Source organism: Pseudomonas sp. BNK-44-b, assembly GCF_047456245.1.
Taxonomy (GTDB): domain Bacteria; phylum Pseudomonadota; class Gammaproteobacteria; order Pseudomonadales; family Pseudomonadaceae; genus Aquipseudomonas; species Aquipseudomonas machongensis.
Genome location: NZ_CP179908.1, coordinates 3,235,287 through 3,348,633, shown reverse-complemented (window position 1 = coordinate 3,348,633; position 113,347 = coordinate 3,235,287). Strand labels below are relative to the sequence as shown.

Sequence of the window (113,347 nt, the reverse complement as noted above, 5' to 3'; positions counted from 1 at the left end):
AACGACGACTGGCGCTGGCACATGTACGATACCGTCAAGGGTTCCGACTACATCGGTGACCAGGACGCTATCGAATACATGTGTCAGGAAGGCCCGGCTGCGGTTTTCGAGCTGGACCACATGGGCCTGCCGTTCTCGCGTACCGAAACCGGCCGTATCTACCAGCGTCCGTTCGGTGGCCAGTCCAAGGACTTCGGCAAGGGCGGCCAGGCTGCGCGTACTTGCGCCGCGTCCGACCGTACCGGTCACGCCCTGCTGCACACCCTCTATCAGGGCAACCTGAAGGCGGGCACCACCTTCCTCAACGAGTACTACGCCGTTGACCTGGTCAAGAACCAGGACGGCGCTTTCGTCGGTGTGATCGCGATCTGCATCGAAACCGGCGAAACCATGTACATCAAGTCCAAGGCCACCGTTCTGGCCACCGGCGGTGCGGGCCGTATCTACGCCTCCACCACCAACGCCCTGATCAACACCGGCGACGGTATCGGCATGGCCCTGCGTGCAGGCGTGCCGGTGCAGGACATCGAGATGTGGCAGTTCCACCCGACCGGTATCGCCGGCGCCGGTGTACTGGTCACCGAAGGTTGCCGCGGTGAGGGTGGCTACCTGATCAACGCCCACGGCGAGCGCTTCATGGAGCGTTACGCGCCGAACGCGAAGGACCTGGCTGGCCGCGACGTGGTCGCCCGTTCCATGGTCAAGGAAATCATCGCCGGCAACGGCGTGGGCCCGAACAAGGACCACGTACTGCTGAAGCTGGACCACCTGGGCGAGGAAGTGCTGCACAGCCGCCTGCCAGGCATCTGCGAGCTGTCCAAGACCTTCGCCCACGTCGACCCGGTGGTCGCGCCGGTTCCGGTCGTGCCGACCTGCCACTACATGATGGGCGGCGTTGCCACCAACATTCATGGCCAGGCCATCACCATGGACGCCGAAGGCAAGGATCAGATCATCCCAGGCCTGTTCGCTGTGGGTGAAGTGGCGTGCGTATCGGTTCACGGTGCCAACCGCCTGGGCGGCAACTCGCTGCTCGACCTGGTGGTATTCGGTCGCGCTGCCGGCCTGCACCTGGAAAAGGCACTGAGCGACGGCGTCGAGTACCGCGACGCGAGCGACACCGATGTCGACGTTGCCCTGAACCGCCTGAACAAGCTCAACGAGCGCACCACTGGCGAAGATGTCGCAAGCCTCAAGCGCGAGCTGCAGAGCTGCATGCAGAACTACTTCGGTGTATTCCGTACTGGCGAATACATGCAGAAGGGTATCGAGCAGTTGGCCGGCCTGCGTGACCGCATTGCCAACGTCAAGATCAACGACAAGTCCCAGGCCTTCAACACCGCGCGTATCGAAGCGCTGGAGCTGCAGAACCTGCTGGAAGTTGCCGAAGCGACCGCCATCGCAGCCGAAGCCCGTAAAGAGTCCCGCGGCGCGCACGCCCGTGAAGACTTCGAAGACCGTGACGACGAGAACTGGCTGTGCCACACCCTGTACTACCCGGGTGAGAAGCGCGTCGCCAAGCGTGGCGTCAACTTTGCGCCGAAGACAGTTCCTGCCTTCGAACCAAAAGTCCGGACTTACTAAGGGTGGCCGCTATGTTGAAAGTCGAAGTTTATCGTTACAACCCGGACACCGACTCGGCGCCCAAGATGGAGTCGTTCGACGTCGATACCGGTGGCAAGGACCTGATGGTGCTGGACGTACTGGCGCTGATCAAGGAGAAGGACGAGGGCTTCTCGTACCGTCGCTCCTGCCGTGAAGGCGTTTGCGGTTCCGATGGCATGAACATGAACGGCAAGAACGGCCTGGCCTGCATCACCCCGCTGTCGGGTGTGGTCAAGGGCAACAAGCTGGTCCTGCGTCCGCTGCCAGGTTTGCCGGTCATTCGTGACCTGGTCGTCGATATGAGCATCTTCTACAAGCAGTACGAGAAGGTGAAGCCATTCCTGCAGAACGACACTCCGGCTCCGGCCATCGAGCGTCTGCAGTCGCCGGAAGATCGCGACAAGCTGGACGGTCTGTACGAGTGCATCCTGTGCGCTTGCTGCTCGACCTCCTGCCCATCGTTCTGGTGGAACCCGGACAAGTTCCTGGGTCCCGCCGCGTTGCTGCAGGCCTATCGTTTCCTGGCCGACAGCCGTGACACCAAGACGCAAGAGCGTCTGGCGTCGCTGGATGACCCGTTCAGCGTGTTCCGCTGCCGCGGGATCATGAACTGCGTGAACGTCTGCCCGAAGGGTCTGAACCCGACCAAGGCGATCGGCCACGTACGTAACATGCTGCTGCAGAGCGGCACCTGATTCAAAAATGTTGCACCAGCAGTAAGCCGAAGCGCGGGTGGTGAGCCCGCGCCGAGGTAAAACCCGAGCAAGGGCCCAAAAAGCCCGCGCTCATTACCTATGAAGATATGAGACCAGCAGGGGCTTCCGGGCTGGTACCCGGAAAATCTGCAGGATCCAGGTGGCGTGGTTAGTCGCTGTGTTCGGACTTTTCCAGGTTTGCGTGGTTCTTGCCGATCCGTCCCCTAACCGAGGGTGACCAAGCATGCAAGAAAGCGTGATGCAGCGCATGTGGGAAAGCGCCCACCTTTCAGGTGGTAACGCTGCATATGTGGAAGAGCTCTACGAGCTCTACCTGCACGACCCTAACGCTGTGCCAGAAGAGTGGCGCACCTACTTCCAGAAGTTGCCCGCCGACGGCAGCACCGCTACCGACGTATCGCACTCTACGATCCGCGACCATTTCGTACTGCTGGCAAAGAACCAGCGCCGCGCCCAACCGGTTTCCGCCGGGAGCGTGAGCAGTGAACACGAGAAGAAGCAGGTTGAAGTGCTGCGACTGATCCAGGCCTATCGTATGCGCGGCCATCAGGCTGCCAAGCTCGACCCGTTGGGGTTGTGGCAGCGCCCTGCGCCTGTAGACCTGTCGATCAATCACTACGGCTTGACCAATGCCGACCTTGATACGACCTTCCGTGCCGGCGACCTGTTCATCGGCAAAGAGGAAGCGAGCCTACGCGAAATCTTCGAGGCGCTGCAGAAGACATATTGTCGCACCATTGGCGCCGAGTTCACCCACATCGTCGATTCCGAGCAACGCAGCTGGTTCCAGCAGCGCCTCGAAAGCGTTCGTGGCCGTCCTGATTTCTCCGTTGACGTGCAGACTCACCTGCTCGAGCGCGTTACCGCGGGTGAAGGCCTGGAGAAATACCTGGGCACCAAGTACCCGGGTACCAAGCGCTTCGGTCTGGAAGGCGGCGAAAGCCTGATTCCGATGCTGGACGAAATGATCCAGCGTTCCGGCTCCTACGGCACCAAGGAAGTCGTGATCGGCATGGCCCACCGTGGCCGTCTGAACGTGCTCGTCAACACCTTCGGCAAGAACCCGCGCGAGCTGTTCGACGAGTTCGAAGGCAAGAAGATGAACGAGCTGGGCTCCGGTGACGTGAAGTATCACCAGGGCTTCTCCAGCAACGTCATGACCCCTGGTGGTGAAGTCCACCTGGCAATGGCGTTCAACCCGTCCCACCTGGAAATCGTCTCGCCAGTGGTAGAGGGTTCGGTTCGTGCCCGCCAGGACCGCCGCAACGACACTGTCGGCGACAAGGTCCTGCCGATCTCGATCCACGGCGACGCGGCCTTCGCAGGCCAGGGCGTGGTCATGGAAACCTTCCAGATGTCGCAGACCCGCGGTTTCAAGACCGGCGGTACCGTGCACATCGTGATCAACAACCAGGTCGGTTTCACCATCAGCAACCCGCTGGACGCGCGCTCCACCGAGTACGCCACCGACGTGGCCAAGATGATCCAGGCGCCGATCCTGCACGTGAACGGCGACGATCCTGAAGCTGTGCTGTTCGTGACGCAACTGGCCATCGACTACCGCATGCAGTTCAAGCGTGACGTGGTGATCGACCTGGTGTGCTACCGTCGTCGCGGCCACAACGAGGCCGACGAGCCGAATGGCACCCAGCCGCTGATGTACCAGCAGATCACCAAGCAGCGCACCACCCGTGAGCTGTACGCCGACGCGCTGATTCAAGCCGGTCGCATCGACGCCGAGCGCGCTCAGGCCAAGATCGACGAGTACCGCAACGCGCTGGACAATGGCCTGCACGTGGTCAAGAGCCTGGTCAAGGAACCGAACCGCGAGCTGTTCGTCGACTGGCGTCCGTACCTGGGCCATGCCTGGACCGCGCGTCACGACACGCGCTTCGACCTCAAGACCCTGCAGGAGCTGTCGGCCAAGCTGCTCGAGCTGCCGGAAGGTTTCGTCGTCCAGCGCCAGGTCGCGAAGATCTACGAAGATCGCCAGAAGATGCAGGCCGGTGGCTTGCCGATCAACTGGGGTTACGCAGAGACCATGGCCTACGCCACTCTGCAGTTCGAAGGTCACCCGATCCGCATGACCGGCCAGGACATCGGCCGTGGCACCTTCTCGCACCGTCACGCGGTGCTGCACAACCAGAAGGACGCCAGCACCTACGTTCCGCTGAAGAACCTGTTCCCGGGCCAGCCGAAGTTCGAACTGTACGACTCCTACCTCTCGGAAGAAGCTGTACTGGCCTTCGAATACGGCTACTCCACCACCACGCCGAACGCACTGGTGATCTGGGAAGCTCAGTTCGGTGACTTCGCCAACGGTGCGCAGGTGGTGATCGACCAGTTCATCACCAGCGGCGAGCACAAGTGGGGTCGTCTGTGCGGCCTGACCATGCTGCTGCCACACGGCTACGAAGGCCAGGGCCCCGAGCACTCCTCGGCGCGTCTGGAGCGCTACCTGCAGCTGTGCGCCGAGCACAACATTCAGGTGTGCGTACCGACCACGCCAGCGCAGATCTACCACCTGTTGCGTCGTCAGGTCATCCGTCCGCTGCGCAAGCCGCTGATCGTGCTGACGCCAAAGTCGCTGCTGCGCCACAAGCTGGCCATCTCGACGCTGGAAGATCTGGCAGAAGGCTCGTTCCAGACCGTGATCCCGGAAATCGATGCCATCGATCCGGCCAAGGTCGAGCGCCTGGTGCTGTGCAGCGGCAAGGTCTACTACGACTTGCTGGAAAAACGCCGTGCCGAAGGCCGCGAAGACATCGCCATCGTGCGTATCGAGCAGCTGTATCCGTTCCCTGAGGACGACCTGGTCGAGATCCTGGCGCCTTACACCAACCTCAAGCATGCAGTGTGGTGTCAGGAAGAGCCGATGAACCAGGGCGCCTGGTACAGCAGCCAGCATCACATGCGCCGTATCCTGGGCCGCCACAACAAGGCGCTGGTCCTGGAGTACGCCGGTCGCGACGCTTCTGCCGCGCCAGCCTGTGGTTACGCATCGAAGCACGCCGAACAGCAGGAAAAGCTGCTGCAAGACGCGTTCACTGTCTAATGCCTTCGCGCACCTGAAACCGAATTTAAGGAAACACTGATAATGGCTATCGAGATCAAAGCCCCAACCTTCCCGGAATCGGTTGCCGATGGCACCGTTGCCACCTGGCACAAGAAGCCGGGCGAAGCCGTCAAGCGTGACGAGCTGATCGTCGACATCGAGACCGACAAGGTCGTCCTGGAAGTCCTGGCCACCGCCGATGGCGTGCTGGGCGACATCGTCAAGGGCGAGGGCGACACCGTCCTGTCCGACGAAGTCCTGGGTTCGATCTTTGAAGGTGGCGCTGCTGCTGCAGCACCTGCCGCCGCCGCTGCTCCTGCTGCCGCTCCGGCCGCTGCTGGCGCCGACGCTGGCGAAGACGACCCGGTTGCCGCCCCTGCCGCGCGCAAGCTGGCCGAAGAGAACGGCATCGACCTGGCGACCGTTTCCGGTACCGGTAAAGGCGGTCGCATCACCAAGGAAGACGTGGTGGCTGCAGTCGCCAACAAGAAGTCGGCCCCTGCCGCACCTGCTGCCAAGCCGGCTGCTGCTGCCGCTGCTCCGGTTGTCGTCGCTGCTGGCGATCGCACCGAGAAGCGCGTGCCGATGACCCGCCTGCGCGCCAAGATCGCCGAGCGTCTGGTCGAAGCCCAGTCGAGCATGGCCATGCTGACCACCTTCAACGAAGTCGACATGACCGAAGTCATGGCCCTGCGTTCGAAGTACAAGGACCTGTTCGAGAAGACCCACAACGGCGTACGCCTGGGCTTCATGTCGTTCTTCGTCAAGGCCGCCACCGAGGCGCTGAAGCGCTTCCCGGCAGTCAACGCTTCGATCGATGGCAACGACATCGTCTACCATGGCTACGCGGACGTCGGCGTTGCCGTCTCCAGCGACCGTGGCCTGGTGGTACCGGTGCTGCGCAATGCCGAGTCGATGTCGCTGGCCGAGATCGAGAACGGCATCGCCACCTTCGGCAAGAAGGCCCGTGACGGCAAGCTGTCGATCGAAGAGATGACCGGCGGTACCTTCACCATCACCAACGGTGGTACCTTCGGTTCGATGATGTCGACCCCGATCGTCAACCCGCCGCAGGCCGCGATCCTGGGTATGCACAACATCATCCAGCGTCCGATGGCGATCAATGGCCAAGTGGTCATTCGCCCGATGATGTACCTGGCGCTGTCCTATGACCACCGCCTGATCGACGGCAAGGAAGCGGTAACCTTCCTGGTGACCATCAAGAACCTGCTGGAAGATCCGTCCCGTCTGCTGCTGGACATCTAATCACGCAGCTGCACGCTGCAGGCGACAGGCTCCCGACCGGAGCAGGTCGCCTTGCCGCGTGCGGCTTGTAGCTTGAAGCTGATAAGGAATCTTTTATGACCCAGAAATTCGACGTAGTGGTGATTGGTGCGGGTCCTGGCGGCTATGTTGCTGCCATCAAGGCTGCCCAACTTGGTCTGAAGACTGCCTGTATCGAGAAGTACACCGACGCCGAGGGCAAGCTGGCCCTGGGCGGCACTTGCCTGAACGTAGGTTGCATTCCTTCCAAGGCGCTGCTGGACAGCTCCTGGAAATACAAGGAAGCAAAAGAAAGCTTCAACGTCCACGGCATCTCCACTGGCGAAGTGAAGATGGACGTCGCCGCGATGGTTGGCCGCAAGGCTGGCATCGTCAAGAACCTGACCGGTGGCGTTGCCACCCTGTTCAAGGCCAACGGCGTTACTTCGATCCAGGGCCACGGCAAGCTGCTGGCTGGCAAGAAAGTCGAAGTCACCAAGGCTGACGGTACCACCGAAGTCATCGAAGCCGAGAACGTGATCCTGGCCTCCGGCTCGCGTCCGATCGACATTCCGCCGGCTCCGGTCGACCAGAACGTCATCGTCGACTCCACCGGCGCCCTGGAATTCCAATCGGTACCCAAGCGCCTGGGCGTGATCGGCGCTGGCGTCATCGGCCTGGAGCTGGGCTCGGTCTGGGCTCGCCTGGGTGCTGAAGTGACCGTGCTGGAAGCGCTGGACACCTTCCTGATGGCTGCCGACACCGCCGTCTCGAAAGAAGCTCAGAAGACCCTGACCAAGCAAGGCCTGGCCATCAAGCTGGGCGCGCGCGTCACTGGCTCCAAAGTCAACGGCGACGAAGTCGAAGTCACCTACACCAACGCCGAAGGCGAGCAGAAGATCGTCTTCGACAAGCTGATCGTTGCGGTCGGCCGTCGTCCTGTGACCACTGATCTGCTGGCTGCCGACAGCGGTGTGAACATCGACGAGCGTGGCTACATCTTCGTCGACGACTACTGCGCCACCAGCGTGCCGGGCGTCTACGCCATCGGCGACGTGGTTCGCGGCATGATGCTGGCACACAAGGCCTCGGAAGAGGGCATCATGGTCGTCGAGCGCATCAAGGGCCACAAGGCTCAGATGAACTACGACCTGATCCCTTCGGTTATCTACACCCACCCGGAAATCGCGTGGGTCGGCAAGACCGAACAAGCATTGAAAGCCGAAGGCGTTGAGGTTAACGTGGGCACCTTCCCGTTCGCGGCCAGCGGCCGTGCGATGGCTGCCAACGACACCGGTGGCTTCGTCAAGGTCATCGCCGATGCCAAGACCGACCGCGTCCTGGGTGTTCACGTGATCGGCCCATCGGCTGCCGAGCTGGTTCAGCAAGGCGCGATCGCAATGGAATTCGGCACCAGTGCCGAGGACCTGGGCATGATGGTCTTCAGCCATCCGACCCTGTCCGAAGCGTTGCATGAAGCAGCGCTGGCTGTGAATGGCGGTGCCATTCACGTGGCCAACCGTAAGAAGCGTTAATTATAAAAACCACGGCGGGCTGCCCGTCGTGGGTCTTGCGTGCAAGATCCACCGCGGAATGTCCGCCGGACCGGGCCACCGGAAAAATCCGGGGTTAACGGTCACAGGTGGCGCGGCTCTGGAAACAGCGCAGCGCCGAAGCGCAGTACCTAACGAAGACGGTAAAAAGCATGAATCTTCACGAGTATCAGGGTAAACAGCTGTTCGCTGAGTACGGCCTGCCAGTTTCCAAGGGTTTCGCTGTAGATACCCCTGAGCAAGCCGCAGAAGCCTGCGACAAGATCGGCGGTTCCGAGTGGGTTGTCAAAGCCCAGGTCCACGCTGGTGGTCGCGGTAAAGCGGGCGGCGTAAAGCTGGTTCGCAGCAAGGAAGACGCCAAGGCGTTCGCTGCGCAGTGGTTGGGCAAGAATCTGGTTACCTACCAGACTGACGCCAACGGTCAGCCAGTCTCCAAGATCCTGGTCGAATCCTGCACTGACATCGCCAAAGAGCTGTACCTGGGCGCTGTAGTGGATCGTTCGAGCCGTCGTATCGTGTTCATGGCTTCCACCGAAGGTGGCGTGGACATCGAGAAAGTCGCTCACGAAACTCCTGAGAAGATCCTCAAGGCTACCATCGACCCGCTGGTCGGCGCTCAGCCGTTCCAGGGTCGCGAGCTGGCATTCCAGCTGGGCCTGGAAGGCAAGCAAGTACAACAGTTCGCCAAGATCTTCGTAGGTCTGGCCAAGCTGTTCAAGGATCACGACCTGGCCCTGCTGGAAGTGAACCCGCTGGTGATCAAGGCCGACGGCGACCTGCACTGCCTCGATGCCAAGATCAACATCGATGCCAACGCCATGTACCGTCAGCCTAAGCTGAAGACCTTCCACGACCCGTCCCAGGACGACGCCCGTGAAGCCCACGCTGCCAAGTTCGAACTGAACTACGTAGCGCTGGAAGGCAACATCGGCTGCATGGTCAACGGTGCCGGTCTGGCCATGGGTACCATGGACATCGTCAACCTGCACGGCGGCAAGCCAGCCAACTTCCTCGACGTTGGCGGCGGCGCTACCAAGGAACGCGTTACCGAAGCGTTCAAGATCATCCTGTCCGACAGCAATGTCGCGGCCGTTCTGGTCAACATCTTCGGTGGTATCGTTCGTTGCGACATGATTGCCGAAGGCATCATCGGTGCAGTGAAAGAAGTCGGCGTGAAAGTACCGGTCGTTGTCCGCCTCGAAGGCAACAACGCCGAACTGGGCGCTAAAGTACTGGCAGAAAGCGGTTTGAACATCATTGCGGCAACCAGCCTGACCGACGCTGCTCAACAAGTTGTCAAAGCTGCGGAGGGCAAGTAATGAGCGTCCTGATCAATAAAGACACCAAAGTCATCTGCCAGGGCTTCACCGGCTCGCAGGGTACTTTCCACTCCGAACAAGCCATCGCCTACGGCACCAAGATGGTCGGCGGCGTCACCCCAGGCAAGGGTGGCACCACCCACCTGGGCCTGCCGGTGTTCAACACCGTCAAGGAAGCTGTGGAAGCAACCGGCGCTGACGCTTCGGTCATCTACGTTCCGGCTCCGTTCTGCAAGGACTCGATCCTGGAAGCGGCCTTTGGCGGCATCAAGCTGATCGTCTGCATCACCGAAGGTATTCCTACCCTCGACATGCTGGACGCCAAGGTCAAGTGCGACGAGCTGGGTGTCACCCTGATCGGCCCTAACTGCCCAGGCGTCATCACTCCGGGCGAGTGCAAGATCGGCATCATGCCAGGTCACATTCACTTGCCAGGCAAGGTCGGTATCGTTTCCCGTTCCGGCACCCTGACCTACGAAGCGGTCAAGCAGACCACCGACGCCGGCTTCGGCCAGTCGACCTGCGTCGGCATCGGCGGTGACCCGATCCCAGGCTCCAACTTCATCGACATCCTGAAGCTGTTCCAGGAAGATCCGAAGACCGAAGCGATCGTCATGATCGGTGAGATCGGCGGTTCGGCTGAAGAAGAAGCTGCTGCCTACATCAAGGCCAACGTCACCAAGCCTGTCGTTTCCTACATCGCTGGCGTTACCGCACCTGCGGGCAAGCGTATGGGCCACGCTGGCGCCATCATCTCCGGCGGCAAAGGCACTGCAGACGAGAAATTCGCTGCACTGCAGGACGCTGGCGTGAAGACCGTGCGTTCCCTGGCTGACATCGGCAAGGCCCTGGCCGAGCTGACTGGCTGGGAAGCCAAGAAGTAAGTAACACGCTATACCCCCCCACGCGCACAGAGGCCACCTTCGGGTGGCCTTTGTCGTTCTGGGTCGTCCCGCGATGGGCCCGGAAATGACAACTCAGATTATTCGATCGGGCCCATAGGATTTTTCCAGCAGACGATGGTTTCAATCCGAGGATAATCCAGCCATCCTCGGTCACGCAGACGACAAACACATACGCACATCGGACAACCAGCACCATTGCAGTGCGTTTGCCCGGCAAATTCTGTAACCTACGCGTTCACTCTGTGCCCGTACCCCAAAAGGGAACGACACGCTAAACGGGTCTGGCTCATCAAGCCGGGCAGCATTTCCCTCATCCATGTGGAAATCCCTTCTCGAATCCCGATTTCAGCAGTGTGGTACTTCCTTAAATGAAAGTGTTAAAAGGCCAGGACATCCTGGCGCTTGGCTTTATGACGTTCGCGCTTTTCGTCGGTGCGGGCAATATCATCTTCCCGCCTATCGTTGGTCTGCAGTCCGGTCCGCACGTGTGGATGGCGGCGCTGGGCTTCCTGGTCACCGCCGTGGGTCTGCCAGTCATTACCGTGGTTGCCCTGGCGAAGGTCGGTGGCGGGATGGATGCCCTGAGCAGCCCGATCGGCAAGTTCTTCGGCGGCCTGTTGGCGGCAGTCTGCTACCTCTCGGTCGGCCCGCTGTTCGCTACCCCGCGCACCGCGACCGTTTCGTTCGAGGTGGGTGTGGCGCCACTGACCGGTGAAAGCCCGCTGGCGCTGTTCATCTACAGCCTGGTGTACTTCGCTGTGGTGCTGGCCGTGTCGATGTATCCGGGCAAGCTGCTCGATACCGTCGGTCGCTTCCTGGCACCGTTGAAGATCATCGCCCTGGCGGTGCTCGGCATTGCTGCCTTCGCGCTGCCAGCGGGCTCGATTGGTGACGCGCAGCCAGCTTACGTCGCAGCTCCGTTCTCCCAAGGCTTCATCAATGGCTACCTGACCATGGATACCCTCGGTGCCCTGGTGTTCGGCATCGTCATCGTCAACGCCATTCGCTCGCGCGGTGTGGAGTCGCCCAAGCTGATCACTCGCTACGCCATCATCGCCGGCCTGATCGCCGGTGTCGGCCTGGCCCTGGTCTACATCAGCCTGTTCCGCCTCGGCGCCGGCAGCCATGAGATCGCTGCGAACGCGAGCAACGGTGCTGCGGTTCTGCATGCCTACGTGCAGCACACCTTCGGCTCGCTGGGCAGTGGTTTCCTGGCCGTGCTGATCGCGCTGGCCTGCCTGGTCACTGCCGTGGGCCTGACCTGCGCCTGTGCCGAGTACTTCAGCCAGATCCTGCCGCTGTCGTACCGTGCCCTGGTGGTGATCCTGGCGGGCTTCTCGCTGCTGATCTCGAACCTGGGCCTGACCAAGCTGATCATGTTCTCGATCCCGGTGCTGACCGCCATCTACCCGCCATGCATCGTGGTCGTGGGCCTGAGCTTCGTGAAGGACCTGTGGAACTCGCCGGTACGCATTCTCGCGCCGGTCATGCTCGTTTCGCTGCTGTTCGGCATGGTCGATGCGATCAAGGGCAGCAGCCTGGCGCACATCCTGCCGGACGCGGTGGCGCACTTGCCGCTGAGCGAGCAGGGCTTGGCCTGGCTGGTGCCTTCGGTGATCGCCCTGGCCGCCGCGGTGGTCTGTGATCGTCTGCTCGGCAAGCCACGCGAGGCGCTGGCCTGATGGGTTGAAGCCTGCAGCAATGCTGGCCACAAGCCCATTGGCACTTGCTGGGTGTTTGAACCCGAAGCCCCGTATCCGAAAGGATGCGGGGCTTTTTGTTGGCAACGAGGTTTTCAGAGCCCGCATGTGTCTTTCGCCGATAGCCAACGTCGAATTCGGATTCTAACCTTTCTATGCACCTGGCCTCTGGAACCCGGCATGACCTTCATCCAAAGCAATCTCCACAACCTGCTGGCCATCGCCTGGTTTGCGCTGTGCTGGGGCGGCTACACCCGCTACGCCACATGGAAGGGGCGCGACACAGCGTGCCTGGCCAGCGTCCTGCATCTCTACCGGGAAGACTGGATGCGCCGTATGCTGCTGCGCGACAACCGCATCGCCGACGCCAGCGTGATCGGCAACCTGGAGCGCAATGCCTCGTTTTTTGCCTCGAGCACCCTGATCATCCTGGCAGGTATCCTCACCGTGCTCGGCGCCTCCGATCGCGCGCTGTCGCTGCTGGCCGACCTGCCGCTGGTGCAGCAGGCCTCGCAGGGGATGTCGGAGATCAAGCTGCTGTGCCTGGCGATGGTGTTCGTCTATGCCTTCTTCACCTTCAGCTGGTGCATGCGCCAATACAATTTCGCTGCGGTGTTGGTGGGTTCGGCGCCGATGATCGGTGAGCGGCAGGTCAGCGAGCTGGAGCGTAAAGCCTTCGCTTCACGCGCGGCGAGGGTGCTTTCGCTGGCGGCCAACCAGTTCAACCTGGGGCTGCGCTCGTATTACTTCGGCATGGCCATGCTCAGTTGGTTCGTCAGTCCCTGGATGTTCATGGTGTTGAGTATCGGAGTCGTATTCATTCTGTACCGACGGGAGTTCCACTCCCATGTACTGGAAGTGATGGTCTTCACACCCACTGAAAGTGTGCACAGCGAAGCGGGCAAGGACACTTCGGTACATATGAATTGATAGACGCTGACTGAAGCGTTTCATCAGTTAGTTGCAGGCACAAAAAAACCCGACGCAAGTCGGGTTTTTCCGTTCAGCATAATTACTGTTTGGCAGGTTCGGCCGGAGCAGTGGAAGGTGCCGGAGTGGAAGGCTGGGCTTCCTCGGCGGCTTTCTGCTGCGCTTCGGCCTGATCTTTGGCGGCTTCGGCGTTTTCCTTGGCGGCCTCGTTCACTTTATCCTGAGCCTCGCCCATCTTCTCCTGGGCTTGCTCGGCATGTTGCTGTGCGTCCTGGGCTTTGTCTTCGCTCGCCTTGTCGCAAGCAGCCAGGCCCATGGCAGCGGCCAGCATCAGAGCAAAAGCAAAAGGTTTACGCATGGGGTGTTTCTCCTTGGTGGAATAACTTACTTGAAACCTTCGAGTCCATCCGCCAGCCATAAGTTCAACGCAGGTTGCAGATATATAACACCCCGTTCTATATCGACTTTTCCGTTGATTTGTGAAATGTCGAGTCGGCAAGGAGTATGCGGACCATGAGTGAGACGGCCTTGATGGCGATGGCTGGACGTTTTCTTTCAGCGCTCAGGCATTGCCAGGTGTTGCAGATGCGTGTCCATCACGCTGATGCCGAGGGCATGACCCTGATACTGCCTTGGTCGGCAGCGATCGTTGGCAATCCACAGACTGGCGCCGTCCATGGCGGCGTGCTGACCACGCTGGTGGACACCACCTGCGGCATGGCCACCCTTTGAGTACTGCCGCAGTTCGAAGTCTGCCCGACCCTGGACCTGCGTATCGACTACATGCATCCTGCGCAGCCTGGCAAGGACATCCATGGCCATGCCCAATGTTATCGCGTCACCCGTGATGTGATCTTCACCCGCGGCACGGCCTATCAGGACGACCCTGCTCAGCCGATCTGTCAGGTGGTCGGCACCTTCATGCGTCTTGGGCAGGAGGCCCGTGGTGGTATCCGTTTCGGCAGCGGCCTCAAGGAGGGCAGGGCATGATTCCCGAGGAAGTTCGCAAGCAGCTGACTCAGGCCCACGCCCGCGGCGACTATGCGCCGTTGCTGGCGCTGATTCCCTATGCCGGGCTGATCGGCATCGAATGCGCGCGCCAGGGCGATGATCTGCTGTTCCGCCTGCCGGCCAATCAGGACAACATCGGCAACCCTTTGCTGCCGGCCATCCATGGGGGTGTCATTGCGGGTTTCATGGAGCTTTCGGCAGCGCTCTATCTGCTGATTTTCAGCGAGAGCCTGAGCATTCCCAAGATCATCGACTTCTCCATCGACTACCTGCGCGCCGGGCACTACCGCGACACTTATGCCCAGTGCCAGCTCTGGCGCCAGGGCCGTCGAGTGACCAACGTGGCGATCACCGCCTGGCAAGGCGATCGCGACTCGCCTATCGCCACTGCCCGGGCGCATTTCAAGATCGAACCGCATAAGCCCTTGAAATAGTCGGACATGCCCCCATCTGCTGAACATCTGCCCGGCCATGCGCAATTGCCGTCGGGTGCATTGACCAACAGATCGGAGTTTGAAGACGATGAGTGTGGAGACTCAAAAAGAAACCCTGGGCTTCCAGACCGAGGTCAAGCAACTGCTGCACCTCATGATCCATTCGCTGTACTCGAACAAGGAGATCTTCCTTCGCGAGCTGATCTCCAACGCCTCTGACGCTGCCGACAAGCTGCGTTTCGAAGCCTTGGCCAAGCCTGAGCTGCTCGAGGGCGATGCCGATCTGAAGATTCGCGTCAGCTTCGACAAGGACGCTGGCACCGTGACGCTGGAAGACAACGGTATCGGCATGAGCCGCGCCGATGTCATCGCGCACCTGGGTACCATCGCCAAGTCCGGCACCGCCGACTTCATGAAGAACCTCACCGGCGACCAGAAGAAGGACTCGCACCTGATCGGTCAGTTCGGTGTGGGCTTCTACTCTGCCTTCATCGTCGCCGACAAGGTCGATGTCTTCAGCCGTCGTGCCGGCGCACCTGCAGCCGAAGGCGTGCATTGGTCATCCAAAGGCGAGGGCGACTTCGAAGTCGCCACCATCGACAAGCCGCAGCGCGGCACCCGCATCGTCCTGCACTTGAAGAAGGACGAGCAGGAGTTCGCCGACGGCTGGCGTCTGCGCAACGTGGTCAAGAAGTACTCCGACCACATTGCCCTGCCGATCCAGCTGCCCAAGGAGCAGGCTGCTGCCGCCGAAGGCGAAGAACAGCCGGCCGAGGAATGGGAAACCGTCAACCGCGCCAGCGCCCTGTGGACCCGTTCGCGTACCGAGATCAAGGACGAGGAATACCAGGAGTTCTACAAGCACATCGGCCATGACTTCGAGAACCCGCTGGCGTGGAGCCACAACAAGGTCGAAGGCAAGCTCGAGTACAACTCGCTGCTGTACGTACCGGCCCGCGCCCCCTTCGACCTGTACCAGCGCGAGGCCCCGCGCGGCCTGAAGCTGTATGTGCAGCGCGTGTTCATCATGGACCAGGCCGAGTCGTTCCTGCCGCTGTACCTGCGCTTCATCAAGGGTGTGGTCGACTCCAACGACCTGTCGCTGAACGTGTCGCGTGAAATCCTGCAGAAAGACCCGATCATCGACTCGATGAAGTCGGCCCTGACCAAGCGCGTATTGGACATGCTGGAGAAGCTGGCCAAGAACGAACCTGAGCAGTACAAAGGCTTCTGGAAGAACTTCGGCCAGGTGCTGAAGGAAGGCCCGGCGGAAGACTTCGCCAACAAGGAGAAGATCGCAGGCCTGCTGCGCTTTGCCTCCACCCACGACGACAGCGGCGAACAGAGCGTCAGCCTGGCGGACTACCTGGCCCGCGCCAAGGAAGGCCAGGACAAGATCTACTACCTCACCGGTGAGTCGTATGCGCAGGTGAAGAACAGTCCGCACCTGGAAGTCTTCCGCAAGAAAGGCATCGAAGTGCTGCTGCTGACCGATCGCATCGACGAGTGGCTGATGAGCTACTTGAGCGAATTCGAAGGCAAGGGCTTTGTTGACGTCGCGCGTGGCGACCTGGACCTGGGCAAGCTGGATTCCGAAGAGGACAAGAAGGCCCAGGAAGAAGTCGCCAAGGACAAGGAAGGGCTGGTCGAGCGTCTGAAGAGTGCGCTGGGTGACAGCGTGGCTGAAGTCCGCGTTTCCCACCGCCTGACCGACTCCCCGGCGATCCTGGCCATTGGCGAGCAGGACCTGGGCTTGCAGATGCGCCAGATCCTCGAGGCCAGTGGGCAGAAAGTGCCGGATTCCAAGCCGATCTTCGAGTTCAACCCGACTCACCCGCTGATCGAGAAGCTCGACAACGAGCAGAGCGAGGACCGCTTCTCGGAGCTGTCGCACATTCTGTTCGACCAGGCGGCCCTGGCTGCCGGTGACAGCCTCAAGGATCCGGCGGCCTATGTACGTCGCTTGAACAAGCTGCTGGTCGAGCTGTCGGCCTGAGTTCGAGCTTAATGAAAAAACCCGCTTCGGCGGGTTTTTTTGTGCCCGTTCACACTTATCAATTACAGGCTCGCTTTTTTCTAATGTGACCTTTCTGGTAATCATGAAGATCGTCAGCATCGGCTAGCCTTTTGCACCGGGGTCCGTACACACTAGAGTCGTGATACGGAACAGTTCCAGGTTCAGGAGGAGTTTGATGAGCAAGGTAATCGTCGAGTCGCTGGTCTATCACGTTTCCGGCAGAGGCTATGAAAGCCGTCTGGTTTACGAGCCTGGGGCGTTGGGGCGGCCAGGGCTGGTGATGGCGCCGAATTGGATGGGCATCGGCGAAGGTGCCGAGCGAATCGCCAAGGAAGTGGCCGAGAAGGGCTATGTGGTGCTTATCGCCGACCTGTATGGCCAGGGCGTGCGTCCGTCGAACGCCGATGAGGCCGGTGCGGCGATGATGCCGCTGAAGAATGACCGCGCCGAGCTGCGCAAGCGCATGCAGGAAGCCCTGGCGCAATTGCTCGGGCAGTCCAAGGCGCTGCTGGCGCCGGGCAAGGTAGGTACCTTTGGTTTCTGCTTCGGCGGCTGCTGCGCCCTGGAGCTGGCGCGTACCGGCGCTGATCTGAAAGCGGCGGTGTCGTTCCACGGCACCCTGGACACGCCGAACCCTGAAGATGCCAAGCGCATCAAGGGCTCGGTGCTGGTGCTCCACGGTGCTTCCGACCCGCTGGTGCCCCAGGACCAACTGCCGGCGTTCGAGGCTGAAATGAACGCTGCCAAGGTCGATTGGCTACTGTTGAGCTATGGCGGTGCAGTACATTCGTTTACCGACCCGAATGCCAACGTGCCGGGCAAGATGCAGTACGACCGTCGCACCTCGGAGCGGGCCTTCCGCGCGATGCACAATCTGCTGGAAGAAGTGTTTTCACACTGACGGTGTATTGGGGCTGCTATGCAGCCCTTCGCGGGCAAGCCCGCTCCCAAAGGTGCAGATGCTGCTTGTCAGGGTTGCGCCATCCTTGTGGGGGCGGCCTTGTCGGCGAACGGCCGCAAAGCGGCCCAGCCTAGCGAGGTAGCTCGATCCGGGAGGTCTCGCCCGGCACCTGTGGCCAGTCACCTGCCGCCCAGCGTGCCCGGGCCTGTTCGATCAACTGCGGATCACTGGCAACGAAATTCCAGTTCATCCGCCGAGGTCCGTCCAGCGGCGCGCCGCCTATCAGCACCAACTGGCACTCGCCTTCGGCATACAGCTCCACTGCTTCGCCGTCTGGCAGCACCACCAGGCTGCACGCCTCTACCTCGTCGCCGTTTAGCACCAGCTCGCCGTCGAGCAGGTACAGTGCCCGTTGTGCGTGCTCGTTCGGCACGATCAGCGAGGTTGCCGCCTGCATCTGCACCTGGGCGTAGAGGGTAGGAGAGAGCACCGGTACTGGCGACTCCAGGCAGAATCCGGTACCGGCGATCAGGCGGATGCGTACCCCCAGGTTGTCACTCACCGGCAAGCTGCTTGCGGGGTGGTAGCTGTAGTTCGGATCGCCTTGTTCGTGCGTCTTGGGCGATGCCAGCCACACCTGCAGTCCGTGCAGCCGCGAGCCTTCAGTGAAGGCTTGTGCCGGCGTACGTTCCACATGGGCCACGCCGCGTCCGGCAGTCATCCAGCTGACGTCACCTGGCAGCACGCGCTGATTCGAGCCCAGGCTGTCCTTGTGCAGGATCTCTCCTTCGAACAGGTAGGTCAGGGTCGACAGGCCGATATGCGGGTGCTGGCGGATGTCCATGCCGTTGCCGGGTGCATAGTCGGTTTCCAGCATGTGGTCGAAGAACACGAAGGGGCCGACGCTGCGGCACTGAGCCGATGGCAGCGGACGCAGAATCGGTTGGCCCTCCACCGATTCGGCACGTGGGCGGATGATCAGGGGGCTGCTCATGGTCGGGCTCCGGACGGGCAGGGGGTGCGCCTAGCATAGCGGGTCGCGGCGGCGTGCTGAACCGTCTTGCAGGCGCGCGGGTCTACCCTGTTCCTGACTGGAACAAGGAAGCTGCTCCATGATTGCCAGAGTGCTGGCCTGCATCGTGTTATCCGGCTGCCTGTGCCAGGCGGCGCAAGCGCGCGACTATCGCTACAGTGACGCCCATCTGCACTACGTCGACTTCTTCCAGGAAACCGAAGGCATGCCTGCACTGCTGAAAGCCATGGACGAGGCCGGCGTCGAGCACGCCATGATTTCCGGTATCCCGGTGGCGAAGAAATGGCATGAGGATGAACCCAAGCGCCCACGCTATTACGCGGGCGACGACGCTGATGCCTACTGGTTCAGCGCTACCGATATCCATGTAGTGGCAGCGGTGCAGAAGTTGCCGGCCGAGCAGCAGAAACGCTTTCATCCATTCCTGTCGGGTTTCAACCCGGTGGACAAGAACGCGGTCAGCCACATCGAGCGCATGCTCGACTTGTATCCGGGGTTCTGGCAGGGCATCGGAGAGGTGTTCACCCGGCATGATGACCTCACTGCACTGACCAGCGGTGACACGCCGAGAGCCAACAACGAAGCGATGACCCGCATCTATCACCTGGCAGCCGAGCGTGACTTGCCGGTGCTGGTGCATTCGAACATCACCTCCAAGCGTGAGCGTAACCCGTTGTACCTGGCGGAGATCGAGGAGCCGCTGCGCAATCACCCCCATACGCGTTTCATCTGGGCCCATGCCGGTACCAGCATGGAGATCCATCGTCACCAGACGCAGATGGACTTCATCCTGCCAACGCTTGAGCGCATGCTCGAGGCTTATCCTAATCTGTACATCGACCTGTCGTGGAGTGTACTGGAGCCCTACCTGCTGGATGAGCAGGGCAAGCCCCGCAAGGCGTGGCTGGCGCTGGTCGAGCGTTTCCCCGATCGATTCATGCTGGGTTCGGATGTGGTGGGCAAGTTCGGCAGCGTCGGTGAGCAGATGCACGGATTCGAGCCATTTCTGGATGCGTTGCCTGAAGCCGTGGCGCGCAAGGTGGCGAGGGATAATTTCCTTGCGGTGCTGCCCAGGCAGCGTTGAACTGCCGACCCTTTCTAAGGCAACACAAATGAAAACGCCCCGAACCAGTCGGGGCGTTTTCGTTGTCGCAGCAGCGTCTTACTTGCCAGTCCAGCGCTTGAGTACCAGGGTGGCGTTGGTGCCGCCGAAGCCGAAGCTGTTGCTCATGACCGTGTCGATCTTGGCGTTTTCTTCGGTCTGACGCAGTACCGGCAGGTCGGCGACCTCTGGGTCCAGTTCGTCGATGTTGGCGGAGCCGGCGATGAAGTTGTTTTCCATCATCAGCAAGCAGTAGATCGCCTCGTGCACGCCAGCGGCGCCCAGCGAGTGGCCGGACAGGCTCTTGGTCGAGCTGATCTTGGGTGCCTTGTCGCCGAACACTTCGCGCACGCCTTTCATTTCAGCGACGTCGCCGACCGGCGTCGAGGTGCCGTGGGTGTTCAGGTAGTCGATCGGGGTGTCGACGGTGGACAGCGCCTGCTGCATGCAGCGGATCGCGCCTTCGCCACTTGGGGCGACCATGTCGTAACCATCGGAAGTCGCGCCGTAGCCGACGATTTCCGCGTAGATCTTGGCGCCACGGGCCAGGGCGTGTTCCAGCTCCTCGACCACCACCATGCCGCCACCGCCAGCGATGACAAAGCCATCACGGTCAGCGTCGTAGGCGCGCGAGGCCAGCTCAGGGGTTTCGTTGCGCTTGGTCGACAGGGCGCCCATGGCATCGAACAGGAACGACTGGCTCCAGTGCTCTTCTTCACCGCCGCCGGCGAAGACGATGTCTTGTTTGCCCCACTGGATCTGCTCCAGCGCGGTGCCGATGCAGTGTGCGGAGGTGGCACAGGCCGACGAGATCGAGTAGTTGATGCCCTTGATCTTGAACGGGGTAGCCAGGCACGCCGATACGGTGCTGCCCATGGTACGGGTGACACGGTACGGGCCGACACGCTTGACGCCTTTCTCGCGCAGGGTGTCCAGTGCTTCCATCTGGTTCAGGGTCGAAGCGCCGCCGGAACCTGCAACCAGGCCGGTGCGTGGGCTGGACACCTGCTCTTCGGTCAGGCCTGCGTCCTTGATCGCGTCCTGCATCGCCAGGTAGGCGTAGGCGGCGGCGTGACCGACGAAGCGATAGACCTTGCGGTCGATCAACTCTTCAAGGTTCAGGTCGATAGAGCCGGAAACCTGGCTACGCAGCCCCATTTCCTTGTATTCCGGGTTGTAACGGATACCCGGACGGCTGTTGCGCAGGTTTTCGGTGACGGTAGCTTTGTCATTGCCCAGGCACGAAACGATGCCCAGACCAGTGATAACGACGCGGCGCATGCGAATAACCCTTAGAAATTGTCAGTGGAGGTGAACACGCCGACCCGCAGGCCTTCGGCGGTGTAGATCTCGCGACCGTCGACGCTGACCGAGCCATCGGCGATGGCCATGTTCAGCTTACCTTTCAGGACGCGCTTGATATGGATGTTGTAGGTGACTTTCTTGGCGGTAGGCAGCACCTGGCCGAAGAACTTCACTTCGCCCGAACCCAGTGCGCGACCGCGGCCCGGCAGGCCCTGCCAGCCGAGGAAAAAGCCAACCAGCTGCCACATGGCGTCGAGGCCCAGGCAGCCCGGCATCACCGGATCGCCTTCGAAGTGGCAGGCGAAGAACCACAGGTCTGGAGTGATATCCAGCTCGGCGACCAATTCACCTTTGCCGAACTTGCCGCCTTCCTCACTGATGTGGGTGATGCGGTCTACCATCAGCATGTTCGGGGCGGGCAGTTGCGCATTACCGGGGCCGAACAGCTCACCGCGACTGCAGCGCAGCAGGTCTTCCCGAGTAAAGGCGTGTTGTTTGGTCATGCGAGCTCCTCAATAACCCCCTGTGGCAGGGGATGAATCTTCCCGGCCGACCCGAAATCCTAGAGAGTCCGGGCGGCAGCCTACAGGTAGACTATTGCGTTGTGGTGAAAGTCACAGCGCACCTGGCAAAAGAAGTACAGGTGTGCACTGAAAGTTTTATTTTCAGGGCCAACGACGGCCCTGTCCAGTCTTTAAGACTGCCGCACTTTATCATTAATCGCCAGTCGCGGCTGTCCGGCCGGGCAACCAGCGCTGCAGAATGCGTTGCAGATCGGTACGTTTGAACGGTTTGCTCAGGTAATCGTTCATTCCTGCAGCCAGGCAGCGTTCACGATCGCCCTGCAGGGCATTGGCGGTCAAGGCGATGATCGGCAGTTGCGCGCCGTGCTGGCGGATGCGGCGTGTGGCTTCGTAGCCGTCCATCTGGGGCAGGCGACAGTCCATCAGGATCGCCGCAAAACTTTGCTGGCCCGCCATTTCCACCGCTTGCGCGCCGTCCAGTGCCACGCTGACCTCGAAGCCCAGGCTGCGCAGCATGGCTTCGATGACGCTCTGGTTGACCGGATTGTCTTCCACCAGCAGGACGCGCTGGCCGTCGCCACCCAGCAGTGCGTCATGCTCGTGCCCGAGCAGGCGCGCTGCAGGCTTGCTCGACAGCACCAAAGGGACTTCCAGGGTGAAGGTCGAACCCATGCCCTCGCGGCTTTCGCCGCGCAACTTGCCGCCCATGCGCTCGGCCAGGGTACGGGCGATGGACAGGCCCAAGCCGGTGCCGCCGTAACGCCTTGAAATAGAACTGTCGGCTTGCTGGAAGGCGACGAACATCGTTTCCAGCCGATCGCTGTCGATGCCGATGCCGGTATCGCGGACCGCGCAGGTCAGCCAGAGCAACTGACGGTCGAGCATTTGCCAGCGGGCCTCGATCTCCACTTCGCCGCGCTCGGTGAACTTCAACGCATTGCCGACCAGGTTCAACAGGATCTGGCGGATGCGTGTCGGATCGCCGATCACTTGCAGGCGGTCCATGCCCGGCGGCAGGTGCAGGCGCAGGGCCAGGTTGCGCTGTTGGGCGCTGTGCTGGAACGATTGCACGCTGCTGGCAATCAGCTCGCCAAGGTTGAAATCGATGTGCTCCAGTTCCAGGCTGGTGCGTTCGATGCGCGAGAAGTCGAGGATGTCGTTGATCACCTTGAGCAGGTGGCCGGTAGACTCGCTGGCCACGGCCGTGTATTCGGCTTGCTCACCGGTCAGCGGGGTGGTTTCCAGCAGTTGCAGCATGCCGAGTACGCCGTTCATCGGGGTCCGCAGCTCGTGGCTCATCATCGCCAGGAAGTCGGACTTGGCGCGGTTGGCCTGCTCGGCCTCCTCGCGCGCCTGGGTCAACTGGGCAATGGCCTGGCTCTGCTCGTGGCTGGCCTGGTCCAGGGCGCTGGCAAGGTTGTTGATGTGGCGTGCCAGATGGCCCAGTTCGCTATCGTCGACCACCGGCAACGGGGCGTTGAACTCGCCCTGCTGGATGGCCTCGACCGCATGCCCCATGTCACTGATCGGCTTGGACAGGCTCCTGGCCAAGCGCCGGGCGAGGAGGAAGGTAAACAGCAAGGCGAACAGCGCGAGAATGCCGGCCTTGATCACGATCTCCTGCTGGCGTTCGCTGAAGGCGTCGTCGGACATGCCGACGATCACTCGCCCCAGGTAATCGTCGCCAATGCTGGGGGGCGTCTTGCCTTCCTGCAGGAAGTCGTTGTCCAGGCGGATCTGTTGCAGGCGAATGGGCGCCTGGAACACCTCGACGCGCTGGGCGCGGCTGACGCTTTCACCCGACTGCTCGACGTAGACCAGGATGTGGTTGCGGCTGTCCTGCACCTCGAGAAAACGCACGTGAGGGATGCTCAGGGTCGCCCGCATCAAGCTTTCGAGCACCTCGTTGTTGCCTGAGATCACCCCGTATTCGGAGGCTGGCGCCAGTTGGTTGGCGATCAGTTGACCGGTGTGGTTGAGCTCCTGCCGCAAGTCCTGGATACGCACGAAGGTAAAGAAGCTGATCAACAGCAGGGTGAGCAGCAGCGCGGGCCCCAGGCTGATGATCTGGGTGCGTGTGTGGATGTCCCAGCTCAGGCGCTTGGTCATGGGGTGGGTTCTCCTTCGGCCAGGGCCAGGGCGGCGGCGTTCGGATCGATGGGTTCCAGGCCCAGGGCGCGGGCGACCTGCTGGTTGCCGCTGACCCCGTAGTGTTCGGGGTAGAGGCTACGGGGCCAGTGTGCCGGCGGCTGGTCGAGCAAGTCGTCGAGTACCGCCAGCCAGTCGTCCTGGTCGCTGTAGGTGCTCGCCAGGGCGCCAGCGCGAACGAAGCCGGCGTTGGGGCCGATCAGCGCCATCTGTCGGCCATAGCTGCTGAGCAGGACGTTCTTGGCGGTCTTGGAGTTGTACAACTCGGGATCGTCGATTCCCAACAGAACGTCGCTGTTGCCCAGCAGGTGCTGCAACGGGCGGCTGTCACGCAGGTCGGCCCAGTCCTGGGCGACGATCTCCAGACCCAGGCCACGCGCAGCCTGGCGCAGCTCATCGATCAGAAAGCGGCTGCCGGGGCCGTACAGTACGCCAATGCGTCGCGCTTGCGGTAGCAGGTAGCGGGTCAGGCGCAGTTGTCGTGGCAGTGGCGGGTCGCTCCACAGCAGGCTCAGGTAGGAGGGCCGCGACTTTCCCAGGCGCTGTTCGGCCTGCACGCGGCTGACCCGCAGGGCCAGCGCCGCAGGACCTGCGGTTTCGCCCATGCGCCAGTCGAGTGCGGCGTTGTCCAGCAGGATCAAGCGGGTCTCGGGTTTGAGCAACGCTGGGCGGGGCAGTTGCGCCACGGTCTGGAAGCGCACGTGGTCGTGAGGGCGGCGTGCCTCCAGTGCGGTGACGAAGCTGCGCACACCGGGCTGGTCTTCGCTGCCCACCAGCAGGATTTCGCTGGCCGAAAGCGCGCCCATCGGCCACAGGCATAGCAGCAACAGGCGCAGCAAGCGCAGCATCAGAACTCCAGCTCCGCGCTGAAACTCAGGCGATGGCGGCTGTCGTAGCGGTTCTGCTCGATGGTGGTGGGCTGGTCGTCCAGCCGCTGCTGCCACAGCGCGGCGAGCTCCAGCGAGCTGCCATACACCCGCAGGCGCTTGGCCACGCGCAGGTCTATACGCTCGTAGCGGTATTGGTTGAGGGCGTCGTCACCATAATAGAAGAGGGCACTCGACCATCCCTGGCCCCAGTCGCGCATCCAGCCGGCCGAGCCGCTGTTGCGTGCGCTGAGGCGGCGGTCGTCGGGGTTGCTGGCCCAGGCGTCGACGTAGGCATAGGTCAGGCGCAGACGGTCGCGCATGCTCAGGCGCCAGTCCAGTTGTGTCTCGGTGCCGCTGAAGCGGGACTTGTTGGCATTGCTGGCGATGTACTGGTTGTTCTTCAGTGGCTCGCTGATCATCCCGGTGATTTCGTCGTAGAACAGCTTGACGTCCAGGCTCAGGTCGATGTCCGCGAAGTAGCCGTTGTAGCCCAGCTCGCGCGAGCGCATGCGCTCCTGGTCGAGGTTGCCCGGGCCACGGGTCTTGACGAAGTATTCACCGTTCTGCAAACCCAGCGCGTTGGGCGTGAGGTTCTTGACCGTGTAGCTCCAGTTGACGTTGTTCTCGAACATGTCCGGCGAACGCACGGCCTCGGAGTACACCGCACGCAGGCCGTGGCGCGGGGTGATCAGGTAGTTGACCGCGACGCGCGGAGTCAGCGAGCTGCCGGACAACTCGCTGTCCTCGAACATGGCCCCACCCTGGAGAATCCAGTGTTCGTCGGCGCGCCATTCGAGCTGTCCGAACAAGCGCCAGGTGCGGTCGTCAAGGCTGCCATTGAAGTAGGTCTGCGAGTCGGCACGGTCATAGCGGTAGTTGAAGCCGCTGAGCAGGCGCAGGGTGTCGGTGAGGCTCAGGGTATCCTGGATTTCCAGGTCGTAGCGGGTTTCGCGGGTGCTCTGGTCGACATCACCGCAGACTTCACGGTTACCGCCGTTGTCCCACTGGCTCTTGATCTGGTTGCGCAGGCTCTGCAATACCGGGTCGTTGTTGTTGGGCGGGTTGTTGGCGTTGCGCGCCACTTGTTCGGCGTAGTCTGGATTGAGTTGCCACAGCCGGGTCAACTCGGGGCTGAAGGCCAGTGTCGCATCGCAGGCACGCCATACCTGCTGGCGGTCGAACTGCTGCGCCGAGCCCTGTACGTACAGGCTGTGCTCGGGGCTGAAGTCGATGTTCCAGCGCACCGAGCCTGCGTAATCCTTGGCGTTGAGGTCGGCGTTGTCGCCACGCCCGGTGATGAAGGGGAACACCGGGGTATAGGTGTAGGGGCGTTGGTTGCTGCCTTCCTTGGCCGCCAGTTGCCATTCGAGGGTCTGGTCGGGCGCCAGGGTGTGGCTGGCGCTGAGGTTGAAGCGGGTCAGCCGGCGGCTGTCGCGGTAGTCCTGGCCGTACTGGTTCTTGTCGAAGCCATCGTCCTGCATGCCGGACATCGACAGGCGCAGATCGCCGCCTTCCCAGCCGAAGCCCTGGCTGGCATAGAAATCGTTGATGCCATCCTGGCCCTGGGTGATCTTCAGTCGCGTGCCGTGGCTGTCGGCGGGGCTGCGGGTGAGGATGTTGACCACGGCCATCAGCGCGTTGGCACCATAGCTGACGGTATTGGGGCCGCGGAACACTTCGATGCGTTCGATATCCTCGATCGCCAACGGGATATCGCTCCAGTCCACGGTGGCGAGGCCTGCGCGGTACACCGAACGTCCGTCGATCAGCACCTGCATGCGCCGGGCGTCGTTGACGTTACTGCCATGGTAGTTGACGGTCGGCTGGTTACCGGCGCCGTAGCCGATCATCATGCCGGGCACCAGGCGCAAGAGCTCGGGGATGTCTCGTGCACCGCTGGCGCGGATCAGTTCGCTGTCGAGCACGGTCATGCTGCCGGGCACTGCCGCCGGGGATTGTTTCAGGCGTGTGGCGGTCAGAACCTGCGGCAGGTCCTGGTTGTCGATGAACAGGTCATCGGCCATGGCCGAACCCCCGAGCAGGGCGGTCAGCAACAGCAGGCGAGGGGCAGGAGGCGTGCCTGGGAACACGTGACGGCCTTGTGTGCGGGATAAACCAGGCATGGTAACCGACCGTGGGGGTTTTTCCAGTGATCTGCGCTGGATTTGCCACCCTCTTTCGGATAAATGCCCTCCGGCAGGGCATGCGTACGCGCGCCCTGCAGGCGGCTTTGCCTGTGAAGAGGCCGGTGCCGATACTGGTTCTGTAGCAGACGAGCCGTATAATGCCCGCGTCGCCACTCAACTTAATGGCTTTAACGGATTGAATATGACTGAACAGCAACCTGTTGCAGTTCTGGGAGGCGGGAGCTTCGGCACCGCCGTGGCGAACCTGCTGGCTGAAAACGGCAATCCGGTGCGTCAATGGATGCGCGACCCGGAGCAGGCCGAGGCCATGCGCGCCAACCGCGAGAATCCTCGTTACCTCAAAGGCATTCGCCTGCATGACGGCGTCGAGCCGGTCAATGACCTGCTGGCGACCCTGCAATCGAGCGACCTGGTGTTCGTCGCGCTGCCGTCGAGCGCCTTGCGCAGCGTACTCGCGCCACATGCCGAGCTGCTGCGCGGCAAGTGCCTGGTCAGCCTGACCAAGGGTATCGAGGCGCAGACCTTCAAGCTGATGAGCCAGATTCTCGAAGAGATCGCCCCCCAGGCGCGTATCGGCGTGCTGTCCGGGCCGAACCTGGCCCGTGAGATCGCCGAGCATGCCTTGACCGCCACTGTGGTTGCCAGTGAGGACGAGGCGCTGTGCCAGCGCGTGCAGGATGTCCTGCACGGGCGCACCTTCCGTGTCTATGCCAGCGCCGACCGCTTCGGTGTGGAGCTTGGGGGCGCGCTGAAGAACGTCTACGCGATCATCGCCGGCATGGCCGTGGCGCTGGAGATGGGCGAGAACACCAAGAGCATGCTGATCACCCGGGCGCTGGCCGAAATGACCCGCTTCGCCGTGAGCCAGGGCGCCAACCCCATGACCTTCCTGGGGCTGGCAGGGGTGGGTGACCTGATCGTCACCTGCTCCTCGCCCAAGAGCCGCAATTACCAGGTCGGACATGCCCTGGGGCAGGGGTTGAGCCTGGAAGAGGCGGTCAGCCGCCTGGGCGAAGTGGCCGAAGGGGTGAATACCTTGAAAGTGCTCAAGGCCAAGGCTCAGGAAGTGCAGGTCTACATGCCGCTGGTGGCCGGGCTGCACGCGATTCTGTTCGAGGGGCGAACCCTGGCCCAGGTGATCGAGCACCTGATGCGTGCCGAGCCCAAGACCGACGTCGATTTCATTTCCACCAGCGGTTTCAACTGAGCCGTCAGCGGCTCCAAATCAGAGCAAGGAGCGACACATGAACGATACGCCCGAGCGCGCCCAGCGCGAGTCGATCATCCTGCGGGTGCTGTGGATGCTGGTGTTCCTGGTGGTCTGGCAACTGGCCGAGCTGCTGCTTGGCGGGCTGGTGCTGGTGCAACTGATCTACCGCCTGGTGTATGGCGCGCCGAGTGCCAGCCTGATGAACTTCGGCGACAGCCTCAGCCAGTACCTGGCGCAGATCGGTCGCTTCGGCACCTTCCACACCGACCAGAAACCCTGGCCGTTTGCCGACTGGCCTGGCCCCCGTGCCCCTGAAGGCGAGGCGCCGCACGCGGTTGCCCCGGCACCGCACCCGGTGCGCGACGAGGAGCCCAAGCTGTGAAGCTGTGGATCCTGCGCCATGGCGAGGCAGAGCCACGGGCCAACACCGACGCTGAACGCCGCCTGACCGTCCATGGTCGTGAGCAGGTGCTGTACAGCGCCGCACGGCTGCTTGGCCAGCCACTTCAGGCGATCGTCGCCAGCCCTTATGTGCGCGCCCAGCAGACCGCTGCCCTGGTGCACGACACCCTTGGTTTCGCCGAACCGGTGCGCACCGTGCCGTGGTTGACCCCCGAGAGTGACGTCCGGCAGGTGATCGGCGAAATCGAGCGTCTGGGGCTGGAACATGTGCTGCTGGTCAGCCATCAGCCGCTGGTGGGGGCGTTGGTGGGAATGCTGGAGCATGGGCATCTGCAGCAGCCAGCGCCGATGAGCACGGCGAGTCTGGCCGAGCTGGAAGGGGATTGGCCGCTGGCGGGTTTGCTTACGCTGCGTGGGCTTCACGCCTCGACCTGATACCTGGCACGCATCTGCTCGCACGTCGCCGAGCACCGCCGGCCGCATGCGTTGTTTCGCCTCGGCGGCCCTCCATGACCTGATAGCCCTTGCCGATGGCCTTTCAGAACGTTGCCGCCAACCGGCAGGTTGCTGACAATGGGCTATCACTCTCCAGTCGGACCAGGCGGTCATGTCGCAGCAGATCTTCTTCGCCCATGCCAACGGTTTCCCTTCAGCCACCTACGGCAAGCTGTTCGCGGCCCTGGCCCCGGACTACCAGGTCTGTCACCTGGAGCAGCATGCCCACGACCCGCGCTTTCCAGTGGATGACAACTGGCAGAACCTGGTCGACGAGCTGCTGCATCATCTGGCGCAGCAGCCGGCACCGGTCTGGGGTGTCGGTCATTCCCTCGGTGGTGTGCTGCACCTGCACGCCGCCCTGCGCCGACCCGAGCTCTACCGCGGTGTGGTGATGCTCGATTCGCCGGTGCTGACCCGCGCCGACCAGTGGCTGATCCGCACTGCCAAGCGCTTCGGTTTCATCGATCGCATCACGCCAGCCGGGCGAACCGAAGGACGGCGCGAGGCGTTTCCTGATCGCGACAGCGCGCGCAGTTATTTCGCCAGCAAGACGCTGTTCCGCCAGTTCGATCCCGATTGCCTCGAAGCCTATCTCGAGCACGGGTTGCAAACGGTGGAGGAGGGCGTGCGTCTGCGCTTCGACCCAAGCACCGAGATGCGCATCTACCGCAGCATTCCGCATGTCAGCCCGGCCCCTGCGCGTCAACTGCAGGTGCCACTGGCCATGGTGCGTGGCGATCGCAGTCGGGTGATCCGCAAGCACCACGCCATGGCGGTACGTGCGATGCCGCAGGGGGAGTATCACAGCGTTCCGGGCGGGCACATGTTTCCACTGGAGCGGCCCACCGATACTGCCAGCCTGATCAAGGGCCTGTTCGATCGCTGGAGCCAGGCATGAGTGCGCAGGTCGAGGAGATTCGCCTGAGCCTGGGGCATATCGAACTGGCCGCACACCTGTTCGGTCCTGCCGACGGCCTGCCGGTGATCGCTCTGCACGGCTGGCTCGACAACGCCAACAGCTTCGCCCATCTGGCCCCGCGCCTGAAAGGCCTGCGCATTGTCGCGCTCGACCTGGCCGGGCACGGCTATTCACAGCATCGTCCGGCCGGGGCGAGCTACAACCTGGCCGATTATGCCCATGACGTGCTGCGGGTAGCCGAGCAACTGGGCTGGGAGCGCTTTGGCCTGCTCGGGCATTCGCTGGGGGCGATCATCTCGGTGCAGCTGGCGGGCGCACTGCCTGAACGGATCAGCCATCTGGCGTTGATCGATGGCGTCATCCCGCCTACGGTCGCCGAGCAGGATGCCGCCGAGCGCCTGGGTATGGCACTGCAGGCGCAACTGCGCCTGGATGGCAAGCGCAAGTCGGTGTACCCGAGCCTGGAAGAGGGCGTGCAGGCGCGGATGAAGGGCATGGTCGCAGTCAGTCGCGAAGCCGCCGAACTGCTCGCCCAGCGTGGGCTCATGCCGGTGCCTGGCGGTTACAGTTGGCGCAGCGACAGTCGCCTGACCTTGCCGTCGCCAGTGCGCCTGAACGAGGCGCAGGCCATGGCCTTTGTGCGCCGGGTGAGCTGCCCCACCTGCCTGGTGATCGCCGAGGACGGCATGCTGGCGCGCCACACAACTCTGCTGGAGCAGCTACCCTTCGAGCAGGTGGCCTTGCCCGGTGGTCATCATCTGCACTTGAACGATGTGCAGGGCGCGGCCCTTGTCGCAGACTGTTTCAATCGCTTCTTTGGCTTTGCTTGACTTGCACTGGACAAGTGTCGAGGCTTGGCGGGTTGAACAGGGAGACAACCATACATGCCAGACATTCACGATCTTCGCCACGGCGCCCGACGCCGCAAGGACGGCCGATGAGCGCGCCGTTCCTTGTTCGCAGTGCCATCGCCGCCTGCCTCACACTCGCCAGCCCGCTGCTGTGGGCCGGGAGCCTGCCGGTGCCGGCCGATGCCAAGGTGGTCGACCAGCGTCCGGTCGTGGCGGGCGAGAGGGTCTATCCCATGGGCCCGGTACGCAAGATCAGCGGTCGCCTGCGCGTCGAGGGCAAGGTCGAGAGCCGCGGCCAGGTCAGCTCGGTCACCTACGAACTGCCGGTGGAGCGCACTGCCCGCGAGGCCTTTACCAGCGCACGTGAGGCGCTGCAGCGCGACGGTGGCTATCCGCTGTTCTGGTGCCAGGGCCGTGACTGCGGCGAGGCCAGCATCTGGGCCAACGATGTGTTCAACAACGCCCGTCTCAATGGTGGCGACGAGCAGCAGGCCTTCATTCTTTTGCGCCGCTCGGCCGAAGAGGCCGACACGCTGGTCGCCCTGTACAGCGTCACTCGCGGCAATCGCCGCGCCTACCTGCATGTCGAGGAATTCGTCGCTGACAGCCCGCTGGGCGAAGTGCTGCCGACACCCGCCACGGTGCTGCGTGAGATGCGCGATACCGGCAAGCTCGACTACCCTGACCTGAGCGCACCACAGCCTGCGTGGGTTTCGCTGCTGGCCCGCAGCCTGAACCTGGACAGCACCCTGCGTGCCAGCCTCAGCGGCCAGGCGGCCGAAGCCTGGCGCGAGCAACTGGTCAAGGCCGGTGTACGCAGTGCCCGTCTCGAAGTGGGTACGGCGCCTACCGATGGCCTGCATCTGGAACTGATTCGTTGAACGAGGGCCATCATGGCCAACAATGACCGTCTGCTGGTCCAGATTCTGTTGCTGGCGCTGTTGGGCGCCGCCTTGTGGGTCATGGCACCGTTCATCTCGGCGCTGCTCTGGGGGGCGATTCTGGCCTTTGCCAGCTGGCCGCTGATGCGCTTGTTGACGCGCCTGCTGGGTGGGCGCGAAACCCTCGCGGCCAGCATCCTCACGACGGTGTGGATCCTGGTGGTTGCCCTGCCGCTGGTGTGGCTGGGCTTCAACCTGGCCGACCATGTGCGTGACGCCACCAACTTCGTGCGTGACGTGCAGTTGGAGGGTTTGCCGGATGCGCCGGAGTGGGTGCGTGGCATTCCCTTCATCGGCGAGCGCCTGGTCAACTGGTGGGAGTCCCTCGACCAGCAGGGTGCGGCCCTGATTGCCTCGGCCAAACCGTACCTCGGCCAGGTCGGCAATTGGTTCCTGGCGCGTAGCGCCCAGATCGGCAGCGGCGTGCTGGAGCTTACGCTCAGTATCGTCTTCGTGTTCTTCTTCTACCGCGACGGCCCACGCCTGGCCGCGTTCGTGCAACGCTTGCTGCAGCGCCTGGTGGGCGAGCGCGCCGAGTACTACATCGACCTGGTGGCCGGTACCGTACAGCGGGTGGTCAACGGTGTGATCGGTACCGCCGCAGCGCAAGGGCTGCTGGCGCTGATCGGCTTCATGATCGCCGGCGTGCCCGGGGCAATCGTGCTGGGCCTGGTGACCTTCATGCTCAGCCTGATCCCGATGGGGCCGCCACTGGCCTGGATTCCTGCCACCGGCTGGCTGGTGTGGAAGGGCGAGTACGGGATGGCGGTGTTCCTCGGGATATGGGGCACCTTCATCATCAGCGGCGTGGATAACGTGCTTAAGCCGTATCTGATCAGCCGAGGCGGCAACCTGCCGCTGGTGATCGTGCTGCTTGGCGTGTTTGGCGGGTTGATCGCGTTTGGCTTCATCGGGCTGTTCATCGGGCCGACCCTGCTTGCCGTCGGATACAGCCTGCTGCTGGACTGGAGCCGGCATTCGGGGCAGGTTCAGCGCTGACTTGCAGCGTTCTCTTCGCGGGTAAGCCCGCTCCTACAGACACCGCGATCTGCTGTAGGAGATTCTGTCTTGCTCAAAATTTAAAGACCAGCCCAATCCCTGTGGGAGCGGGCTTGCCCGCGAAGAGGCCGGTATTGATGATCCAGAAACCAAACTTTACGCATTCTTTATTCCCATCCCGCCCCCCCGATCTCGTCCCTTTACGCCCCCCGCCCCGACAATTTCCCCAAAGCGGCCGACGCCGCAAGACGGGGAGATCCACCGATGAACATGCTCGACGGAGTGTCACTGCTGCTGGCAGTGGCGTTGGCCATTTACCTGCTGGTTGCGCTGCTGCGCGCCGATCGCAGCTAGGGAGCGGCCATGCACAGCTACGACTTCGCATTGCTGCTGGCGTTTCTGGCCCTTGTGCTGCTACCAGCACCCTGGCTTGGGCGGTTCTACTACAAGGTCATGGAGGGTCAGCGTACCTGGCTGTCGCCGATCCTCGGCCCGGTAGAGCAGGGTTGTTACCGGTTGTCCGGGGTGCGCGCCGAGCAGGAGCAGAACTGGAAGCAATACACCCTGGCGCTGCTGGCCTTCAACCTGGTGGGCTTCCTGGTGCTGTTCGCCGTGCTCCTGCTGCAGGGCTCGCTGCCGCTCAACCCGCAGCACCTGCCGGGCCAGGAATGGTCGCTGGCATTCAACACCGCTGTCAGCTTCATGACCAACACCAACTGGCAGGCCTATAGCGGTGAGGCCTCGCTCAGCTACCTGAGCCAGATGATCGGCCTGACCGTGCAGAACTTCGTCAGCGCTGCCACCGGCCTTGCCGTGCTGGTCGCCCTGTGCCGTGGTATCGGCCGGCGCTCCACCCACAACCTGGGTAACTTCTGGGTCGACATGACCCGCGCCACCCTCTATGGCCTGCTGCCACTGTGCATCGTGCTGGCGTTGCTGCTGGTGTGGCAGGGTGTGCCACAGACCTTCGCCGACTACGCCCATGCCGTCACCCTGCAAGGTGCCGACCAGAGCATCCCGCTGGGCCCTGCCGCCAGCCAGATCGCGATCAAGCAACTGGGCACCAACGGCGGCGGCTTCTTCGGCGTCAACTCGGCGCATCCGTTCGAGAACCCCACGGCCTGGAGCAACCTGTTCGAGGTGGCTTCGATCATTCTGATTCCGGTGGCACTGGTGTTCACCTTCGGCCATTACGTCAAGGACCTGCGCCAGAGCCGGGCGATCCTGGCCTGCATGTTGGGCCTGTTCCTGATCGGCGGTGCGGTCGGCCTGTGGGCCGAATACCAGCCCAACCCGGCTCTGGACAGCGCTCAGGTGCAGCAAAGCGCGCCGATGGAAGGCAAGGAAAGCCGCTTCGGCACCACCGCGAGCGTGTTGTGGGCCGTGACGACGACCTCCGCCTCCAACGGCTCGGTCAACGCCATGCACGACAGCCTCAATCCGCTGACAGGCATGGTGGCGATGGTCAACATGATGGTCGGCGAGGTGATCTTCGGCGGCGTCGGTGCAGGCCTCTACGGCATGCTGCTGTTCGTGCTGATCGCGGTATTCCTGGCCGGGTTGATGATCGGTCGCACGCCGGAATACCTGGGCAAGAAGTTGCAGGCCCGCGAAGTGCAATTGTTGGTGGCGACACTGCTGGTGATGCCGGTTGGCGTGCTGGTGCTCGGCGCCATCGCCGCCAGCCTGCCGGGGCCGGCAGGTGCGGTGAGCAATCCGGGGCCGCATGGTTTCAGCCAGTTGCTGTATGCCTACACCTCCGGCACCGCCAACAACGGCTCGGCTTTCGGCGGCTTTGGTGCCAACACGGTGTTCCACAACCTGATGATCGGCCTGGCCATGCTGATCGGGCGCTTCGGCTACATCCTGCCAGTGCTGGCCCTTGCAGGCAGCCTGGCCGCCAAGAAAAGCGCGCCGCAGGGCCAGAACAGCTTCCCCACCCATGGCCCGCTGTTCGCCGGCCTGCTGTTGGTGACCATCCTGCTGGTCGGCGGGCTGACCTTCCTGCCGACCCTGGCCCTGGGGCCGATCGCCGAACAGTTGAGCCTGGGTTTCTGAGGATCCGAACATGAACATGCCCATTTCTGAAGTGAAAGCTACCCGCGCCGTCGACCAGACCCGCTTCGCCGCGCTCTGGCGCCCGGCCCTGGTGCAGGCCTTCGTCAAGCTCGATCCGCGCCAGCTCAAGCGCTCGCCGGTGATGCTGGTGGTCGCCCTGACGGCTGTGCTGACCACGGTCCTGTGCCTGGTGCCCGGCAGCGGTGTGAGCACCGGCGTGGCGGTGCAGATCGCCCTGTGGCTGTGGTTCACCGTACTCTTTGCCAATTTTGCCGAAGCCTTGGCGGAAGGCCGGGGCAAGGCCCGTGCCGATAGCCTCAAGGCCGGCAGCCAGGGCCTGACCGCTCAGCGCCGTCTGGCCAATGGCAGCTTCGAAACCGTCGCTGCCACCGCATTGCGCAAGGACGATGTGGTGCGCGTGGTGGCCGGTGAGCTGATCCCGGGTGATGGCGAGGTGCTCGAAGGCATCGCCGCCGTCAACGAGGCGGCGATCACCGGCGAGTCTGCGCCGGTGATCCGCGAATCCGGTGGTGATCGTTCGGCCGTGACCGGCAATACCCGGCTGGTTTCCGACTGGTTGCTGATACGCATCACCAGCAACCCCGGTGAGTCGACCCTGGACCGCATGATCGCCCTGGTCGAAGGCGCCAAGCGCCAGAAGACCCCCAACGAGATTGCCCTGGATATCCTGCTGATCGGCCTGACCCTGATTTTCCTGATCGTGGTGGTGACCTTGCAGCCGTTCGCCCATTTCGTGGGCGGCAGCCTGCCGCTGATCTTCCTCGCCGCGTTACTGGTGACGCTGATCCCGACGACCATTGGTGGCCTGCTGTCGGCCATCGGTATCGCAGGTATGGATCGCCTGGTGCGTCTTAACGTCATTGCCCGCTCCGGGCGTGCGGTGGAGGCTGCGGGCGACGTGCACACGTTGATGCTCGACAAGACCGGCACCATCACCTTCGGCAACCGCCGCTGCAGTGCCCTGCACGCCGCGCCCGGTGTTACCGCCAAAGAACTGGGGGAGGGAGCCTTGCTTGCCTCGCTGGCCGACGACACGGCCGAGGGCAAGTCCATCGTCGACTACCTGCGCCAGTTGCACGACTTCGACGAACCGGCTGCCGCGCAGTACAGCGCCATCGCCTTCAGCGCCGAGACGCGCCTTTCGGGTATCGACTTCGGGCAGCGTCACTACCGCAAGGGCGCGGTGGACGCGGTGCTGGCGTTCGTCGGCCTGCAACGCCTGGAAATGCCGGCTTCGCTGGCCCGTGAAGTCGAACGCATCGCCCAGAGCGGCGGCACCCCCTTGCTGGTATGCGTCGACCGCCACCTGCTGGGGGTGATTCACCTCAAGGACGTGGTCAAGCCCGGCATCCGTGAGCGTTTCGCCGAGTTGCGCAAACTGGGTATCCGCACCGTGATGGTGACCGGCGACAACCCGCTGACCGCTGCGGCCATCGCCGCCGAGGCCGGTGTCGATGACGTGCTTGCCGAGGCCACCCCCGAGAAGAAGCTGGCGCGCATTCGCCAGGAGCAGAATGACGGCCGCCTGGTCGCCATGTGCGGTGACGGTGCCAACGATGCCCCGGCCTTGGCCCAGGCGGATGTCGGCATGGCCATGAACGACGGTACCCAGGCGGCGCGCGAGGCGGCCAACATGGTCGACCTGGACAGCGATCCGACCAAGCTGCTGGATGTGGTCCAGGTCGGCAAGGAACTGCTGGTGACCCGTGGTGCACTGACAACGTTCTCCATTGCCAACGACGTGGCCAAGTACTTCGCCATCCTGCCGGCGCTGTTCGCTTCGATCTACCCGCAACTGGGTGTGCTCAACCTGATGCGCCTGAGCAGCCCGCAAAGCGCGATCCTTTCGGCGATCGTCTTCAACGCGCTGATCATCATCGTGCTGATCCCCCTGGCCTTGCGCGGAGTGCGCGTGCAGGCGGCAAGTGCCGCGCACCTGCTGCGGCGCAACCTGCTGATCTACGGCGTAGGCGGCATTCTGGTGCCGTTCGCCGGGATCAAGCTGATCGACATGCTGCTCACTGCACTGCACCTGGTCTGAAGGAGAGACGAACATGAGCACCTACGTACGCCCGGCCGTGAGCCTGGTCCTGCTGATGACCCTGGTCACCGGCGCGTTGTACCCGCTGGCGGTGACCGGTATCGCCCAGGTCGCCTTCCCCGAACAGGCCAATGGCAGCCTGGTGCGCGATGAGCAGGGGCAGGTTCGCGGCTCGGCGTTGATCGCCCAGGATTTCAAGGGCGACGGCTGGTTCCAGTCGCGCCCTTCGGCCGGCGCCTTCGCGACGGTGTCCAGCAGCGCGAGCAACCTGGCACCGAGCAACCCGGCGCTGGCGGAGCGGGTCAAGAGTGAAGCCGCCGCCCTGTACCAGCCTGAGCTTGGCCCGGTGCCGCAGGCCCTGTTGACCACCTCCGGCAGCGGGCTCGACCCGCAGTTGCCGCCGGAGGCGATCGCCTACCAGTTGCCGCGCGTGGCGGCGGCGCGGCAGATCCCCATCGAGCGCTTGCAAGCGCTGGTGGATGAGGCCACTCTGCGGCCATTGGTCGGCCCGCCGGTGGTCAATGTGTTGGCGTTGAACCAGGCGTTGGAGCGGTTGGCGCCTGTTACAGATCGCTGATAATCGAGACCGTGTCGCGGCCATCGCGGGGCAAGCCCGCTCCCCCAGGTTCACCGGCGCTCACAAGAACGGCGCAGGACCTGTGGCTTGCCCCGTGATGGCCTGCGAAGCTGGCCCCTGGCCCCCTTACCAAAGGATCAAGCATGAGTGATTCCGCCCGCGCCGATGCGCTGTTGGCGAGCCTGCCCCGCAACGGTCGCGGCAGGCTTAAAGTATTTCTGGGCGCAGCTCCCGGCGTGGGCAAGACGTTCGCCATGCTCCAGGCCGCTCATGCCCAGCAGCGCCAGGGGGTAAAGGTGCTGGCGGCGGTGGTGGAGACTCATGGCCGGGCCGAAACCGAGGCGCTGCTCGGTGGCTTGGCGCAGCAGCCCTTGCTGCGCAGCGAGTACCGCGGCGTCATCCTCGAAGAAATGGACCTCGATGGCCTGCTCAAGGCTGCACCACCGCTGGCGCTGGTCGACGAGCTGGCTCATACCAACGCCCCAGGCAGCCGTCACGCCAAGCGCTGGCAGGATGTTCAGGAACTGCTCGCTGCCGGTATCGATGTGTATACCACGGTCAATGTCCAGCACCTGGAAAGCCTCAACGACAAGGTTCGCGACATCACGGGCGTTCAGGTGCGCGAAACCCTGCCCGACTGGGTGCTGCAGGAAGCCTTCGAGCTGGTGCTGATCGACCTGCCGCCACGTGAACTGCTCGAGCGCTTGCGCGAAGGCAAGGTCTACGTGCCTGAGCAGGCACGGGCGGCGATCGATGCGTTCTTCTCCCAAACCAACCTCACCGCCTTGCGCGAACTGGCCATGCAGACCGCTGCAGCCCAGGTCGATGCCGACCTTGCCCATGGCTACCGCCAGCGCGGCGAGCAGGCGCCGACCTTGCGAGGGCGCCTGCTGGTCGGGGTCGATGGCGATGAGCAGGCCGAGCGTCTGGTGCGCCATGCCAGCCGCGTCGCCCAGCGTCGGCATTTGCCGTGGAGCCTGGTGCATGTCGACAACGGCAAGCTGCGTGACGAGGGCGCTCGTCAGCGCCTGCAGGCCGCGCAGCAACTGGCCGAGCGCCTGGGCGGCGAAGTCGTGGTACTCAGGGCCGGGGAGGTGGCGCGCACGCTCATCCAGCATGCGCTGGAACGACGGGCGAGCCTGGTGCTGGTCGGCCAGTCCCGCGACCGCCTGCGCCGCCGCGTGCTCGGTGCGGGCGTCGCCGCGCGCTTGCTGCGCGACAGCCGGGGGTTGGAGATCAACGTGCTCGACCGCGACACTCAACCCGCACCGGCACGTGCGGTGGTCAATCGCGTCTGGGTCTGGCGCCACTATTGGCTGGCGCTGCTGGCGACCGCACTGGCGGCAGGGCTGGCGTGGGCCGTGTCCAGCGTGCTGGCGTTGCCGAACATTTCGCTGGTGTTCCTCGCGGCGGTGCTGCTGGTCGCGGTACGCAGCAGCTTGGGGCCTGCGCTGGCCTGTGCGGCGCTGTCGTTCCTGACCTACGACTTCCTGTTCATCCCGCCGAGCTTTTCGTTCAGCATCCAGCGCGAAGAGGACGTGCTGACCCTGGTGTTCTTCCTGCTCATGGCGGCCCTGACCGGTAACCTCGCCGCTCGCCAGCGCCGTCAGTTGCAGGCGCTGCGCGAAACCCAGGGCGAGACCCGGCAACTGCTCGACCTGTCGCGCCGCCTGACCGTGGCCACGGATCGGCAGGCGGTTTTCAGTGCCGCCGGGCAGCACCTGAACGATTGGCAGGGCATCCAGATCTGTCTGCTCGAGCGCGATGCCGAGGGCTTGTTGCAGGTGGCCAGCGGCGGGCCGCAGGTCTTTACCGACAACGAGCGCGCCGCTGCCGAATGGGCCTGGCAACATGGCCAGGCAGCAGGGCATGGCAGCGATACCTTACCCCATGGTCGCTGGTGGTGGTGGCCGCTGGCGGTCGACGAGACTCCCTTGGCCTTGCTGGGTGTGCAGCCGGCCTCGGGCGAGCCGTTGAGCGCACAGCGCCGTCGCTTGCTGACGGCGCTGGCCGAGCCGCTGGCCCAGGCCCTGGCCCGCGCGCGCCTGGGCGAGCAGCTCGAAGCCGCGCGCCTGCATGGCGAAACCGAGCAGTTGCGCAGCGCCTTGCTTGCCTCGGTGTCCCATGATCTGCGCACCCCGCTGACCGCCATGCGCGGTAGCATCGACAGCTTGCTGGCACTGGGCGATGCGATCCCTCCGGACGATCGCCGTGAACTGCTCGAAGGCACACGCAACGAAGCCGAGCGCCTGGATCGTTACATCCAGAACCTGCTCGACATGACCCGGCTGGGCCATGGCGGCTTGAAGCTTGCGCGTGACTGGGTGTCGCCCGGCGATATCGTTGGCAGCGCTCTGAACCGTCTGCGCGCGGTGCTGGCACCGTTGCGCGTAGACACCGAGGTACCTGCAGAGCTGCCCCTGCTGTTCGTGCATGCAGCGCTGATCGAACAGGCGCTGGTCAACGTACTGGAGAATGCCGCACGTTTCTCGCCGGTCAATGGTCGCCTGGCGCTGCGGGTGGAGGTGCAGGACGAGCGCCTGTGCTTCGCGGTCGCGGATCAGGGCCCGGGCATCCCGGTGGCCGAGCGCGAGAAGATCTTCGACATGTTCTACACCGCTGCCCGCGGTGACCGCGGCGGGCAGGGCACAGGCCTGGGGCTTGCGATCTGCCAGGGCATGATCGGCGCCCATGGCGGCAGCATACTGGTTGGCGAGGGCATCGATGGCCAGGGCACCTGCATCACTCTATGCTTGCCGTTGCCTCTTCAACCCGACAGCGACAGTGAAGCCCCATGAGCCAACCCGCCACCCTTCTGGTCATCGACGACGAACCGCAGATCCGCAAGTTCCTGCGCATCAGCCTCGTGTCCCAGGGCTACAAGGTGATCGAGGCTGCGACCGGCGGCGAAGGCCTGGCTCAGGCGGCGCTGAGCAAGCCTGATCTGGTGGTGCTCGATCTCGGCTTGCCGGATATGGACGGCCAGCAGGTGTTGCGCGAACTGCGCGAGTGGAGCGCCGTGCCGGTGATGGTGCTGTCGGTGCGAGCCAGCGAGGTGCAGAAGGTCGATGCGCTGGATGGCGGTGCCAACGACTACGTGACCAAGCCGTTCGGTATCCAGGAGTTCCTTGCCCGGGTGCGCGCGCTGTTGCGGCACAAACCCCAGGCGGGCTCCGGGCAAGCGGCCAGTGCCAGTTTCGGTGCGCTGGTGGTCGACTTCGCCTATCGCAAGGTCACGCTCGACGGCGTCGAGGTGGCACTGACACGCAAGGAGTACGCGCTGCTGGCGCAACTGGCCGGGCATCCGGGGCGGGTGATCACCCAACAGCAACTGCTCAAGGATATCTGGGGCCCGACCCATGTCGACGACACCCACTACCTGCGCATCGTGGTGGGGCATCTGCGGCACAAGCTGGGCGACGATCCGACCGCTCCGCGGTACATCATCACCGAGGCGGGTGTGGGCTATCGGTTGGTGGCGCCGCCATCGGTCTGAAGGCTGCGGGCGGTCCGTCAGGCTCCAGCCCATCGCGCGATATAAGCCCGGTCAATGGTAGCAGACGTTTCGCACCTTACCCTCTAGATTTCGTCAGGCGTGCTGGAAGCCCTGAATAACGATAACGAGGGACCCGACCATGACCACCGCCCCCCAAGCGTCCAACGCCTGGCGCATCTTGTTCCTGCTGTTTCTGGCCAACCTGTTCAACTTCTTCGACCGCACCATACCCGCGATCATCATCGAACCGATCCGCCTGGAATGGCACCTGAGCGACTTCCAGATCGGCCTGATCGGCACCGCCTTCACCTTGGTATACGCCATCGCTGGCCTGCCGCTAGCGCGCATGGCCGATACCGGCTCGCGGGCCAAGCTGATGGGCTGGGGCCTGGCGGCCTGGAGCGGGCTGACGGCGGTCAACGGCATGGTCGGCAGCTTCTGGAGTTTTCTGCTGGTGCGCATGGGCGTGGGCATCGGTGAAGCCAGCTATGCGCCGGCCGCCAACTCGCTGATCGGCGATCTGTTCCCGGCCGAGCGACGGTCGCGGGCGATGGGCATCTTCATGCTCGGCCTGCCGCTAGGCCTGTTGCTGGCGTTCTTCACCATCGGCGCCATGGTCCAGGCGTTTGGCAGCTGGCGTGCGCCGTTCTTCATCGCTGCGGTACCCGGCCTGGTGTTGGCGCTGTTCATCTTCCTGATCCGCGAACCTGCCCGGGGCGCTGCGGAAACCGTTGCCATCTCCCACGCGCCGATCGATCGCCCGCTGCGTCGGGTGCTGAGCGTGCCCACGTTCGCCTGGCTGGTACTGGCGGGGCTGACCTTCAACTTCGCTTCCTATGCCTGCAACTCGTTCATGGTGCCGATGCTGCAGCGCTACTTCGCCTTGCCCTTGCACGATGCGGCCGTGGCAACGGGGATGATCGTCGGTTTGAGCGGCCTGGTGGGGCTCACGCTAGGGGGCTGGGTGGCCGACAAGGTGCACCAGCGTTTTGCCAATGGACGGCTGATGTTCGCCGCGCTGAGCATGTTGGTGGCCACTCTCGCCACCGCCTGGGCACTGCATGCCGGGCGTATCGAGCTGGGGCTGTTCGTCGCGGTGTTCGGCGTCGGCTGGCTGTTCTCGTACAACTTCTACACCTGCGTGTACACGGCGATTCAGGATGTGGTGCAGCCACGCCTGCGTGCTACCGCCATGGCGCTGTACTTCGCCGGGCTGTACCTGCTCGGCGGCGGCCTGGGGCCGGTGGTGGTCGGCGGGCTGTCGGATCATTTTGCCGTGTCGGCCATGGAGGCGGCGGGACAGCTGGTGATGAGCGAGGCGTTCAAGGCCCAGGGGCTGCATGACGCGATGTACCTGATCCCGGTGGCGCTGCTGCTGACCCTGGTGTTTCTGCTGGCGGCGTCGCGTTGCTTTGTGCGTGATGCGCAGAAGATGCGCGAGGGGATGGTGCTCGAAGGCGAGGCAGTGACTGCCCGCGCCGCCGAAGCCTGAGCGCTAGCCGACTTGAGCCTGCTCACTCCTATCAGGGCTGAGCAGGCTCTTGGGTTTTGAACGCGTTAGTCGCTCTTTGTCATTGCACAAAGGGATCAACTGTTCGCCGTCTCCAGAAACGCCGCCTCCAGCAACTGACGCGTATACGGATGCTGCGGCGCATGGAAGATCTCCTGCGCATCGCCTTGCTCCACCACGTGCCCGTGCTTGATCACCATCAATTGGTGACTCAACGCCTTGACCACCGCCAGGTCATGGCTGATGAACAGGTACGTCAGGTTGTACTTCAACTGCAGGTTGCGCAGCAGCTCCACGACCTGGCGCTGTACGGTGCGGTCCAGCGCCGAGGTCGGTTCGTCCAGCAGGATCAATGCCGGCTTCAAAACCAGTGCCCGGGCGATCGCGATCCGCTGGCGCTGCCCGCCAGAGAACTCGTGCGGATACCGGTGCCGTGTGCGCGGGTCCAGCCCCACTTCCTCCAGCGCCGCAACGATCGCGGCTTCCTGCTCGGCGGGGGTGCCGATCTTGTGAATCCGCAAGCCCTCGCCAACGATATCGGCCACGCACATGCGCGGGCTCAGGCTGCCGAACGGGTCCTGGAACACCACCTGCATTTCGCGGCGCAGCGGCCGCACTTCCTGCTGCTTCAGTCCTTCCAGCGACTGCCCGTGGAAGCGAATCCCACCCTGGCTTGCGATCAAGCGCAGGATCGCCAGCCCCAATGTCGATTTGCCCGATCCGCTCTCACCAACGATCCCCAGGGTTTGCCCCTGCGGGAGGCTGAAATTGATCCCGTCGACGGCTTTCACATGATCGACAGTGCGGCGCAGCAGGCCCTTCTTGATCGGGAACCACACCTTCAGGTCGTTGACTTCCAGCAGCGGTTTGCCGATCGCGTTCGCCGCCGGGCCACCGCTGGGTTCGGCATTGATCAGCATCTGCGTATAGGGGTGCTGCGGGGCCTTGAACAGTGTCTCGCAGTCGGCCTGTTCGACGATCTTGCCGCACTGCATCACACACACGCGGTGGGCGATACGCCGCACCAGGTTGAGGTCGTGGCTGATCAGCAGCAGCGCCATGCCCAGGCGCGCCTGCAGGGACTTGAGCAAATCGAGAATCTTGAGCTGCACGGTGACGTCGAGCGCGGTGGTGGGCTCGTCGGCGATCAGCAGTTCGGGTTCGTTGGCCAGGGCCATGGCGATCATCACGCGCTGGCGCTGGCCGCCGGAAAGCTCATGGGGCAGGGCCTTGAGGCGCTTCTTCGGGTCGGGGATGCCCACCAGTTCGAGCAGCTCCAGGGTGCGCGCGGTGGCCTGCTTGCCGGTGAGGCCTTTGTGCAGCAGGAGGATCTCGTTGATCTGCTTCTCGATGCAATGCAGCGGGTTCAACGAGGTCATCGGCTCCTGGAAAATCATCGCGATGCGATTGCCGCGGATGCGCTGCATGGGCTTCTCGCCCAGGTGCAGGAGGTCCTTGCCGTCGTAGTGGATGGTGCCGCTGGGGTGGCGTGCAAGCGGGTAGGGCAGCAGGCGCAGGATCGAGTGGGCGGTGACCGATTTTCCCGAGCCGCTCTCACCGACCAGGGCGAGGGTCTCGCCCTTGCGGATGTCGAAACTGATGCCATCGACCACGCGGTTGACCTGCTCGCCGGTGACGAACTCCACCGCCAGGTCGCGCACTTCGATCAGGGTGTCTTGGCTCATGTCATTTCCTCGGGTCGAAGGCATCGCGGGCGGATTCGCCGATGAACACCAGCAGGCTCAGCATGACGGCCAGCACGGCGAAGGCGCTGATGCCCAGCCACGGCGCCTGCAGGTTGGACTTGCCCTGGGCGACCAGTTCGCCCAGCGACGGCGAGCCGGCGGGCAAGCCGAAGCCGAGGAAGTCGAGGGCGGTGAGGGTGCCGATGGCGCCGGTGAGGATGAATGGCATGAAGGTCATGGTCGAGATCATGGCGTTGGGCAGGATGTGGCGGAACATGATCGGGCCGTTGCGCATACCCAGGGCGCGGGCGGCGCGCACGTACTCGAGGTTGCGTCCGCGCAGGAACTCGGCGCGCACGACATCCACCAGGCTCATCCATGAGAACAGCAGCATGATGCCGAGCAACCACCAGAAGTTGGGCTGCACGAAGCTTGCGAGGATGATCAACAGGTAGAGCACCGGCAGGCCCGACCAGATTTCCAGGAAACGCTGGCCAGCCAGGTCCACCCAGCCGCCATAGAAGCCTTGTAGGGCGCCGGCGATGACGCCGACGATGGAGCTGGCGATGGTCAGCGTCAGGGCGAACAGCACCGAGACGCGGAATCCGTAGATCACCCGGGCGAGCACGTCGCGCCCCTGGTCGTCGGTGCCGAGCAGGTTGTCGGCCGAAGGCGGCGCGGGGGCAGGGACCTTCAGGTCGTAGTTGATGCTCTGGTAGCTGAACGGGATCGGCGCCCACAGCACGAAGCTGTCCTTTTTTTCCAGCAGTTCGCGGATATAGGGGCTCTTGTAGTTGGCTTCCAGCGGGAATTCGCCGCCGAAGGTGGTTTCCGGGTAGCGCTTGAACGCCGGGAAGTACCACTCGCCGTCGTAGCGCACGGCGATGGGCTTGTCGTTGGCGATCAGCTCGGCACCCAGGCTCAGGCCGAACAGGATGAGGAACAGCCACAGCGACCACCAGCCGCGACGGTTGGCCTTGAAGCGCTCGAAGCGCCGGCGGTTCAGGGGAGAGAGGGCCATGTCAGTGCTCCCGGCTGGCGAAGTCGATGCGCGGATCGACCAGGGTGTAGGTGAGGTCGCCGATCAGTTTCACCACCAGCCCCAGCAGGGTGAAGATGAACAGGGTGCCGAACACCACCGGGTAGTCGCGGTTGATGGCCGCTTCGAAACTCATCAGGCCCAGGCCGTCGAGAGAGAAAATCACCTCGATCAGCAGGGAGCCGGTGAAGAAGATACCGATGAACGCCGACGGAAAGCCTGCGATCACCAGCAGCATGGCGTTGCGGAATACATGGCCGTAGAGCACGCGGTTGCGGCTCAGGCCCTTGGCCTTGGCGGTGATCACGTACTGCTTGTTGATCTCGTCGAGGAAGCTGTTCTTGGTCAGCAGGGTCATGGTGGCGAAGTTGCCGATCACCAGCGCGGTGATCGGCAGCACCAGGTGCCAGAAGTAGTCCATCACCTTGCCGGTGGTGGACAGCTCGTCGAAGTTGTTCGAGGTCAGGCCCCGGAGCGGGAACCAGTCGAAATAGCTGCCACCGGCGAACAGCACGATCAGCAGGATGGCGAAGAGGAACGCGGGGATGGCGTAGCCGACGATGATCGCCGAGCTGGTCCAGACGTCGAAGTGGCTGCCATGGCGCACCGCCTTGGCAATCCCTAGCGGGATCGACACCAGGTACATGATCAGTGTGCTCCACAACCCCAGCGAGATCGACACGGGCATCTTCTCGGCGATCAGGTCGATGACCTTGGCATCGCGGAAGAAGCTGTCGCCGAAGTCGAGCTGGGCGTAGTTCTTGACCATGATCCACAACCGCTCCGGGGCTGACTTGTCGAAGCCGTACATGCGTTCGATTTCAGCGACCAGCGCCGGGTCCAGGCCTTGGGCGCCGCGGTAGTTGGAGCCGGCTACCGATACTTCGGCACCACCGCCGGCGATGCGGCTGGTGGCGCCATCGAAGCCTTCGAGCTTGGCGATCATCTGCTCGACCGGGCCACCGGGGGCGGCCTGGACGATGATGAAGTTGATGATGAGGATGCCGAACAGGGTCGGGATGATCAGCAGCAGGCGGCGCAGAATGTAGGCAAGCATGTCAGTTCGCCTCGTCCACGAGTGGCACGCGCGCTTCGCTGACGGCCGGGGTCACGTCAGGCTTGATCCACCAGGTGTCGATGCCGATATCGTATTTGGGTGACACCTTTGGATGGCCAAGGTGGTTCCAGTAGGCGACCCGCCAGGTCTTGATGTGCCAGTTGGGGATGACGTAGTAGCCCCACAGCAGCACACGGTCCAGCGCGCGGGTGTGGGCGACCAGGCTCTGGCGCGAGTCGGCATTGATCAGGTCTTCGACCAGTTGGTCGATGGCCGGGTCGCGCAGGCCGATGGTGTTGCGGCTGCCCGAGCGGTCGGCGGCGGCGCTGGTCCAGTACTCACGCTGTTCGTTGCCCGGCGAGTTGGATTGCGGGAAGCCGCCGACGATCATGTCGAAGTCGCGCGAGCGCAGGCGCGTGATGTATTGCGAGACGTCGACGCGGCGGATGGTCAGGTCGATGCCCAGGTCGGCGAGGTTGCGCTTGAACGGCAGCAGGATGCGTTCGAACTCGGTCTGTGCCAGGAGAAACTCGATCGACACCGGCTTGCCCTGGGCGTCGACCATCTTGTCGTTCTCGATCTTCCAACCGGCGTCCATCAGCAACTGGTAAGCCTTGCGTTGCTGCTCGCGAATCATGCCGCTGCCGTCGGTGACGGGATTGTGGAACGCCTCGCTGAAGACCTGCTCGGGGATCTTGCCGCGCAGCGGCTCGAGAATTTTCAACTCGTCGGCGGAGGGGAGGCCCGTAGCGGCCATCTCGGAGTTTTCGAAGTAGCTGCCGGTGCGGGTATAGGCACCGTTGAACAGCTGCTTGTTGGTCCATTCGTAATCGAGCAGGAGGCTCAGGGCCTGGCGCACGCGGATGTCCTGGAACACGGGCTTGCGCAGGTTGAAGATGAAGCCCTGCATGCCGACCGGATTGCCGTTGGGCAACTCTTCCTTGATCAGACGCCCGTCGCGCACCGCAGGGACGTTGTAGGCGGTGGCCCAGTTCTTCGCGCTGACTTCCAGGGCATAGTCGAACTGCCCGGCCTTGAGCGCCTCGAGGGCGACGGCAGTGTCGCGGTAGGAGTCGAAGGTCATGGCGTCGAAGTTGAACATGCCGCGGTTGATCGGCAGGTCCTTGGCCCAGTAGTCCTTGACCCGCTCGTAACGGATCGAGCGTCCGGCCTTGGCCTCGGCGACCTTGTACGGGCCGCTGCCCAGCGGGATCTCTAGGTTGCCGCGGGTGAAGTCGCGAGTCTCGTACCAATGCTTGGGCAGCACTGGCAACTGGCCCAGGATCAGTGGCAGTTCGCGGTTGTTGCTGTGCTTGAACTTGAACAAGACGCGCAGCGGGTCCTCGACGATCACCTCGGAGACATCACCGTAGTACTGGCGGTACAACGGCGCGCCCTGCTGGGTGAGGGCGTTGAAGCTGAACACGACGTCTTCGGCGCGGATGGGGTGGCCGTCATGGAAGCGTGCTTCAGGTCGCAGGTAGAAGCGTACCCAGCTGTTGTCAGGGGCCTTTTCGATCTTGCCGGCGACTAGCCCGTACTCGGTGAAGGGCTCGTCCAGGCTCTGGCGCATCAGGGTGTCGTAGATGATGCTGATGTTGTCGGCCGATACGCCCTTGTTGATGAAGGGGTTGAGGCTGTCGAAACCGCCGAAGCTGGACTGGCGGAAGGTCCCGCCCTTGGGGGCATCGGGATTGACGTAGTCGAAATGCTTGAAGTCGGCGGGGTACTTGGGCGGTTCGTCGTAGAGCGTCAGGGCGTGTTGCGGGGCGGCCAGCGCGGGTAGGCTCAGGCAGGCGAGCAACAGGCTGCAGGCCAGGCGCAGGCGAGGCGTCGGCATCATTTGGCTTTCTCCGAAGTCTTGAGCCACCAGCTGTTCAGGCCCAGGGTGTAGGGCGGCGTGGTGACGAAGGCGAACCGGTTGCGGTAGGCCAGGCGATGGTTGTCCAGGTACCAGTTGGGAATCATGTAGTAGTGCCACGACAGCACCCGGTCCAGTGCGCGCGCAGCGGCGACCTGATCGTCGCGGGTGCGGGCGGCCATGAGCGTGTCGAGCAGGTGATCGACCACAGGGTCCTTGATGCCCGCGTAGTTCTTGCTGCCCTTGACGGTGGCCTGGCTCGAGTGGAAGTACTGCCACTGCTCGAGGCCGGGGCTGAGTGTCTGGTTCAGGGTCATCAGGATCATGTCGAAGTCGAATTGGTCCAGCCGTTGTTTGTACTGGGCTCGGTCTACCGTGCGCAAGCGCGCGTCGATGCCGATGCTGGACAGATTTTCGACATAAGGTTGCAGGATGCGTTCCAGATTAGGGTTTACCAGCAGCAACTCCAGGCGCAACTGGCGGCCTTTGGTGTCGACCAGGCGCTGGCCGTCGAGCTTCCAGCCGGCTTCGCCGAGCAGGCCCAGGGCCGTGCGCAAGGTCTGGCGGTCGATGCCGCGCCCGTCGGTCTGGCTGACCTGGTAGGGCTCGGTGAAGAGCTTGGCGGGTAACTGTTCGCGAAACGGTGAGAGCAGCAGCCATTCCTTGCCGGTGGGTAGCCCGCTGGCGGTGAATTCACTGTTGGGGTAGTAACTGGTCGAGCGACGGTAGGCACTGCTGAACAGGGCACGGTTGGTCCACTCGAAATCGAGCATCAGCCCCAGCGCCTGGCGTACCTTCGGGTCGGCGAAGGCGTCGCGGCGGGTGTTCATGAACAGACCCTGGGTCTGGGTCGGGATCCGGTGCGGGATCTGTGCCTTGATCACATCGCCACGGCGGATCGCCGGGAAGTTGTAGCCGTTGGCCCAGTTCTTGGCCTGGTGTTCGATGTAGATGTCGAACTCGCCAGCCTTGAACGCTTCGAAGGCCACGGTCGCGTCACGATAGAACTCGAACTCCACGCGGTTGAAGTTGTACTTGCCGCGGTTGACCGGCAAATCCTTGCCCCAGTAGTTCTTCACCCGGCTGAACACCAGTCGCCGACCGGGCTGCACCTCGGTGATGCGGTACGGACCGCTGCCCAGCGGAGGCTCGAAGGTGGTGGCCTTGAAGTCTCGATCTTGCCAGTAGTGCTTCGGCAGCACTGGCATTTCGCCCAAGCGCAGGATCAGCAGCGGGTTGCCGGCGCGCTTGAAGACGAAGCGGATACGCAACGGCCCCAGGATGTCGACGCGCTGCACTTCCTGCAGGTTGGTGCGGTACAGCGGATGGCCTTCCTTGAGCAGGGTGCGGTAGGAGAACGCCACGTCGGCCGAGGTGATGGGGTGCCCGTCATGGAAACGCGCCTCGGGACGCAGGTTGAACACCACCCAACTGCGGTCTTCGCTGTACTCCACCGAGCGGGCGATCAGGCCGTAGCTGGAGGTCGGTTCGTCGCCGGAAGGGTCGTATTGGCCGGTGCCGACCATCAAGGTCTCGTTCAGCTCGTTGACGCCGTACTGCTGGAAATTCGGCGTCGAAACGGGGCTGGTCCCCTTGAAGGTGTAGGGGTTGAGCGTGTCGAAGGTACCGAATGCCATGGCCCGCAAGGTTCCGCCTTTAGGCGCCTGCGGATTGACCCAGTCGAAATGGGTGAACGTGGCCGGGTACTTGAGCGTGCCGAACTGCGCATACCCGTGGCTTTCGGTCACGGTCGCGACTGCGGGGAAGCTCAAGGCCAGGCTCAGTGACAGGAGGAGGGGTCTTATCAAGTCTGGAATCCGGTCAAGGCGGCGTTGGGCTTGGTCCGGCGTACAGTAACAGCTTGTCTGGAATGGAAAAAGGGTATGGCGGGGGCTGTTGTGGGAGCGGGCTTGCCCGCGAAAAGTGCACCGCGGTGCATGGCGCCGGCTCGCCGTCCTGACAAGCCCGCGCCTACGCAGTCAGCGCGTCAGGTAGACGGTGAGGGTCTGGCCGGGCTTGAGTGCCTGGCCGCTGCGCGGGTTCCAGCGCTTGAGGTGTTTCATCTCGACGTTGAACCGTTTGGCCACCAGATAGTACGAGTCGCCCTTGCGTACCTTGTACTGGGTGGAGCGCTGCTTGGCTGCCGCGACGCGGTTGGCTGAGGCGCTTGGCGCGTTACCGCCACGCAGGGCCAGAACCTGGCCGACTTTCAGGTTGCTGCCCGACAAGCGATTCCAGCGCTGGATGTCCTTGACCGACACACGGTTGGCCTTGGCGATGGCGCCCAGGTTGTCGCCGCGCTTGACTCGGTAACTGCTGGTTGCGGCCGGTGCCTTGGCCTCGGCGAGGGCGGCCTGGAACACGGCCTTGTTCGGTTGCAGGCTGACCAGTTGCTCAGGCTTGAGGTTGGACAGGCTGCTGGTCAGCAGTTGCGCCTTGGCGGTGGGCACCAGCAGTTGCTGCGGGCCATCGACCGTCATGCGTTTCTTGAACGCGGGGTTGAGCTGGATCAGTTCGTCTTCGTCGATATTGGCGAAGGCGGCGACGCGGGTCAGGTCGAGGCGCTCGTTGATGGCGACGGCTTCGAAGTAGGGCTCGTTGGCGATGGGGCTGAGGTTGACGCCATAGGCCTGTGGTGTCAGGACCACCTGCGACAGCGCCAGCAGCTTGGGCACGTAGTCGCGGGTCTCCTGAGGCAGCGGCAGGTTCCAGTAGTCGGTGGGCAGGCCGAGGCGCTCGTTGCGTTCGATCGCCCGGCTGACAGTGCCTTCACCAGCGTTGTAGGCGGCCAGGGCCAGCAGCCAGTCGCCATTGAACATGTCGTGCAGGCGGGTCAGGTAGTCCAGCGCGGCGTTGGTGGAAGCGGTGATGTCGCGACGACCGTCGTAGAAGTTGGTCTGGCGCAGGTTGAAGTGGCGCCCGGTGGACGGGATGAATTGCCACATGCCTGCCGCGTGGGCGCGGGAGTAGGCCATCGGGTTGTAGGCGCTTTCGATGGCCGGCAGCAGCGCCAGCTCAAGAGGCATGTCGCGTTCTTCGAGGCGCTCGACGATGTAGTGCAGGTAGAGGCTGCCACGCTCGCCGGCGTTCTCGAGGAAGCTCGGGTTGCTGGCGAACCACAGGCGCTGTTGCTCGATACGCGGGTTGACGTCGATGCTGTCTTGCAGGGCGAAGCCCTGGCGCATGCGCTCCCAGACATCCTCGGGCGCTTTTTGCTCGGCCGGCTTGATCATCAGCGGCGCTGGTTTGTGCTTGATCCGGGCCTGGTAGTTGTGTGCGCGAACGCTGTCGGATTCGTCGACCTGACGGGTGCTCTGGCAGCCCACGAGGGTGGCGGCCAAAGCGAGTGCGCTGACCTGGGCCAGGCGCGTCAGGGCGGCGGAATGAGCGGTGCGGCGGCTACGGGAAGACATCGGCGGACACGGTTTTCCGGGCAAAAAATTTCGGCGATTCTAGAAACCGCATCCAGTCGGGTCAACCTTGGATGTCATCCTGCGATATATCGTGAGGTTATCAGAAGCCGTCTTTCCAAGACCTCAAGGCAGCAAAAACAGCGGGTTGGGATTCGTTTGAATGTCCCTTCCATTCGTCTGCTTTTTGTTTAACGGATGTTTCAGTTGTGCGAAGAAACGGATTGGTCAAACGCTCCAGGCCGATGGTCGAGGGCAGGGTGATGCGATTGTCGGCGCGCAGGCGGGTAACCGCTTCGAAGCGTTGGATAACATGCGGGTTATCCGGCTCCACAGCCTTGGCAAAGCGAAGGTTGCTCAGGGTGTATTCGTGGGCGCAGTAGACGGCGGTGGCCTCGGGTAGCGCGGCCAGGCGCTGCAGGGCCGGTTGCATCTGTTCGGGTGTGCCTTCGAACATTCGCCCGCAACCGGCGGCGAACAGGGTGTCGCCGCTGAACAGCAGCGGGGTCGGTGTTTTTGCACTGTAATAAGCAATATGGCCGAGGGTGTGGCCAGGTACGGCAAGCACCTCGAAGGTCACGCCCAGCGCCGTCACGGTGTCGCCGTCGTCCAGCGCCACGTCGCGGCTCGGAATGCGTTCGTTGGCCGGGCCGTAGACCTTGGCACCGGTCGCCTGCTTGAGTTGTTCCACACCGCCGACATGGTCGTTGTGGTGGTGGGTGATGAGGATGTCGGTGAGCGTCCAGTCGGTGTGTGCCTGCAGCCACTGCAGCACCGGTTTGGCGTCGCCGGGGTCGACCACCGCGCACTGGCGTTTGGCAGTATCCTGTAACAACCAGATGTAGTTGTCGGAGAAAGCGGGAAGGGCATCGATCTGTATCATGGCGCGGATCCGAATCATCTGGCGTGGGACATGAAGGCATCTTAGCTGCGATGGCGTGGCTGAAGAAACCTTCGAGGGAGAATGCAATGACCGACCAAGCCTTTGCCCAGGCCGACCCCGAGTGGGTGGAGCTGATCAGCCTGGCCCGCGACTGGTTCGCCGGGCCCATCGGGCAACTGATGCTCAAGGAGGAAGAAAAACTGCTCGAGGATGAGCTGGGCCGCTTCTTCGGCGGTTTTCTCGTGCACTATGGGCCGAGCGCCGATACACCGCCCAGCGCGCCGCAGGTGCAACGCACGGTGCGCCTCGGCGCGCCATTGCCGGGTGTGGAGATCGTCTGCGAGGAACAGGCCTGGCCGTTGTCCGAGCATGCGGCTGATGTGGTGGTGCTGCAGCATGGCCTGGATTTCAGCCTCTCGCCCCACGGTCTGTTGCGCCAGGCTGCCAGCGCGGTGCGCCCGGGCGGGCACCTGCTGATCGTTGGCATCAACCCCTGGAGTGCCTGGGGGGCACGGCACTTTTTCGGCCGCGGGGCGCTGCGCAAGGCGCGCTGCATCTCGCCGTCGCGGGTCGGCGACTGGCTCAACCTGCTGGGCTTCGCGCTGGAGAAACGCCGCTTCGGGTGCTATCGTCCGCCGCTTTCCTCCCCGGTCTGGCAACAACGCCTGGCGGGGTGGGAGCGGATGGCCGGGGGATGGCAGACCGCGGGCGGGGGTGTTTACCTGCTGGTGGCGCGCAAGATGGTGGTTGGCCTGCGACCGCTGCCCATGGAGCGCCGCGAGCCGATGGGCAAGCTGTTGCCCCTGCCGCTGGCCAAGGTCAATCGTCGTCACAGCGAGCCCTGACCGCGCCGTCCATGGTCGATAACCTGCAAGCGAACGAAGGCGGTACATGAGCGATAGCGTCGAGATCTACACCGATGGTGCCTGCAAGGGCAATCCTGGCCTGGGTGGCTGGGGCGCCCTGATCGTCTACAAGGGCGTCGAGAAGGAGCTGTGGGGCGGCGAGCGCGACACCACCAACAACCGCATGGAACTCATGGCTGCGATCTGCGCGCTGATGGCGCTCAAGCGCGAATGCGAAGTGGTGCTGACCACCGACTCGCAGTATGTGATGAAGGGCATCACCGAGTGGATGGCCAACTGGAAGAAACGCGGCTGGAAGACCGCTGCCAAAGAGCCGGTGAAGAATGCCGACCTCTGGCAGTTGCTCGATGAACAGGTCAACCGGCACAAGGTGACCTGGAAGTGGGTGCGAGGACATATCGGCCATCCGGGTAACGAGCGGGCCGACATGCTGGCCAACCGCGGGGTGGATGAGCTTCGCGCCAAGCGTTGAGGCACCTGCAAAGCCAGTGGCCGGTTTGATGTATACTCGCCCCCTTTCCCAGAAGTCGCTTGGAGCCCCCGCGTGGAGCAGCAGAACACCCGACTGATCGTCCTCGATACCGAAACCACTGGTATGCCGGTCAGCGAAGGCCACCGGATCATCGAGATCGGTTGCGTCGAGGTCATCGGCCGGCGCCTGACCGGGCGCAACTTCCACGTCTACCTGCAGCCAGACCGCGAGAGTGACGAGGGCGCCATTGGCGTTCACGGCATCACCGACGCGTTCCTGGTCGGCAAGCCGCGTTTCGCCGATGTGGCCGAAGAGTTCTTCGAGTACATCCAGGGCGCGCAACTGGTCATCCACAACGCGGCGTTCGACGTTGGCTTCATCAACAACGAATTCGCCTTGATGGGCCGCCAGGACCGCGCCGACATCTCCCAGCACTGCACCATCCTCGACACCCTGATGATGGCGCGCTCGCGCCATCCGGGCCAGCGCAACAGCCTCGATGCGTTGTGCAAGCGCTATGGCATCGACAACTCTGGCCGCGACCTGCACGGGGCGCTGCTTGACTCGGAACTGCTTGCCGACGTCTATCTGGCGATGACCGGTGGCCAGACCAGCCTGTCGCTGGCCGGCCAGGGCGCTGAAGACAACGAAGGGCAGGGCGGCAATGGTAGCGAGATTCGTCGTATCGTCGGGCGTCAGCCGGGGCGGGTGATCATGGCCAGCGAAGAGGAGCTCGAGGCACATGCCGAGCGTCTGGCGGCGATCGCCAAGTCGGCGGGGGCACCGGCAATGTGGCAGGCACTGACCGAAACGCCAGCAGGCTGACACCGCCCATACAGTTGCCCTGAGGCTCGACTACCCTGAAATGGACACGCGTCCTTTGGAGGTAGCGGCCTGATGTACAAGGACCTGAAGTTTCCCATCCTCATTGTCCACCGTGCGATCAAGGCCGACAGCGTCGCCGGTGAGCGCATACGGGGTATCGCCGAAGAACTCAAGCAGGATGGCTTCGCCATCCTCGCCGCCGCCGACCATGCCGAAGCGCGTCTGGTCGCCGCTACCCACCACGGCCTGGCCTGCATGCTGATCGCCGCCGAAGGCGTCGGTGACAATATCCATCTGCTGCAGAACATGGCCGAGCTGATCCACCTGGCGCGGCTGCGTGCACCGGATCTGCCGATCTTTGCCTTGGGTGAGCAGGTTACCCTCGAAAATGCCCCTGCCGAGGCGATGAGCGAGCTGAACCAGTTGCGTGGCATCCTCTACCTGTTCGAAGACACTGTGCCTTTCCTGGCCCGGCAGGTGGCGAGGGCTGCGCACAATTATCTCGACGGCCTGCTGCCTCCCTTCTTCAAGGCGTTGGTGCAGCACACTGCGCAATCGAACTATTCCTGGCACACGCCTGGCCACGGTGGTGGCGTGGCATATCGCAAGAGCCCGGTGGGTCAGGCCTTTCACCAGTTCTTCGGTGAGAACACCCTGCGCTCGGACCTCTCGGTCTCGGTGCCGGAGCTGGGGTCGTTGCTCGATCACACCGGGCCGCTGGCCGAGGCCGAGGCCAGGGCTGCGCGCAATTTTGGTGCCGATCATACGTTCTACGTCATCAATGGCACTTCGACCGCCAACAAGATCGTCTGGCATGCCATGGTCGCGCGTGATGACCTGGTGCTGGTGGACCGCAACTGCCACAAGTCGGTGGTGCATGCGATCATCATGACCGGGGCCATCCCGTTGTACCTGTGCCCGGAGCGCAACGAACTGGGCATCATCGGGCCGATCCCGCTCGGCGAGTTCAGTCGTGAGTCGATCGAGGCCAAGATCCAGGCCAATCCCCTGACCCGTGGCCGCGCACCGCGCATTCGCCTGGCGGTGGTGACCAACTCCACTTATGACGGTCTGTGCTACCACGCCGGCCAGATCAAGCAGGCCCTGGGCGCGAGTGTCGAGATACTGCATTTCGACGAGGCCTGGTTTGCCTACGCCGCGTTCCACGACTTCTTCAGTGGGCGTTATGCCATGGGCACCGCCCGCGAGGTCGACAGCCCGCTGCTGTTCAGCACGCACTCTACCCACAAACTACTGGCTGCTTTCAGTCAGGCCTCGATGATCCATGTAAAGGATGGCGCCCTTCGCCAGCTTGATCGCGATCGCTTCAACGAGGCGTTCATGATGCATATATCGACCTCGCCTCAGTACAGCATCCTGGCATCGCTCGATGTTGCCTCGACCATGATGGAAGGCCCGGCCGGGCGATCACTGCTGCAGGAGATGTTCGACGAGGCCCTGAGCTTTCGTCGTGCGCTGGCCAACCTGCGTGCGCACATCGCGACCGATGACTGGTGGTTCAGCATCTGGCAGCCACCGACGGCCGAAGGTATCCAGCGCCTGGCCGCGCAGGACTGGCTGCTGGAGCCCGGCGCCCAGTGGCACGGTTTTGGCGAGGTGGCGCACGACTACGTGCTGCTCGATCCGCTCAAGGTGACCCTGGTGATGCCGGGGCTGACCGCCGAGGGCGTGCTCGGCGAGCATGGGATTCCAGCGGCGGTGGTGAGCAAGTTCCTCTGGGAACGTGGATTGGTGGTAGAGAAGACCGGGCTGTACAGTTTCCTGGTGCTGTTCTCCATGGGGATCACCAAGGGCAAGTGGAGCACACTGCTGACCGAGTTGCTCGAGTTCAAGCGCCACTATGATGCCAATACCGTCCTGCAGCTGTGCCTGCCCAGCGTTGTGGCCGTCGCACCGTTGCGTTATCAGGGGCTGGGCCTGCGCGATCTGTGCGAGCAATTGCACGACTGCTACCGTGCCAACGCTACGGCCAAACAGCTCAAACGCCTGTTCACACGCTTGCCGGAAGTGGCCATGAGCCCAGGGCAGGCTTACGACCGAATGGTGAAGGGGGAGGTCGAGGCGGTGCCGATCGAGCAACTGCTCGGGCGTATCTCAGCGGTGATGCTGGTGCCTTACCCGCCAGGTATTCCGTTGATCATGCCGGGCGAACGCTTCACCGAGGCGACCCGTTCGATCCTCGACTACCTGGCCTTCGCTCGAGCCTTCGACAGGGGCTTTCCCGGCTTCGTTGCCGATGTCCATGGCCTGCAGCATGAAGGCGATGGGCCTTACACGGTGGATTGCGTCACGGAATGCGAATGATCTCGACGCCGCTCTGGGCCAGTTCGAAGCGGTCTTCACCCAGGTAATTGACCCGGTCGCCGATGGCCAGGCGATAGGTGGTGATCGGCGCGCCAAGGGTGCTGCCGTCCGCCTGCAAGGTCGACTCCTGGAACTCATGCACCGGGTAGATGCGGCCTTCGGCGTCGCGGGCGTGGAATTGGCCGACCAGTACTGCTGCCATGTAGGTTGAAACCTCTGAAATATGGAGAAATATCTGCAGTCATAGACCAGCGAAGGGGGCGGGAAGTTTTCTTGTTACGGAAAAAAACCTCGAGGGTGAAGCAGGGTCATCTATAACTACACAGTTCCCCTTCCCCAGCAGAGGATGCAAATCGCCATGAGCCAGGTCTATTCGGTAGCGGTCGTTGTCGGCAGCTTGCGCAAGGACTCCTACAACCGCAAGGTGGCTCGCGCCCTTTCGGAGCTGGCGCCGTCCAGCCTTGCGTTGAAAATCATCGAGATCGGTGATCTGCCGTTGTACAACGAGGATGTCGAGGCCGCGGGTGTACCGGCGCCTTGGCAGCGTTTTCGCGACGAGATCCGCCGCAGCGATGCGGTGCTGTTCGTCACTCCGGAGTACAACCGCTCGGTACCGGGGGCGTTGAAGAACGCCATCGATGTTGGCTCGCGACCTTACGGGCAGAGTGCCTGGGGCGGCAAGCCGACGGCGGTGGCCAGTGTGTCGCCGGGGGCGATCGGTGGCTTTGGTGCCAACCATGCGCTTCGCCAATCGCTGGTCTTTCTCGACATGCCCTGCATGCAGATGCCCGAAGCCTACATCGGAGGCGCGGCGACACTGTTCGACGAGGCGGGCAAGCTCAGTGACAAGACTCGGCCGTTCCTGCAGGCATTCATTGATCGGTTTGCCGCGTGGGTGAAGCTCAATAGGGCGCTGTGATAGCGCTCGCTGTCCTTTTCGCGGGCAATTCGCAGCGGCGAGCCGCTGCGAATTGCCCGCCAGTGAGTCACCGCCAGGCCATCAGACCCCCTGCGGCATCTCCCCCTTGGCCAGTCGCCGATTGATATCGGCAACCACCTCCGGCAGCTCGTTGATGGTGTCGATCAAGTAATGCGGTCGCGAGCCCTCGAACAGCGCATGGATCCGCTTGCGTTCCTCCTCCAGTCTTTCGGCACCCAGCGCCTGGTATTGCTCCCAGGTCAGCCCCAGGGCATTGCCCGAGCACACCAGCGCCACGGTCCACATCCCTGCACGACGACCTTCCAGTATGCCCGGCACGGTGTCGTCCACCTTCACGCATGCGGCGACATCGTCGATGCCCAGGGCAATCACGTTGGCCAGAGCCTGGGCCGGCCATGGGCGACCATTGGGCGTTTCGTCGGTTGCCACCACGTGGTCGGCTACATAGCCATTGCGTGCTGCCAGCGCTACCACCTTGTCCATCACCACTTTCGGATAGCCCGAGCACGAGCCGATCTTCAGGCCGTCCTTGCGCAGCCCAGTGAGGGTATCCAGTGCACCGGGAATCAGTGCGGAATGCACGGCGATCTTCTCGATCTGCAGAGGCATGAAACGCTCGTAGATGGCCGTGACGTCGTTGTCGGTCGGGGTACGGCCAAACACCTTGCGGTAACGCTCGGCGATTTCCGGCACATCGCACAGGGTGCGGATATGGTCCCATTTGCCCATGCCCATCGGGCCGCGGGCCTCCTCGATGGACACCGCGACATCGAACTCGGCAAAGGCTTCGACGAAGATCTGGGTCGGGGCGAAGGAGCCGAAGTCGACCACGGTACCGGCCCAATCGAGAATGGCGGCTTGCAGTTGGGTGGGGTTGCTGTAGTTCATGTGCACGATTTCCATCAATGGGGTGGGCAAAGAGGTCAGATATCCAGCACTTCCATTTCTCGCAGCACCTGGGCCACGGCATCGACGGCGGCCTGCATGCCTGCCGAACCGACCACACCGATGCAGCCGACGCGGAAGGTTTCGACCTGGGTCAGCTTGCCTGGATAGAGAATGAAACCCTTGGCCTTGACCCGCTCGTAGAAGTCCTTGAACTGGTAGCGGGCGTCCGTGGGTGCGTGGAAGGTGACGATGATCGGCGCCTGGATGTCGGTAGGCAGGAAGCTGCGCAGGCCGATTCTGGCCATGCCGTCGAGCAGGGTCCGGCAGTTGTTGGCGTAGCGTTGGTGCCGCGCTGGCAGACCGCCTTCTTCAGCGTACTGTTGCAGTGCTTCGTGTAGTGCCGCGACCACGTGGGTAGGCGGGGTGAAGCGCCACTGGCCAGTCTTGGCCATATAGGTGTGCTGGTCGTGAAGGTCCATGGCCAGTGAGTGGGCGTTGCCTTCGGCAGCGGCCAGGGCATTTTTCTCGGCGAACACGAAGCCCATCCCAGGCACACCTTCCAGGCATTTGCCGGAGGCGGCGATCAGGGCTTCGAACGGCACCTCACGCGCATTGATGGGCAGGGCGCCGAACGAACTCATGGCATCGATGATCAAGCGTCTGCCGTGGTTCTTGACGACCTGGGCGATTTGGGCGAGCGGGTTGAGAATACCGGTGCTGGTTTCACAGTGGATCAGTGCGACGTGGGTCACGGCCGGGTCGGCGGCGAGCAGGCGGTCGACATCGGCGGCGGTGGTCGGTTGATCCTCGGCGGTTTCGAAGGTGCTGTAATTGCGGCCCAGCACCTTGCAAATCTTTGCCAGGCGCTGGCCGTACGCACCGTTGATCAACACCAGGACCTTGCCATCACGCGGCACGAGGGTGCCGATGGCCGCTTCCACGGCGAAGGTGCCGCTGCCTTGCAGGGGCACGCAGTGGTGGCTGGCGCTGGCGTCGAGAATCGCCAGCAATTGTTCGCAGACGCTGGCGGTCAGCTGATTGAAATCACGATCCCATGAACCCCAGTCCACCAGCATGGCCTGGCGGGTGCGGATCGAAGTGGTCAGTGGGCCGGGGGTCAGCAGAATCGGGGCGCTGGTCATTGCGGGACTTCCTCGGGGGCAGTGGGCAGAAACGACGGGGCTAGGTTGCAATTCGCCCATCCATCAATCAAATTGTTTGTCGTTATGCCAACCATAAGTCAGGCCGATAAATGAACCTCTTTCAACTCCGTGCCTTCGATGCCGTCGCCCGCGAGGGCAGCTTCACCCGTGCCGCGGCGCGCCTGTTCATCAGCCAGCCGGCAGTGACCGGACACGTCAAGGCGCTCGAGGAGCATTACCAGATCACCCTGCTGCGCCGCACTGCGCGGCGTGTCGAGCTGACCGAGGAGGGCACGCGTCTGGCGGCCATTACCCGGGCCATGTTCGGGCTGGCCGAAGAGGCCCAGGCGATGCTCGAAGCGAACCGTCAGCTGCTGACCGGGCGTCTGGAGGTCGCAGCAGACGGACCGCACCGGGTCATGCCGATGCTGGCGCTGCTGCGCGCACGCTACCCTGGCATCACCGTCAACCTGCGCCTGGGCAATGCCCAGGAGACCTTGGCGGCGCTGCTGTCCGAGCACGCCGATGTGGCGGTGCTGACCGAGGTGGAACCGCGCAAGGGCCTGTATCTGCAGAGTTTGGGCGAGTCGCACCTGTGCGCTTTGTTGCCGGTCGGTCACCCGTGGGCCGCAGAGCCTGGGGAGCTGGCGCTGAGGGCTCTGGACAAGCAGGTCATGGTGCTGCGTGAGCCCAGTTCGATCACCCGGCAGACCTTCGACCGGGCCTGCGCTGCGGTCCATGTGCGACCCCGAGTGGTGTTGGAGCTGGACAGTCGCGAGGCGGTAACCGAAGCGGTGGCCGCGCAGCTTGGCATCGGGATCGTCTCTTCGGCGGAGGTAGCGCATGATCCACGGGTAGTGGCGCGCCCCATGGCGGGCGCAGGGCTGCTCAACCGGCACATGATCGGCTGCCTGGAGCGGCGTCGCCCGTTGCGCTTGATCCAGGCGTTCCTGGGGTTGGCCAGTATGTCCGAAGAGGACGGGAACAGTTCCGGCTGTGCCCCGCTGAGGTGATTGGCAAGAGTAGTCCTGGTTATCTTCCAGGAAACTCCTATGACCACCCTCAAACTCGATCACACTGACAGCTTCATCGTGGACAACCTGCCTGTCTGGCTGCATGCCGCTTCGGCCGAGCAAATCACGACCTTGCGACGCCGATTCGACGAGCACCGTGCGGTGGAAGCACGTCTTCAGGCGGCGTTCAAGGCGCTGAAGGCTCCCCAAGACTTCGCCTGTAGCCTCCTGAATACGGCAATGGAAAACACGCTGAAGGTCCGGTTGGACTTGCGCAATAGCTTATGGCGCCAGCGGTGGGACAATTACAGCCTTTTAGGTGGAGAGACGCTGGTCAATCATTTCACCTTTGAACCTGCGATGAACCACCTGATGCAGAACTTCGTATCGGGGCTTAACTTTGACCACCGCACTGGTCTGATCAAGGCCGGACCCCATGCGTCTCTGACCAGCGAAAAGCTGCTCGTGGATACCGCCCGGTTGGCACAGGTGTGTCGCCAAGTTGATGCTGGCGCGCATTACCAAACGCATCTTGAGCAGGTACTGGATGATTCGGTCACCGCATTGCTGGCCGAGGAGAAAGCCAGGCGCCTGGCGCTGGCGGCTCAGCTTGCGGTTGTGCAGGGTCGCATCGAGGCGGCCGAGCTGGCGGCGCTGGAGCCCCTCCTGGGCAGCGTGTCGACAGTGAATCCGACGCTCCCGAGTGTGAAGGTGAAGCACCTTTATCTGCTGGGTCATGCAGTATTGGGCGCCTTGCTCATAGAGCTGTCGGAGCATGCGCATGCATCGGGACCTTCCGATAGCGCGGGCATATTGCTTTTTCTGCCTCATCGACCACTGCAGCGATTTGCCGACTTGAACGGCGTCGTTACTCATCTGGTCACGATGCTCGCGACCCCGCACGAGCATGAAGCCTTGCTCGCGCTGATTGCCCTCGACAGTCGCATCGGCTTCCAGGCCATGTTGAAAAAGCGTCTGAGCGATGCGGTGCCTGACCTGGAGGTCCTCGGCAGGGTCTGTGGCAAAGCCCTGTTCGCCGAGCTCGCTGAGTTGCAGGTGAAGCAGATCAAGGATGATGCCCGGTACCTGCTGGTGCCAGTGGCGGACGTCGATGACAAGGTCAAGTGGCAACGGTTGCTGACACTCGAGTCCGTCGGCATGAACTTGCTACAAGCGGCATCGCTGTTCGTGCCAGGGCTGGGTCAGTTGTTTCTCGCGGCAACGGTGGTGCAGGTGCTTGAAGAGGTCTACGAGGGCGCTGTCGACTGGTCGCGCGGCCATCAACATGAAGCCTTGGAACACATGCTTGGCGTCGCCGAAGTGGTTGCTGTCAATGCGTTGGGGGCTGCTGGTGGGGCGGCGGTAGCCCGAGGTTTCCAACGTAGCGGTTTCGTGCAGGAATTGGCTCCTGTCGAGCCACGGCAAGGTACAGGACGATTGTGGTCCCATGAGCTGGCACCTTACCGCGCCAGGAATGTGCCGCAGCACGCGCAACGTGGCCCCGATGGCCTGTACCGACATGGCGGCGAGCGTTGGTGGCTGCATCAAGGCCACCTTCACGGCGTTCGTCGTGATATCGCTGCAGCTCAATGGCGGCTGCAACGAGGCGACGGCAAGTCGGGCTTTGCTCCAGCGTTGCAATGGAACGGTGAATACGGTTGGCGCCTGGCCTGGCAGCGCCCGCAGGAATGGCAGGGCGAGTCGTCTTTGCTCGGACACTTGTGGCCGCTGGCCTCCGAATTCGATGAGCAGCGGATCAAGTCGATTTTGTCGATCGCCGATATTGACCACTCGACCTTGCGCCGCCTCGTCGCCGAGCAACGAGCGCTTCCTGCTGGGCTGCGTGACACCCTCAACCGGTTCGCCGCTGATGGAAGAATCGACCAGTTCTTTCTCGCGTTGCATCATAGCCCGCAAACTGCTGAGGTGGACTTGATGCGTTTTTGCAGCAATCGCCTCAAGCTTGAGCAAATGACGTCTCAGGCTCGTGTACAAGCCATGCTTGATGACGCTGCCATGTTGCGTGAGGAGCTCATGGCACATTTGACCGAGCAGCCGGGCGGGCGCACGGACACTGCCTTGATACAGCGTGATTTCCCCGGCTTGCCTGATGTGTATGCCGCCGATCTGCTTGACCGTGTAAGCCCCGTCCAGCAACAGCGCTTGCGAAGCAGCGGACGTTTGGACCTGGCATTGGCGGAGCGCGCGCGTCTGGCGTTGCACGAGGCGCGGATTTGCCGATTATTGCAAGGGTTGTACCTCAACAACGCCTACCAGCAAGAGCTGCCGAGCCTGGTCTTCGCGTTGCTGCGCAGGGAGCCGGCCTGGCCCGCGAAATCAACTTCGAGGTACGCCAAGGCACTGTCGACGGACGGCTCATCACAAGCTTGTACCCGGCTGATACAGGGGGTAAGCCCAAGGTACTGGTATGGCGCGCAGGGCAGATGCACGTGTTCGAGGATGGCACGCGTCTGCTCGTCGAAACCGAGGGCGCGGGTGGGCTGTTGGAGTGCTTGTGGCATTTTCTGCCCGAGGCAGACCGCCAGCGGCTGGGATGGACAGGCCAGGCAGCCATCGAAGCAATGCGTGCCGACCTCCGGCGCCGTCTACCGAACAGCCGGACCCAGGTGCTCGAACTGCTGAATGTGCAGCCGCCCAAGCCGACGTTCCGCCCACCGGTCCGCCTTCCGGACAGGCGTTTCGGCTATTTGATGAGTGGCCGTGGTGGGCGCGGCAGTCATGCGGCCGAACGCACGCTGGAGGATCGGGTGCGCAGCCTCTATCCAGGGTTCAGCGAAAGGCAACTAGAGAGCTATCTTCAGGTTCTCGATGAGCAGCCGGGGTCTTCCTTCACGGCCTTGCTCGCGCAGGAGCAAATCTATGCGCAACTTGACCGTGACCTGCAGAGCTGGGCCGAGGATGAAGACGGTGTAGCGACGCGTCGACAGCGACGTCAGGTGGCTGATGAAATCCGTCGCTGCTGGCGTTTTCAAGGATTGGCTGGCAGGGCGCATAGCAACGGCGACCCTGGTATGGTGCTGGTACTGTCCGGTCTGGATGCGGCCGAGCTGCCGGATCTCTCCGGGCATGAGGGGTTCAGTCACGTCAGTGAGATGACCCTGTCGCACATGCAACTGGGCGATCTTCCCACGGGCTTTCTACAGTCATTTGGCAGTTTGCTGACCCTGAATCTGGACAGTAACAGGTTGACCGTAGTCCCCCAGGCGCTTTCTGCATTGCCGCATCTACGTGAACTGACGCTTTCGCGAAACGAGCTCCACATCGATGCAGCAGGCCTTGCCTTACTCGGGCAGATGCGCCAACTGCGTATGCTGGACTTGAGCGAAAACCCGCTCGGGATGTTCGGGCTGGCGCTGGATCAAATGCCGCGTCTGCGCCAGTTGGGTCTGCGTAATGTTGGCCTGACCGAGGTCCCGCGACATCTGGAACTGGGGGTATCCCTGGACTATGTCGATCTGCGCGACAACCAAATCACCGCCTTGCCGCTGAGCCTGCGCAACCGGGCTGGGCAGTGGCGGCGAAGGCTCGCGCTGGTGGGGAATCCGCTACCCGAGCAGTACCGTGACCTGTGGATCGACCCGAGCTGGACGTCTGAGAGCGAGGCCGAGAACGAGGCCGAGAGCGACGTACACGATGGCACGCGCTGGCTGGAGCGGCTCGACGATGCGTCCCGGGTCACCCGCGCCGCGCAATGGGACCGCCTGCAGGCGGAACCGGGAAGCGCCGATTTCTTTGGCTTGATTCACGCACTGGCGGACACCAGCGATTTTCGCTTGGCGCGGGCGCACCTGGAGGCCAGGGTATGGGCCATGTTCGACATGGTCGAACGGAATACGGCTGTGCGTGAACAGTTGTTTGCGCTTGCGAGCGAGCCACGCACCTGCGTGGACAGTGTGATTTCGACCTTCGGCCTGCTGGAAGTCAAGATGCTCAGTACTGCGGTCGAGAGCGGCTCAGCGGACGAGGCCGAGACGCAATTGCTGGACCTGGCACGGAGGTTCTTCCGTCTCGACCAAGTGGAAGCCTACGCCCGAGAGGACGTCAGGCAGCGCCGCGCCGGTGGGCGAGGCGTCGATGAGGTGGAGGTGAGCCTGGCCTACAGGGTAGGGTTGGCGCAAGCCCTCGACTTGCCAGGCCAACCGCGTACGATGCAGTTCGAGACCATCGCCGGGGTGAGTCGGCAAGATCTTCAGGCGGCGCAGGCCGCCGTGCTCGAGGCAGAGGCCAGTGATGCGCTGGCGGTTGACATCAGCCATAGAAGCTTTTGGCTTGATCGTTTGCAAAGATCGCACGAAGCAGCCTTCGGGTTGATACGCGAACCGTTCGTAACGCGAATGGAGGCTGTGTATGCCCGTCGTCACAGCCTCACGGATGCCGAGTACGACGCTCAGGGCAGAGCGATCGTTGCGGAGTGCGAGTCGGCAGTAGATGCCAAGGCACTCGAGCTGACCCGCCAGGCACTGGCACGTCAGACCGAGTGAGGGTCAGCAGACCCGGTCCATGAATTGTTCAGGAGCTGGCCTTTTTTCGTCATGGCCCTAAGATGGCCTGCATTGGGCAATCTGGATAGCCGATGAGCGAGAAAGATACGATTTCCATGCAATTGGTGCGCGAAGCGCTGCTGCAGACCTGCCCGCAGGGCAAGGCTGACGCAGCGCTGCTGCGGCGGGCGGGAATCGATGAACGCAGCTTCGAGCAAGCTGATGCGCGCGTTGGTGCCGATGCCTATGCGCGTCTCTGGCGCTTGTTGGCACGTCGATGCAACGACGAATTCTTCGCGATGGACCCGCGCGGTCTGCGTAGCGGCAGCCTCTCGTTCATGTGCCAGGCAAGCATGGCGCAGCCCACGCTCGGCGCAGGACTGGAGACTGCGTTGGGGTTTCTCTCGTTGATGCTCGAAGACCTGCAGCCCGGGCTGGTGCGCCAGCAGAGCCTGGCCGAGATCACCATCAACGAACCGCGCGATGAGCCCCGGCGTGCCTTTACCTATTTTACGTTCTGGATGATTGTCCATGGCGTCGCCTGCTGGCTGGCGGGCCGACGCATTCCCATCCTCGCCATTGACCTGCGTTGTGCCGAGCCGCCGTTTTGCGACGATTACCGGGTGATGTTCTCCGAGAACCTGCAGTTCGAACGCCCGCGTACACGCATGATCATCGCCGCCGATTGCCTTGACCTGCCCCTCAGGCGCACGCCCGAGGAGTTGCAGAAGTTTCTCGCCGAGGCTCCGGGCAACATCCTGGTCAAATACCGAGATCCAGACAGCCTCGCCCGACGTGTGCGTCGCATCCTGGGGAAGCTCGACCCCGGCCAGTGGCCCGACGCCGAACGTCTGGCCCGCGACCTGTGCCTGTCGTTATCGACCTTGCGCCGTCGCTTGGCAGAGGAAGGGCAGACCTACCAGGGGCTCAAGGATAGCGTACGCCGACAGCTGGCGATCGACTGGCTGAGCGAGGGCTCGCTGGCGATGAGCGATATCGCCGAACGCCTGGGGTTTGCCGACGCCAGTTCGTTCTATCGCGCGTTTCGCAAGTGGTTTGGCTGCAACCCAGGGGGGTATCGGGCCTTCGTATTGGGTGGCACGCAGGTACAAGACAAGAACTCCGGCTGAATGCCGAGTGATGCCTGTGTACGTGAAGCCGAGGCCAGCGATGAGCTGGGCGCAGGTCGCTAATCCGATCATTCGCAGCCCATGACGGGAGTTCATTCCTCCTGCCATGGCCCGGACGGTCCAGCGAGAGTGCATGACGCGATTTGCGAAAGGAGCCTCTCCCATGACATCTATCCCTCCCTTGACCGTCGGTAAGCCCAGTGTTGCCGATGCAGTCGATGACTTTATCCGCACCGGGTTGCCCGAATGGCTCAAGCGTGCCTCACCTGCCCAGATCAACCGTCTGCGCGATCGCTTCAAGAGCAGCCGGGCCAGCCAGGACAAGGTGCGTGCGGCAACGCTCGACCTGATCCCGCTGCACACCTTCGTACTTGAGCAATTCACAGCGCTGCTCGGCGACCGGTTGCCCAAGGACTGTAAGCTCTATCAGTTGCAGTGGCTGGATGTCAGGCGCGAGTTCGGCCTGGTTCCGGGAGTGCATTGGCCGTTCTATCGACCGGGTTACGTGCGACAGCCAGGGTTGTTGCGACTGATGCAGAACTTTCACGCCGACGACGCCGCACTCGAGGGCAGTGGGCTGGTGCATCCGGGGGCTGATGTTGTGTTGTCAGGTCCGGCGAACGATCTGGCACGCGACTGTCGCAAGAAAAATGTCGGCAGCCTTTACCAGGCCCAGCTAGCGCAGGTTTTCAGTGCATCGAACTGCGCGCTGCTGGCCGAGGACAAGCGCTCGAGCCTGAGCCTTGTGATGGAGATCGCAGCGCTCAAGGGAGAGATATCGGCGCTTGAGCAGATTGCTTTGCAGGATATCGTCCAAGGTGTGCCCGAGCAGCATGAGACGCTGTTGCGAGGCTATTCCGGCATGCTGACGGTGCTGGGTTGCAGTATCACTGATGGCCTGACCATCGCGCTGCGCGACGCTGCAGGTGTGAGCAAGGGTGTCATCCTGTACCTGCCCAGTGACCCGCAGCTTGCTCTGCGGCGTTATGACTCGTGGGAAGACCTGAGTGCGGCTATGGTCACCGCGCTTGAGGACAAGGCTTACCTTGAGTTCTTCAGTGGTCTGGTTGCGCTTGAACAGCGGCCGACGTTCCTGCAGACACTGGGCAAACGTCTGGCCGATGCCAGCCCGGATCTACAGATCGAAGGCAAGACAGTGCAGGGCGAGTTGTTCGCGGAGCTGGTGGCGCAGCAGGTGCAGCGGGTGAAGTCCGACGCACGGTACGTGCTGGTGCCGACCGCTGACGCGGATCATGCTGCGACCCAGTCACGCCTGCAGGCGTGGCAGTCGATCGGGCTTGGCTTGGCCAATCTGGCAGGGCTGTTCATTCCTGCGATCGGTGCGATTTTGTTTGGCCAGTTGGTGGAGCAGACGCTCTCGCAGGTGTTCGAAGGGGCTGCGGACTGGACCCGTGGTCATCAACATGAAGCCCTTGAGCATCTGCTCGGTGTGGCCGAGACCGTTGCGGTCACGGCGGCGGTGGCTGGAGGGGCTGCGGTGGTTGCACGGGGGTTCGCCCGCAGCAGCTATGTTGATGGTCTGGAGCCTGTCGACGTGCAAGGCGTTGGCACGCGTCTTTGGTCAAGCGCGCTGGATACTTATGTTACCGAGCCGCTACAGCCGCGCTTGCAGGATGACGGGCTCTATCGCACTGCCGACTCGCGCTGGCTGCGGGTTGGCAAGCGTTTCTTTGCCGTGCACCAACCGTCGGCTCAAGGTGGCTGGCGCGTGCGTCACCCGCGTCGTGTGGCTGCCTACGGTCCTGCGCTGGAAACCGTCGGCGAGCGTGGCTGGCGGCTGCGCCTGGAGCGACCGCTGGAGTGGTCGGATGAGGCTCGGATGCTGCAGAGCCTATGGCCCCTGGACCCGGCGTTGACCCGCACCGATGCCTTGGCCGTTCTCGACATGGCGGACATCGATGTCGAAGAGTTGCGTGGCTTGCTGGTGGACAGCCGTGAGGTTCCGGCCAACCTGCGCGAGACGTTGCGGCGCTTCGATGCGGACCGACAGGTATCGGCGTTCTTCAAGGCGTTGGCCGAGGACCAGCTACCTGTGGACGATGCACGTATCGAGGCGTGGTGCCTGGCGTTGCCAGGCTCGCACAAGGCGGACAGTGCCGCGCTGCGTGTTGCCTTGCTGGCGCAGGAGCCGGTGCTGCGCCGCGATCTTTTCCAGTATCTGGTGACCGAAAACCCGCCTGCAGACCCGCTGTGTGCGCTGTTGCAGCGTGACTTTCCCGGGTTGCCTGCACGGTATGCCGTGCAGGCAGCCGCCCAGGTGTCGAGCCGTCTGCGCACGATCGCCGAGGTTGAATCACGCGTACCGCTGGCGGTGGCGAACGACGCCCGGTCACTGCTGCAACTGGCTCGCTTGAACCGCGCCTGCGAGTCGCTTTACCTGGACAATGTATACAGCGACGAAGGTGCCGAACTGGTTCTGGCGCTGGCAGCACGGCTACCCGGGTGGCCGCAGACGTTGCGCCTGGTGTTGCGTGAAGGAGCCCTTGATGGACGGGTGGTCAAGGCCGTCGGACCTGTTGCCGACACTGGCTCGCAAGTCACACTGGTGCATAAGGATTGCCAGTTCCAACGCTACGACCATGGCGGTCGGAAGCAGGGTGAGCCCGCGTTGTCTATGGCACAGGCGCTGGTCGACGCACTACCGGTCGAGGTACGGACCTCACTGGGGCTTGCAGGTATGCATGCAGGTCTGCTGTTGCGTACGGCGTTGCGTGCGCAACTACCGAGCACACGCAGTGAGCGTGTAAGTCTGCTGGGCTGGACCCCGCGCCAATCCTGGTTCAACCCTGGACGGCGCATGGCTGATGGGCGTGTTGGGTATCCGCTCAGTGGACGCGGGCAGCCTGGCTCGTCCTGGCAGTCGCTACTGGACCGTCTGCGCGCGATCTATCCTGATCTTTTACCCGCGCAACTCGAGGCGCGACTGAGTCAGATGCAGCAAGCGCCTGGGTCCGTGTACCGGCGGCTGGCCGAGCTTGAACGCGATTACGAGCGACTGGAGGGGGCACTCACGGGTTGGCTCAGCGCCGGGCTTGGCGGCCGTAGCCACGCTGCCCGCGTCCAGGCTGCCGAGCGCATGCGCCAGGCCTGGCGCCTTCAGGACGGGCAGCAGACCCTGGTGATCAGTGGCGTACAACTGCAGACCTTGCCCGAGTTCGCCCACCCGACGACGTTCGCCAACGTTACCACGCTGGTGATCAGCGACACCTCGCTCAATCATGTGCCGACCGATTTCCTGCGTTGTTTCAGCGCTTTGAGGGAGCTGAACCTGAGCGGCAATCATCTGCTGGCCTTGCCACGAGGTATCGTTCACCTGGTCGAGCTGCGTCGTCTGCGACTGGCGCGTAACGACATTCGCCTTGATGAAGCAGGTGTCCAGGTGCTGACGGGCCTGCAACATCTGAGCGAGCTGGACCTGAGCCACAATCCGTTAGGAGCGTTGATCTTGCGCTTCAATCACCTTCCGCAACTGCGCGAAATCAGTGTGCGCCATTGCCGATTGGGTGCCTGGCCGGACGGTTTGGAGCAGTGCGGATTTCTCGAGCGCGCCGACCTGCGCGACAACCAGATTCGTGTCGTGCCAGCGGCCATCCTCCAGATGCCGAATGTCTTCCGCCGCGGTTTCATGGTCGAAGGCAATCTTTTGTCGAGCGTTGAGCTGCGAGGGCTCTATGCTCTCGACGTGATCCAGGAGCACTTGCACCTTCCCGAGCGACTGGCCCGGCAGAATGTCGACGTGGTGCGCACCTGGTGGTTGGACAGAGGCGATGAAGCCTTGTACAACGCGCGGCTGTTCCAATGGGACACGCTGCAGGCGATGCCGGACAGCGATGGGTTCTTCCAGTTGCTGGGGTGGCTGACGCTCACGCAGGACCATGCTCAGGTGCCAGCGGTGCTGTCGACGCGCGTATGGTCGGTGCTCAATGCCATCAGCGCCGACACTGACCTGCGCAACCGGATTTACGCGCTGGCCGACGACAACCTGACCTGCTTGAACGCGGTCAGTGACCGTTTCAGTGATTTGCAGCGCTGCGCCGCGATTGCGCGTGCCGATGCCAACACCTTGCATGAGCGGGGCAGTGAGCTGATCACACTCGGTCAGGGGCTCTTCCGCCTGGACCAGTTGGACGCGTTCGCTCGTGCCGACATCCGTCGCCGGATCGAAGCCGGCGACAGTGTCGACCAGCTTGCAGTGCGCTTGTACTACCGAGTGAGCCTGAGGGAGCGCCTGAGCCTACCGTTCACTTCGCGGTTCATGGACTATGCCTCGGCGGCCGAGGTGACTGACAGCCAGCTCCAGGAAGCGCTGGTGGCGGTGAGGGCCGCGGAGTCGATCGAAGCCCTGGGTGAAAGCCTGAGCCGGCAGGCGTTCTGGCGGCGCTATATGCTTGAGCGCCATGATGCGGTCTTCGAGCGCGTCGAAACAGACCATCAGACACGATTGGCGGCGCTGCAGGCCAGGGCCGACCAGATTTCGGCCGAGAATCTGGCCCTGGAGATCGAGGCGCTGGAGAGTCGGCGGGACGTCGAGGAGCTCGAGATGATACGTGAACTGACCCGGCAAATGCTGATTGGCCGGGAGCGGGGGCTTGGCTGAACGCTCAGGGCGCTGAGGCTACAGTGGCCAAACCGATCATGCCTGATGAACGCTTTTGCCATTGTCCACACGCGCTGGCGGCGCGACTATCGTCGGACCTAGGGTTCAACTCCAACAACAAGAAACCAGGAGTCCGACGATGCGTGATTACGCCGAGGCCGCGCGAGCATTCGAATATGACCGGGTTGCCGCAAACGCCTTGCATGGCAACCTGCAAGCACTTAACGCCTGTGTCGAGTGCTGCGACCGGCATGTCGGCCGCAACCTGCCTGCGCTGATCTGTGAAGACCAGGAAGGTAACGGCGCGCGCTACAGTTTCGAGCAGCTGCAGGCCATGTCGGCTCGCATGGGCAATGTCCTGAAGGATCAGGGCGTGGGGCCTGGGGACCGGGTCGCCGGCCTGATGCCACGTACCGTCGAACTGCTGGTGACGATTCTCGCCACCTGGCGACTGGGGGCGGTATACCAGCCGTTGTTCACCGCGTTCGGTCCCAAGGCCATCGAGCACCGTCTGGAGCAGTCCCAGGCCCGGGTGGTGGTCACTGATCGCAACAACCGCGCGAAGCTGGACGATGTCAGCGGCTGCCCGGCGATCATCACGGTCGGTGCTGCGGCGCACGAGCTGGATTTCCAGCAGGCGTTGGAGGCGGCAAGCGATCACTGCGAGCCGGTAATGCGCAGCGGCGACGACCCCTTCCTGTTGATGTTCACGTCCGGCACCACAGGGCCGGCAAAACCACTCGAGGTCCCGCTGCGTGCGATCGTCGCCTTCCAGGGCTACATGCGCGATGCCATCGACCTGCGCCCTGACGATACCTTCTGGAACCTGGCCGATCCGGGCTGGGCCTATGGCCTGTACTACGCGGTTACCGGCCCCCTGGCGCTGGGGCACGCCACCACGTTCTACGATGGTCCGTTCAGCGTCGAGAGCTGTGCACGGATCATCGACAAGCTGGGCATCAGCAACCTGGCCGGCTCACCCACCGCCTATCGCTTGCTGATCGCAGCCGGTGAGGCGTTCTCGGCACCGATCAAGGGGCGTCTGCGGGTGGTCAGCAGCGCCGGTGAGCCGCTCAATCCCGAGGTGATCCGCTGGTTCGCCGACGCCTTGAACGTGACCATCCACGACCACTATGGCCAGACCGAGCTGGGCATGGTGCTGTGCAACCACCATGGCCTGGCGCACCCGGTACACCTGGGCTCGGCGGGCTTCGCCATCCCCGGGCATCGCATCGTGGTGCTGGACGAAGCTGGCAACGAGCTGCCTGCCGGTCAGCCGGGGATACTGACAGTCGACCGCGAGCAGTCGCCGCTGTGCTGGTTCGGCGGCTACCACGGCGTCCCCACCAAGGCGTTCCTCGGCAAATACTACCTTTCCGGCGACACCGTCGAGCTCAATGCCGACGGCAGCATCAGCTTCGTCGGGCGCAGCGACGATGTGATCACCACCTCCGGCTACCGCGTCGGTCCGTTCGATGTGGAGAGCGCGCTGATCGAACACCCGGCGGTGATCGAGGCGGCGGTGGTGGGCAAGCCTGACCCCCAGCGTACCGAGCTGATCAAGGCTTTCGTGGTGCTGGCCGCAGGCCATAGCGCTAGCCCTGAACTGGAAGAGGCTCTGCGCCAACATGTGCGCCAGCGCCTGTACGCCCACGCTTACCCGCGTGAAATCGAATTCGTCGGCGAGCTGCCCAAGACCCCGAGCGGCAAGCTGCAACGCTTCATCCTGCGCAATCAGGAAATTGCCAAGCAACGCGCTGCGCAGGCCACCCCTGCTGGCGCCTGAAGGAAGACCTCAATGAACGTTCAACGCAAAAGTTTCATCGTCACCGGCGCCGCCTCCGGGCTGGGCGCCGCTACTGCGCAAATGCTGGTCGATGCCGGCGCCCGTGTGATGCTGGTCGACCTCAACGCCGAGGCGGTCGAAGCCAAGGCGCGGGAGCTGGGTGACAACGCCCGCTTCGCAGTGGCCGACATCAGCAGCGAGCCGGCCGCCCAGGCAGCGGTCGAGGCGGCCGTCAGCGCCTTCGGTGGCCTGCACGGGTTGGTCAATTGCGCGGGGATCGTCGGCGCCGAGAAGGTCCTGGGCAAACAGGGGCCGCATGGACTGGCAAGCTTTGCCAAGGTGATCAATGTCAACCTGATTGGCAGCTTCAACATGCTGCGCCTGGCCGCAGCGGCCATGGCCGAAGGGCCTGCGGACGAGGGCGGTGAGCGGGGTGTGATCATCAATACCGCCTCCATCGCTGCCTATGACGGGCAGATCGGCCAGGCGGCCTATGCCGCCTCCAAGGGTGCGATCGCCAGCCTGACACTGCCGACCGCCCGTGAACTGGCGCGCTTCGGTATCCGCGTGATGACCATCGCCCCCGGCATTTTCGAGACGCCGATGATGGCCGGGATGACCCAGGAAGTGCGTGATTCGCTCGCCGCCGGGGTGCCATTCCCACCACGTCTCGGCCGCCCGCAGGAATATGCGGCGCTGGCCCGCCACATCATCGAGAACAGCATGCTCAACGGCGAGGTGATCCGCCTCGACGGTGCACTGCGCATGGCTGCCAAGTAAGGAGAAGAGCTCATGAGCCTCGTCAATGATCCGATCGTCATCGTCAGTGCCGTGCGCACGCCCATGGGTGGCCTGCAGGGCGACCTGAAAAGCCTCACTGCACCGCAGCTGGGCAGCGCAGCGATCCGCGCCGCAGTCGAGCGTGCCGGCATCGATGCCGCCAGCGTCGAGCAGGTGTTGTTCGGTTGCGTATTGCCCGCCGGGCTTGGCCAGGCGCCGGCGCGCCAGGCCGCCCTCGGGGCGGGCCTTGGCAAGCACACCACCTGTACCACCCTGAACAAGATGTGCGGCTCTGGCATGCAGGCAGCGATCATGGCCCATGACCTGTTGTTGGCCGGCAGTGCCGATGTGGTGGTGGCGGGTGGCATGGAGAGCATGACCAACGCTCCGTATCTGCTGGACAAGGCCCGCGGCGGCTATCGCATGGGGCATGGCAGGATCATCGACCACATGTTCATGGATGGCCTCGAGGATGCCTACGACAAAGGTCGCCTGATGGGCACCTTCGCTGAAGATTGCGCCCAGGCCGGGGCCTTCAGTCGCGAGGCTCAGGATAACTTCGCCATTGCCTCGCTGACCCGTGCCCAGGACGCGATCAAGAATGGCCGCTTCAGCGCCGAGATCGTGCCGGTGGAGGTCACCGAGGGCAAGGAGAAACGGCTCGTCAAGGACGACGAGCAGCCGCCCAAGGCGCGGCTGGACAAGATCCCCCAGCTCAAGCCGGCATTTCGCGAGGGCGGCACGGTGACGGCCGCCAACTCCAGCTCTATCTCCGACGGCGCCGCGGCCCTGGTACTCATGCGCCGCAGTGAAGCCGACAAGCGTGGTCTCAAGCCGCTGGCGGTGATCCACGGTCACGCAGCCTTCGCCGATACGCCTGCGCTGTTCCCGACCGCACCGATCGGCGCCATCGACAAGCTGATCAAACGTACTGGCTGGGATCTTGCCCAGGTGGACCTGTTCGAGATCAACGAAGCCTTTGCCGTCGTCACCCTGGCCGCCATGAAGCACCTGGACCTGCCCCATGACAAGGTCAACATTCATGGCGGCGCCTGTGCCCTGGGCCACCCGATTGGCGCCTCCGGTGCGCGCATCCTGGTGACGCTGCTTTCGGCGCTGCGCCAGAACAACCTGCGCCGCGGTATCGCGGCCATCTGCATCGGCGGCGGCGAAGCCACGGCGATCGCGGTCGAATGCCTGTACTGAGGTGAACCATGCTGGTAACTGACGAGCAACAACAGATCGCCGATGCGGTAAAGGACTTTGCCCAGGAGCGCCTCAAGCCGTTCGCCGAACAGTGGGACAAGGAGCATCGCTTCCCGCGTGAAGCCATCGACGAGATGGCCGGGCTTGGCCTGTTCGGGATGCTGGTGCCGGAGCAGTATGGTGGCAGCGATACCGGTTATGTCGCCTACGCCATGGCCCTGGAAGAAATCGCCGCCGGCGACGGCGCCTGTTCGACCATCATGAGCGTGCATAACTCGGTGGGCTGCGTGCCGATCCTGAAGTTCGGAACCGAGCAGCAGAAACAGCGTTACCTGGTGCCGCTGGCCAGCGGTGCGATGATCGGCGCCTTCGCCCTCACCGAGCCTCAGGCGGGCTCCGACGCCAGCAGCCTGAAAACGCGTGCGCGTCTGGATGGCGATCACTACGTGCTAAACGGCAGCAAGCAGTTCATCACTTCCGGTCAGAACGCCGGCGTGGTGATCGTCTTCGCTGTCACCGATCCTGAAGCGGGCAAGCGTGGGATCAGTGCGTTCATCGTGCCCACCGACTCGCCGGGCTATCAGGTGGTGCGGGTTGAAGAAAAGCTTGGGCAGCACGCCTCCGACACCTGCCAGATCGTTTTCGATGACGTGCGGGTGCCGGTGGACAATCGCCTGGGCGAAGAGGGGCAGGGCTACAAGATCGCTCTGGCCAACCTCGAGGGCGGACGTATCGGCATCGCTTCGCAGGCCGTCGGCATGGCCCGTGCGGCGTTCGAGGTCGCGCGCGACTACGCCAAGGAGCGCCAGAGCTTCGGCAAGGCGCTGGTCGAGCACCAGGCCGTGGCTTTCCGTCTGGCCGACATGGCCACGCGCATCGCCGTGGCCAGGCAGATGGTGCTGCATGCCGCCGCTCTGCGCGATGCCGGGCGCCCGGCGCTGGTGGAAGCGTCGATGGCCAAGCTTTTCGCCTCGGAAATGGCCGAAAAGGTCTGTTCGGATGCCTTGCAGACGCTCGGCGGATATGGCTATCTGAAGGACTTCCCGCTGGAGCGCATCTATCGCGATGTGCGGGTTTGCCAGATCTACGAAGGCACCAGTGACATTCAGCGCATGGTCATTGCGCGCAATCTTTGAAGGAGCAGCTTGCATGGCATTCGAAACAATCCTGCTGGACACCCACGGCAAGGTCGGCCTGATCACCCTCAACCGTCCCCAGGCGCTCAATGCCTTGAACGCGCAGATCGTGGCCGAGATCAATCAGGCCCTGGACCAGCTCGAGCGTGATCCGAACATCGGTTGCGTGGTCCTGACCGGCTCTGCCAAGGCCTTCGCCGCGGGTGCCGACATCAAGGAGATGGCCGAGCTTGAGTACCCACAGATCTACGTCGACGACCTGTTCAGCGACGCCGACCGCATCGCCAATCGGCGCAAACCGATCATCGCCGCGGTGTCGGGGTTCGCCCTGGGCGGCGGCTGCGAACTGGCGATGATGTGCGACTTCATTCTCGCCGCTGACAACGCCAGGTTCGGCCAGCCGGAAATCAACCTCGGCGTGCTGCCGGGTATGGGCGGCACCCAGCGCCTGACCCGTGCCGTGGGCAAGGCCAAGGCCATGGAACTGTGCCTGACTGGCCGCCTGATGGGCGCAGAGGAGGCCGAGCGGGCAGGGCTGGTGGCGCGCGTGGTGCCCCAGGCCGAGCTGCTGGAAGAGGCGCTGAAGGTGGCGGCGACCATCGCCAGCAAGTCGATTCCGGTGAGCATGATGGTCAAGGAAAGCGTCAATCGTGCTTTCGAGGTGAGCCTGAGCGAGGGTGTGCGTTTCGAACGTCGCGTGTTCCACGCGGCGTTTTCCACGGAAGATCAGAAGGAAGGCATGGCAGCGTTCATCGCCAAGCGCGAGGCGCAGTTCAAGGACCGTTGAGGTTGAGGGGCAGCGCCAGGGCGCTGCCCCGCTGTTTCAGTTCGTGAGAACGTACTGCTTTGCGTCGTTCAACGAGACCGAGCTACGTTATTGGGCCTGCGCCGCTCTCCGTGCCGGTGTCCATCACCGGTTACGATCCCGGGGCAATCCGTCCGATTCGGCAGATTCCTCTGTCATTTCTGTTGCCCCACGGGGCCGGGCACCTTAGACTGCCGCCCCCTGTAAAAGAGTGCCGATTGGCGCTTGAAGAATTCCGCTGCCTGCGAGCCATCGCCGGCGGCACCCGAATCGCCCAAATGCACATTTTTTCATAGAGAAATCGATGACCAAGGAACAGTTGCTGGCCATGTCGGCCGATGACTACATGAATGCCGATCAGCTCGGGTTCTTCACCGCGCTGCTGCAAGCGATGAAAGTCGAGACCCATGAGCGCATCGAGCTGAGCCGCGCCACCATCGAAAGCCTGGATACGCCCTCTGACCCGGCCGATGTGGCTTCGGTCGAGGAAGAGCGTCATTGGCTGGTCAACGCCATCGAGCGCGACCAGCGCCTGCTGCCGCAGCTGGAGATGGCCCTGGGCCGTATCGCTGACGAGAGCTTTGGCTGGTGCGACGACAGCGGCGAGCCGATCGGTCTGCAACGCTTGCTGATCAGCCCGACCACCAAATACTGCATCGAAGCCCAGGAGCGTCACGAGCAGCTCGACCGCCATCAGCGGCAGATCTGACCGGACACACTCGACGCAAGGCCCTGCGGAGCAATCCGTGGGGCCTTTCGCGTTTCCGCAGGAGCAGAAAGCATTTCGATTTGTTGCGATTGATGCAATACAGCTCTACCGGCAAGCGCTTTTTCCCGGCCTTGGCGGGTCGTATCCTATCCATGTAGTTAGCTTGCTAATTAAGTGGAGAGGGTCATGCAATCCCGGGTCAATGTGGCAGTGATGATAGGCTCTGGTGTACCTGCGATGCTGCAGGCACAGGGACAGCGGGCATGCTGGGTAGTGTTGGTCGATGGCGAGCGTCGCGGTACTGCCTTCGCCAGCCGGGCTGAAGCGCTGGAGTGTCAGGCTGCCTGGCTGCAGCAACTGGCGAAGGGATATGCGGCTTAGATATCCAGGCTTAGCGCCAGCTCGCAGGCTGCCAGGTGGCTGCGGCGAAAGCCCATGACTCGGCCAGTGGCACGCTCGGTGATGTGGAAGAACGCGACGCCGGCGGGAATGACCACGAAACGCGCGATGTTGCGCACAGGTCGGATGTAAGAAATGTTCGAGACCTCTCGACGGATTTCGGTGTTTTCGTGCATATTCTTTCCCCTGTAAATGCATGGATGAATACCGGACCCATTCTGCCGAGGGGCCTGGCTCTATCTATTGCATCTTTTCTGGCGGCATTGTTGTCAGACAATATTGTTCCCCCTGTGGGATCAATGCTGAGCGTTCTCTTGGGGTTTTGGCTGGCGTGCGAGGGTAAAAGATCCTGCCTGCCGTATCGACGAGCCCCGCAGACGTTTCACGCATCATGTCACTAACCTTTCAGACTTCGCTTTGAAATGGCCGCCGCGTCACGCTTTCACGACTTCGTGTGGCGGCGGGAAACAACCGGTTCGAGGATCACTTCATTGGCAGTCAGTACTCTGGATACCCACGCCCTGTTCGCCCTGGGCGATTTGCGGGCCAAGTTGGTCAAGCTTTTTCAGGGCCGTTTCATCTACGTCACCGAGCAGAACCCCGATGGCCTGTACATGGCCGAGATCGATACCGACAACGCGATGGTCGTCGATGACAAGCAACGTCTGGAACTGAAGGTCGGGGATCACTTCCGGGCCGCGGTCCTGCCGAGCCGCGAGGGTGGCAAGCTCGAGCTGCGCTTTCGCGACATCAAGTTCAACGTCTATGGCGTGGGTGACTATGCGTTCGTCTCGGTACCCGAGGGCGATGGCATTGTCTTCCGTGACGGGCAGGGCGTGATGCTCGTGTTCGCTGCCCAGTCCCAGGTGGCGGAAGGCCTGGGCAAACTGCTCAAGGCGGTGACCGGCAAGGTCGCCAAATGGCGCAAGGGCGAGCTGACCACCTTCAAGGCCAGTGAATGAGTGGCGACGATGAGCTGCCTGCGGGGCGCGCCGAGTTTCACCAGCGCCACAAGGCGCAAGCAATCCTGGACGCCGAGCGCCTGATTGCCCATCGAGCACAGTTGAAGGATGGTTGGCTGGCCTGGGTGGCGGGGAAGCTCATCGGCTCGGTCCGCCTCCTTATGTGGCCATGGTTCGGCGCGAGCTGCAGCGCCTTACCCAGCACTGACAGCGTTTGCCAGGCGGCTTCAGCGGGCGCTCAGTTGCCCCGATCGCCACCGCTGCTGACCTCATCCGGCACCTGTTCTCCCGACATGCGTTTGCGGAACAAGGCGGCCCGCGCGAGCAGAAGCGTCGTGACCGGTACGGTAATCGACAGCAGGATCGGTATCAGCCAGGCATGCAGCACTGGCCCTTGCTTGAGACCGGAGAAGTACAGGATCGAGGCGAGGCTGACGCACCACGCGCCAATAGTCGAGGCCAGTGCAGGCGGATGCATGCGCTGGAAGTAGTCCTTCAGGCGCACCAACCCGATTGCGCCGATCAAGGCGAACAGGCTGCCTATCAGCAGGAGCGCGGCCGTGGCCAGCTCCAGCCAGAACGGGAGTTCGACGGTCTGCATCATTCGATCACCTCCCCGCGCAGCAGGAACTTGGCCAGGGCAAAGGAGCCGACGAAGCCGAACAGGGCGATCAGCATCGCGCCTTCGAAATAGGTATCACTGGCATAGCGGATGCCTAGCACCAGCATCATCAGCATGGCCAGGATGTACAAGTAGTCCAGCGCCAGGACCCGGTCCTGCGCCGAAGGGCCGCGGAACACCCTGACCAGCGCCAGGGCCATGGCGATGATGAAGATGAACAGGCTGGCGAGAATGGCGTTGGCGAGCAGGCCTGTCATTCGAAGATCTCCATCAGCGGGCGTTCGTAGGTGTGCTTGAAGTGTTCGATGAAGGTGGCTTCGTCTTCCAGGTCGAACACATGCAGCAGCAGGATGCTGCGATCCAGGGCCAGCTCCGACCAGACCGTGCCGGGTACCACCGTGGTGATCATCGACAGGGCGGCCAGGCCATGGGCGTCGCGCAGTGACAGGGGGATGTGCACGAAGGCAGAGCGCGGTGGATGGCCGCCGGCTCGCAGCACGCCCCGGGCAACTTGCAGGTTCGAGAGGATCACATCCAGGCCCACACGGCCGATCAAGCGAGCAATCACCAGCGGGCGGCGGATATGGGCATGCTGCGGGCGCAATGGTGCCATGAGCACGGGTGCCAGGATGCCGAGGGCGGCGCCAAGCAGCAGATTGCCTGGGCTGACGGAAAGGTTCAGCACCAGCCACAGCACGAACAGCGCCAGCGACAGCAGCGGGGCGGGGAACAGCCGGTTCATGGTTGCACCTGCGTCATGGTGGTCGGCCCAGGCACGGGGCGGGTTGACAGGACCGCCTGAATATAGGCGTCGGGTGCCTGCAGGCCGGCGGCGGTGTCCTGGGTGTAGCGCAGCAGCGGCTCGGCCTGGATGCTGAGGACGATACACAGCCCCAGCAGTACCACGATCGGTATGCATTCATAGCGACGCAGCAATGGCGAGGGCCGCTCCTCAGGCTTCCAGAAGCGCTGGATGCCCACCCGGCCAAAGGCGATCAACGATGCCATGCCCGATAGCAGCAACAGGGCTACCAGGCACCAGCCAGCGGCTGACAGAGGCTGCCCGGCCGCCATGCCCAGGCCTTGCGGATTGAACAGGGCGCTGATCAGGTTGAGCTTGCCGATGAAGCCGGACAGCGGCGGCATGCCAATGATCAGCAGGGCGCAGGCGATGAAGCTCAAGCCGAGGAAGGCCATGGTCCAGGGGATGATCTGACCGATCACTGCCTTCTGTTCGTCGTCGAGGTTGATGCCCTTGGGTGGATGCAGGGATTCGAGCGGCGGCGGGATGGCGTCCTCTTCGTCGTCCAGGGGCACTTCGTTGGCCGAGCGCGAACGCTCGATCAATTCGGCCAGCAGGAACAAGGCGCACAAGGCCAGGGTGGAGCTGGCGAGATAGAACAGCGCCGCGCCGGTGAGGGCTGCCTGACCAAAGCCGACCGAGGCCAGCAAGGTGCCAGCCGAGACCAAAATGCTCAGCGCGGCGAGACGCTCCAGGCGCTGGGCGGCGAGAATCGAGACGGCAGCCACCGCGAGGGTGACGAGGCCGCCATACACCAGCCATTCCCCACCGAAATTTGCCGAAGCGCCTGCCTGGCCCGAGAACAAAAGTGTCCACAGCCGCAGCACTGCATACAGACCGACCTTTGTCATGATGGCGAACAGTGCTGCGACCGGTGCGCTGGCCGAGGAGTAGGCCGGCACCAGCCAGAAGTTCAGCGGCCAGACCCCGGCCTTGACCAGGAATGCCATGGCCAGGATCGCCGCTCCGGCGTGCAGCAAGCCACGATCGGCTTCTGCGACCAACGGGATCTTCAGCGCCAGGTCGGCCATGTTCAGCGTGCCCGTCACGCCATAGAGCATGGCGGCGCCAACCAGGAACAGCGAAGAGGCGAACAGGTTGATGGCGATGTAGTGCAGCCCGGCCCTGACCCGCGCGCGTCCCGAGCCGTGCAGCAGCAGGCCATAGGACGCCGCCAGCAGCACTTCGAAGAACACGAACAGGTTGAAGAGATCGGCGGTCAGGAACGCGCCGTAAAGGCCCATCAGCTGAATCTGGAACAGCGCGTGGAAGCTGGCGCCGGCGCCGTCCCAGCGGGCGCGGGCGAACAGCAGGGCGCTGACGCCGATTACACCAGTCAGGGTAAGCAGCAGTGCGGACAGGTGATCGAGTACCAGCACGATACCGAACGGCGCCGGCCAGTTGCCTGGCAGGTAGACACCAATGGACTCGGCCTGACCCTGGCCGCGTACCCACATCAACAGCGTCACGGCGACGCCCAAGCCGATCAGGCTCGACAGCAGGTTCAGGCGGGCCTTGAACTGGCGGTGCTTTTCACCGATCAGCAGCATGATCGCAGCGGTTACCAGCGGTAGCAGGATCGGGGCGACAATCAGTTGATTCATCCAGCTCATTCCTCACGCTCCCGGCCATCGACATGGTCGGTGCCGGTCAGGCCGCGCGAGGCCAGCAGGACCACCAGGAACAGGGCGGTCATGGCGAAGCTGATGACGATGGCGGTCAACACCAGCGCCTGGGGTAGTGGGTCGGTGTAGTTCAGCAGGTCCTGTGGGACGCCCTCCTTGATGATCGGCTCCTTGCCGATGAACAGGCTGCCCATGCTGAAGATGAACAAATTGACGCCGTAGGAGAGCAGGCACAGGCCCATGATGACCTGGTAGGTCCGTGGGCGCAGTACCAGCCAGACTCCGGAGGCGGCCAGTACGCCGATGGCGACTGCGATGACTTCTTCCATCAGGCGGCTCCTGTCTGGCTGGATTTCGGATGGCCCGGGCGATAGGCACGCACCGATTGGTGTGCCAGGGCGGTCAGGATCAAGAGCGTGGAGCCGACAACCACCGTGTACACGCCGATATCGAAGAACAAGGCGCTGGCGACATGGATGTCACCGAGCAACGGCAGATGCAGGTGCGCAGTGTGGGTAGTGAGGAACGGATAACCCAGCAACATGGCACCTATGCCGGTAAGCGTGGCGCACAGCAGGCCGGTGCCCATCCAGCGCAGCGGCCGCAGGCTCATCTGGGCCTCGACCCACTGAGTGCCTGCGACCATGTACTGGAGGATGAACGCCACCGACATCACCAGCCCGGCGACGAAGCCGCCGCCTGGTTGGTTGTGGCCGCGCATGAACAGGTACATCGAGACCAGCAGGGCGATCGGCAGCAGCAGGCGTACCAGTACCGCAGGCACCATCATGAAGCCTAGCGCGGTATCGGTGACATGCCGTGGATTGACCAGGTCGGTGATCACGTCCGGCGCCAGCTGGCGCTGTTGCGTCGGCAGCTGCATGCTCTCTTTCGGTGGGCGGAAGCGGCGCAGCAGGGCGAAGACCGTCAGCGCCACGGCGACCAGTACAGTGATTTCACCCAATGTATCGAAGCCGCGGAAGTCCACCAGCATCACGTTGACCACGTTGGTACCGCCACCCTCGGGGAGTGCACGGCTCAGGTAGAACGATGAGATGTCGTTGGGTGTCGGACGGGTCAACATGGCGTACGACAGCAGTGCCATACCGCCGCCGACCAGCACTGCCAGCAACAGGTCGCGCAGGCGTCGCAAGCGTGCACGCTCCTGGCTGCCGGGCAGGGGAGAGACGCCTTCGATTCGGCGCGGCAGCCAGCGCAGGCCCAGCAGGATCAACACTGTGGTGACGACTTCGACCACCAGTTGCGTGAGTGCAAGGTCAGGGGCAGAGAACCAGACGAAGGTGATGCACGTCATCAGGCCGCAGACGCTGACCATGATCAGCGCAGCCAGACGGTGGTATTTGGCCTGCCAGGCTGCGCCGATGGCACAGGCAATTGCAATCAGCCACATGGCGACGAATACGCCGGACCCCGGAATCTTGGGGCGGTCCCCCCAGCTGATGCCGCTGTACAGCATGGGGGTGAGGCCGGCGAGGAAGGCGGCGACCACCAGCATGAACAGCTGGGTCTGCAGGCGGCGGCTGGTCAACAGTCCTTCGAGGTGCCGGGCCAGCAGCATCAGACGTACCAGTCCGTGCTCGAACAGCCGCTTGCCATTGAAGCGTTCGATCAGTGGCGGGTAGGGGAAACGGCCCAGGCGCAACTGTTTGCGCAGCAACAGGTAGAGCACTACGCCGCCGCACATGGCGATCAGGCTCATGATCAGGGGGGCGTTCCAGCCATGCCAGATGGCCAGGCTGTATTCCGGAAGGGTGCCGCCCACCACCGGCAACGCTGCAGCGGCGAGCAGCGGGCCCACCGACTGGGCAGGGAAGATGCCGACTACCAGGCAGGTCAGGACCAGCAGTTCGACCGGCGCGCGCATCCAGCGCGGTGGTTCGTGGGGGGTATGCGGAAGGTCCTGGGCGGTCGGGCCGAAGAACACGTCGACCGTGAAACGCAGGGCGTAGGCAACGCTGAACGTGCCTGCAAGGGTGGCGATCACCGGCAAGGCGGCCTCGACCCAGGCGCTGGAGCTGATGAATACGGTTTCGGCGAAGAACATTTCCTTGGAGAGGAAGCCGTTCATCAGAGGTACGCCGGCCATGGACGCACTGGCGACCATGGCCAGGGTGGCGGTATAGGGTACCAGGCGTATCAGGCCGCTGAGACGGCGAATGTCGCGGGTGCCGCTTTCATGGTCGATGATGCCGGCGGCCATGAACAGCGAGGCCTTGAAGGTGGCGTGGTTGAGGATGTGGAACACTGCCGCGACAGCGGCCAGCGGGCTGTTGAGGCCCAGCAGCAGGGTGATCAGGCCCAGGTGGCTGATGGTCGAATAGGCCAGCAGCCCCTTGAGGTCATTCTGGAACATCGCCGCGAAGGCCCCCAGCAGGAGGGTACAGGCGCCTGCCCCGCCGACGATCCAGAACCACTCCTCGGTGCCCGACAGCGTTGGCCATAGGCGTGCCAGCAGGAACACTCCGGCCTTCACCATGGTCGCCGAATGCAGATAGGCCGAGACCGGCGTGGGGGCAGCCATGGCATGCGGTAGCCAGAACTGGAAGGGGAACTGCGCGCTCTTGCTCAGGGCGCCAATCAGGATCAGCGGCAGCAACACAGGATAGAGCGCGTGCTGGCGGACGGTTTCGCCAGCGGCCAGGACCTTGTCCAGGTCATAGCTGCCGACCACATGGCCCAGCAGCAAGGCGCCGACCAGCAGGCACAAACCACCTGCACCCGTGACCATCAGCGCCATGTAAGCGCCGCGGCGGGCATCGCTGCGGTGGTGCCAGTAGCCGATGAGGAGGAAGGAGAACAGGCTGGTCAGCTCCCAGAAGAACACCAGCTGAATCAGGTTGCCGGAAATCACCAGCCCGAGCATTGCGCCCATGAATGCCAGGAAGAAGGCAAAGAATCGTGGCACGGGGTCTTGGGGTGACATGTAGTAGCGCGCATACAGCGACACCAATGTGCCGATGCCCAGCACCAGCAACGAGAACAGCCAGGCGAAGCCATCCATGCGCAGCACGAGGTTGAGCCCGAGGCTGGGCAGCCAGAGGAATTCTTCGCGGATCACGCCGCCATGGGCGATCTGCGGGTACAGCAGCGCTACCTGGACAGTGCCGACCAAGGCCACGAGCCCGGCGAGAATGGACTCGGCGTTACGCGCATTGTGCGGCAGCACGGCTGCCAGGCAACTGCCGATGAAGGGCAGAAGCAATAGCACTATCAAAGACATAGCGTTCTAATCTACGGAGGTTTGCCATGGATCATACGTGCCACGCTGGTGATCACCAACACGCAAGCTGTGGCAGAATCCTACAAAAGCGCTGTGACAAGCTGTTTTTTTATAACAGTTTTTTTCAGAGCATAGCCGCTGATCAGGAGTTCAACGCCCTGTCTCGCTTTCGCTTGGCGTCAGGCCTTGCGGCTCTGGAAGGGGATCGCGATCGCGGCGAATCTTCAGTTCGCTGACGACCACGGCGATCACGATCAGCAGGCCACCAATAAGCGCCACGCCTGGCAAGCGGTCCCCTGCGATACGACCAACGATGCCGGCCCAGACCGGTTCGCCGGCATAGATCAGCGTGGCACGGGTTGGCGAGACAGATTTCTGCGCCCAGTTCATCGCCACCTGGATTACCGCGCTCATGGCGCCCAGGCCAAGGGCGCTGGCCAACAGCAGCCAGGAGAAATCCGGGATGCGCTCCTGGGTCGGAACGATCATCAGGAATGATAGTGCCGAGGCAGTTGCCAGTTGCACCACGGTGACCCGGCGCACATCGACCTTTCCGGCATAACGGCTGATCAGGATGATCTCGCCGGCGATGGCCACGGCGCTGACCAAGGTCACGATTTCGCCTTCGCTGAAATTCAGCGCACCACCCTCAGGGCCGGCCAACAGCATCAGCCCGACAAAGGCCAGGCAGATACCGATGCTTGGCATCAGGCCGGGCCGGCGTCCCAGCACCAACCATTGCAGCAGCGGCACGAAGGGTACGTAGAGGGCCGTAATAAAGGCCGACTGGCTGCTGCTGATGGTTTGCAGGCCCATGGTCTGCAAGCCGTAGCCGAGCATGATCGATACACCGATCAGTACGCCGGCCTTGAGTTCGGTGAACGTCAGGCCCGACAGCGCTCGCGCCGATACCAGCCCGACGAACAGTGCCGCTGCCGCGAATCGCAGGCCGACGAAGAACATCGGTCCGCTCACGCTCATGACGTTGTGCACGATCAGGAAGGTGCCGCCCCAGAGCATGGTGATGAACACCAGCACCCATTCGGCTTTGCTCAGGCGAAAGGATACGGACGGCCGCGGGCTGCTGCTGGTGTGGGTCATGGTCTTGCGCACTCGGAAGGGGCGGCGCACAATCGCCGCAAAGTGGGCAGTATACTGCGCAATCCCTACCAGTGAGCAATATAGTGCACAAAGATTCCTCGCACCGCGCTTCGGTGCTGCAGCACGTCAGTCAGAACATCCGCCGCCTGCGTAACGACAGGGGGCTGAGCCAGACCGCCTTGGCCGAAAGCTCTGGTGTCAGTCGGCGCATGCTGGTTGCCATCGAGGCAGGCGAGAAGAACGTCAGCCTCACCACCCTCGACCTGATCGCCGAAGCGCTGGGTGTGGCGTTCAGTACGCTGATCCAGGCGCCCGAGCAACGCGATCCTGCACGCATCAATGAGCTGGCCTGGGCCGGTGAGCAGCCGGACAGCCGCGCGGTACTGCTGGGTAGTAGCCCCGCGCGGCGCGAGGTCGAGCTCTGGGAGTGGACCCTGGCACCGGGCGAGCACTATGCCAGTGAGGCTGATGCCGAGGGTTGGAGCGAGCAGATCTATGTGACCGAGGGCTGTCTGACGCTGCTGATCGAAAGCGGTGAACTGCGCCTGCGCGCTGGGGAGTTCCACATCTTCCCCAGCGACTGCCGCTACGCGTACCGCAACGACGGCGACCAGCCCACGCGATTCGTGCGCAATGTGGTGATCTGATCCACCCAGCCTACTTGGCCAGCAACGTATCGGTACTCTCGACGGCGGCAAAGGCGAAAGCTAGCGCCGCCATGGCCGAGTCGTGCACGTGCGATGCGGGCACCGTCTGTCCATTGAACTCCAGGGCCAGCGTGGCGCAGGCGTCGTGCGCCACCGAGACCTGGTAGCCGAAGTCTGCGGCAGCGCGGGTTGCCGAATCGATGCACATGTGGCTCATGGCGCCGACGATGGTCAGGTTTTTTACCTCATGCTTGTCGAGGAGCGACTTGAGCTCGGTATCGCGAAACGCGTTGACTTGATGCTTGAGCACCACCGGCTCGCTGCTGATCGGCAGTACCTTGGCGTGGATCTCGGCGCCTGGCGAGCCAGGGGCAAAAAACGGCGCATCGGCTGATTCGAACTCATGGCGCACATGCACGACCAGGTCGCCGCGCTCGCGGGCAGCGGCGAGCAGGCGGGCGGCGTTGTCGGCCGCCGCATCGGCGCGGTCGAGCGTCCATTTGCCACCGGGGAAGTAATCGTTCTGGATATCGATGAGAATCAGGGCCTGCTTGCTCATGTTGCGCGCCTCCTTGGGCGTGGTCGTGGTGTGGCGATAGTTATAGGCTTGAACGACCGACATGGGGATTGGCGCGACCGACACAATGAGGGCAAAAACTGACATGGGTACAGGCTTGGAAATCGGTGTGCTGGTCTATCCCGATGCGCAGCGTGCCGCTGTACATGGGCTGACCGACCTGTTCACGGTCGCCAATCAGGTCGCCTGTGAACTCGGTGATGGGAAGCTGCTGCCGATCCGTATCAGCCACTGGCAACTCGATCAGGCCGGTGAACTCTGCGAGGTGTACGACAGCCTGCCGGGCGCGCGCCATGACCTCAAGGTGCTGGTGGTGCCGCCCAGCCTTGGCCCGGCACCTGCACCTGCGCTGCTTGAGCGACACCGCGCGCACTTGTGCCAGTGGCATGCACGCGGCACTGTGCTCGCTTCGGTGTGCATCGGCGTGTTCTTCATTGCTGCCAGTGGCCTGCTGGACGGGCGTTCGGCGAGTACCCACTGGAATTACGCCCAGACCTTGGCCGAGCGCTACCCGCAAGTACGCGCCGATGCCAGCGTAGCGGTACTGGACGATGGCGACATCATGACGTCGGCCGGGCTGATGGCCTGGACCGAGCTCGGGCTGCGTCTGCTTGAGCGTTTCCTGGGTACCACCCTGGCGCGCGAGACCGCCCGCTACCTGGCGGTCGATCCGGTGCCGACCCCGCTGCCCGGTGCGTTGTTCACACCGAGGCTGGATCACGGCGATGAAGCCGTGCTGAAGGTGCAGCACTGGCTGCAGGGGAGTGGTGCGCGAGAGGCCAATCTGGCAAACATGGCTGGATGTGCCGGGCTCGAAGAGCGTACGTTTCTGCGGCGTTTTCGCGCGGCGACCGGATTGCGTCCTACCCAATACTGCCAGCAGGTCCGGGTAGGACGTGCCTGCCGCCTGCTGGAGTTCACCCGGCGCAGCGTCGACCAGATTGCCTGGGGCGTGGGCTATCAGGACCCCAGTGCCTTTCGTAAGGTGTTCCAGCGCGTCACCGGCCTGACACCCAGTGACTACCGGCGACGTTTCGCCGTGGTTGCCTGAGCGTCTGGGCCTGGCGGGTGAGGCCCAGGGCCTTCGTCGGCGAGGCGATCGCGATGGTTGCGCAGCGGACATTCCTTCAATGACATGCAGCCGCAGCCAATGCAGCCATCCAGCTGGTCGCGCAGCATCATCAATTCTTCGATGCGCTGGGTCAGGTCTTCTCGCCATCGTGCGGAAAAACGCTGCCAGTCTTCAGCGGTCGGCGTGTGCCCTTTGGGCAGGGTATCGAGCGCTTCGGCGACTTGCGCCAGCGGTACTCCCAGGCGCTGCGCCATCTTGATCACTGCCACCCGGCGTAGCATGGCTCGCTCGAAGCGGCGCTGGTTGCCGTTGTTGCGGGTGCTGTGGATCAGTCCCTTGCTTTCATAGAAGTGCAGCGCGGTCACCGCGACGCCGCTGCGCGCTGCCAACTGGCCTACGCTGAGCAGGCGTTCCGGCGCCGTCACGTCCTTGCTGGGCATGTCGAAATATTCCTTGACCTTGACTTAACTCGAGGTTTTACCCTGCTCGCCATCACGCTGCAAGTACCCCGAGCAAGGAGACTGTTCATGGTGGCCACCCCTCATTCCCTATGGTTTACCCAGATGATCGAGTACGAAGTGCCGGCGATTCGGCAACAGGCCCTGGCCGAGGCGTTGGTCCTGCGGGCGGAGGAGATCGCCAGCCGTTGCGATGGTCTGCTGGGCGTCAGCATTCAGGCCAGTGTCGATGGCAGTCGGGTGTTGCAATACCTGCGGTGGCAATCGCGCCAGGAGTGGGCGGCTGCCGCGCCCTGTTTCGTCGAGGAGCCGTTCCTCGACCTGTTGCAGCGTCACCAGGCGCGCGGTGTCAATTTCACGGCCTACCAGACCTTGCGCAGCCTGGTGCGAGGCACCGACGGCGGCTTGCATTGCGAGGTCGGTGAGCCTCAGGCGTACCAGGGAGCGTAGTGCGGGTAGCGGTCTAGGCGTGCGCCGATGACCATTTCTCCGATCCATGTACCCAGGATCGAACTGTAGGCTTTCTGGCTTTCCTCGCTGGACAGTGCATGGTCGGCCCCGTCGACGATGCGATGGGTCAGTGAATGGGCGCCGACGAACGCGGAGCGATAGCTCATCAGGGTGTTGTGCGGCACATAGTCATCGTGCTCGGACTCCACCAGCAGGACATCGCCAGCGAACTCGGCGCAGGCGGCCAAGGCACGATTGTCGGCCGGCCCCAGAATGCGTTGGCGATAGTGATTCAGGCGCTGGCGGTCGAGTGCTTGCTTTGGAGTGTCCCATTCATCGTCCCAGTACAATGCAGGTACCCGCATCGCCAGCCATTTCACGGGTCTATGTGCGGTCAGCAGGGTGGCCAGATAACCGCCATAGCTGCTGCCGATCAGCGCAATGGCGCCGGGATCGACGGCAGGGTGCGAGGCCAGTCGATCGTAGGCGGCCAGCAGGTCGGTGAGGTTCTGCTCACGGGTCACCGTCAATCGCTGGCTTTCGGTCTTTTCGTGTCCGCGCAAGTCGAAGGTCATGCACACGCAGCCCAGCCCGGTAATCTGTCGGGCGCGGGCCAGGTCTCGCTGCTGGCTGCCGCCCCAGCCGTGGACGAAGAGAATGCCGGGCATCTTGCTGCCAGGACTGACCAAAGTACCGGCGATACTTTCGCCCTCGACCTGTAGCTCGACCTGTTCACTCTGAATGGCCATGCTCGCGAATCCGTGCAAATTTGCAGAATTGTCCGAGTTCACTGTCGTCCCCCTCATAGAAAAGTGTGGCGTCGGCCGGAAGTTCAGGCGTGCCGAACACCTCGTGGGTGGATGCGCGTACCTGCTGCAGCGTCGGATCGTCGGCGAAGGCGCGCACGGCAAGGAGCTCTGCGCTGCTGGCGCCACCCTGGCGCCACGATTGCTCCAGGACGCCGCTGCGCAGGTGGCCACGTGCGTCGAGGCCACGGGCGATGTCGTAGTTGCGGCGTGAGGCGATGAAACCTGGGAAGTGTCGCTCCGCCGCTTGCTCGTAGGTCATGGCCTGATTGATAGCCAGGCGCAGATAATCTTCCAGCGGGCGCTGCAGCAGCGCCTGATAGTCGCCGCGTACTACCATCAGATCTGAGCCACCGTAGACTTGTTGGCCCTGATGATCCTGGGTGAGTTGCTGGGTACCGTAGTAGCTGCAGGTGAGGCCAGCGACACGCACTTGGCCAACACTGAAGGTTTCTACTTCATGCAGGTCTTCCTCCAGCACCAGCCCCCAAAGGCCAAGTGCCTTGTCGTCCAAGGTCGCGAGCAAGGGGGCAAGTGCGTCAAGGGTATCGATTACCTGCTGGCCGCGACCGGCACGGGCCAATACGGGTTTGACCCGAACGGGGCCGCTGCGCAATAGCAAGTCGGCTGCTCGTCGAGCGTCGTCCTTGGAAAAGACCGTGTAGCCGCGCAACAGGGCACCGCTGGCCTGTTGCGCGAAGGCGTCAGTCCAGCCCGGCGGAAAGACTGCATTGGCGGGTAGTGGGTGGGAAATGGCTTTGGTCGCCATGTAGGGATGGCTTACCAGGCCGCCGAACAGGTCCTGTTCACTGCGGATGCCCTGCTGCTGGCCGATCAAGGTTTCCGTGGGCAGGTAATAATAGTGGTTGGCCTGGCCGGCCGGTTGTCCAGGGTTGAAGACGGGTATTCCAAGCAATTGCGCCAGGATCTCGGCGAGCTTCTGGCGAGTGGCATATTCATGGTCCGGGGTGCGTTCGCGGGTGTCGAGAAGTACGACGGCGATTTTCGACTCGTGGGGGTGGGCCATGTGCGATCTCATCCGCTGGGGCTGTACGAACTGTGAAATTCCAGACAGCTCGAAAGTTCAGCCCGTTGGACTGGCGGCCGAGGCGCTCCAATCTATCGCAGGCTCTTTGTGGGCGATCCGATTGCGGGCGTTCGCAGCCTGTTCCATTATCCCGACCTGGAACCGTCCAAGATGTGATCGCAGGAGAGCGCATGAGCAGTCTGAACCCCCTTAAGGAATCCATACCGGCACGCCTGGCGCGTGTGCGCGATGTCATGGCCAGGGAGGGTGTCGATGCCCTGTTGGTGCCCTCTGCCGATCCGCACCTTTCCGAGTACTTGCCCGGCCATTGGCAAGGACGCCAATGGCTGTCTGGCTTCCAGGGCTCGGTCGGCACGCTGGTAGTGGCCGCGGAATTCGCCGGGCTGTGGGTCGACAGCCGCTATTGGGAGCAGGCAGAGAGGGAATTGGCGGGCAGTGGCATCGAGCTGATGAAGCTACTGCCAGGTCAGCCGGGGGCATTGGATTGGCTGGGTGAGCAGGTTGCCAGCGGCGGTGCCGTGGCGGTTGATGGTGCGGTCATGGCGCTGGCCTTTGCCCGTCAATTGGGAGAGCGCCTGAGCGCTCGCAATGTAAGACTGCTGACTGACCGAGACCTGCTGGGTGAGGTCTGGGGCGATCGTCCGGCCTTGCCTGGCAACCCCGTCTATCAGCACCTGCCCCCCCATGCGACTGTCAGTCGTGCGCAGAAACTCGGTGAGTTGCGTCAGGCCCTGGATAGCAAGGGCGCCGACTGGCATTTCATCGCAACTCTGGACGACATCGCCTGGCTGTTCAACCTGCGCGGTAGTGATGTTTCGTACAACCCGGTGTTCGTTTCCTTCGCCTTGATCGGTCGTGATCAAGCCACGCTCTTTGTCGGTCAGGACAAGATCAATACTCATCTGCGTCAAGTACTGGCGGCCGACGGTATCCAGGTGCGTGACTACGCGGAAGTTGGTCAGGCACTTGCGAGCCTCGTTGGCGGTACCCGCCTGCTGGTCGATCCGGCGCGTGTCACCCAGGGCCTGCTGGACAAGCTCGACGAGCGGGTCGTGTTGGTCGAGGGCATCAATCCGACTACGCTGAGCAAGTCGCGCAAGGGCGAGGCGGACCTGATTCATATTCGTCAGGTGATGGAGCAGGACGGTGCAGCCTTGTGCGAGTTCTTCGCCTGGTTCGAGGCCAACCTTGGGCGCGAGACCATCACCGAACTGACGGTCGATGAACAGCTGAGCGCGGCACGTGCGCGGCGCCCTGACTTCGTCTCGCTGAGCTTCTCGACCATCGCTGCCTTCAATGCCAATGGCGCGATGCCCCATTACCGCGCCACCGAACAGTCGCATGCGGTGATCGAGGGTAATGGCCTGCTGCTGATCGATTCGGGCGGCCAGTACCTGGGCGGGACTACCGACATTACCCGGATGGTGCCGATTGGTACACCCAGCCTGGAGCAGAAGAAAGACTGCACGCGGGTGCTCAAGGGTGTGATCGCGTTGTCGCGGGCGACTTTCCCGCGGGGCATTCTTTCGCCGCTGCTCGATGCCATCGCCCGGGCGCCTATCTGGGCCGATCAAGTCGACTACGGCCATGGCACTGGGCATGGCGTAGGCTACTTCATGAATGTGCACGAGGGGCCGCAGGTCATTGCCTATCAGGCGGCAACTACGCCGCAGACAGCCATGCAGGCCGGGATGATCAGTTCGATCGAGCCGGGCACCTACAGACCTGGAGCCTGGGGCGTGCGTATCGAGAATCTGGTGGTTAATCGGGAGGTGGGCAACAGCGCTTTTGGCGACTTCCTGGCCTTTGAAACCCTGACGCTTTGCCCGATCGACACCCGATGCTTGCTGCCCGAGTTGCTCGATGTTTCGGAGCGCCAATGGCTCAACCGTTATCACCAGACCGTGTATGAGCGATTAGCGCCCCTGTTGCAAGGCGACGCACTGGCCTGGTTGAGACTGCGAACGCAGCCGGTCTGATCGACTCGAATGAGAAAGGGCAGCCTGAGGCTGCCCTTTCGTTTATTTGCAGATGACGATCATGCTGCGGCTGGTATAGCCGGCTGGGTTGATTCCGAACACGTAGTCGCCCGGCTCTTGGTCGCTGTCGCTGGAGCGCGCGATTACCTTGTAGCCTTTGCTGCCGCATGACGCTTGCGCATTGGCGTAGCACTTGTCCCAGGACGATGAAAGCCCGGAGCAGTTGATGTGCAAGCCCTTCTTCCCTCGCTTCACCTCGGTCTTGGCTGTAGCGGCACACCCAGCAATGGCCAAGATGGCCAGGATGAGAAAAATACGTTTCATTCCTGTCCTTATCTGGGCGGTGAGCATTGTCCGCCCTTGTAGTGATGACTGCGTTCTGCCTGAAACTCCCCTGCTTCCGTGCCCGGCTCAGTAGATCGTCTGAAGGTGATGATGCTGTGACAGCTTAAACAGCCTTATAGGCGGGTACAAGGCTGAAGCTGTTCAAATGAAACTATTTCTCAAATCAGTCAGCCGCTACGGGAGGGCTGCTTTCCTTGCGCATCGACAGTGTGGCCCCGACCGAGGCGGTAATGATTGCCAGGATCGCCAACCACTGGGTCAAGCTGAGAACCTCTCCAAGGAATAGAAGCCCCGACAGTGCACCGAATGCGGGTTCGATACTCATCAGTGTGCCGAAGGTTCGCGCGGGCATTCGTGTCAGTGCGACCATTTCCAGGCTGTAGGGGAGGGCGGTAGACAGGATCGCCACGGCAAGTGCGACCGGAATCAGTGCTGGAGTGAGCAAGGCACTACCGGCGTGAGCGATGCCGATGGGAGCCACGAACAGCGCCGCGATCAATACGCCCAATGCCGCGGTCTGGATACCGTTTTCCGCGCCTGCTCGCTGGCCATATAAAATGTAGAGCGCCCAGCAGACGCCGGCACCCAAGGCGTAGGCCGCGCCGGTCAGGTCGAGGGAGGCCCCCGTCTGCCCTGTCGGGATGAGCAGTAGCAGGCCGACGATGGCGAGCGCGATCCAGAGAAAGTCCAGGGCGCGGCGCGAAGCGAAGATCGCTACCGCCAGCGGGCCGGTAAACTCCAGCGCCACGGCGATGCCCAGCGGAACGGTGCGCAACGACATATAGAAAAGGAAATTCATGCCGCCCAGGGCCAGCCCATAGATGATGACGCTGCGCAGGGTGCTGGCATTGAACCTGGCGCGCCACGGGCGTAGCAATGCAAGCATGATGATGCTGGCGAAGATCAGGCGCAGCGTTGTGGTGCCCTGAGCGCCGACAACTGGAAACATGCTCTTGGCCAGTGACGCTCCAGACTGGATGGAAGCCATGGCAATCAACAGCAGGCCGATAGGGAACAGCGTGGCGGCCAGGCTGCGGGGCTGGGTGTTCATTTGGGTGGGGCAGTCCTAAATAAGTAGAAGGGGCGAGCTGCGCAATATAGTGCGCAAATCCCAGTGGCAGGTGCAACTGCTCTTGAGCAATGCGCGGGCTAAGCCCTTCATTTCGATTAAGATTTTATGAAATAAAAGGTTGACGCCCTCCCAGATCCCCTTATAATGCGCCCCACTTCCGCAGCAAACGGAAGGCAAAACTTATTGTTAATCAACGAGTTAAGCGAGTTCGGCAAGGCGTGAAGCGCTTCGGTCACCTGATCGGCAGCGGTGAAAAAGGCAGTTGACAGCATCTTCGAGTGCTGTATGATTCGCCTCCCGCTACGAGAGATCGCAGCGAGTCAAGTGTTTGAAGCTAAACGAGTTTCTCGCGAAAAACTTCAAAATAAACGCTTGACAGCAAATGAGGAAAGCGTAGAATGCGCGCCTCGGTTGAGACGAAAAGCTCTTAACCAAACGCTCTTTAACAAATCGAATCAAGCAATTCGTGTGGGTGCTTGTGAGTACGGACTGATAGTCGCCAAGATTATCAGCATCACAAGTGGCCATGCGAGAAATCACATAGTCATTTGAGATTGCTGAGCCAAGTTTAGGGTTTCTTAAAAACCCAAGCAGTATTGAACTGAAGAGTTTGATCATGGCTCAGATTGAACGCTGGCGGCAGGCCTAACACATGCAAGTCGAGCGGATGACGGGAGCTTGCTCCTTGATTCAGCGGCGGACGGGTGAGTAATGCCTAGGAATCTGCCTGGTAGTGGGGGACAACGTTTCGAAAGGAACGCTAATACCGCATACGTCCTACGGGAGAAAGCAGGGGACCTTCGGGCCTTGCGCTATCAGATGAGCCTAGGTCGGATTAGCTAGTTGGTGAGGTAATGGCTCACCAAGGCGACGATCCGTAACTGGTCTGAGAGGATGATCAGTCACACTGGAACTGAGACACGGTCCAGACTCCTACGGGAGGCAGCAGTGGGGAATATTGGACAATGGGCGAAAGCCTGATCCAGCCATGCCGCGTGTGTGAAGAAGGTCTTCGGATTGTAAAGCACTTTAAGTTGGGAGGAAGGGCAGTAAGCTAATACCTTGCTGTTTTGACGTTACCGACAGAATAAGCACCGGCTAACTCTGTGCCAGCAGCCGCGGTAATACAGAGGGTGCAAGCGTTAATCGGAATTACTGGGCGTAAAGCGCGCGTAGGTGGTTCGTTAAGTTGGATGTGAAAGCCCCGGGCTCAACCTGGGAACTGCATCCAAAACTGGCGAGCTAGAGTATGGTAGAGGGTGGTGGAATTTCCTGTGTAGCGGTGAAATGCGTAGATATAGGAAGGAACACCAGTGGCGAAGGCGACCACCTGGACTGATACTGACACTGAGGTGCGAAAGCGTGGGGAGCAAACAGGATTAGATACCCTGGTAGTCCACGCCGTAAACGATGTCAACTAGCCGTTGGAATCCTTGAGATTTTAGTGGCGCAGCTAACGCATTAAGTTGACCGCCTGGGGAGTACGGCCGCAAGGTTAAAACTCAAATGAATTGACGGGGGCCCGCACAAGCGGTGGAGCATGTGGTTTAATTCGAAGCAACGCGAAGAACCTTACCAGGCCTTGACATGCAGAGAACTTTCCAGAGATGGATTGGTGCCTTCGGGAACTCTGACACAGGTGCTGCATGGCTGTCGTCAGCTCGTGTCGTGAGATGTTGGGTTAAGTCCCGTAACGAGCGCAACCCTTGTCCTTAGTTACCAGCACGTTATGGTGGGCACTCTAAGGAGACTGCCGGTGACAAACCGGAGGAAGGTGGGGATGACGTCAAGTCATCATGGCCCTTACGGCCTGGGCTACACACGTGCTACAATGGTCGGTACAGAGGGTTGCCAAGCCGCGAGGTGGAGCTAATCTCACAAAACCGATCGTAGTCCGGATCGCAGTCTGCAACTCGACTGCGTGAAGTCGGAATCGCTAGTAATCGCGAATCAGAATGTCGCGGTGAATACGTTCCCGGGCCTTGTACACACCGCCCGTCACACCATGGGAGTGGGTTGCACCAGAAGTAGCTAGTCTAACCTTCGGGAGGACGGTTACCACGGTGTGATTCATGACTGGGGTGAAGTCGTAACAAGGTAGCCGTAGGGGAACCTGCGGCTGGATCACCTCCTTAATCGAAGACATCAGCCTGCTGATGAGCTCCCACACGAATTGCTTGATTCATTGTGAAGACGATCAAGACCCTATATAGGTCTGTAGCTCAGTTGGTTAGAGCGCACCCCTGATAAGGGTGAGGTCGGCAGTTCAAATCTGCCCAGACCTACCAATATGCGGGGCCATAGCTCAGCTGGGAGAGCGCCTGCCTTGCACGCAGGAGGTCAGCGGTTCGATCCCGCTTGGCTCCACCACTTACGCTGTACCTTGATCAGAACCTAGAAATGAACATTCGTCGATGAATGTTGATTTCTGGCTTTTGTCAGATCGTTCTTTAAAAATTCGGATATGTGATAGAAATAGACTGAATGCCAGTTTCACTGCTGGTAATTCAGGCTAAGGTAAAATTTGTGAGTTCTCACGAATTTTCGGCGAATGTCGTCTTCACAGTATAACCAGATTGCTTGGGGTTATATGGTCAAGTGAAGAAGCGCATACGGTGGATGCCTTGGCAGTCAGAGGCGATGAAAGACGTGGTAGCCTGCGATAAGCTTTGGGGAGTCGGCAAACAGACTGTGATCCAGAGATCTCTGAATGGGGGAACCCACTCAGCATAAGCTGAGTATCTTGTACTGAATACATAGGTGCAAGAGGCGAACCAGGGGAACTGAAACATCTAAGTACCCTGAGGAAAAGAAATCAACCGAGATTCCCTTAGTAGTGGCGAGCGAACGGGGACCAGCCCTTAAGTTGATTTGAGATTAGTGGAACGCTCTGGAAAGTGCGGCCATAGTGGGTGATAGCCCCGTACACGAAAGTCTCTTTTCAATGAAATCGAGTAGGACGGAGCACGAGAAACTTTGTCTGAACATGGGGGGACCATCCTCCAAGGCTAAATACTACTGACTGACCGATAGTGAACCAGTACCGTGAGGGAAAGGCGAAAAGAACCCCGGAGAGGGGAGTGAAATAGAACCTGAAACCGTATGCGTACAAGCAGTGGGAGCCTACTATGTTAGGTGACTGCGTACCTTTTGTATAATGGGTCAGCGACTTATATTCAGTGGCGAGCTTAACCGAATAGGGGAGGCGTAGCGAAAGCGAGTCTTAATAGGGCGCTTTAGTCGCTGGGTATAGACCCGAAACCGGGCGATCTATCCATGGGCAGGTTGAAGGTTAGGTAACACTGACTGGAGGACCGAACCGACTACCGTTGAAAAGTTAGCGGATGACCTGTGGATCGGAGTGAAAGGCTAATCAAGCTCGGAGATAGCTGGTTCTCCTCGAAAGCTATTTAGGTAGCGCCTCATGTATCACTGCTGGGGGTAGAGCACTGTTTCGGCTAGGGGGTCATCCCGACTTACCAAACCGATGCAAACTCCGAATACCAGCAAGTGCCGAGCATGGGAGACACACGGCGGGTGCTAACGTCCGTCGTGAAAAGGGAAACAACCCAGACCGTCAGCTAAGGTCCCAAAGTCATGGTTAAGTGGGAAACGATGTGGGAAGGCTTAGACAGCTAGGAGGTTGGCTTAGAAGCAGCCACCCTTTAAAGAAAGCGTAATAGCTCACTAGTCGAGTCGGCCTGCGCGGAAGATGTAACGGGGCTCAAACCATGCACCGAAGCTACGGGTATCACCTTTGGTGATGCGGTAGAGGAGCGTTCTGTAAGCCTGTGAAGGTGAGTTGAGAAGCTTGCTGGAGGTATCAGAAGTGCGAATGCTGACATGAGTAACGACAATGCGAGTGAAAAACTCGCACGCCGAAAGACCAAGGTTTCCTGCGCAACGTTAATCGACGCAGGGTTAGTCGGTCCCTAAGGCGAGGCTGAAAAGCGTAGTCGATGGAAAACAGGTTAATATTCCTGTACTTCCAGTTATTGCGATGGAGGGACGGAGAAGGTTAGGCCAGCCTGGCGTTGGTTGTCCAGGTTTAAGGTGGTAGGCTGAAATCTTAGGCAAATCCGGGATTTCAAGGCCGAGAGCTGATGACGAGCGCTCTTTAGAGTGCGAAGTGGTTGATACCATGCTTCCAAGAAAAGCTCCTAAGCTTCAGATAACTGGGAACCGTACCCCAAACCGACACAGGTGGTTAGGTAGAGAATACCAAGGCGCTTGAGAGAACTCGGGTGAAGGAACTAGGCAAAATGGCACCGTAACTTCGGGAGAAGGTGCGCCGGCGAGGGTGAAGGACTTGCTCCGTAAGCCCATGCCGGTCGAAGATACCAGGCCGCTGCGACTGTTTATTAAAAACACAGCACTCTGCAAACACGAAAGTGGACGTATAGGGTGTGACGCCTGCCCGGTGCCGGAAGGTTAATTGATGGGGTTAGCGCAAGCGAAGCTCTTGATCGAAGCCCCGGTAAACGGCGGCCGTAACTATAACGGTCCTAAGGTAGCGAAATTCCTTGTCGGGTAAGTTCCGACCTGCACGAATGGCGTAACGATGGCGGCGCTGTCTCCACCCGAGACTCAGTGAAATTGAAATCGCTGTGAAGATGCAGTGTATCCGCGGCTAGACGGAAAGACCCCGTGAACCTTTACTATAGCTTTGCACTGGACTTTGAGCTTGCTTGTGTAGGATAGGTGGGAGGCTTTGAAGTGGGGACGCCAGTTCTCATGGAGCCATCCTTGAAATACCACCCTGGCAACCTTGAGGTTCTAACTCAGGTCCGTGATCCGGATCGAGGACAGTGTATGGTGGGTAGTTTGACTGGGGCGGTCTCCTCCCAAAGAGTAACGGAGGAGTACGAAGGTGCGCTCAGACCGGTCGGAAATCGGTCGTAGAGTATAAAGGCAAAAGCGCGCTTGACTGCGAGACACACACGTCGAGCAGGTACGAAAGTAGGTCTTAGTGATCCGGTGGTTCTGTATGGAAGGGCCATCGCTCAACGGATAAAAGGTACTCCGGGGATAACAGGCTGATACCGCCCAAGAGTTCATATCGACGGCGGTGTTTGGCACCTCGATGTCGGCTCATCACATCCTGGGGCTGAAGCCGGTCCCAAGGGTATGGCTGTTCGCCATTTAAAGTGGTACGCGAGCTGGGTTTAGAACGTCGTGAGACAGTTCGGTCCCTATCTGCCGTGGACGTTTGAGATTTGAGAGGGGCTGCTCCTAGTACGAGAGGACCGGAGTGGACGAACCTCTGGTGTTCCGGTTGTCACGCCAGTGGCATTGCCGGGTAGCTATGTTCGGAAGAGATAACCGCTGAAAGCATCTAAGCGGGAAACTTGCCTCAAGATGAGATCTCACTGGGATCTTGAATCCCCTGAAGGGCCGTCGAAGACTACGACGTTGATAGGTTGGGTGTGTAAGCGCTGTGAGGCGTTGAGCTAACCAATACTAATTGCCCGTGAGGCTTGACCATATAACACCCAAGCAATCTGCCCTGCAGATTGTGGTGGTGAAGACGAAACGAACCGAAAGTTCGAAGCGACCCACAAAGATCACATATCCGAATTGGCTGGCGTGTCTGCAAGGACGCACTGGCAACCGAATTTCTTGACGACCATAGAGCATTGGAACCACCTGATCCCATCCCGAACTCAGCAGTGAAACGATGCATCGCCGATGGTAGTGTGGGGTTTCCCCATGTGAGAGTAGGTCATCGTCAAGATTCATTTCGCAAAACCCCTATCTGCGCGAGCAGGTAGGGGTTTTGTCTTTCTGGCCGTCCGAAACAGCGACTGAAAAACCGATCTGTATCGCAATCAACCGCGCGCCAACTCGGCCAGGTGCGTCGTGGCCTCCTCGCTCTTGAGCACCAGTACATCCCCCTCGAGTGAATCAAGCACCACCTCGGCGGTGTTGCCGATCAAGGCGCCAGATATCCCCGTGCGCGCAACGGTACCAACGATGGTGACCACCGCATCGATCTGTTTCTCGGTATAGGGAATCAGTACATCGGCAGGCCCCTCGGCGACATGCAGGCGATCCTCGCTGATATCGAACTCCGCCTGGAATGCCGAGCACGCTTCGCGGTAGCGTTTTTCGATGGTTTCGCTGAGCTGATACACCGGGTCGGACGCCGACAGCATAGGCGAGGGGTGAGCGCTGATCACATGCAGCTCGCCTTTGGCCAGGCTGGCGATCGCATAGCCATGGTCGATGATGCTGGCATGTAGCCGCCGATGATCCCCGTCCTGATTCCCCACATCCACCGCTGCGAGGATCTTGCCGCCGGTCCAAGGCCGTTCGCTTTTGACCATCAGCACGGCGCAGGGGCATTGGCGCAACAGTTTCCAGTCGCTGGGTGTGAGCAGCGCCTTGCGCAGCGGATTGTCCGGACGATGCTCCTTGATCACCAGTTCGCACCCTTCGGCTTGCTGCACACTGATAATCGACTCATGGAGCGTGTCATGCCAGGCCTGCTCATGGGTGACATTGTCGTAGCCATCATCATGCAGTTGGCTACTGAGCAGGCTGAGCAGGGCGCTATGGTCCTGCTTCTTGTCGCACATCAGCAGATGCAGGCGTGCGCCGGTCACCCCGGCGATCAGCTTGGCCCGGGTCAACGCCCGGCTGTGGGCGTGCTCGGGGTCGAGTACGACGAGGATGCTGCGAACGGCTTGCATGGGCATGACTCCGTTGGGATATGAAGGCCAATGCCTGACTATAGTCGGCGGTCTGTGTCGCGCCGTTTGATGTGTATCAAGCATAGTCGCTGGCGATCGGCATCGCCCTCGGTATAATCCGCGCTCCTGCGATGCTACCCAGCTGTGAGCTTATGTCCCTGACCCCTGAAATCGACGCCTTCCTTGGCTGCCCTACGCCTGACGCCTGGATCGAAGCGGCGCTCGCCGACCAGGAAACCCTGCTGATCGACCACAAGAACTGCGAGTTCAAGGCCGCCAGCACCGCGCTCAGCCTGATCGCCAAGTACAACACCCATCTGGACTTGATCAACATGATGTCGCGCCTGGCTCGTGAGGAGCTGGTGCACCATGAACAGGTTCTGCGTCTGATGAAGCGTCGTGGCGTCCCCCTGCGGCCTGTTTCGGCAGGACGATATGCCTCGGGCTTGCGCCGCGTCGTGCGTGCTCACGAGCCGGTCAAGCTGGTCGATACCCTGGTCGTCGGCGCTTTTATCGAGGCGCGCAGCTGTGAGCGTTTCGCAGCGCTGGTGCCACACCTGGATGAGGAGCTTGGCACCTTCTACCACGGCCTGCTCAAGAGTGAGGCACGTCATTACCAGGGCTACCTGAAACTGGCGCACCACTATGGTGAACAAGCTGATATCGCGCGGGTGGTGGAGAAGGTGAGGGAAGTGGAAGCCGAGCTGATCAGCTCGCCAGATATGGAGATGCGCTTTCACAGCGGCATCCCGATGGCCCAGCCCGCCTGAGGGCGAGCGGGCCCGCGGGGGCGCGTCAGCTTACTGACGACGGCCGAGCAGCAAGCCGACCACCAGCCCGAAACCTGCGGAAATCGCGACGGTCTGCCACGGATGACCACCAATGTACTCCTGCGTGGCATCTACCACCGGCTGTGCCTTCTGCCCCAGACGACTGGTGGCCTGACGTGCCTGGCGCAGCTTCAGGCCAAGCTGGGCGCGCAAGGTGTCGGCTTCTTCGCCCACCAGTGAGGCGCTGTCGTCGAGAAGCTTTTCGGACTCCTCGATCAAGGCCTGCAGCTCACTGAAAACTTGGTCCTTGATCTGATCGCTGTCGACTGTTGCGGTGGATTTCCTGGCCATGAACACGTCCTCGTAGATGGATTGACTTGTACAGTGGATAACGGCGTGCGTCGAAAGTTGCACCGGCATACCAGCGCCTCGCCGCTAGGTGTAAGATAGCGCTCATTTTCAAGCGGCAGGAAAGACCATGAGTTTCAATCTGGCCAACAGAGATTTCGCCGAACGCGCGCAGATCGAGGCGGAAAAAGCCCGACTGTTTCAGCTTTGGCAGAGCAACCTCGGCAAGGCCAAGGGTGAAGCAGCCCGAATGATCGCCGAGAAACCCCGACGCAAGGGCAAATGGGCCGAATGGGTCCGTGCCGAGCTGGAGGGTATGTCGCCCCCGGAGTTCGCCGACATGGTTCGCAGCGAAGTCAACAAGATGATGGCGGCAGCCAGCGCCAACCGCTGATCCTCACCAGCCTGCACCCCCAGGCTGCGGCAGATCGAGCTTGCCTTTATCGGTGAAGCGCACCGTACCCAGCGGTCCGCCGGCCAGCTTCCCGCGCAGCACATAGGGCAATCCCTGTAGCGATTGGGTTTGGCTGAGACCATACGCCTGGCGCAAGAACGAAAATGCGGTGATGCTCACCGGGACCACGATCACCGCCTCGTCATAACGGCCGATATGCCCGCGCTGGTCGCTGACACCTGCCGCCAACGGTTGATCGTTCACTTCCAGGTTCAGTGCAATACCGTTGAAGTCCACCGGCGTCTCGTTGGGGTTCTGCACGCGTATCTTCACTGCCATGCGCAACTCCAGGTCCTGCCCGGGCAGGGGTTCGATACCGATGACATTGATGTTCAGCGGATCGCGGTTTTGCAGCAGTGCGCAGGCATTGAGAGCGAGGGCCAGCAGCAGGGCCAGGCACAGTCGGGCTGAGTTACGCAAGCAGGCGGTCATGTCAGGGGGCCTTGGCTGTAGAGGGCCCTTGAGTGTGGCAAATACAGTTCATCGGTGAAACCCTCGCTGTCGCCCCGAGCGCTTCCGGGCTGAAGGAAACATCACGAATCAACTCCATTGGTTTTCATGCTTTTGTCGCGAACCTGAAGCGCCTTAGGCTATCCAACGCTTGGGCGCGACTTTTCGTACCGGAGATGAAGGATGAAACCTACACTGCCTTTCCTCGCCATCAGCCTGCTGCTGTGCCTTCCCGCGCACGCGGCCCCCGTGCAGATGCCCTTGCTTGCCGGCAGCGACCGCAATAACCCCTACAACAGTCCGATTCAGCGCGCCAACCCCAATAGCCGCCAAGGCAGTGTACCGGCGACGCCGCCGGTGCGCGGTCCCTCGACCCAACCGATTGTGCGGCCACCGACGCTGGACAACCGCGGCATCGGCAACGGTGACAACCTGCGCCGTCAGCAACAGACCCCGAACCTGGAACCCACTCGGCCACCGCGCGATTCACAACGTGCGCCCTGAGCCTCTTGATTGGAAGGATCCCCGCATGACGTCACGTATCTGGATGACCACCCTGGCTGCAGCCGCGCTGTTCCCGCTATTGGCGCAGGCTGCCGGCGACAGGCAGTTTCCGAGCGAAGAAGGGCAGTTGACCGTCAGTACCGTTGCCGATGGCCTGGTCAACCCGTGGGCTTTGGCATTCCTGCCGGGGGGCAAGGATATGCTCGTCACCGAGCGCTCAGGAAACCTGCGCATCGTCGGGGCCGAAGGCAAGGTCGGGCCTCCGCTGTCAGGGGTCCCCAAGGTCTGGGCGCAAGGGCAGGGCGGTCTGCTGGATGTGGTGCTTTCGCCGGAGTTCAACCAGGATCGCACGGTGTACCTGTCGTATGCCGAGGAGGGCGCGGACGGCAAGGGAGGCACGGCGGTCGGACGTGGCCAGCTGTCGCAGGACCGCGCGCGCCTGGAAAATTTCACCGTGATCTTCCGCCAGCAACCCAAGCTGTCTGACGGTAACCACTTCGGTTCGCGACTGGTGTTCGACCGCGACGGGTATCTATTCATTGCCTTGGGCGAGAACAACCAGCGCCCCACCGCCCAGGATCTGGACAAGTTGCAGGGCAAGCTGGTCCGCATCCTGCCTGATGGCGAGGTGCCCAAGGACAACCCCTTCGTCGGCCAGAAGAATGTGCGCCCGGAAATCTGGTCGTACGGCCACCGCAACCAGCAGGGCGCGGCGCTCAACCCTTGGACAGGCAAGCTCTGGACCCACGAGCATGGCCCACGCGGCGGCGATGAGATCAACATTCCCCAGGCAGGAAAGAACTACGGTTGGCCGATCGCGACCCATGGCATCAACTACTCGCTGATGCCGATCCCCGAGGCCAAGGGCAAGCATGTCCAGGGTATGGAAGATCCGCACCATGTGTGGGAGAAGTCCCCAGGTATCAGTGGCATGGCTTTCTACGACAGCCCGACCTTCAAGGCCTGGGATCACAACCTGTTCATCGGGGCGTTGGCTACTCAGGAGCTCATTCGTCTGCAGCTCGACGGTGACAAGATCGTCCACGAAGAGCGCCTGTTGGGGGAACTCAAGGCGCGTATTCGTGATGTGCGAGTGGGGCCGGACGGTTACCTTTACGTGCTGACCGACGCCAAGGATGGGGCGCTGCTGAAGGTAGGCCTGAGCGGGAGTTGATGGCGGATTCGGGAAACCCCCATTACCATGGCGATTTGCCCACGACCCATCGCCATGACGCCCTACGCCCTTTATCAGCAAGCCATCCTGCAGCAAGGCTTTGCCGCCGATCCTGCACAGGCTGAGGCTGTTGCCGCCCTGCAGCATTGCTTCGAGGTGCTGGAGCAGGGGCGTAGCGGCCAGGGCGTCTACCTGTGGGGCCCGGTCGGACGTGGCAAGACCTGGTTGATGGATCAATTCCAGCAGTGCCTTGCGGTTCCTTCCCGGCGACAGCATTTTCATCACTTCATGGCCTGGGTGCACCAGCGCCTGTTTTTGCTGAGTGGCACTGCCGACCCACTGCATGCGTTGGCCCAAGAGCTGGCCAGGGATATCCGCGTACTGTGCTTCGATGAGCTGTTTGTCAGCGATATTGGCGACGCGATCATCCTGGGGCGCCTGTTTCAGGTGCTGTTCGATCAGGGCGTGGTGATCGTCGCTACGTCCAACCAGCCGCCCGACCAGCTGTATCTCGACGGATTCAATCGGGAGCGCTTCTTGCCGGCCATCGCCGCGATCCAGCGGCACATGCAGATCGTTTCCGTGGCTGGTGAACAAGACCACCGCCTGCACCCCGGCGAACAACGCCAGCGCTACTGGATTGCCGAGGCGGGCAAGCCCGGCGCAATGGTCGAGGTATTCCGGCAACTGAGCGCGGATGACCCCGGCACCGACCAACCGTTGCAGGTCGGGTCGCGGCAGATCCAGGTGATTCGCCGCAGCGAGCAGGTGATCTGGTGTCGCTTCGCCGACCTGTGCGAGCAACCGCTGGCGGCGACTGAGTTCATGGCCCTGTGTGACCGCTATACGGCCATCCTGCTGGAGGGGCTGCCAGCACTGGGCGGGGTGCAACGTGCCGGGCGCATCGCCCGCGGAACCGAGGACGGCGCCCGGCGTGTAGTGGCTGGTGATCGCCAGTTACCGGCGCTGTCGCGCCGCGATGACAGTGTGCGGCGTTTCATCGCATTGGTCGACGAATGCTACGACCGTCGGGTCGCCTTGTACCTGGAAGCGGAGGTTGCGCTCGAAGCGCTCTACACTCAAGGGTATCTAGCGTTCCCGTTCAGGCGGACCCTGAGCCGGCTGCGGGAGATGCAACTGCAACGCTTCGCCTGAAGGAGCCGACCATGGAGCTGCTGTCGCACCATCTGCTGACCCAGGCCTACAACAATGGCTGGGCCAACCATCGCCTGTACAAGGCATGCCTGCAACTGAATCACGACGAGTTCGTCGCCCCCCGTTGCAGCTTCTTTCCCTCGATCAAGGCCACGCTCAATCACCTGCTGACGGTGGACTGGTTCTACCTCAATGCCTTGGAGAGCGAGCAGCGCGGTGAAGCCCCCGAGGCGGATGGCGAGCGCTTCTTCGAGCCTGAACAGCCGTTTGCTACCTGCACCGACCTGCACGCCCAGCAGGCCCAGGCCGACCAGCGCCTGATCGCGTATTGCCGACTGTTGCGTGACGACCAGTTGCGGCGCTATGTGAGTATCGTGCGGCCTGACCGGGTCCAGCGCGAGCAGCGCCTGCGCCTGCTCGCGCACCTGTTCGAACACCAGATCCATCACCGCGGGCAGGTGCATGCGATGCTCAGCGACACCTCGGTGCGCCCGCCGCAGCTGGACGAATTCTTCTGCGAGGAGGAAGCGCCCCTGCGTGCGGATGATTTTGCCGAACTGGGGTGGAGCGAAGAGCAGGTCTGGCGGGCGTGACAGCTTTGCCCGCGCCGTCTGTTCAGGAGCGGCCTTGTGGCCGTAGCAGGCCGCTCCCAGCTTGCCGCAAGGCGAGAGCTACTGCTGCAACCAGTTGATCAAGGCTTTGTGGAACGCTTCAGGTTCCTCGATCTGTGGGGCATGACCCATGCCCGCGAAGGTGACCAGTTGCCCCTGGGGAATCAGCTTGGCCACCTGCGGTCCGAGCTCTGCGTATTTGCCCAGGCGGGCCTTGACCTCTGGCGGGGCGATGTCGCTGCCGATGGCGGTAGTATCCTTGTCGCCGATCAGCAACAGCGTCGGCATCTTCAAGTCCTTGAACTCGTAGACCACAGGCTGGGTGAAGATCATGTCGTAGATCAGCGCCGAGTTCCATGCCACCGCCTCGTGCCCTGGCCCTTTGTTCAAGCCCACCAGCATCTGTACCCATCGCTCGTATTCCGGTTTCCAGCGCCCGGCGTAGTAGGTGTTGCGCTCGTAGTTGCGCACGCCTTCGGCATCGAGCTTGAGTTCACGCTGATACCATTGATCGACACTGCGATACGGCACGCCCAGGGCTTTCCAGTCTTCCAGGCCGATCGGATTGACCATGGCCAGTCGCTCCACCTGCTGTGGGTACATCAGCGCATAGCGGGTGGCGAGCATGCCACCGGTGGAGTGGCCCAGCACGTTGACCTTGTCGATGCCAAGCTGTTGAAGCAGTGCATGGGTGTTGTCGGCCAGTTGCTGGAAGCTGTACTGGTAGTGCTCCGGCTTGCTCGAGGTGCAGAAGCCGATCTGGTCCGGGGCGATGACCCGGTAGCCGGCCTTGCTCAGGGCATCGATGGTGGTTTCCCAGGTGGCGGCGCAGAAGTTCTTGCCATGCATCAGCACCACGCTGCGACCATTGGCCTTGCCCTGCGCAGGGACATCCATGTAGCCCATCTGCAGGGCTTGGCCCTGGGAGGTGAGAGCGAAGTGCTTGAGCGGGTGAGGGTAGGTGAAACCTTCGAGCTGTTTGCCGTAGGTGGGCGACTCGGCGGCGATGGCCGAGCTGCCGACGAGGCAGGCCAGGGCCAGGGCGGTTGCGCGCAGCATCGGGGTACTCCGTGTAGGTTCAAGTAGGAAAAGGCGACTGTAGCAGTCAGTTGACCTTCGGAACCGTGAAAGGTGTTACCCGTTGTGAAACCAGCCCAGGGTGATCATCGCGACCACCAGGTAACGCCCGGCCTTGGCCAGGGTGACCAATAGCAGGAAGCGCCAGAATGGTTCGCGCATGATGCCTGCGATCAGGGTCAGTGGATCGCCGATCACGGGCATCCAGCTCAGCAGCAGCGACCACTGGCCCCAGCGTTGGTAGCGTCGTTGCGCACTTTGCAGCTGGCTGGCGCTGAACGGAAACCAGCGTTTTTCGCGAAAGCGCTCGATCGCTCGGCCCAGCAGCCAGTTGACCAGCGAGCCGAGCACGTTGCCCAGGGTCGCTACCAGCAACAGCGTGAGCCAGGCGTCGGGGTCGCGCAGGAGCAAGCCGACCAGCACCGCCTCGGACTGCAGCGGCAGCAAGGTGGCCGCGCCAAAGGCGCTGAAAAACAGCGCCCAGAGACTGAGCATCAGTATTCGGCGACCACAGTGTCCTGGCCGTCCTGGGTCAGGCCGATGACCTGATAGGCATCCTTGTGGTCACCCATTTCCATGCCAGGCGAGCCCATGGGCATGCCCGGCACGGCCAGCCCCTTGAGATCGCTGCGTTTGGCCAACAGGCGCACCTGTTCGGCGGGCACATGCCCTTCGACGAACTTGCCGTCGATCACGCCGGTATGGCAAGACGCCAGGCGTGGTGCGACGCCCAGGCGCTGCTTGACCGCGCTCATGTTCGGCTCGACATGGTCGTTGACCGTGAAACCGTTGTCGCGCAGATGGCTGATCCACTGTTTGCAGCAGCCGCAGTTGGGGTCGCGGTAGACATCGATGACGTCGGCGGCCTGGGCCAGGCCACTGATTGCCAGCAGTCCAAAGGCCATCAGGTGTTTGTGTAGCATGGTCGAACTCCTTCAAAAACGCAGGCGCACACCTGCGACCAGACGGGTCTGCGCGGGGTCGTCGCCGTCTTCACGGGCCTGGTCGGCGCGTGTACCGTGCACGCGGTTGAAACTGACGCCGACATAGGGCGCGAAGCTGCGGGTGATTTCATAGCGCAGGCGCAGGCCAACTTCGCTTTCGGCCAGCCCCGAACCTTGTTCGCGCCCGGCGTCGTTACGGCCGAAGAAGTTGGCTTCGATGTTCGGTTCGAGGATCCAGCGATTGGTCAGCAGCATAGCGTAACTGGACTCCAGGCGCAGCGCCGTCTGCTGTCGCTCGCCGGCATAAGCGGTGGCTTCGAACTCCAGCCCATACAGCGGCGTACCTTGGATGCCGAACGCTGCCCAGGCCTGGCCGCTGGCAGGTTTGAAGTCCTGGCGTATACCACCGACCAGCTCCCACCAGGGGCTGATGGCATGGCCCCATAGCGCCTGCAGTTCGGCCTTGTGGGTGATGCCCTGTTCACGTTCGCCTTCGCTGCGCAGCCACAGGCGATCGATGTCGCCGCCGATCCATGCGGTGGCATTCCAGTTCAGCACGCCGCTGTTGTCGAAGTGCTGGTATTCGAGTTGATCGACGATCACCGCGCCGTTCAGTGCATCGTCATGTACCTGGTGGCCCGGCAAAAGGGGGAAGGCGGCGCGGCGGTCGGCATCGGTGATGACCGGCAACGCCGTGCTGGGCTGGGTCGGGTTCTGCTGTGCGCGCGCCTCTTCGCTGGCCAGTAGCACCAGCAGTGTGATGCTGGTCAGGATCCAGCGGCTGTTGAACTCATTCATCGACCCGTACCTCGCGGAACATGCCGGTCTCCATGTGGTAGAGCAGGTGGCAGTGGTAGGCCCAGCGGCCCAGGGCGTCGGCACTGACCCGGTAGCTGCGGCGAGTGCCGGGCGGGATATCGAGGGTGTGCTTGCGCACCATGAAGTTGCCCTGCTCATCCTCCAGGTCGCTCCACATGCCATGCAGGTGAATGGGGTGGGCCATCATGGTGTCGTTGACCAGGGTGATGCGCACCCGCTCGCCATAGGTAAGGCGCAGCGGCTGGGCGTCGCTGAACTTCACGCCGTCGAATGACCAGGCAAAGCGCTCCATGTGGCCGGTGAGGTGCAGTTCGATATCGCGTGAAGGCGGGCGGCCGTCGGGGTCTTCGAAACGGCTGCGCAGGTCGGCGTAGGTCAGCACCCGGCGGCCGTTGTCGCGCAGGCCGATACCGGGGTCGCCCAGGTTTGGGCGGGGCGCCATGGTCTGCATGTCGACCAGCGGGTTGTCAGTCTCGCTGGCCGGGTGTGGCTGCATGGCGGCCATTGCCGCGTGATCCATGCTGGCCATGCTGGCGTGGTCCATGCCAGGCATGTCTGCCATTGCGGTGCCGCCCATGCCGCCGTGCCCCATGTCGTTAAAGGTCAGGCGGGGGCGTGGGTCCGTTGCAGGGACGGGCGCCTGCTGGCCGTGAGCATGTGCCAGGGTGCCACGGGCAAAGCCGGTGCGGTCCATGCTCTGGGCGAACAGCGTGTAGGCTGGCGCATCGCCCGGCTCGACCAGTACGTCGAAGGTTTCGGCCACGGCGATGCGCAGTTCGTCGACCGTCACCGGCACCACAGGTAGGCCGTCTGCGGCGATCACGGTGAGTTTCAGGCCGGGGATGCGGAAGTCGAAGTAGGTCATGGCCGAGGCGTTGATCAGGCGCAGGCGTACCGTCTCGCCGGGGCGGAACAGGCAGGTGAAGTTGCCGTCCGGCGGCTGGCCGTTGAGCAGGTAGCTGTAGGTGGCCGCGCTGATGTCGGCAAGGTCGGTGGGGCTCATGCGCATGCCGGCCCACATCAGGCGCTCGTCGACGGTCTTGCGCCAGCCGTCGCGAGCGACATCCTCGATGAAGTCACCCACGGTGAGCTTGTGGTAGTTGAAGGCGTCGGACTGCTTCTTGAGCGTCGCCAGCAGTGCTTCAGGGGCCTGATCGCTCCAGTCGCTGAACAGCAGCACATGGTCGCGCTGGTAGGCGTGTGGCTCGGCCTCGCGCGGTTCGATGACGATTGCCCCATAGACCCCCGCCTGCTCTTGCAGCCCGGAATGGCTGTGGTACCAGTAGGTGCCACTCTGGCGCAGGGTGAAGTGGTAAAGGTAGTCGCCGCCAGGTTCGATGCCGGCGAAGCTCAGGCCCGGAACACCGTCCATGTTGGCGGGCAGGATGATGCCGTGCCAGTGGATCGAGGTGGGTTCGGCCAGGCGGTTGCGTACGCGCAAGGTTACGCTGTCACCTTCGCGCCAGCGCAGCAGCGGACCGGGCAAACTGCCGTTGACGGTGAGGGCAGTGCGGGGGCGGCCGGTGATGTTGACGGCGGTCTGGCCCACGTACAGTTCGAAGTCCTGACCCTGCAGCGGTTGGCCTGGGCGATGGCCTTCGGCGGCGCTGGCCAGTGGGCGCCAGAGGCCCAGGCCGGCCACTGCGGTGGCGGCGCCGAGGCCTTTGACGAAGGTGCGACGGGAGGGGCTGTGGGGCATAAACGGCCTCAGGCAGGGCTTGGGTAGAGGCCTTGTCGCGATCGGGCGCGCCTTTCGTAGCCCTGGGCTTGCCTGCGAACGGCCTTGGAATAGCCCGATGATCCACCACCGTTCCTGTCAGCCAGCTGAGGCTGTCATTACAGCGTTGTCAGCCCAGGGCCTCCTGCACAGGCAGGTCGCGCATCAGCAGCCCGAATTCGAGCGATACCTGCTCCGGAATCGGCAGGTACACCAGGTGCCCGTCGCCTGGAGCCACCTCGATGGCCTGGCCTTGGCGATCACCCAGCCGGGCGAGCTCGAAGTGGTAGTTGCCGCGAGGGGTCATCAGTTCGAGGGTGTCGCCCAGTGCGAAGCGGTTCTTCACCTTCACCTCGGCCAGCCCGTCGATACGCAGCCCCGTCAGTTCGCCAACGAACTGTTGGCGCTCCGAGACCGAGTTGCCGCGCTGGTAGTTCTGGTACTCGTCGTGCACATGGCGGCGCAGGAAGCCTTCGGTGTAGCCGCGCTGGGCCAGGGACTCGAGGTTGTCCATCAGGCTGCGATCGAAGGGCCGACCGGCGACGGCGTCGTCGATCGCCTGGCGGTAGGACTGCACGGCACGGGCGCAGTAGAAGTGCGATTTGGTCCGTCCTTCGATCTTCAGCGAGTGCACGCCCATCCGGGTCAGGCGCTCGACGTGCTGTACCGCGCGCAGATCCTTGGCGTTCATGATGTAGGTGCCGTGTTCGTCCTCGAACGCAGGCATCTCTTCACCCGGGCGATTGCCCTCCTGCAGCAGGAACACCTGTTCGGTGGGCGCGCCAATGCCCAAGGTCGGTTCGCACTCACGCACGATGTCGCCGGTGGCGTTTTCCCCTGCCGGGGTCGCCTGGTACTTCCAGCGACAGGCATTGGTGCAGCTGCCCTGGTTGGCGTCGCGCTTGTTCAGGTAGCCCGACAACAGGCAGCGCCCGGAATAGGCCATGCACAGTGCGCCATGGACGAAGACCTCCAGTTCCATGTCAGGTACTTGCTGGCGGATTTCCCCGATCTCTTCCAGCGACAGCTCGCGCGACAGAATCACCCGGCTCAGGCCCAGCTGTTGCCAGAACTGCACGCTGGCCCAGTTCACTGTGTTGGCCTGCACCGACAGGTGCACGGGCATCTGTGGGAAATGCTGGCGCACCAGCATGATCAGCCCGGGGTCGGACATGATCAACGCATCGGGTGCCATCTCGATCACGGGCGCCAGGTCCTTGAGGAAGGTCTTGAGCTTGGCGTTGTGCGGCGCGATGTTGACCACCACGTAGAAGCGCTTGCCCAGGGCGTGCGCTTCCTGGATGCCCAGGGCCAGGTTGGCGTGGTCGAATTCGTTGTTGCGCACCCGCAAGCTGTAGCGCGGCTGGCCGGCGTAGACCGCATCGGCGCCATAGGCGAAGGCGTAGCGCAGGGTCTTCAGCGAGCCGGCGGGGGCCAGCAGTTCGGGCTTGGCAAGAGGGTTCATGGGGGCACCGGGGCAAAAGGTGCGGATGCTACGACCGGGCCCGGAACGCGGTATTGACCTGGATCAAGCGCTGCTGATGGCACTTTTGCCTCTACGCTGTGCACTAAGGTCCAGGACAATCGAGGAAAGCCCATGAATCAAACTGCTCTACAGAACAGAGCCCTGGCCGTATTGCTGGCGCTGGTCACCATCGCATTCTTCTGGATACTGCTGCCGTACTACGGCGCGATCTTCTGGGCCGTGATCCTCGGCATCCTGTTCGCACCGCTGCAGCGCAACCTGCTGCTGCGTTTCAACCGTCGGCGCAACCTGGCGGCCGGCGCTACCTTGGCCACCTGCCTGATGATTGCGATCCTGCCGGTGATCATCATCAGTGCCCTGCTGGTCCAGGAAGGGGCAACACTGTACCAGCGCATCGAAAGCGGCCAACTGGATATCGCCGGCTACATCGAGCGCGGCAAGGACATGCTGCCGCACTTCGCCCAGAACGGCCTGGACCGCATGGGCATGGGCAATCTCGATGGCCTGCGCGACAAGATCACCAAGTGGGCGACACAGGGTAGCCAGTTCCTTGCCAGCCAGGCTTTCAGTTTTGGCCAGGGCACCTTCGACTTCCTGGTGAGCTTCGGCATCATGCTCTACCTGCTGTACTTCTTCCTGCGTGAAGGGCCGGAGCTGGCGCGCAAGGTCCGTCAGGCCGTGCCGCTGCCCGAGCAGCAGAAGCGCCGCTTGCAGTTGAAGTTCAACCGTGTGGTGCGGGCCACGGTGAAGGGCAACCTGTTGGTGGCGATCACCCAGGGCGCGCTGGGCGGCTTGATCTTCT

Annotated in this window: 96 protein-coding genes, 2 tRNA genes, 3 rRNA genes and 2 pseudogenes (2 of these 103 only partly in view); 63 read left to right on the top strand and 40 right to left on the bottom strand. The window is 62.5% G+C overall.

Features of this window, described 5'->3' with window-relative positions; genetic code table 11:
- From sdhA to ACMGGG_RS15315, 9 genes are all read left to right on the top strand, one after another.
- Positions 1–1,584, top strand: partial view of a succinate dehydrogenase flavoprotein subunit gene (gene sdhA, locus ACMGGG_RS15355; RefSeq protein WP_054894254.1) — the 3' portion only. It extends 189 nt beyond the left edge of the window; the window shows 1,584 of its 1,773 coding nt (coding positions 190–1,773); its start codon lies beyond the left edge, outside the window; its stop codon occupies positions 1,582–1,584.
- An 11-nt stretch (positions 1,585–1,595) separates the two neighbouring features.
- Positions 1,596–2,300, top strand: coding sequence for a succinate dehydrogenase iron-sulfur subunit (locus tag ACMGGG_RS15350; protein ID WP_012315348.1), 705 nt, complete (start codon positions 1,596–1,598; stop codon positions 2,298–2,300).
- Positions 2,301–2,544: 244 nt separating this feature from the next.
- On the top strand, positions 2,545–5,376 hold the full coding sequence (locus tag ACMGGG_RS15345; protein WP_063545586.1) for a 2-oxoglutarate dehydrogenase E1 component: 2,832 nt from the start codon (positions 2,545–2,547) through the stop codon (positions 5,374–5,376).
- Positions 5,377–5,418: 42 nt separating this feature from the next.
- A complete protein-coding gene (gene odhB / locus ACMGGG_RS15340) occupies positions 5,419–6,642 on the top strand; it encodes a 2-oxoglutarate dehydrogenase complex dihydrolipoyllysine-residue succinyltransferase (RefSeq protein ID WP_414154005.1) in 1,224 nt (407 codons plus the stop codon).
- A gap of 95 nt (positions 6,643–6,737) precedes the next feature.
- Complete coding sequence (gene lpdA / locus ACMGGG_RS15335) at positions 6,738–8,174, top strand: dihydrolipoyl dehydrogenase (RefSeq protein ID WP_414154004.1); 1,437 nt, start codon at positions 6,738–6,740, stop codon at positions 8,172–8,174.
- A gap of 170 nt (positions 8,175–8,344) precedes the next feature.
- Positions 8,345–9,511, top strand: a complete 1,167-nt coding sequence (gene sucC / locus ACMGGG_RS15330; RefSeq protein ID WP_011534748.1) for an ADP-forming succinate--CoA ligase subunit beta — start codon at positions 8,345–8,347, stop codon at positions 9,509–9,511.
- Entirely contained in the window at positions 9,511–10,395 is an 885-nt protein-coding gene (gene sucD, locus ACMGGG_RS15325; RefSeq protein WP_016393102.1) for a succinate--CoA ligase subunit alpha, read from the top strand. The genes sucC and sucD overlap by 1 nt, the downstream gene beginning before the upstream one ends.
- A 389-nt stretch (positions 10,396–10,784) precedes the next feature.
- Positions 10,785–12,098 carry a branched-chain amino acid transport system II carrier protein gene (brnQ, locus tag ACMGGG_RS15320; protein WP_054894250.1) on the top strand — a complete coding sequence of 438 codons (1,314 nt, stop codon included), beginning with the start codon at positions 10,785–10,787 and terminating at the stop codon, positions 12,096–12,098.
- A gap of 198 nt (positions 12,099–12,296) precedes the next feature.
- The gene (locus tag ACMGGG_RS15315) at positions 12,297–13,046 is read left to right on the top strand and encodes a DUF599 domain-containing protein (RefSeq protein WP_063545584.1); all 750 of its coding nucleotides are present in this window, start codon (positions 12,297–12,299) and stop codon (positions 13,044–13,046) included.
- A gap of 82 nt (positions 13,047–13,128) precedes the next feature.
- On the opposite strand, the gene ACMGGG_RS15310 is transcribed toward ACMGGG_RS15315, so the two are convergent.
- Complete coding sequence (locus ACMGGG_RS15310) at positions 13,129–13,404, bottom strand: hypothetical protein (RefSeq protein ID WP_054894248.1); 276 nt, start codon at positions 13,402–13,404, stop codon at positions 13,129–13,131.
- A gap of 155 nt (positions 13,405–13,559) precedes the next feature.
- On the opposite strand from ACMGGG_RS15310, the pseudogene ACMGGG_RS15305 reads away from it, so the two are divergent.
- The 4 genes and pseudogenes from ACMGGG_RS15305 to ACMGGG_RS15290 all read left to right on the top strand — a co-directional run bounded on the left by ACMGGG_RS15305 (position 13,560) and on the right by ACMGGG_RS15290 (position 17,409).
- Positions 13,560–14,036 (top strand): annotated as a pseudogene (locus tag ACMGGG_RS15305) (PaaI family thioesterase).
- Complete coding sequence (locus tag ACMGGG_RS15300; protein WP_063545583.1) at positions 14,033–14,491, top strand: PaaI family thioesterase; 459 nt, start codon at positions 14,033–14,035, stop codon at positions 14,489–14,491. The pseudogene ACMGGG_RS15305 and the gene ACMGGG_RS15300 overlap by 4 nt, the downstream one beginning before the upstream one ends.
- 88 nt (positions 14,492–14,579) lie before the next feature.
- Positions 14,580–16,487 (top strand): molecular chaperone HtpG, encoded by a 1,908-nt coding sequence (gene htpG / locus ACMGGG_RS15295; protein WP_054894245.1) that lies wholly within the window; start codon positions 14,580–14,582, stop codon positions 16,485–16,487.
- Between the two features lie 196 nt (positions 16,488–16,683).
- A complete protein-coding gene (locus ACMGGG_RS15290) occupies positions 16,684–17,409 on the top strand; it encodes a dienelactone hydrolase family protein (RefSeq protein WP_414154003.1) in 726 nt (241 codons plus the stop codon).
- 130 nt (positions 17,410–17,539) lie between these two features.
- On the opposite strand, the gene ACMGGG_RS15285 is transcribed toward ACMGGG_RS15290, so the two are convergent.
- The gene (locus ACMGGG_RS15285) at positions 17,540–18,403 is read right to left on the bottom strand and encodes a pirin family protein (protein WP_063545581.1); all 864 of its coding nucleotides are present in this window, start codon (positions 18,401–18,403) and stop codon (positions 17,540–17,542) included.
- A 118-nt stretch (positions 18,404–18,521) separates the two neighbouring features.
- On the opposite strand from ACMGGG_RS15285, the gene ACMGGG_RS15280 reads away from it, so the two are divergent.
- Positions 18,522–19,526, top strand: a complete 1,005-nt coding sequence (locus ACMGGG_RS15280) for an amidohydrolase family protein (RefSeq protein ID WP_063545580.1) — start codon at positions 18,522–18,524, stop codon at positions 19,524–19,526.
- A gap of 78 nt (positions 19,527–19,604) precedes the next feature.
- On the opposite strand, the gene fabB is transcribed toward ACMGGG_RS15280, so the two are convergent.
- From fabB to ACMGGG_RS15255, 5 genes are all read right to left on the bottom strand, one after another.
- Positions 19,605–20,825, bottom strand: coding sequence for a beta-ketoacyl-ACP synthase I (gene fabB / locus ACMGGG_RS15275; protein WP_054894239.1), 1,221 nt, complete (start codon positions 20,823–20,825; stop codon positions 19,605–19,607).
- An 11-nt stretch (positions 20,826–20,836) separates the two neighbouring features.
- Positions 20,837–21,352, bottom strand: coding sequence for a 3-hydroxyacyl-[acyl-carrier-protein] dehydratase FabA (gene fabA, locus ACMGGG_RS15270; RefSeq protein WP_054894238.1), 516 nt, complete (start codon positions 21,350–21,352; stop codon positions 20,837–20,839).
- A 213-nt stretch (positions 21,353–21,565) separates the two neighbouring features.
- Positions 21,566–23,482, bottom strand: a complete 1,917-nt coding sequence (locus ACMGGG_RS15265; protein ID WP_414154002.1) for a response regulator — start codon at positions 23,480–23,482, stop codon at positions 21,566–21,568.
- On the bottom strand, positions 23,479–24,369 hold the full coding sequence (locus tag ACMGGG_RS15260) for an ABC transporter substrate-binding protein (RefSeq protein ID WP_414154001.1): 891 nt from the start codon (positions 24,367–24,369) through the stop codon (positions 23,479–23,481). Before ACMGGG_RS15260 ends, ACMGGG_RS15265 begins: the two co-directional genes overlap by 4 nt.
- Entirely contained in the window at positions 24,369–26,480 is a 2,112-nt protein-coding gene (locus ACMGGG_RS15255; protein ID WP_153774979.1) for a TonB-dependent receptor plug domain-containing protein, read from the bottom strand. Before ACMGGG_RS15255 ends, ACMGGG_RS15260 begins: the two co-directional genes overlap by 1 nt.
- A gap of 238 nt (positions 26,481–26,718) precedes the next feature.
- On the opposite strand from ACMGGG_RS15255, the gene ACMGGG_RS15250 reads away from it, so the two are divergent.
- The 14 genes from ACMGGG_RS15250 (at position 26,719) to ACMGGG_RS15185 (ending at position 42,042) form a co-directional block, all read left to right on the top strand.
- The gene (locus tag ACMGGG_RS15250; protein WP_112898747.1) at positions 26,719–27,744 is read left to right on the top strand and encodes an NAD(P)H-dependent glycerol-3-phosphate dehydrogenase; all 1,026 of its coding nucleotides are present in this window, start codon (positions 26,719–26,721) and stop codon (positions 27,742–27,744) included.
- 37 nt (positions 27,745–27,781) lie between these two features.
- Positions 27,782–28,129, top strand: a complete 348-nt coding sequence (locus ACMGGG_RS15245) for a DUF4389 domain-containing protein (RefSeq protein WP_054894233.1) — start codon at positions 27,782–27,784, stop codon at positions 28,127–28,129.
- A complete protein-coding gene (sixA, locus tag ACMGGG_RS15240; protein ID WP_414154000.1) occupies positions 28,126–28,584 on the top strand; it encodes a phosphohistidine phosphatase SixA in 459 nt (152 codons plus the stop codon). The genes ACMGGG_RS15245 and sixA overlap by 4 nt, the downstream gene beginning before the upstream one ends.
- Positions 28,585–28,756: 172 nt before the next feature.
- Positions 28,757–29,545 carry an alpha/beta fold hydrolase gene (locus ACMGGG_RS15235; RefSeq protein WP_414153999.1) on the top strand — a complete coding sequence of 263 codons (789 nt, stop codon included), beginning with the start codon at positions 28,757–28,759 and terminating at the stop codon, positions 29,543–29,545.
- The gene (locus ACMGGG_RS15230; protein ID WP_414153998.1) at positions 29,542–30,396 is read left to right on the top strand and encodes an alpha/beta fold hydrolase; all 855 of its coding nucleotides are present in this window, start codon (positions 29,542–29,544) and stop codon (positions 30,394–30,396) included. Before ACMGGG_RS15235 ends, ACMGGG_RS15230 begins: the two co-directional genes overlap by 4 nt.
- A gap of 107 nt (positions 30,397–30,503) precedes the next feature.
- Positions 30,504–31,298 (top strand): DUF4892 domain-containing protein, encoded by a 795-nt coding sequence (locus tag ACMGGG_RS15225; protein WP_414153997.1) that lies wholly within the window; start codon positions 30,504–30,506, stop codon positions 31,296–31,298.
- Between the two features lie 12 nt (positions 31,299–31,310).
- Positions 31,311–32,357 carry an AI-2E family transporter gene (locus ACMGGG_RS15220; protein ID WP_200602834.1) on the top strand — a complete coding sequence of 349 codons (1,047 nt, stop codon included), beginning with the start codon at positions 31,311–31,313 and terminating at the stop codon, positions 32,355–32,357.
- A 264-nt stretch (positions 32,358–32,621) separates the two neighbouring features.
- A complete protein-coding gene (gene kdpF, locus ACMGGG_RS15215) occupies positions 32,622–32,711 on the top strand; it encodes a K(+)-transporting ATPase subunit F (protein WP_063545570.1) in 90 nt (29 codons plus the stop codon).
- A gap of 9 nt (positions 32,712–32,720) precedes the next feature.
- Entirely contained in the window at positions 32,721–34,415 is a 1,695-nt protein-coding gene (gene kdpA, locus ACMGGG_RS15210; RefSeq protein ID WP_200603751.1) for a potassium-transporting ATPase subunit KdpA, read from the top strand.
- Positions 34,416–34,425: 10 nt separating this feature from the next.
- Positions 34,426–36,477: a potassium-transporting ATPase subunit KdpB gene (gene kdpB, locus ACMGGG_RS15205; RefSeq protein ID WP_414153996.1), complete on the top strand. Its 2,052-nt coding sequence runs from the start codon at positions 34,426–34,428 to the stop codon at positions 36,475–36,477.
- A 13-nt stretch (positions 36,478–36,490) separates the two neighbouring features.
- The gene (gene kdpC / locus ACMGGG_RS15200) at positions 36,491–37,054 is read left to right on the top strand and encodes a potassium-transporting ATPase subunit KdpC (protein ID WP_414153995.1); all 564 of its coding nucleotides are present in this window, start codon (positions 36,491–36,493) and stop codon (positions 37,052–37,054) included.
- A gap of 143 nt (positions 37,055–37,197) precedes the next feature.
- Complete coding sequence (locus ACMGGG_RS15195; RefSeq protein ID WP_414153994.1) at positions 37,198–39,852, top strand: DUF4118 domain-containing protein; 2,655 nt, start codon at positions 37,198–37,200, stop codon at positions 39,850–39,852.
- The gene (locus ACMGGG_RS15190; protein ID WP_125929392.1) at positions 39,849–40,550 is read left to right on the top strand and encodes a response regulator; all 702 of its coding nucleotides are present in this window, start codon (positions 39,849–39,851) and stop codon (positions 40,548–40,550) included. Before ACMGGG_RS15195 ends, ACMGGG_RS15190 begins: the two co-directional genes overlap by 4 nt.
- A 139-nt stretch (positions 40,551–40,689) precedes the next feature.
- Positions 40,690–42,042, top strand: a complete 1,353-nt coding sequence (locus tag ACMGGG_RS15185) for a spinster family MFS transporter (RefSeq protein ID WP_414153993.1) — start codon at positions 40,690–40,692, stop codon at positions 42,040–42,042.
- Between the two features lie 95 nt (positions 42,043–42,137).
- Here the strand turns inward: ACMGGG_RS15185 and ACMGGG_RS15180 are convergent, their stop codons facing one another.
- The 7 genes from ACMGGG_RS15180 to gloB form a co-directional block, all read right to left on the bottom strand.
- The gene (locus tag ACMGGG_RS15180; protein ID WP_372822388.1) at positions 42,138–43,745 is read right to left on the bottom strand and encodes an ABC transporter ATP-binding protein; all 1,608 of its coding nucleotides are present in this window, start codon (positions 43,743–43,745) and stop codon (positions 42,138–42,140) included.
- 1 nt (position 43,746) lies between these two features.
- A complete protein-coding gene (locus ACMGGG_RS15175) occupies positions 43,747–44,766 on the bottom strand; it encodes an ABC transporter permease (protein WP_054894349.1) in 1,020 nt (339 codons plus the stop codon).
- Position 44,767: 1 nt separating this feature from the next.
- Positions 44,768–45,841 carry a microcin C ABC transporter permease YejB gene (locus ACMGGG_RS15170; RefSeq protein ID WP_054894348.1) on the bottom strand — a complete coding sequence of 358 codons (1,074 nt, stop codon included), beginning with the start codon at positions 45,839–45,841 and terminating at the stop codon, positions 44,768–44,770.
- Position 45,842: 1 nt separating this feature from the next.
- Positions 45,843–47,684 (bottom strand): extracellular solute-binding protein, encoded by a 1,842-nt coding sequence (locus ACMGGG_RS15165; RefSeq protein WP_414153992.1) that lies wholly within the window; start codon positions 47,682–47,684, stop codon positions 45,843–45,845.
- Positions 47,681–49,510 carry an extracellular solute-binding protein gene (locus ACMGGG_RS15160; protein WP_151925665.1) on the bottom strand — a complete coding sequence of 610 codons (1,830 nt, stop codon included), beginning with the start codon at positions 49,508–49,510 and terminating at the stop codon, positions 47,681–47,683. Before ACMGGG_RS15160 ends, ACMGGG_RS15165 begins: the two co-directional genes overlap by 4 nt.
- Positions 49,511–49,681: 171 nt before the next feature.
- Positions 49,682–51,115 (bottom strand): lytic transglycosylase domain-containing protein, encoded by a 1,434-nt coding sequence (locus ACMGGG_RS15155; protein ID WP_054894346.1) that lies wholly within the window; start codon positions 51,113–51,115, stop codon positions 49,682–49,684.
- Positions 51,116–51,215: 100 nt separating this feature from the next.
- Positions 51,216–51,995 (bottom strand): hydroxyacylglutathione hydrolase, encoded by a 780-nt coding sequence (gene gloB, locus ACMGGG_RS15150; RefSeq protein ID WP_063545564.1) that lies wholly within the window; start codon positions 51,993–51,995, stop codon positions 51,216–51,218.
- An 86-nt stretch (positions 51,996–52,081) separates the two neighbouring features.
- Between gloB and ACMGGG_RS15145 the strand changes: the two genes are divergently transcribed.
- The 4 genes from ACMGGG_RS15145 (at position 52,082) to ACMGGG_RS15130 (ending at position 56,483) form a co-directional block, all read left to right on the top strand.
- Positions 52,082–52,840, top strand: a complete 759-nt coding sequence (locus ACMGGG_RS15145) for a hypothetical protein (RefSeq protein ID WP_054894344.1) — start codon at positions 52,082–52,084, stop codon at positions 52,838–52,840.
- A 46-nt stretch (positions 52,841–52,886) separates the two neighbouring features.
- Positions 52,887–53,333, top strand: a complete 447-nt coding sequence (gene rnhA / locus ACMGGG_RS15140) for a ribonuclease HI (RefSeq protein WP_054894343.1) — start codon at positions 52,887–52,889, stop codon at positions 53,331–53,333.
- Between the two features lie 72 nt (positions 53,334–53,405).
- On the top strand, positions 53,406–54,158 hold the full coding sequence (dnaQ, locus tag ACMGGG_RS15135; RefSeq protein ID WP_256093694.1) for a DNA polymerase III subunit epsilon: 753 nt from the start codon (positions 53,406–53,408) through the stop codon (positions 54,156–54,158).
- Positions 54,159–54,230: 72 nt separating this feature from the next.
- Positions 54,231–56,483 carry an Orn/Lys/Arg decarboxylase N-terminal domain-containing protein gene (locus ACMGGG_RS15130; protein ID WP_414153991.1) on the top strand — a complete coding sequence of 751 codons (2,253 nt, stop codon included), beginning with the start codon at positions 54,231–54,233 and terminating at the stop codon, positions 56,481–56,483.
- Here the strand turns inward: ACMGGG_RS15130 and ACMGGG_RS15125 are convergent.
- The gene (locus tag ACMGGG_RS15125) at positions 56,467–56,685 is read right to left on the bottom strand and encodes a hypothetical protein (protein ID WP_054894341.1); all 219 of its coding nucleotides are present in this window, start codon (positions 56,683–56,685) and stop codon (positions 56,467–56,469) included. The two genes, ACMGGG_RS15130 and ACMGGG_RS15125, sit on opposite strands and share 17 nt — an antisense overlap.
- 156 nt (positions 56,686–56,841) lie before the next feature.
- On the opposite strand from ACMGGG_RS15125, the gene ACMGGG_RS15120 reads away from it, so the two are divergent.
- The gene (locus tag ACMGGG_RS15120; protein ID WP_414153990.1) at positions 56,842–57,402 is read left to right on the top strand and encodes an NADPH-dependent FMN reductase; all 561 of its coding nucleotides are present in this window, start codon (positions 56,842–56,844) and stop codon (positions 57,400–57,402) included.
- A gap of 81 nt (positions 57,403–57,483) precedes the next feature.
- Here the strand turns inward: ACMGGG_RS15120 and phnX are convergent, their stop codons facing one another.
- Together phnX and ACMGGG_RS15110 are read right to left on the bottom strand one after the other, a co-directional pair.
- Positions 57,484–58,311 (bottom strand): phosphonoacetaldehyde hydrolase, encoded by an 828-nt coding sequence (phnX, locus tag ACMGGG_RS15115; protein WP_063545561.1) that lies wholly within the window; start codon positions 58,309–58,311, stop codon positions 57,484–57,486.
- 35 nt (positions 58,312–58,346) lie between these two features.
- A complete protein-coding gene (locus tag ACMGGG_RS15110; RefSeq protein WP_414153989.1) occupies positions 58,347–59,453 on the bottom strand; it encodes a 2-aminoethylphosphonate--pyruvate transaminase in 1,107 nt (368 codons plus the stop codon).
- A 110-nt stretch (positions 59,454–59,563) separates the two neighbouring features.
- Between ACMGGG_RS15110 and ACMGGG_RS15105 the strand changes: the two genes are divergently transcribed.
- The 12 genes from ACMGGG_RS15105 (at position 59,564) to ACMGGG_RS15050 (ending at position 77,519) form a co-directional block, all read left to right on the top strand.
- A complete protein-coding gene (locus tag ACMGGG_RS15105) occupies positions 59,564–60,466 on the top strand; it encodes a LysR substrate-binding domain-containing protein (RefSeq protein WP_414153988.1) in 903 nt (300 codons plus the stop codon).
- A 39-nt stretch (positions 60,467–60,505) separates the two neighbouring features.
- Complete coding sequence (locus tag ACMGGG_RS15100; RefSeq protein WP_414153987.1) at positions 60,506–63,109, top strand: dermonecrotic toxin domain-containing protein; 2,604 nt, start codon at positions 60,506–60,508, stop codon at positions 63,107–63,109.
- Positions 63,094–64,968 carry an NEL-type E3 ubiquitin ligase domain-containing protein gene (locus ACMGGG_RS15095; protein ID WP_414153986.1) on the top strand — a complete coding sequence of 625 codons (1,875 nt, stop codon included), beginning with the start codon at positions 63,094–63,096 and terminating at the stop codon, positions 64,966–64,968. Before ACMGGG_RS15100 ends, ACMGGG_RS15095 begins: the two co-directional genes overlap by 16 nt.
- A 92-nt stretch (positions 64,969–65,060) precedes the next feature.
- The gene (locus ACMGGG_RS15090; RefSeq protein ID WP_063545557.1) at positions 65,061–66,098 is read left to right on the top strand and encodes an AraC family transcriptional regulator; all 1,038 of its coding nucleotides are present in this window, start codon (positions 65,061–65,063) and stop codon (positions 66,096–66,098) included.
- A 163-nt stretch (positions 66,099–66,261) separates the two neighbouring features.
- Complete coding sequence (locus ACMGGG_RS15085; protein WP_414153985.1) at positions 66,262–70,716, top strand: NEL-type E3 ubiquitin ligase domain-containing protein; 4,455 nt, start codon at positions 66,262–66,264, stop codon at positions 70,714–70,716.
- Positions 70,717–70,855: 139 nt separating this feature from the next.
- Positions 70,856–72,502: an acyl-CoA synthetase gene (locus ACMGGG_RS15080; protein ID WP_414153984.1), complete on the top strand. Its 1,647-nt coding sequence runs from the start codon at positions 70,856–70,858 to the stop codon at positions 72,500–72,502.
- A gap of 12 nt (positions 72,503–72,514) precedes the next feature.
- Entirely contained in the window at positions 72,515–73,282 is a 768-nt protein-coding gene (locus ACMGGG_RS15075; RefSeq protein WP_414153983.1) for an SDR family NAD(P)-dependent oxidoreductase, read from the top strand.
- 12 nt (positions 73,283–73,294) lie between these two features.
- Complete coding sequence (locus tag ACMGGG_RS15070) at positions 73,295–74,488, top strand: acetyl-CoA C-acyltransferase (protein WP_063545553.1); 1,194 nt, start codon at positions 73,295–73,297, stop codon at positions 74,486–74,488.
- Positions 74,489–74,496: 8 nt separating this feature from the next.
- Positions 74,497–75,624: an acyl-CoA dehydrogenase gene (locus tag ACMGGG_RS15065; protein ID WP_063545552.1), complete on the top strand. Its 1,128-nt coding sequence runs from the start codon at positions 74,497–74,499 to the stop codon at positions 75,622–75,624.
- Positions 75,625–75,637: 13 nt separating this feature from the next.
- Positions 75,638–76,411 carry an enoyl-CoA hydratase gene (locus ACMGGG_RS15060; RefSeq protein WP_414153982.1) on the top strand — a complete coding sequence of 258 codons (774 nt, stop codon included), beginning with the start codon at positions 75,638–75,640 and terminating at the stop codon, positions 76,409–76,411.
- A 322-nt stretch (positions 76,412–76,733) separates the two neighbouring features.
- On the top strand, positions 76,734–77,138 hold the full coding sequence (locus ACMGGG_RS15055) for a TraR/DksA family transcriptional regulator (RefSeq protein ID WP_054894328.1): 405 nt from the start codon (positions 76,734–76,736) through the stop codon (positions 77,136–77,138).
- A 186-nt stretch (positions 77,139–77,324) separates the two neighbouring features.
- Positions 77,325–77,519: a hypothetical protein gene (locus tag ACMGGG_RS15050; RefSeq protein ID WP_063545550.1), complete on the top strand. Its 195-nt coding sequence runs from the start codon at positions 77,325–77,327 to the stop codon at positions 77,517–77,519.
- Here ACMGGG_RS15050 and ACMGGG_RS15045 read toward each other — a convergent pair.
- Positions 77,516–77,713, bottom strand: a complete 198-nt coding sequence (locus ACMGGG_RS15045; protein ID WP_063545549.1) for a hypothetical protein — start codon at positions 77,711–77,713, stop codon at positions 77,516–77,518. The genes ACMGGG_RS15050 and ACMGGG_RS15045 overlap by 4 nt on opposite strands.
- A 315-nt stretch (positions 77,714–78,028) precedes the next feature.
- On the opposite strand from ACMGGG_RS15045, the gene ACMGGG_RS15040 reads away from it, so the two are divergent.
- Together ACMGGG_RS15040 and ACMGGG_RS15035 are read left to right on the top strand one after the other, a co-directional pair.
- Positions 78,029–78,499: a hypothetical protein gene (locus ACMGGG_RS15040; RefSeq protein WP_054894325.1), complete on the top strand. Its 471-nt coding sequence runs from the start codon at positions 78,029–78,031 to the stop codon at positions 78,497–78,499.
- A pseudogene (locus ACMGGG_RS15035) lies at positions 78,496–78,707 on the top strand (hypothetical protein). The gene ACMGGG_RS15040 and the pseudogene ACMGGG_RS15035 overlap by 4 nt, the downstream one beginning before the upstream one ends.
- Before the next feature lie 30 nt (positions 78,708–78,737).
- Here ACMGGG_RS15035 and ACMGGG_RS15030 read toward each other — a convergent pair.
- The 7 genes from ACMGGG_RS15030 to ACMGGG_RS15000 form a co-directional block, all read right to left on the bottom strand.
- Complete coding sequence (locus ACMGGG_RS15030; RefSeq protein WP_063545547.1) at positions 78,738–79,103, bottom strand: Na+/H+ antiporter subunit G; 366 nt, start codon at positions 79,101–79,103, stop codon at positions 78,738–78,740.
- Positions 79,100–79,378, bottom strand: coding sequence for a K+/H+ antiporter subunit F (locus ACMGGG_RS15025; protein ID WP_054894322.1), 279 nt, complete (start codon positions 79,376–79,378; stop codon positions 79,100–79,102). Before ACMGGG_RS15025 ends, ACMGGG_RS15030 begins: the two co-directional genes overlap by 4 nt.
- A complete protein-coding gene (locus ACMGGG_RS15020; RefSeq protein WP_414153981.1) occupies positions 79,375–79,863 on the bottom strand; it encodes a Na+/H+ antiporter subunit E in 489 nt (162 codons plus the stop codon). The genes ACMGGG_RS15025 and ACMGGG_RS15020 overlap by 4 nt, the downstream gene beginning before the upstream one ends.
- Positions 79,860–81,536, bottom strand: coding sequence for a monovalent cation/H+ antiporter subunit D (locus tag ACMGGG_RS15015; protein ID WP_063545546.1), 1,677 nt, complete (start codon positions 81,534–81,536; stop codon positions 79,860–79,862). Before ACMGGG_RS15015 ends, ACMGGG_RS15020 begins: the two co-directional genes overlap by 4 nt.
- Positions 81,533–81,877: a Na+/H+ antiporter subunit C gene (locus tag ACMGGG_RS15010; RefSeq protein ID WP_054894319.1), complete on the bottom strand. Its 345-nt coding sequence runs from the start codon at positions 81,875–81,877 to the stop codon at positions 81,533–81,535. Before ACMGGG_RS15010 ends, ACMGGG_RS15015 begins: the two co-directional genes overlap by 4 nt.
- Complete coding sequence (locus ACMGGG_RS15005) at positions 81,877–84,789, bottom strand: monovalent cation/H+ antiporter subunit A (protein WP_112898728.1); 2,913 nt, start codon at positions 84,787–84,789, stop codon at positions 81,877–81,879. Before ACMGGG_RS15005 ends, ACMGGG_RS15010 begins: the two co-directional genes overlap by 1 nt.
- 150 nt (positions 84,790–84,939) lie before the next feature.
- The gene (locus ACMGGG_RS15000) at positions 84,940–85,890 is read right to left on the bottom strand and encodes a DMT family transporter (protein WP_054894317.1); all 951 of its coding nucleotides are present in this window, start codon (positions 85,888–85,890) and stop codon (positions 84,940–84,942) included.
- Between the two features lie 83 nt (positions 85,891–85,973).
- Here ACMGGG_RS15000 and ACMGGG_RS14995 point away from each other — a divergent pair, with 83 nt between their 5' ends.
- On the top strand, positions 85,974–86,537 hold the full coding sequence (locus tag ACMGGG_RS14995; RefSeq protein WP_054894316.1) for a helix-turn-helix domain-containing protein: 564 nt from the start codon (positions 85,974–85,976) through the stop codon (positions 86,535–86,537).
- 10 nt (positions 86,538–86,547) lie between these two features.
- Here ACMGGG_RS14995 and ACMGGG_RS14990 read toward each other — a convergent pair whose 3' ends face one another.
- Positions 86,548–87,096 carry a cysteine hydrolase family protein gene (locus tag ACMGGG_RS14990; RefSeq protein ID WP_063545544.1) on the bottom strand — a complete coding sequence of 183 codons (549 nt, stop codon included), beginning with the start codon at positions 87,094–87,096 and terminating at the stop codon, positions 86,548–86,550.
- 85 nt (positions 87,097–87,181) lie between these two features.
- Here ACMGGG_RS14990 and ACMGGG_RS14985 point away from each other — a divergent pair, with 85 nt between their 5' ends.
- On the top strand, positions 87,182–88,165 hold the full coding sequence (locus ACMGGG_RS14985) for a GlxA family transcriptional regulator (RefSeq protein WP_414153980.1): 984 nt from the start codon (positions 87,182–87,184) through the stop codon (positions 88,163–88,165).
- On the opposite strand, the gene soxR is transcribed toward ACMGGG_RS14985, so the two are convergent.
- Complete coding sequence (gene soxR / locus ACMGGG_RS14980) at positions 88,135–88,626, bottom strand: redox-sensitive transcriptional activator SoxR (protein WP_112898727.1); 492 nt, start codon at positions 88,624–88,626, stop codon at positions 88,135–88,137. The two genes, ACMGGG_RS14985 and soxR, sit on opposite strands and share 31 nt — an antisense overlap.
- Positions 88,627–88,713: 87 nt before the next feature.
- Between soxR and ACMGGG_RS14975 the strand changes: the two genes are divergently transcribed.
- Complete coding sequence (locus tag ACMGGG_RS14975; RefSeq protein ID WP_125929415.1) at positions 88,714–89,094, top strand: antibiotic biosynthesis monooxygenase; 381 nt, start codon at positions 88,714–88,716, stop codon at positions 89,092–89,094.
- On the opposite strand, the gene ACMGGG_RS14970 is transcribed toward ACMGGG_RS14975, so the two are convergent.
- Positions 89,073–89,843: an alpha/beta hydrolase family protein gene (locus ACMGGG_RS14970; protein ID WP_063545542.1), complete on the bottom strand. Its 771-nt coding sequence runs from the start codon at positions 89,841–89,843 to the stop codon at positions 89,073–89,075. The two genes, ACMGGG_RS14975 and ACMGGG_RS14970, sit on opposite strands and share 22 nt — an antisense overlap.
- Positions 89,827–90,927: a DUF3182 family protein gene (locus tag ACMGGG_RS14965; protein ID WP_063545541.1), complete on the bottom strand. Its 1,101-nt coding sequence runs from the start codon at positions 90,925–90,927 to the stop codon at positions 89,827–89,829. The genes ACMGGG_RS14970 and ACMGGG_RS14965 overlap by 17 nt, the downstream gene beginning before the upstream one ends.
- Before the next feature lie 191 nt (positions 90,928–91,118).
- Here ACMGGG_RS14965 and ACMGGG_RS14960 point away from each other — a divergent pair, with 191 nt between their 5' ends.
- Positions 91,119–92,927, top strand: coding sequence for an aminopeptidase P family protein (locus ACMGGG_RS14960; RefSeq protein ID WP_414153979.1), 1,809 nt, complete (start codon positions 91,119–91,121; stop codon positions 92,925–92,927).
- Between the two features lie 42 nt (positions 92,928–92,969).
- On the opposite strand, the gene ACMGGG_RS14955 is transcribed toward ACMGGG_RS14960, so the two are convergent.
- Both ACMGGG_RS14955 and rhtA read right to left on the bottom strand, forming a co-directional pair.
- Positions 92,970–93,251 (bottom strand): hypothetical protein, encoded by a 282-nt coding sequence (locus ACMGGG_RS14955; RefSeq protein WP_414153978.1) that lies wholly within the window; start codon positions 93,249–93,251, stop codon positions 92,970–92,972.
- Positions 93,252–93,435: 184 nt separating this feature from the next.
- Positions 93,436–94,323, bottom strand: coding sequence for a threonine/homoserine exporter RhtA (gene rhtA / locus ACMGGG_RS14950; RefSeq protein ID WP_054894308.1), 888 nt, complete (start codon positions 94,321–94,323; stop codon positions 93,436–93,438).
- A gap of 619 nt (positions 94,324–94,942) precedes the next feature.
- Here rhtA and ACMGGG_RS14945 point away from each other — a divergent pair.
- From ACMGGG_RS14945 to rrf, 5 genes are all read left to right on the top strand, one after another.
- A 16S ribosomal RNA gene (locus ACMGGG_RS14945) occupies positions 94,943–96,479 on the top strand.
- Positions 96,480–96,555: 76 nt separating this feature from the next.
- Positions 96,556–96,632, top strand: a tRNA-Ile gene (locus tag ACMGGG_RS14940).
- A gap of 6 nt (positions 96,633–96,638) precedes the next feature.
- Positions 96,639–96,714 (top strand) — tRNA-Ala (locus tag ACMGGG_RS14935).
- A gap of 222 nt (positions 96,715–96,936) precedes the next feature.
- Positions 96,937–99,829, top strand: a 23S ribosomal RNA gene (locus ACMGGG_RS14930).
- Between the two features lie 133 nt (positions 99,830–99,962).
- Positions 99,963–100,078, top strand: a 5S ribosomal RNA gene (gene rrf / locus ACMGGG_RS14925).
- The 16S, 23S and 5S rRNA genes sit together here with 2 tRNA genes alongside, the layout of an rRNA operon.
- Positions 100,079–100,172: 94 nt before the next feature.
- Here rrf and ACMGGG_RS14920 read toward each other — a convergent pair.
- Positions 100,173–101,036, bottom strand: coding sequence for a universal stress protein (locus ACMGGG_RS14920; RefSeq protein ID WP_054895320.1), 864 nt, complete (start codon positions 101,034–101,036; stop codon positions 100,173–100,175).
- A 152-nt stretch (positions 101,037–101,188) separates the two neighbouring features.
- Between ACMGGG_RS14920 and ACMGGG_RS14915 the strand changes: the two genes are divergently transcribed.
- Entirely contained in the window at positions 101,189–101,806 is a 618-nt protein-coding gene (locus ACMGGG_RS14915; RefSeq protein ID WP_054895321.1) for a tRNA-(ms[2]io[6]A)-hydroxylase, read from the top strand.
- A gap of 30 nt (positions 101,807–101,836) precedes the next feature.
- Here the strand turns inward: ACMGGG_RS14915 and ACMGGG_RS14910 are convergent, their stop codons facing one another.
- Positions 101,837–102,157 (bottom strand): DUF883 family protein, encoded by a 321-nt coding sequence (locus ACMGGG_RS14910; protein WP_054895322.1) that lies wholly within the window; start codon positions 102,155–102,157, stop codon positions 101,837–101,839.
- A 127-nt stretch (positions 102,158–102,284) separates the two neighbouring features.
- Between ACMGGG_RS14910 and ACMGGG_RS14905 the strand changes: the two genes are divergently transcribed.
- Positions 102,285–102,548 carry a hypothetical protein gene (locus ACMGGG_RS14905; protein WP_054895323.1) on the top strand — a complete coding sequence of 88 codons (264 nt, stop codon included), beginning with the start codon at positions 102,285–102,287 and terminating at the stop codon, positions 102,546–102,548.
- A 3-nt stretch (positions 102,549–102,551) separates the two neighbouring features.
- Here ACMGGG_RS14905 and ACMGGG_RS14900 read toward each other — a convergent pair whose 3' ends face one another.
- Positions 102,552–103,040 (bottom strand): LEA type 2 family protein, encoded by a 489-nt coding sequence (locus tag ACMGGG_RS14900; protein WP_054895324.1) that lies wholly within the window; start codon positions 103,038–103,040, stop codon positions 102,552–102,554.
- 201 nt (positions 103,041–103,241) lie between these two features.
- On the opposite strand from ACMGGG_RS14900, the gene ACMGGG_RS14895 reads away from it, so the two are divergent.
- Genes ACMGGG_RS14895 through ACMGGG_RS14880 form a run of 4 tightly spaced genes read left to right on the top strand, consistent with a single transcriptional unit; the run spans position 103,242 to position 106,484 of the window.
- A complete protein-coding gene (locus tag ACMGGG_RS14895; protein ID WP_414153977.1) occupies positions 103,242–103,562 on the top strand; it encodes a hypothetical protein in 321 nt (106 codons plus the stop codon).
- A 25-nt stretch (positions 103,563–103,587) separates the two neighbouring features.
- Complete coding sequence (locus tag ACMGGG_RS14890; RefSeq protein WP_414153976.1) at positions 103,588–104,736, top strand: PQQ-dependent sugar dehydrogenase; 1,149 nt, start codon at positions 103,588–103,590, stop codon at positions 104,734–104,736.
- Between the two features lie 54 nt (positions 104,737–104,790).
- Positions 104,791–105,891 (top strand): cell division protein ZapE, encoded by a 1,101-nt coding sequence (gene zapE, locus ACMGGG_RS14885; RefSeq protein ID WP_414153975.1) that lies wholly within the window; start codon positions 104,791–104,793, stop codon positions 105,889–105,891.
- Between the two features lie 11 nt (positions 105,892–105,902).
- A complete protein-coding gene (locus ACMGGG_RS14880) occupies positions 105,903–106,484 on the top strand; it encodes a DinB family protein (RefSeq protein WP_414153974.1) in 582 nt (193 codons plus the stop codon).
- Positions 106,485–106,562: 78 nt separating this feature from the next.
- Here ACMGGG_RS14880 and ACMGGG_RS14875 read toward each other — a convergent pair whose 3' ends face one another.
- From ACMGGG_RS14875 to yegQ, 6 genes are all read right to left on the bottom strand, one after another.
- Positions 106,563–107,561, bottom strand: a complete 999-nt coding sequence (locus ACMGGG_RS14875; protein ID WP_054895328.1) for an alpha/beta fold hydrolase — start codon at positions 107,559–107,561, stop codon at positions 106,563–106,565.
- Positions 107,562–107,636: 75 nt separating this feature from the next.
- A complete protein-coding gene (locus tag ACMGGG_RS14870; protein WP_063545534.1) occupies positions 107,637–108,074 on the bottom strand; it encodes a YqaA family protein in 438 nt (145 codons plus the stop codon).
- A complete protein-coding gene (locus tag ACMGGG_RS14865; protein WP_054895330.1) occupies positions 108,074–108,502 on the bottom strand; it encodes a DUF411 domain-containing protein in 429 nt (142 codons plus the stop codon). The genes ACMGGG_RS14870 and ACMGGG_RS14865 overlap by 1 nt, the downstream gene beginning before the upstream one ends.
- Positions 108,503–108,514: 12 nt before the next feature.
- Positions 108,515–109,321 carry a copper resistance protein B gene (locus ACMGGG_RS14860; RefSeq protein WP_063545533.1) on the bottom strand — a complete coding sequence of 269 codons (807 nt, stop codon included), beginning with the start codon at positions 109,319–109,321 and terminating at the stop codon, positions 108,515–108,517.
- Entirely contained in the window at positions 109,314–111,041 is a 1,728-nt protein-coding gene (locus ACMGGG_RS14855) for a copper resistance system multicopper oxidase (RefSeq protein ID WP_063545532.1), read from the bottom strand. The genes ACMGGG_RS14860 and ACMGGG_RS14855 overlap by 8 nt, the downstream gene beginning before the upstream one ends.
- 148 nt (positions 111,042–111,189) lie before the next feature.
- On the bottom strand, positions 111,190–112,524 hold the full coding sequence (gene yegQ / locus ACMGGG_RS14850) for a tRNA 5-hydroxyuridine modification protein YegQ (protein WP_063545531.1): 1,335 nt from the start codon (positions 112,522–112,524) through the stop codon (positions 111,190–111,192).
- Positions 112,525–112,656: 132 nt separating this feature from the next.
- Between yegQ and ACMGGG_RS14845 the strand changes: the two genes are divergently transcribed.
- Positions 112,657–113,347: the 5' portion of an AI-2E family transporter gene (locus tag ACMGGG_RS14845; protein ID WP_054895332.1), read on the top strand. The gene runs 374 nt beyond the window's last position; 691 of the gene's 1,065 nt are visible here — the first part of the coding sequence; it begins with the start codon at positions 112,657–112,659; the stop codon falls past the right edge of the window.

What these genes read in the sequence shown, in the direction of transcription:
- ACMGGG_RS15350 (WP_012315348.1), top strand. Translation starts at nt 1,596, where the DNA reads ATGTTGAAAGTCGAAGTTTATCGTTACAACCCGGACACCGACTCGGCG.
- ACMGGG_RS15345 (WP_063545586.1), top strand. Translation starts at nt 2,545, where the DNA reads ATGCAAGAAAGCGTGATGCAGCGCATGTGGGAAAGCGCCCACCTTTCA.
- odhB (WP_414154005.1), top strand. Translation starts at nt 5,419, where the DNA reads ATGGCTATCGAGATCAAAGCCCCAACCTTCCCGGAATCGGTTGCCGAT.
- lpdA (WP_414154004.1), top strand. Translation starts at nt 6,738, where the DNA reads ATGACCCAGAAATTCGACGTAGTGGTGATTGGTGCGGGTCCTGGCGGC.
- sucC (WP_011534748.1), top strand. Translation starts at nt 8,345, where the DNA reads ATGAATCTTCACGAGTATCAGGGTAAACAGCTGTTCGCTGAGTACGGC.
- sucD (WP_016393102.1), top strand. Translation starts at nt 9,511, where the DNA reads ATGAGCGTCCTGATCAATAAAGACACCAAAGTCATCTGCCAGGGCTTC.
- brnQ (WP_054894250.1), top strand. Translation starts at nt 10,785, where the DNA reads ATGAAAGTGTTAAAAGGCCAGGACATCCTGGCGCTTGGCTTTATGACG.
- ACMGGG_RS15315 (WP_063545584.1), top strand. Translation starts at nt 12,297, where the DNA reads ATGACCTTCATCCAAAGCAATCTCCACAACCTGCTGGCCATCGCCTGG.
- ACMGGG_RS15310 (WP_054894248.1), bottom strand. Translation starts at nt 13,404, where the DNA reads ATGCGTAAACCTTTTGCTTTTGCTCTGATGCTGGCCGCTGCCATGGGC.
- ACMGGG_RS15300 (WP_063545583.1), top strand. Translation starts at nt 14,033, where the DNA reads ATGATTCCCGAGGAAGTTCGCAAGCAGCTGACTCAGGCCCACGCCCGC.
- htpG (WP_054894245.1), top strand. Translation starts at nt 14,580, where the DNA reads ATGAGTGTGGAGACTCAAAAAGAAACCCTGGGCTTCCAGACCGAGGTC.
- ACMGGG_RS15290 (WP_414154003.1), top strand. Translation starts at nt 16,684, where the DNA reads ATGAGCAAGGTAATCGTCGAGTCGCTGGTCTATCACGTTTCCGGCAGA.
- ACMGGG_RS15285 (WP_063545581.1), bottom strand. Translation starts at nt 18,403, where the DNA reads ATGAGCAGCCCCCTGATCATCCGCCCACGTGCCGAATCGGTGGAGGGC.
- ACMGGG_RS15280 (WP_063545580.1), top strand. Translation starts at nt 18,522, where the DNA reads ATGATTGCCAGAGTGCTGGCCTGCATCGTGTTATCCGGCTGCCTGTGC.
- fabB (WP_054894239.1), bottom strand. Translation starts at nt 20,825, where the DNA reads ATGCGCCGCGTCGTTATCACTGGTCTGGGCATCGTTTCGTGCCTGGGC.
- fabA (WP_054894238.1), bottom strand. Translation starts at nt 21,352, where the DNA reads ATGACCAAACAACACGCCTTTACTCGGGAAGACCTGCTGCGCTGCAGT.
- ACMGGG_RS15265 (WP_414154002.1), bottom strand. Translation starts at nt 23,482, where the DNA reads ATGACCAAGCGCCTGAGCTGGGACATCCACACACGCACCCAGATCATC.
- ACMGGG_RS15260 (WP_414154001.1), bottom strand. Translation starts at nt 24,369, where the DNA reads ATGCTGCGCTTGCTGCGCCTGTTGCTGCTATGCCTGTGGCCGATGGGC.
- ACMGGG_RS15250 (WP_112898747.1), top strand. Translation starts at nt 26,719, where the DNA reads ATGACTGAACAGCAACCTGTTGCAGTTCTGGGAGGCGGGAGCTTCGGC.
- ACMGGG_RS15245 (WP_054894233.1), top strand. Translation starts at nt 27,782, where the DNA reads ATGAACGATACGCCCGAGCGCGCCCAGCGCGAGTCGATCATCCTGCGG.
- ACMGGG_RS15235 (WP_414153999.1), top strand. Translation starts at nt 28,757, where the DNA reads ATGTCGCAGCAGATCTTCTTCGCCCATGCCAACGGTTTCCCTTCAGCC.
- ACMGGG_RS15230 (WP_414153998.1), top strand. Translation starts at nt 29,542, where the DNA reads ATGAGTGCGCAGGTCGAGGAGATTCGCCTGAGCCTGGGGCATATCGAA.
- ACMGGG_RS15225 (WP_414153997.1), top strand. Translation starts at nt 30,504, where the DNA reads ATGAGCGCGCCGTTCCTTGTTCGCAGTGCCATCGCCGCCTGCCTCACA.
- ACMGGG_RS15220 (WP_200602834.1), top strand. Translation starts at nt 31,311, where the DNA reads ATGGCCAACAATGACCGTCTGCTGGTCCAGATTCTGTTGCTGGCGCTG.
- kdpF (WP_063545570.1), top strand. Translation starts at nt 32,622, where the DNA reads ATGAACATGCTCGACGGAGTGTCACTGCTGCTGGCAGTGGCGTTGGCC.
- kdpA (WP_200603751.1), top strand. Translation starts at nt 32,721, where the DNA reads ATGCACAGCTACGACTTCGCATTGCTGCTGGCGTTTCTGGCCCTTGTG.
- kdpB (WP_414153996.1), top strand. Translation starts at nt 34,426, where the DNA reads ATGAACATGCCCATTTCTGAAGTGAAAGCTACCCGCGCCGTCGACCAG.
- kdpC (WP_414153995.1), top strand. Translation starts at nt 36,491, where the DNA reads ATGAGCACCTACGTACGCCCGGCCGTGAGCCTGGTCCTGCTGATGACC.
- ACMGGG_RS15195 (WP_414153994.1), top strand. Translation starts at nt 37,198, where the DNA reads ATGAGTGATTCCGCCCGCGCCGATGCGCTGTTGGCGAGCCTGCCCCGC.
- ACMGGG_RS15190 (WP_125929392.1), top strand. Translation starts at nt 39,849, where the DNA reads ATGAGCCAACCCGCCACCCTTCTGGTCATCGACGACGAACCGCAGATC.
- ACMGGG_RS15185 (WP_414153993.1), top strand. Translation starts at nt 40,690, where the DNA reads ATGACCACCGCCCCCCAAGCGTCCAACGCCTGGCGCATCTTGTTCCTG.
- ACMGGG_RS15180 (WP_372822388.1), bottom strand. Translation starts at nt 43,745, where the DNA reads ATGAGCCAAGACACCCTGATCGAAGTGCGCGACCTGGCGGTGGAGTTC.
- ACMGGG_RS15175 (WP_054894349.1), bottom strand. Translation starts at nt 44,766, where the DNA reads ATGGCCCTCTCTCCCCTGAACCGCCGGCGCTTCGAGCGCTTCAAGGCC.
- ACMGGG_RS15170 (WP_054894348.1), bottom strand. Translation starts at nt 45,841, where the DNA reads ATGCTTGCCTACATTCTGCGCCGCCTGCTGCTGATCATCCCGACCCTG.
- ACMGGG_RS15165 (WP_414153992.1), bottom strand. Translation starts at nt 47,684, where the DNA reads ATGATGCCGACGCCTCGCCTGCGCCTGGCCTGCAGCCTGTTGCTCGCC.
- ACMGGG_RS15155 (WP_054894346.1), bottom strand. Translation starts at nt 51,115, where the DNA reads ATGTCTTCCCGTAGCCGCCGCACCGCTCATTCCGCCGCCCTGACGCGC.
- gloB (WP_063545564.1), bottom strand. Translation starts at nt 51,995, where the DNA reads ATGATACAGATCGATGCCCTTCCCGCTTTCTCCGACAACTACATCTGG.
- ACMGGG_RS15145 (WP_054894344.1), top strand. Translation starts at nt 52,082, where the DNA reads ATGACCGACCAAGCCTTTGCCCAGGCCGACCCCGAGTGGGTGGAGCTG.
- rnhA (WP_054894343.1), top strand. Translation starts at nt 52,887, where the DNA reads ATGAGCGATAGCGTCGAGATCTACACCGATGGTGCCTGCAAGGGCAAT.
- ACMGGG_RS15130 (WP_414153991.1), top strand. Translation starts at nt 54,231, where the DNA reads ATGTACAAGGACCTGAAGTTTCCCATCCTCATTGTCCACCGTGCGATC.
- ACMGGG_RS15125 (WP_054894341.1), bottom strand. Translation starts at nt 56,685, where the DNA reads ATGGCAGCAGTACTGGTCGGCCAATTCCACGCCCGCGACGCCGAAGGC.
- ACMGGG_RS15120 (WP_414153990.1), top strand. Translation starts at nt 56,842, where the DNA reads ATGAGCCAGGTCTATTCGGTAGCGGTCGTTGTCGGCAGCTTGCGCAAG.
- phnX (WP_063545561.1), bottom strand. Translation starts at nt 58,311, where the DNA reads ATGAACTACAGCAACCCCACCCAACTGCAAGCCGCCATTCTCGATTGG.
- ACMGGG_RS15110 (WP_414153989.1), bottom strand. Translation starts at nt 59,453, where the DNA reads ATGACCAGCGCCCCGATTCTGCTGACCCCCGGCCCACTGACCACTTCG.
- ACMGGG_RS15105 (WP_414153988.1), top strand. Translation starts at nt 59,564, where the DNA reads ATGAACCTCTTTCAACTCCGTGCCTTCGATGCCGTCGCCCGCGAGGGC.
- ACMGGG_RS15100 (WP_414153987.1), top strand. Translation starts at nt 60,506, where the DNA reads ATGACCACCCTCAAACTCGATCACACTGACAGCTTCATCGTGGACAAC.
- ACMGGG_RS15090 (WP_063545557.1), top strand. Translation starts at nt 65,061, where the DNA reads ATGAGCGAGAAAGATACGATTTCCATGCAATTGGTGCGCGAAGCGCTG.
- ACMGGG_RS15085 (WP_414153985.1), top strand. Translation starts at nt 66,262, where the DNA reads ATGACATCTATCCCTCCCTTGACCGTCGGTAAGCCCAGTGTTGCCGAT.
- ACMGGG_RS15080 (WP_414153984.1), top strand. Translation starts at nt 70,856, where the DNA reads ATGCGTGATTACGCCGAGGCCGCGCGAGCATTCGAATATGACCGGGTT.
- ACMGGG_RS15075 (WP_414153983.1), top strand. Translation starts at nt 72,515, where the DNA reads ATGAACGTTCAACGCAAAAGTTTCATCGTCACCGGCGCCGCCTCCGGG.
- ACMGGG_RS15070 (WP_063545553.1), top strand. Translation starts at nt 73,295, where the DNA reads ATGAGCCTCGTCAATGATCCGATCGTCATCGTCAGTGCCGTGCGCACG.
- ACMGGG_RS15065 (WP_063545552.1), top strand. Translation starts at nt 74,497, where the DNA reads ATGCTGGTAACTGACGAGCAACAACAGATCGCCGATGCGGTAAAGGAC.
- ACMGGG_RS15060 (WP_414153982.1), top strand. Translation starts at nt 75,638, where the DNA reads ATGGCATTCGAAACAATCCTGCTGGACACCCACGGCAAGGTCGGCCTG.
- ACMGGG_RS15055 (WP_054894328.1), top strand. Translation starts at nt 76,734, where the DNA reads ATGACCAAGGAACAGTTGCTGGCCATGTCGGCCGATGACTACATGAAT.
- ACMGGG_RS15050 (WP_063545550.1), top strand. Translation starts at nt 77,325, where the DNA reads ATGCAATCCCGGGTCAATGTGGCAGTGATGATAGGCTCTGGTGTACCT.
- ACMGGG_RS15045 (WP_063545549.1), bottom strand. Translation starts at nt 77,713, where the DNA reads ATGCACGAAAACACCGAAATCCGTCGAGAGGTCTCGAACATTTCTTAC.
- ACMGGG_RS15030 (WP_063545547.1), bottom strand. Translation starts at nt 79,103, where the DNA reads ATGATGCAGACCGTCGAACTCCCGTTCTGGCTGGAGCTGGCCACGGCC.
- ACMGGG_RS15025 (WP_054894322.1), bottom strand. Translation starts at nt 79,378, where the DNA reads ATGACAGGCCTGCTCGCCAACGCCATTCTCGCCAGCCTGTTCATCTTC.
- ACMGGG_RS15020 (WP_414153981.1), bottom strand. Translation starts at nt 79,863, where the DNA reads ATGAACCGGCTGTTCCCCGCCCCGCTGCTGTCGCTGGCGCTGTTCGTG.
- ACMGGG_RS15015 (WP_063545546.1), bottom strand. Translation starts at nt 81,536, where the DNA reads ATGAGCTGGATGAATCAACTGATTGTCGCCCCGATCCTGCTACCGCTG.
- ACMGGG_RS15010 (WP_054894319.1), bottom strand. Translation starts at nt 81,877, where the DNA reads ATGGAAGAAGTCATCGCAGTCGCCATCGGCGTACTGGCCGCCTCCGGA.
- ACMGGG_RS15005 (WP_112898728.1), bottom strand. Translation starts at nt 84,789, where the DNA reads ATGTCTTTGATAGTGCTATTGCTTCTGCCCTTCATCGGCAGTTGCCTG.
- ACMGGG_RS15000 (WP_054894317.1), bottom strand. Translation starts at nt 85,890, where the DNA reads ATGACCCACACCAGCAGCAGCCCGCGGCCGTCCGTATCCTTTCGCCTG.
- ACMGGG_RS14990 (WP_063545544.1), bottom strand. Translation starts at nt 87,096, where the DNA reads ATGAGCAAGCAGGCCCTGATTCTCATCGATATCCAGAACGATTACTTC.
- ACMGGG_RS14985 (WP_414153980.1), top strand. Translation starts at nt 87,182, where the DNA reads ATGAGGGCAAAAACTGACATGGGTACAGGCTTGGAAATCGGTGTGCTG.
- soxR (WP_112898727.1), bottom strand. Translation starts at nt 88,626, where the DNA reads ATGCCCAGCAAGGACGTGACGGCGCCGGAACGCCTGCTCAGCGTAGGC.
- ACMGGG_RS14975 (WP_125929415.1), top strand. Translation starts at nt 88,714, where the DNA reads ATGGTGGCCACCCCTCATTCCCTATGGTTTACCCAGATGATCGAGTAC.
- ACMGGG_RS14970 (WP_063545542.1), bottom strand. Translation starts at nt 89,843, where the DNA reads ATGGCCATTCAGAGTGAACAGGTCGAGCTACAGGTCGAGGGCGAAAGT.
- ACMGGG_RS14965 (WP_063545541.1), bottom strand. Translation starts at nt 90,927, where the DNA reads ATGGCCCACCCCCACGAGTCGAAAATCGCCGTCGTACTTCTCGACACC.
- ACMGGG_RS14960 (WP_414153979.1), top strand. Translation starts at nt 91,119, where the DNA reads ATGAGCAGTCTGAACCCCCTTAAGGAATCCATACCGGCACGCCTGGCG.
- ACMGGG_RS14955 (WP_414153978.1), bottom strand. Translation starts at nt 93,251, where the DNA reads ATGAAACGTATTTTTCTCATCCTGGCCATCTTGGCCATTGCTGGGTGT.
- rhtA (WP_054894308.1), bottom strand. Translation starts at nt 94,323, where the DNA reads ATGAACACCCAGCCCCGCAGCCTGGCCGCCACGCTGTTCCCTATCGGC.
- ACMGGG_RS14920 (WP_054895320.1), bottom strand. Translation starts at nt 101,036, where the DNA reads ATGCAAGCCGTTCGCAGCATCCTCGTCGTACTCGACCCCGAGCACGCC.
- ACMGGG_RS14915 (WP_054895321.1), top strand. Translation starts at nt 101,189, where the DNA reads ATGTCCCTGACCCCTGAAATCGACGCCTTCCTTGGCTGCCCTACGCCT.
- ACMGGG_RS14910 (WP_054895322.1), bottom strand. Translation starts at nt 102,157, where the DNA reads ATGGCCAGGAAATCCACCGCAACAGTCGACAGCGATCAGATCAAGGAC.
- ACMGGG_RS14905 (WP_054895323.1), top strand. Translation starts at nt 102,285, where the DNA reads ATGAGTTTCAATCTGGCCAACAGAGATTTCGCCGAACGCGCGCAGATC.
- ACMGGG_RS14900 (WP_054895324.1), bottom strand. Translation starts at nt 103,040, where the DNA reads ATGACCGCCTGCTTGCGTAACTCAGCCCGACTGTGCCTGGCCCTGCTG.
- ACMGGG_RS14895 (WP_414153977.1), top strand. Translation starts at nt 103,242, where the DNA reads ATGAAACCTACACTGCCTTTCCTCGCCATCAGCCTGCTGCTGTGCCTT.
- ACMGGG_RS14890 (WP_414153976.1), top strand. Translation starts at nt 103,588, where the DNA reads ATGACGTCACGTATCTGGATGACCACCCTGGCTGCAGCCGCGCTGTTC.
- zapE (WP_414153975.1), top strand. Translation starts at nt 104,791, where the DNA reads ATGACGCCCTACGCCCTTTATCAGCAAGCCATCCTGCAGCAAGGCTTT.
- ACMGGG_RS14880 (WP_414153974.1), top strand. Translation starts at nt 105,903, where the DNA reads ATGGAGCTGCTGTCGCACCATCTGCTGACCCAGGCCTACAACAATGGC.
- ACMGGG_RS14875 (WP_054895328.1), bottom strand. Translation starts at nt 107,561, where the DNA reads ATGCTGCGCGCAACCGCCCTGGCCCTGGCCTGCCTCGTCGGCAGCTCG.
- ACMGGG_RS14870 (WP_063545534.1), bottom strand. Translation starts at nt 108,074, where the DNA reads ATGCTCAGTCTCTGGGCGCTGTTTTTCAGCGCCTTTGGCGCGGCCACC.
- ACMGGG_RS14865 (WP_054895330.1), bottom strand. Translation starts at nt 108,502, where the DNA reads ATGCTACACAAACACCTGATGGCCTTTGGACTGCTGGCAATCAGTGGC.
- ACMGGG_RS14860 (WP_063545533.1), bottom strand. Translation starts at nt 109,321, where the DNA reads ATGAATGAGTTCAACAGCCGCTGGATCCTGACCAGCATCACACTGCTG.
- ACMGGG_RS14855 (WP_063545532.1), bottom strand. Translation starts at nt 111,041, where the DNA reads ATGCCCCACAGCCCCTCCCGTCGCACCTTCGTCAAAGGCCTCGGCGCC.
- yegQ (WP_063545531.1), bottom strand. Translation starts at nt 112,524, where the DNA reads ATGAACCCTCTTGCCAAGCCCGAACTGCTGGCCCCCGCCGGCTCGCTG.